We start from the raw sequence: 112,064 nt of genomic DNA on the forward strand, positions 1-112,064 counted from the left end.
CGAGATACTGCGCGCTTCGCAACGCTTCGGCAGGGCGCTGTGGAAACGATGGAGTGGTTATCACATCCGAAGTCGCGTGGAGGCCAAAATGCTATGCCTCAAGGCATTCGGCGAACGCATCATGGCGAGGGACCCAGACAGACAAACCGCCGAAATCCACATCCGCATCGCTCTCATGAACCGATTCTCGGCCCTCGGCACCGCCGAGATCGTGTGTGATGGATGAATCCGCCGCGGAAAGGGGAAGCTCGTCCTCAAAACGAGTTGCGCAACAACGCCAATCGTGGGTAAGAAGCTAGTTTCTGGCAATTCTTGGATTGTCGCCTCCGCAGATGGTAAGCTGACCGGGGTTTCCCGCAAGGGCGAGAAAATCACCGGTGCCTGGATTTGGCATAAGCGCTTCTTTTGCCGGAATATCTACCTTGGACAAACAAGATTACCTGAAGACTGCAATACCGTCAGCATCGATGGGAATACAGCGACCTTTACCCGCGACAAAGGGAAGGGCAAGGCGACCATATTTTCGTTCTAACAGTTTATCCGTCCTCTGACCCGGCAGAGTTTTGCGCTTTCTCATTCCTGAAAGACGCCCCGAACCGGCGCACTGGCATCGGATGGAGAGTGGAAATAAACCTGTTTCACTATTGATCGGAAAACTGCCGCATGTGATTGGCAATGTGGCCGTGCCGCTGGACCAACTGCCATTCCATTAGCGGGGCGCGCATGCCGACCCGCGGTGATGCGCCAGCTGCAAACAAAGTTACGCATTTGGCCCGCCATGCAAAAGCCGCGCCCCGGATTTGAGGGCTGAAGCCCAGCACCGCAGCGGAACTTTTCAAATTTTAATTTTAATGCCGCTTCAACGCTTTTGCAGCAGTCTGCATGACGCATCATACTACACCCCAACATTTCCCGTAAAAGGGGCATCACAGAAAATGAAACGACGCAGAGCAGATTTACCGGAAGGCGCCGAAAACCCACTGAATGCGGCGGTGACCGAACGCGACCGGTCGACCTTGGATATGGTGGCAGAAGCTGTACGGCACAATCAGACGGTGCTTGCTTACCAGCCGATCATGCAGGCAATGGCGCCGCATGGTGTTGCCTTTTATGAGGGATACATCCGGGTGCTGGACCCCACCGGTCGGGTCATTCCCGCACGGGAATTCATGCATGTTGTCGAAGACAAGGAAATCGGACGGGAAATGGACTGCCTCGCGCTGCAGCACGGGCTGAAAGCGCTGGAACACTACCCGCAGATTCGCCTGTCGGTGAACATGTCCGCTCGCTCCATCGGCTATCAGCGCTGGGGTCAGGTTCTTGATCGTTTCCTGAAACGCGACTCCACCCTGGGTGAACGGCTGGTTCTGGAAATTACCGAGGCCTCTGCCATGGCCGCGCCGGAGCTGGTGACAGATTTCATGGGCCGCATGCAGCAGCACGGGATCGCCTTTGCACTGGATAACTTCGGCGCCGGCACGACCGCGATCGGAAACTTTCGCCAGTTTTTCTTTGATGCGGTCAAAATCGATGGGCAATTTGTGCGCGGCATATCGCGCAGCCACGACAACCAGGCCGTGGTCCGCGCCCTAATCGGCATTGCCAAGCAATTTGACATGCTGACAGTCGCGGAATCGGTTGAAAACCAGGAGGACGCAGAGTTCCTGGTGGAAAATGGCGTCGACTGCCTGCAGGGCTATCTGTTCGGCGCCCCTTCCGTCACTCCGCCCTGGATCGAGGACATGAAGAAACAGCAAGAGGCAGGCTGAGCGATCCAGCTGCGGCGCGCGACCGGGTAACTGGTTGCAATGGTCACTGAAGCTGCGGCAACGGTCCCGCGCGCACTGCAAGGCGCCCTTTTTCCCTGCCGCTTTCACTTTGGCTTCCCTGCCGGTTTTACCTTTGCGCTGCTTTACCCCGGCCGGTCTCCGGCTGCGCTGTTTTACCGTTTTCGCGGCACACACAGGGTATATTTTCGCCCCCTGACCTGCTGTCTTGCGGCGTCACCGCTGCTGGCAGATAGACGTCCTAACGGTCAAGGCGCAACCTGCTGTTGACTCTGCCGCACTCCCTGAGACACCCTGTCAATTGCTGCACGTGCAGCAATAGATTATGTCGGTACCCGGAGGATTCGGGAAAGATTCTTGCGTGGCCGATTTTCACCTGGCCACAACAGGGCGCTCCCGGGAGACCAGAATTGATGGCAGAGGACCAAAATCAATGACCAATGTTGTAATCGCATCCGCCGCGCGCACGGCCGTCGGCTCCTTTGGCGGCTCGTTCGCCAATACCCCGGCCCACGATCTGGGCGCCGCCGTGCTGGAGGCCGTGGTGGCGCGCGCGGGCGTGGACAAATCCGAAGTGTCCGAGACCATTCTCGGCCAGGTGCTGACCGCAGCGCAGGGCCAGAACCCGGCCCGTCAGGCCCATATCAATGCAGGCCTGCCCAAAGAAAGCGCCGCCTGGGGCATTAACCAGGTCTGTGGCTCCGGCCTGCGCGCCGTGGCATTGGGTGCACAGCATATCCAGCTGGGCGATGCCTCCATCGTGGCCGCAGGTGGCCAGGAAAACATGACACTGTCCCCCCATGCCGCGCATCTGCGCGCCGGCCAGAAAATGGGCGACATGAAATACATCGACACAATGATCCGCGACGGGCTGTGGGATGCGTTCAACGGCTACCACATGGGCCAGACCGCAGAAAATGTGGCTGACCAGTGGCAGATCTCCCGCGATATGCAGGACGAATTCGCCGTCGCCTCGCAAAACAAGGCGGAAGCGGCGCAGAAGGCTGGCAAATTTGCTGATGAAATCGCCGCCTTCACTGTCAAGCACCGCAAGGGCGACATCGTGGTAGATCAGGATGAATACATCCGCCACGGCGCCACCATGGAAGCGATGCAAAAACTGCGCCCGGCCTTCACCAAGGACGGTTCGGTCACCGCTGCCAACGCCTCTGGCCTGAATGATGGCGCCGCTGCAACGCTGCTGATGAGTGCCGATGAGGCCGAGCGCCGTGGTATCGAACCGCTGGCCCGAATCGCCTCTTATGCCACCGCGGGTCTGGATCCGTCCATCATGGGCGTCGGCCCGGTCTATGCTTCCCGCAAGGCCCTGGAGAAGGCCGGCTGGGCCGTAGGTGACCTGGATCTGGTGGAAGCCAACGAAGCCTTTGCCGCACAGGCCTGTGCCGTGAACAAGGACATGGGTTGGGATCCGTCGATCGTCAATGTGAACGGCGGTGCCATTGCCATCGGCCACCCGATCGGCGCTTCCGGCTGCCGGGTGCTGAACACGCTGCTGTTCGAAATGAAGCGCCGCGGCGCCAAGAAAGGCCTTGCGACACTGTGCATCGGCGGCGGCATGGGCGTCGCCATGTGCGTCGAACGCCCGTAAAAACCGGCAACAGACCGTAAAATGAGAAGGACGCCCCCGTGGCGTCCTTTTTCTTTTACATGGCAGTCCTAATACTGCAGGTGCGACAATTTTTTTGCGGCAATGCAGAAATTTGCCGCGCAATATTGTTGCTCTTGCTTGCCACAAACTGTAGCAAGATTACCAAGAGACTATGACTGGAGGATTCTTGAATGGCACGTACTGCACTCGTCACCGGCGGTTCCCGCGGCATCGGCGCAGCAATTTCCCAGGCGCTGAAGGCGCAGGGCTGCACTGTGGCTGCAACTTATGCCGGCAATGACGAAGCCGCGGCAAAATTTACCGAGGAAACCGGTATCAAGACCTATAAATGGAATGTCGGCAGCTACGAGGAAAGCGCTGCCGGCATCGCCAAGGTCGAAGAAGATCTGGGCCCGATCGACATCGTGGTCGCCAATGCCGGCATCACCCGCGATGCACCGTTCCACAAGATGACGCCGCAGCAGTGGCAGGAAGTGATCGACACCAACCTGACCGGCGTGTTCAACACCGTGCACCCGATCTGGCCCGGCATGCGCGAGCGCAAGTTCGGTCGCGTCATCGTGATTTCCTCGATCAACGGTCAGAAAGGCCAGTTCGCGCAGGTGAACTATGCCGCCACCAAGGCCGGTGATCTGGGTATCGTGAAATCGCTGGCCCAGGAAGGTGCGCGTGCGGGCATCACTGCCAACGCCATCTGCCCCGGCTACATCGCCACCGAAATGGTGATGGCGGTGCCGGAGAAGGTGCGCGAATCGATCATCGGCCAGATCCCGGCCGGCCGCCTGGGTGAGCCGGAAGAGATCGCCCGCTGTGTGGCTTTCCTGGCCTCTGACGACTCGGGCTTCATCAATGGCTCGACCATCTCCGCCAACGGCGCGCAGTTCTTCGTCTGATCTTTCGCTTCAGCGGAAACGGCAAGGGCCGGTCCTGATGGATCGGCCCTTTTCTATTCCTTAAGAACGCTGGCGCCGGGCTGGGTGTGGCATTGGGGCGGCGACCGCTGATTATCAAGGATCTGCGCCAAGTGCGTCTGCTAGCGCCCTTTCAAGTTCGCCATCCAGTCTGCCGCTTACTGTGCCGGCCTGAGGCCAAGGACCAACCGCAGATCACCACCTTCCGCGAATGGTGCTTTGCGAAAATGGAAAAACCGCGCATAAGTGGGGCGGCATGCAAGTCATCCCGTTTCAGGATCTCTTATCCCAATGACCAAGACCCGCGCGACCATCATTGGCTTCATCGCAGTTCTGTTGTGGGCGCTGCTGGCGCTGCTGACCGTGGGATCGGAGCCGACCCCGCCGTTGCTGCTGAACGCCCTGTGTTTCACCATCGGCGGCACATTGGGGATCATCTGGACTGCAGTCTCGGGCAGGCTGGGACAGCTGAAGGACGTGCCGCTCAAAGTTTACGCCTTCGGCACGATTGGACTGTTCGGCTATCACCTGCTGTATTTCTCGGCACTGCGGCTGGCACCGGCGGCTGAGGCCGGGCTGATCTCCTATCTATGGCCGTTGCTGATTGTGCTGTTTTCAGGCCTGCTGCCAGGGGAGCGGCTGAAACCCGGCCATTTGATCGGCGCTGGCCTGGGCTTTGCCGGGGCGGCCACCATCATATCCGGCGGCGGCAGCGGATTTGAGGTGCAGTATCTGCCCGGCTACGGGCTGGCCTTGCTCTGCGCGCTGACTTGGTCAGGCTATTCGGTGCTGTCGCGGCTGGTGGGCAAGGCTCCGACCAGTTCGGTTGCTGTATTCTGCCTGACCACGGCGGTAGCATCCTGGGGATTGCACCTGGCCCTGGAAGAAACCGTTTGGCCCGCCGGCACCCTGGGCTGGACCTCTACTCTGCTGCTGGGTCTTGGCCCTGTGGGGCTGGCATTCTATGTCTGGGACATCGGCGTCAAACAGGGTGACATTCAGATGCTCGGCACCAGCTCATATGCGGCACCGCTGCTGTCCACGCTGGTTCTGGTGCTGGCTGGAATTGCCCAAGCCTCCTGGGTTCTGGCGCTGGCAGCGGCGCTGATTACCGGCGGCGCACTGATTGCAGCACGGGCCAGCGCTGCGAAGTGATCAACCTCCGCACCCTTTCCTGAAAAGAAAAGAGGGCCGCCGCGCAGGCAGACCCTCTGAACCTTGGTGCCGGGTCAGCCCGGCGGAATTCTTCAGACGGCTTCAGCGGTCAGGCGGGAAATCTCTTCCTTCAGCTTCAGCTTTTGCTTCTTCATTGTTGCGATTTCCAGATCATCGGTTCCCGGTGATCGCTGGGCCTGTTCCACTTCCATGCTCAGATGCTCGTGCTTCTTCTTAAGTTCGGTCAGATGCGAGCTGAGGCTCATGGCAACCCTCCTTTTTTGAGCTGAATGTGTTTCGACAAAACGAGTGGAGCATAAGTTTTCCAGTCTGTCACGCCGCAGCCGCAGTATTTTTGTCATGAAATTTTCATATCAACCCTACGCCGCGCAATTTGCCGCAGACAGGCGACCCCTATGGTCGTATTTTCCTTGGAGTTTTTCCCGTCAAAGGCGCAGAAGAGGCAATAGGAACGGCCGCGCGTCTCGGCAGAAAATTGCTCACTGCGGCCAGGGCAAGGCCGCAGCATCACGCAGAACAGCGCGGATTTTCGGCTGATAGCTATCGCCGTCCCGCTCGTGCTGATGCCCTTCATGCAGGACCAGCGGCGCATGCAGCCGGAAATCCGCCTTGCCGCCCTTGCGCGCGCGCAGGATGACCAGTTCAGCAGCTCGGCCTGCACGTGGGCAGAGCGGCAGGATTTCGAGCGACCCCAGACTGCCGCTGCAACCCGCCAGCATGTCCGGCAGCCGGTCAGCCCGCTGGATCATGTGCAGGTACCCTTTTGGCGCCAGGCGGCGGGCGGCGACTGCAATCCAATCCGCCAGCGGCGTCTCTTCCCCCAAGGCCCGCCGACGGCCTGCATCCTCGGACTGGCTGTGCGCGCCGCGTTTGTAATAAGGCGGATTGGCGATGACGTGCTGGAAGTGACGCTGTTTCAATTCGCTAGGAAGGGACGACAAGTCCGCCTCGACCACCTCAAGCTTTTGGTCGTTTGCGGCGGCATTGCGCCGGGCAAGATCCGCGTAAGGCAGCTGAAGCTCAACCCCTGCCAGAGACAGCCCGGGCACCCGGCCGCCCAAACACAAAAGCGCCTGCCCGGCACCGCAGCCAAGCTCCAATACGGCGTGCCCTGGCGCCGCTGGAACTGCTGCCGCCAGCAGCACCGGGTCAACCCCGGCGCGGTAACCTTTGTGCGGCTGCAACAATTGCACCCTGCCGCCCAGAAACCCGTTGCAGCTGAGCTCATTGTCAGTGAATGCGGTCATCGTCCCAACGGGATTTCATTGTCGCGCATCACGATCACGGCTTCATAATAGTCATCTTCATGCACCATCAGGCGACGCGGGAAAATTCCGATCCCGCCTTCCAGGATGCTCATATTTACGTCCATTTGAAAGCAGTCTATATCCTCTCCCTCAAGAAGGGCGGAGGCAAAGGCCATGATCGTCGGATCGGTGCTGCGTAAAAGCTCTTTCATGGGGATGGATCTAAGGGCAAGGTGCAGGCCTTGTCGAGCCTTGCGAGCAGGAAAGTGATGGACCAAGTGATGACCCGGAAGCCGCATGAGATGCTGGCCGCGACACTGAGCCAGGAACTGGACGCGGTGAATGCGCTGATCCGGACCCGGATGGCGTCCAAACATGCGCCGCGCATCCCCGAAGTCACCGCGCATCTGGTCGAAGCAGGCGGCAAGCGGCTGCGGCCGATGCTGACACTGGCGGCGGCGCGGCTCTGTGGATACCAGGGCGACCAGCACCTGAAACTGGCGGCCACGGTGGAATTCATCCACACTGCCACCCTGCTGCATGACGATGTTGTCGACGAAAGCAGCCAGCGGCGCGGGCGGCCTACTGCGAACCTGTTATGGGACAACAAAAGCTCGGTTCTGGTTGGCGACTACCTGTTTTCCCGCAGCTTCCAGCTGATGGTCGAAACCGGCTCTATGCGGGTGCTGGACATTCTGGCCAACGCCTCTGCCACCATTGCCGAAGGCGAAGTGCTGCAGATGACCGCAGCGTCGAACCTGAAGACGGATGAGGACATCTATCTGCAGGTGGTGCGCGGCAAGACTGCGGCACTGTTCTCGGCGGCAACCGAAGTGGGCGGCGTGATTGCCGGCGCGTCTGAGGATCAGGTGAAGGCGCTGTTTGATTATGGTGATGCGCTGGGAATTGCCTTCCAGATCGCTGATGACCTGCTGGACTACCAGGGCGACAGCAAGGCCACCGGCAAGAATGTCGGCGATGATTTCCGCGAACGCAAACTGACCCTGCCGGTGATCAAGGCGGTGGCGCAGGCGACGGACGAAGAACGCGTCTTTTGGATGCGCACCATCGAGAAGGGCAAGCAGGAAGAGGGCGACCTGGAGCAGGCGCTGGCGCTGATGGCCAAGTACAAGACGCTGGAGGCCACCCGCGCGGATGCCTATGGCTGGGCCACCAAAGCGCGGGATGCGCTGCAGGCGCTGCCCGATCATGAAATCCGCAGCATGCTGAGCGACCTGGCGGACTATGTGGTGTCACGGCTGAACTGAGACGGGTAGTTCCTTCAAGAAAGAGGGGGCGCTGCCCCCTCGGCCTGATGGCCTCACCCCCGGGGTATTTTTGACCAGAAAGAAGCGACATACGGTGGCGCGCCGTGCGCCAGCGCGGCGCCAGGCCCAACGGCGGGCAAGCATCTTTGATGCGCCGGGCCGCGGGCGGGAGCTCCTGTTGCGGAGTCGGGCGCGGACTGTCAGGTCAGAGTAGCGGCGCTGCACCACCATCCAGGGTGTTCGGCGCCAATTTCATAAGCCGCCATATGGGCGGCTTTTTTTGTGGGATAGAGCGCAAAGCAGGTGGCGCCGGAACCGGACATACGCGCCAGCAAAACCTGTCGGGTATTGCGAAGATCCGACAGAACCCGGTCGATTTCCGGAGCAACGGCGATGGCCGGGGTCTCCAGGTCGTTGCGCTGCTCTGCCAGCCAGGCGGCGCAGTCTTTTGCCTCCGTGAAGGCAGGGATTTCCGCCGGCATCGGCGGGTTGTTGCGGCAGGCGAGCGCTGAAAACACCCCCCCCGTCGGGACATGCGCGCCAGGATTGACAATAAGCGCGTGCAGTTCGAGCAATTGCACCGGCGTTACCTGCTCGCCGATCCCCTGCATCCGGGCCGCGCGAGCTGCCATGCAGACCGGCACATCCGCTCCCAGCGACAGGGGCAGGTCTGCGGGAATGCTGCCGCCCTGCCCGGCAATCCAGCGCAGAATGGCGGCGGCATCCGAGGATCCGCCACCGATGCCGGCACCGTGAGGCAATTGTTTGTCGAGGGAAATCTGTCCGGCCCACCCCGCCCCTTCGGCAGCTCTCCACACCAGATTTCGCTGATCTGCGGGCACGCCCTTTGCAAACAGACCAGAGACCTCCAGCGTCAATTCACTGCCCGGATCAAAGCGCAGTCGGTCACCGGTATCGGCAAAAACCACCAGCGAATCCAGCAGGTGATATCCGTCGCCGCGGCGGCCGGTCACATGCAGGGTCAGGTTGATCTTGGCGGGTGCTGCGACGTCAGCCGCCATTGGCGACCTTCAGAGGCTTGGCGCCTTCCTCGGCCAGAACCGCGTCGAGGCCGACTTCCAGCTTGCGGCGGATGCGCTCAGGGTTGGCTTCGCCGTCTGTGTCCTCTGGGTCAATGAACGACAGTGCGCGCTTCCATTGAAATTCCGCTTCGCGCTCGCGGCCCACCGCCCAATAAACGTCGCCCAGATGGTCGTTGACCACCGGGTCGACCGGCATCAGTTCCACTGCACGCTCCATATGGGCGACGGCCTCGCCGAACTGGCCCATGCGGTAGAGCACCCAGCCCAAGGAGTCGACGATGAACCCGGAGTCGGGGCGCGCGGCAACCGCGCGCTCGATCATGTCCAGTGCCTCATCCAGCTTGCTGCTTTTCTCCACCAGCGAATAACCGAGGTAGTTCAGCACCTGCGGTCGGTTCGGGTCCAGCTCCAGAGACGCGCGAAAGTCGGCCTCTGCCTGCGGCCACTGGTCCAGGCGCTCGTGGCAGATGCCGCGGGCATAATACAGGAACCAACGGCTGGAGGAATCCTCAGGTGTTTTGTCCAGCGCCTTGTCATAGGCGCGGGCGGCTGCGGCGTAGTCTTCCTCCTGGCGCAGCAGATCGCCCAGACTGATGTAAACGCCGGGCTGGCCGGGAAAGTCGCGGGCCAGTTTCTCCAGCACTTCGATGGCGGCATCCGGCTTGGCAGCGCGGCGCAGCGCCTCTGCCCGGCCCATTTCGGCCGCGTGATAGTCCGGGTGGTCGGCAGGCACCTGCTTGTAGGTGGCAACAGACAGTTCATAGCGGCCCAGCTGATCCAGGAGGCTTGCGCTGAGCAGGATGGCATCCACATGATCCGGGCGCAACGAGGCTGCCATGCGGGCATACATCAACACATAATCATTGGCGGTATCGCCATTCAGCGCCGCGCCGAGGGTAAAGAACACCTCGGCAATGCCATCCTGCGGACTGGGGGCAATGGTGTAGGCCAGGGTTTCACCGGCAGCGAGCCGTGCGTCCAGTGTCTCCAGTCCGGGGTCGAGACTGCTGCCGAAAGCGGCGGCCAGCGCTTTGCGGGCATCCTCATTGCGGCCCAGCTGCGACAGGATCTGCACCCGCGCCACCGCAGCACGGCGGCTGAGAGTGGCCAGACGGCCGTTCTCTTCGGCAAAGATTTCCTCGGCGCCGCCATAGTCGCCGGCAGAGGCCAGCGCCAGGGCCCGGTGATAAAGCACGAAAGGTTTCAGGCTGCCATCCTTGACCAGTCCGTCAAATGCGTCCAGCGCACCGGAGACGGAGCCCGCACCAACCTGCGCCCAGCCTTCCAGCAACCCGTCCACCAGCGGATGGATCGCGTCCTGCTCGGGGTCGCGGTCCAGAATGGCCTGATAGTCGCCCCTGGCGGCATGGCCGCCTGCCGAGACGATATTGGCAACCTGGCTGCGGGCGCCTGTCTGGCGCAGCCGTTCAGCCACCGGCACCGCAAGCTCTGCCTGCCCCATGGCGAGCTGGGCAAACACCACGTTTTCCATCAGCAGCGGGTTGTGCGGATCGCGCGCCAGCGCCTGAGTGTAATAGAGCGCCGCTGAGGCGAAGTCGCTGTCATAGGTCGCGGCCCGTCCGGCCAGGTAGGATCCTGCCAATCCCCCGGCCTGCACTGCGGGTGCGGTGGCGGCGGCCATCAGGGCCGCACAGGACAAGCTGCGAAGAATGGATACGGGCACTGGGGACCCCCTTACGGTTTACTGCTCTTTGCTCTTCTAAGAAAGCGTAGTGCGGCGCCCGTCAACACGCAATGGGGCGGCCCGAAGACCGCCCCATAAAATCCGGCAAAAGCCCGCCGGAAACCTAACGTTCCCGTTACATGTTCGGGTAGTTCGGGCCGTCGCCGCCCTGGGGCGTGGTCCAGGTGATGTTCTGGGACGGGTCCTTGATGTCGCAGGTCTTGCAGTGGACGCAGTTCTGGAAGTTGACCACGAACTCGGGCTTGCCATCGTTTTCAACCACTTCGTAGACGCCGGCCGGGCAGTAGCGCTGCGCCGGTTCTGCGAACTTGGGCAGGTTGACCGCGATCGGAGTGTCGGCGTTGCCCAGCTGCAGGTGGCAGGGCTGGCTTTCCTCATGGTTGGTCATTGCGAAGGACACGTTGGTCAGACGGTCAAAGGACAGCACGCCATCGGGTTTCGGATAGTCGATAGGCTTGTGCTTTGATGCTTCTTCGGTCGATTCGGCGTCGTTCTTGCCATGGCTCAGGGTGCCGAACAGCGAGAAGCCCAGGATGTTGTTGGTCCACATGTCCAGACCGCCCAGCATCAGAGAGGCCGTCAGCCCCCATTTGGACCACATCGGCTTGACGTTGCGGACCATCTTGAGATCTTTGCCGATAGCGCCGTCGCGGACATCGGTCTCATAGGCGGTCAGTTCGTCGCCCGAACGCTCTGCCTTGATCGCGTCATAGGCCGCCTCAGCTGCGGCTTTGCCCGACAGCATTGCGTTGTGGTTGCCCTTGATGCGCGGCACGTTGACCATGCCGGCAGAGCAGCCCAGCAGCGCCACGCCGGGTGCGACCAGTTTCGGCATCGACTGATAGCCGCCTTCAGTGATGGCACGGGCGCCGTAGGCCACGCGCTTGCCGCCTTTCAGCAGGTCGGCAACCACCGGATGGTGCTTGAAACGCTGGAATTCCATGTAGGGGAACAGGTGCGGGTTCTTGTAGTTCAGGTGCACCACGAAACCGACATAAACCTGGTTGTTGTCCAGGTGGTAGATGAACGAACCACCGCCCGCATTGGAGCCCAGCGGCCAACCCATGGTGTGGGTGACGGTACCTTCCTTGTGCTTGGCAGGGTCGATCTCCCAGATCTCTTTCATGCCAACGCCGTATTTCTGCACGTCCTTGCCGGCCGCCAGATCGTATTTGTTGATCACTTCTTTGGCCAGCGAACCGCGCACGCCTTCGGAGATGAAGACATATTTGCCGTGCAGCTCCATGCCGGGCTCGTAAGACGGGCCGGGGGTGCCGTCGGGGTTCTTGCCGAATTCGCCGGCGATGACGCCTTTGACTTCACCGCTATCACCATAGACCAGTTCCGAGCACGCCATGCCCGGGAAAATCTCGATGCCCAGTTCCTCGGCCTGCTCTGCCATCCAGCGGCAGACATTGCCCATGGAAACGATGTAGTTGCCGTGGTTGTTCATCAGCGGCGGCATCGGGAAGTTGGGAATGCGGATCTGGCCGCCCTCGCCCAGCATCAGGAAGTTGTCTTCCTTGACCTCGACGTTCAGCGGCGCACCTTTTTCTTTCCAGTCAGGGATCAGCGCGTTCAGGCCGCAGGGGTCCAGAACTGCGCCGGACAGGATATGCGCGCCCACTTCCGAGCCCTTTTCCAGCACCACGACCTCAAGGTCGCTGTCCAGCTGTTTCAGGCGGATGGCCGCAGACAGACCGGCAGGGCCGGCCCCGACGATCACTACGTCGTATTCCATCGCTTCGCGTTCAATCTCGGCCATTTGCGGCGCTCCTTGGCTTTCTGTTCGCTACCGGCCCCACAGGGTCATGCGGGCGCAATTTTCTTTCGCGGCTGCTTAGCCTTTGGCGCCCCCTTGGGTCAATCCAAACTCCGCGACAAACACCTGTAAAACAGGCAACTGAGACAAAAAGTGCGTCCATTTTCGTCACTCAAGGTGCGTTTTCCGCCCCGGTTCCGGTCTCAGGGCTGTCTCCCATCAGGTAACGGGGTCCCTGCCCCCTCTCTGCCGCTTTGTCTTCGGGGTTGTAAAGTTTGCAATTCGGAAGCGAAAGACAGCCGCAGCCTATGCAGCCGTCCAGATTGTCGCGCAATTTGACCAATGTTTCGATTCGCTGATCCAGATGCGCGCGAAACCCTTCGGAGATCCGCGCCCAGTCCTCTTTTGTCGGCGTCCGTCCCCCAGGCAGGGTCTTCAGGAAGCCACGGATCTGGGGCAGCGAGAAGCCAAACTGCTGCGCAATCATGATGAAACTCATCCGCCGGATATCTGCCCGGTGAAACCGTCTTTGTCCGCCCGCATTGCGCCAAGGTTCTACCAGCCCCTGTGCTTCGTAGTAGCGAATGGCCGATACGGCGAGGCCGGTGCGTTCGGACAGAGAGCCAATGGATATCCCGGCTGTGGCGGGCATGGAGAAACTCCTGAAAAATTACCTTGAGCTAAAGTTAGGTTTAGAAATTACGATGAGTCGTATCAACAGGTTTGCTCAGAGCAGAAGGAGATTTCCAATGAGCGCAGTTCTGGAACATGCAAACGTCACCGTCGCCGACCCCAATTCCACCGCGACATGGATGAAGCAGGTTTTCGGCTGGCATGTGCGCTGGCAGGGCGAGGCCAAGAATGGCGGCTATACAGTGCATATCGGCGCAGAAGACAGCTACCTGGCGCTGTACACGCCGCGTGAACCGGCCGATACGGCGCCGGAAAGCTATGGCATCATCGGCGGGCTCAATCATTTGGCGGTGATCGTCGACGATCTGGACACCACCGAAGCCGCCGTAAAGGCCGCCGGTTTCACCCCGATGAACCATGGCGACTACGAACCCGGCCGCCGGTTCTATTTCCACGATGACAACGGCATAGAATTCGAAGCCGTGCAATATGATTGATATTCTCTGGCAGGCGACCCCGTCGCTGATGCCTGAGCGCGGCATCTTCCCGCGCATATCTGTGGAAAATCCGCCCAAACCGCCTGCTTAGGCAGATTTCCCTGCGCCTGGGGTTCACGCCCACTTGAAATCGGGCGCCGGATTGGGTCAGGTGTTTGTTAACCGGACCGGAGGCCCCGCGGCTCATGCTGCGGGGCTGCGGTTTTCCTAGAGACAAGAACAATAAGCGACCTGGACCAATCACATGGAAAAGATCCCGATGACCCCAGCGGGTTTCACCGCGCTGGAAAGTGAACTGAAGAACCTGAAGTCCGTCGAACGCCCGGCCATCATTCAGGCCATCGCCGAAGCGCGCGAGCTGGGCGACCTGTCGGAAAACGCTGAATACCACTCAGCCCGCGAAAAGCAGTCCTTCATCGAGGGCCGCATCAAGGAGCTGGAGGGCGTCCTGTCGCTGGCAGATGTGATCAACCCGGCAAAGCTGTCCGGCGCCATCAAATTTGGCGCCAAGGTGACCGTGGTGGATGAAGACACCGACGAGGAGAAAACCTGGCAGATCGTCGGTGAGCACGAAGCCAACATTGAAGCGGGTCTCTTGAACATCAAGTCTCCGATCGCCCGTGCCTTGATCGGCAAAGACGAAGGCGACAGCGTGGAAGTGCGCACGCCGGGCGGCGAGCGTGCCTACGAGATCCTCAAGATTGTCTATTCCTGACCAGCAAGGATTCATGTGTTCATGACAGGCTCCAGCAGCAGTCCAGGTCCCGGTTCCCGTCCCGCAGGCAGCAGCCCGCTGCGGCGGCTGGACGGGCCTGAAGGCAACGGGCTGGGCGGTGCTGAAATGGCTGCCATTGCCCTTGGTGCGCTGTGGCTGCTGGCCATTGTCGGCTTTTATGTTTTTGCTCCGGAAGGCCGCGGGCTGGCGCAATGGGCGGATCTGATCACCAGCGTGCTGGCGGTTGTCCTGCCATTGGCAATGCTGTGGGTTGCTGCCTCAGCGGCGCGTTCAGCCCGGGTGATGCGGGAAGAAAGCGAACAGCTGCAAGCCGCCATCGACGGGCTGCGCCAGAGCTATCTGGCCCAGGCACAGCAGCATGCCGGCGTGGCAGAGACTTCGGTGGCTAAACGCCTGGAGGAGATCGCCGAGGCCACCCGCAAAACAGAAACCACACTGGCCACCTTCCACACCAGCCGCCGTGCCGATCCGATACGCCCGGCCATCCCGGCTGAGGCGGCAGAGATCACGGCAGCCGGACAAGGGTCGCTGGCGCTTGGCACCCGCGCTGCGGACACCGCGCCCCCCTTGCCCGCAGAGCAGTTCATCCGCGCATTGAACTTCCCGGAAACCGCCGAGGACACGGACGGCTTTGCCGCGCTGCGGGCGGCACTCAAAGATCGCAAGGCTGCACAGGTGGTTCAGGCGGCCCAGGATGTTCTGACGCTGCTCAGCCAGGACGGTATCTACATGGACGACCTGCGCCCCGATATGGCCAGGCCTGAGATCTGGCGCCAGTTCGGCCAGGGCGCGCGCGGCCGTGCAGTGGCCGCTCTGGGCGGCGTGCGCGACCGGACGTCTCTGGCACTGACCGCAGCCCGGATGAAGCAGGATCCGATCTTTCGCGACGCGGCACATCACTTTCTGCGCCGCTTCGACCAGATGTTCGCGGAATTTGAGTCGGAAGCCACCGACGGCGAGATTTCCGCCCTTGGCAACACCCGCACCGCCCGCGCCTTCATGCTTCTGGGCCGTGTCGCCGGAACGTTCGACTGATCAGAGCGCCCCTGCGGGCCGCGGCCTGCGGCGCAGGTATTTTTGACCAGAAAGAAGCAGCAGGCGGTACAGCGCCGCGCGCCAGCGCGGCGCCCGGCCCAACGGCGGGCAAGCATCTTTAATGCGCAGTTGCGCCGGCGGGAGTGCTCCGATTACATGAAAAAGCTGCCATAGGGGAGGAAGCGCACAGGATCGCCCGGCCTGATCTCAGCCGCACCGTCGCCAAGTTCCACCAGCCCTTCCGCCCAGCTGAGGCCGCTGATGCGGCCGGAGCCTTCGGATTTGAATACTTCGGCCTTGCCATCCCGCATCCGTGCCCGCAGGTATTCGCGGCGGCCCGGTTTCTTTCGTTTTTCAAAGGCAGCAGGAACTTCAAACCCCTGCGGCGCCTGCCAGCCCGCACCCGCCAGAAGCCCCATGGAAGGGCGGGCAAAGATCAGCGTGCAGACCAAGGCTGCAACCGGGTTGCCCGGCAGGCCGAAGACCGGCGTGCCCTGCCACATGCCCAGCGCCAGCGGGCGGCCGGGCTTCAGCGCAATGCGCCATTCCTGCATTGCACCCGCCTCCTGCAGGAGCGCTGACATATGGTCCTCATCGCCGGCAGAGGCGCCGCCCGAGGTCAGAATCATATCCGTGCGCGATACGGCACCATCCAGATGCGCACGCAGGGCTTCCCGGTTGTCCACAGCTTTGCCCAGATCCACCGGCACAAAACCCAACTGGCGGATCAGCGCCAACAGCATTGGTCGATTGGCATCGAAAATCTGCCCCCTGCCTGCAGGCGCCCCGGCCTCAACCAGTTCGTCGCCGGTGGAGAGCACCCCCACGCGCAGCGGCAGCCGGACCGTCAGCTCTGCCAGCCCGGTGGCCGAAGCCAGTGCAAGATCGGCAGGGGTTATGACCCGGCCTGCGGGCAGGATGACGTCATCGGCGCAGACATCCTCGCCCGCCTTGCGGGTATTGGCGCCGTGTTTCAGGGGGCCGTTAAAGGCGATTTGTGTACCGTCGGTGTTAACGTCTTCCTCCAGGATAACGGTATCCACGCCGTCGGGCAGTGCCGCACCTGTCAAAACCCGGATGGCGCGGCCTGCGGGCACTTGCGCGTCAAACGGCACGCCCGCCGCAGCCCGACCCGCCACCAGCGGCAGCACATGCGGACCTTCCGGTTTGCCGCCAGCAAAGCCATAGCCGTCCACCGCCGTGTTTGGCAGCGGTGGATTGGCGCGTTTCGCCACTGCATCCTGTGCCAGCACCCGGCCCAAAGCATTGGCCAGGGGCACGGTTTCAGCGCCGGTGACCGGTCCCAGCCGGTCCCGCAGCAGCGCAAGCGCTTCATCAACCGGTGTCCAGTTCACGCCCGCAGGCAGTGCGAAACAATCATTACTGAGCGGCGGCGGTGTCAGGGTCATTGCGGTTCCACTCCCAGGATCCAGCCCTCTTCGGGCGCGCAGATATTCAAAAGCCGCTCCAGTTCTGCCACAGGCTTGGCGGCAAGTTCCAGTGCGACCTGTTGAACCTGCCAGGCATCCTTGATGAGACCGGCCGGTGGCTGGCCAAGATTGAGCGACGGCCAGATTTCGACAAGGGCCACAGGTTTGCCCAGTTCTTCAAACGGCCAGACCGCCACTTGCCCGGCAAAACGGCGACGCAGGCGCGCCAGCACCGGCAGCCCCATCATTACCTGGCTGCCCACCGCGCCGGCGCCCGCCATCTGCCAGCAGGTGAAACTGCCTTTGGCCAGATGCTCCACCGCGCGCCGGTCCGGGAAAGGGTTGCCGTATTCCGCCTTGGTGCGCGGCAGCCCATTGATGTTCCGTTTCAGGGCATTGGCCCAAAACGGCCCCTGCCCGCCGAAGCTGCGGTTGATTTCGCCGGCAAGATCAAAGCGGTTGTTGGCCTGCGGGCTGTCCTCAACACGGTCTTCGAGCCACGTCCAAAGGTCCAGTGGATCAGCCGAACCGGTCAGCGCCTGCGCAAAGCCTGCCGGGTAGCCGAATGGGAAATCGAAGCCCAGAAACAGCTTTCGGCCTGCGCTGAGTTCGACCTCCACAAGCTTCACTAGCCAGTCTTCCGCCAATTGCCGGTTCCGCAGGTAAACCGGGTCTTCGGCAGCACCCTCGCGCATTACGCAGGCCCAGATGGCATCCTTTTTGGGCTTCGCCCCACGGTCGTTGCCGCCGGACCAGTCCACCATAGCAAATGTCTGCCAGCGGCTCACATCGTCAAGTCCGACTGGATGAAATCAGCGACAGCTGCTGTATCGTTCAGATCAAAGACCGGCCGGTCCAGATGCAGCGGCACGTCGCTGGCCACTGCCCGGATGGTAGGATCATCGGGCGCAATCAGCGGCTGGCCTGCGGCGGTGCGGTAGGCTTCGATCTTGGGGTGGGCTTCGCGCTTGAAACCCTCGACCAGGATCAGATCAACGGGACGCAGGCGCGACAGCAGCTCGGTAAAGGACGGCTCCCCTGCCCCGCGCAGCTCCTGCATGATGGCGACCCGGTTGGGTGAGGCCAGTACCACTTCGGAAGCGCCCGCCTGCCGATGGCGGAAACTGTCGGTACCGGGATGGTCCACATCCGTTGCGTGATGCGCGTGCTTCAGCGTCGAAACGGTGAGGCCCCGAGCGCAGAACTCTGCCACCAACCGCTCCATCAGCCCAGTCTTGCCGTTGTTTTTCCAGCCGGTGACGCCGTAGATCTTCATTTCAGCAGTGCCACAGCCCTGGCCAGATCATCCGGCGTGTTGATGTTGAAGAAAGGGTCAAAGGGATCAGACTCGAACAGGGCTTCGCGACCGCCGTGCTGGTCCGTCCATAGAACCACCTTGCGCAGGCCATCCTGCAGCGCTGCGCGCAGATCATCGCGCAAGGCAACGGGCCAGAGGCCAAAGGCCGGGTGCCGGTTGATCCGCTTGCCGCCGCCGGATTTCAGCGCCTCGTCGCCGGTGCGCGGTGTGGTGGCCAGCGCCAACGGATGCTCCATGCCTTCCGCAGCGGCAGTCAGCCGGGCCGCCAGATCCTGCGGAAAAAAGGGCGTGTCGGCAGCAGCAGTGACGATGCTGTCCGCCCCCTGCTCTGCCGCCCAGTCAAGGCCCGCCAGAACGCCTGCCAGCGGACCAGCAAAGCCTTCAATCGAGTCAGCTATGACCGGCAGGCCTAGATCAGCGAAGCGCTCAGGATCGCCATTGGCGTTGAGCGTCAGGCCCGCGACCTGCGGAGACAACCGGTCCACGACACGGGACAGCAGGCTTTGGCCGCCGACCTGCAGCCGCCCTTTGTCGCCACCGCCCATCCGGGTGGCAAGGCCGCCTGCGAGGATTACGCCGAGGGGTTCATGCTTCATCAGTCTGCTCCAAATGCGACTCGCCTGGAGGCACACCGGGCACTGCCCGACCGCCTCCATTGTCGGGCGCTACGCTTCCACCTGCGGCCGGGTACTGCCCTCCGCGTTCAATTGCGCCAATCATCCCGCACTCTTCCTACGGTGCTTCTTTTCCTCAACCGGCGCATCCTTCGGGTCCATGTCGCGCACCAGCCGCTCCTCGCCCGCAAGGCAGATAAACCGCTGGCCGCGCATCCGGCCGATCAGGGTCAGGCCAACCTCGCGGGCGATCTCGACGCCCCAGGCGGTGAAGCCTGAGCGGGACGCCAGCACCGGAATGCCCATCATCGCGGTTTTGATCACCATTTCCGAGGTCAGCCGCCCTGTGGTGTAGAGGATCTTGTCTGCCGCCTCTGCCTGCTCGGACAGCATCCAGCCCGCAATCTTGTCCACCGCGTTGTGGCGGCCGACGTCCTCCATATAGACAAGCGGGCGCTCCTGTTGGCAGAGAACGGTGCCATGAATGGCTCCGGCCTCAAGGTACAGCGAGGGCGTGCGGTTGATCTTATGCGCCAGCGTGTAGAGCCAGGAGGTTTTCACCTCCACCTCAGGCAAGCGCACGTCCTCCAGCCCCTCCATCATGTCGCCGAAGACGGTGCCGACGGCGCAGCCGGAGGTGCGGGTCTTCTTCTTCAGCTTCTCCTCGTGGCTGGTTTCCACCGCGGTGCGCACAACCACGGTCTCCAGATCCTCGTCATAGTCGACGCGGGTGACCTCATCTTCGTTCCGCAGCATGCCCTGATTACGCAGGAAGCCAAGCGCCAGATATTCCGGGTAGTCGCCGATGGTCATGGCAGTGACGATTTCCTGGGAATTCAGGAAGATGGTCAGCGGGCGCTCCTCGACCACTGCGATCTCGCTGGTTTCGCCATTCTGGTCGGTGCCGGTGACGGCGCGCGTGAGCCGCGGGTTGGCGACGCCGGGCGCGATCAGATATTCTGACGTGATATCCATACTCACCAATTGCATTCCTTCTGCGTCCGCCGTAGGCCGGTTGCAGGCAATTTAGGACGCGCTGATGGCAATCACCACCACCAAATCAGCCTTTTGGAAAGGCTTCCGCGACAGCGCGCCGTTTGTGTTCATGGCCTCTCCGTTTGGCTTCCTGTTTGGGGTGCTTGCGGCAGAGGCGGGGCTGATCGTACCGGAGGCATTTGCGTTTTCGCTGGCAGTCTTCGCCGGTGCGGCGCAATTCACCGCGCTGCAGCTGATGCAGGAGAATGCGCCGCTGATAATTATCCTGCTCTCGGCACTGGCCGTAAATCTGCGGATGGCGATGTATTCGGCGTCGCTGACGCCCTATCTGGGTGACGCCCCGATGTGGCAGCGGGCGATTGCAGCCTATTTCATTGTCGACCAGTCCTATGCGCTGTCGATCGTGCAGTTTGAACAGGAACCCAAGATGCCGCTGGCGCAGCGGATGGCCTATTTCTTTGGCACCAACGGGCTGATCGCCCCGACCTGGGTGACTGCCACAGCGCTGGGGGCGCTGGTCGGCACCCGCATTCCAGAGAGCTGGGGGGTGGATTTTGTCCTGCCGCTGGCGTTTCTGGCGATGATCGGCCCGATGCTGCGCACCCCGGCGCATGTGGTGGCCTGTTTCGTCGCTGTGGCGGCTGCACTGCCGGCTTCTGCCCTGCCCTATAATCTGGGCCTGATCGTTGCGGGGATTGCCGGCATGATTGCAGGCGCCCAGGCGGAACTGTGGCTGGAACGGCAAAAGACCAAGCAGGAGCACGGGAAATGAACAGCATTCCACCGCATCTATTGTGGACCGTGATCGCCGGGCTGACGCTTGGCAGCTTTGCTTTGCGCTTTGGCTTTATCGGCTTCATGGGTGGCAAACCCATCCCTGACTGGCTGATGCGGCATCTGCGCTACACGGCTGTGGCAATCATCCCGGCGCTGGTGGCGCCGCTGGTGGTCTGGCCTGCCCCGACTGGCGGTGATCCCAGTCTGATGCATTTTGCAGCCGGTGCAGTGACCTTGGCCGCAGGATATCTGACCCGCAATGTGCTGATCGGCCTTGGCACTGGCGGATTGTGCCTGCTGCTCTTGTATCTCGCGGCCTGACCCGGCAACGCCGGGGCAAAGCGTTACTCGGCTGCAGTTAGTGCTGCGTCGCTCTTGGTGATGCCCGTCTGCAGGTCTGCACTGTCATTTTCATAATAACGTTCGGTCGAAACGCCGGGGAGACGGCCGAACTGTTCAGACAGTTTATCGGGATAAAAAGTACGATCGAGACTCTCGAACCCCGGGATCTGCTGCAGGATGCCGATGGTGGCCTGTGCACAATAAGCACCGGGCACGCGACCGTTGGTCACGGCCAGCTGATACGCTTTCTGGGCCTGTTCCGGGGTGACTTCAACCTGCTGCACCACGACATGGAAAGTGCTGCGGGCATGGGCGCCGCGATAGGCCTTTTCAACTGCAGGAGTAATGCCGTACAGGACGTCATTCCGCTCTGGCACCGCTGAAGCGTAGAATGAACCTGCGGGGTCGAAGATCACCCGTTCCGACGCGTTGATCATCAGCGACGTGTGACCACCCCGCCCCGTGCGGTTATTGATCATCGTATAAAGGGTCAGCGTCGCCGGACCCGCGTGGCGGTAGGACGCCTTGGCCAGGGTGCCGGCATCCGCATTTGGCTGCTGCGGCGCCGCACAACCCGCAAGCGCCAGCATCATCGCGCCGAGGCAGAGCAGGTTGCGCATCATTATCGTCCCGGATCAGGTGGCAAAAATCGCCAGGAACAGCGCCAGAAAGACCATCGCAATGCAGAAACGGGTCACGAAGGTCATGAAGCTCGAGAACATCTTCTCCTGAACGGTGATGTCCATGCTGCCGTGCTGATGTTCAGCCATTTGTTTTATCCCTCAAGTTCACGTGCATTTTTTCGCTGATTACCGGATTTGCTGCGCTCTGTCACCACGTCATTCAGGCGCATCCGGGGGAAATGCCCCCGGAAAACCCTGGAAATACGACAGCTGTGCGGCCATCGCGGCCTGTGCAGCGAATCGCGCCGCCTGCTGCGGCTCAGCTGTTTTCCAGATCAGAGGCCAAACGGAATCCGATCCGGTTCGCAGGCGCCTCTTCCACCGCCTTGGGGACGGCGCGCAGCATGACATTCAGCTGGCTGACATGCTGCACCAGCTGGGTGCGCCCACCGGCATCGCTGCCGTAGAAGGTCACGATATCCGGATCAAAATACCCCATGCCTTCGATCCGCAGCACCCCGGCATCGCCGCCGGTGAACCCCATGGCCACTTCGTGTTCATTGTCCAACTGCTGTTCGAAATTCTGGATATAAAGGATCAGCCGCTCATAGGCCCAGCGCGCCGGACTTTTGGCCGCGTCCTGCTGCTGCAGTTTTTCCGGCACCTTGGTCAGGCCCGCACAAGCTTCCGGGTCGGCGTGCACCTCATGCACACAGGGCAGAATTGCGGCCTCGGCCGCTTCGGCGCTGGTTGAAATCTCGTTATCCATGCTCTCCCCTATCCGGGGTACATCACCCCTTGCTTTGATACAGCCAGGCGCCGTCTTCGCGCTTCCAGCGTTCCACCTGGCCGGTGTGGTACAGATGATTTACATGGGCCACTGCTTCAACCAGTGCAAGCCCGTACTCACTTTCGCCGATTGTGCGCTTGAACAGGGGCGCAAAGCAATCAGCCGCTGTGCGCGGCACGGAAAGGTGATCCATCAGCCGCTCCAACGCGCCGTGGTGGTTGCCGATCAGCTGCTGCATCCTGAGCGGCAGGCGCGAGAACGGCAGTTTGTGGCCGCCAAGGGCCAGATGATCGGGGCGTGCCAGTTTCGCCAGCCTTTCACAGGACTCCAGCCATTCTCCCAATGGGTCCGCCATGGGTTCAGTGGCATAAACGCCGATGTTGGGGCTGATGGTCGAGAGGATCTGGTCGCCGGTGATCACCAGGTTGTCGTCGCGGCTCCAAAACGTCGCGTGCTCTGGCGCGTGGCCATTGCCGGTATGCACATCCCAATCGCGGCCACCCATACGGATCACATCGCCCTGCTTGATGCGGGTAAAGCCCAGTGGCATCGGATGCACAGTGTCGGCAAAGTTGAAGGGCCGGTCGCTGATGCGCTTCTCATAGACCTCGGACGCCATGCCGGCGCTGCGGTAATAGGCCAGCGTTTCTTCCGGCCAGACCTCCTGCACATCCAGCGTCAACATGCGGGCAAACAGCCAGGCGGTTCGCGTGGTGACCAGTTCGGCTCCGTGCTGCGACTGGAACCAGCCTGCCAGGCCGATGTGGTCAGGATGGTGATGGGTCACAACGACCCGGCTGACCGGCTTGCCCTGCAGCGGACCCGCCATCAGCGTTTCCCAGATGCCGCGGCTTTTGCGGGAGTTAAAGCCGGTGTCGATCACGGTCCAGCTGTCGCCCTCATCCAACGCGTAGATATTGACGTGATCCAGTTTCATCGGCAGCGGCTGCCGCATCCAGAGCACGCCGTCGGCCACCTCGATGGCCTCGCCTGCGGCGGGCGGCTCTGCCCAGGGGGTACGGGGGGAGACGTCGGGGATATCGGTCATGGTTTCAGCCTGCCAGTTCGTCGAGGCTGAGCGCAAAGGCGCCCGCGGCGCCGGCCTGTGCATGGGCCAGAAGCGCGCTGTGTTCCGGCAGCATCCGGGTGATGTAGAAACGCGCAAGTTTCTCACGCGGGCCACCCTGATCCGCCATTGCTGCGGCCAGATGGTACTGACCGCCCAGCACCCGTGCGAAGGCACGCAAGTAGGGAACACAGCCGGCAAACCGGTCCTGCATATCCTGCTGCGCCACCAGCCATTCCGTGGCCTCACGCAGACTCTCACAGGCCTGCCAGACGGCTTCGGCCATATTCGGATGCGTGGCACGGGCGCGTTCGGCCTGCTCCTCCACCTCATCAAGCAGGGCAAAGGCCATCTCGCCGCCATCCATCATCTTGCGCGCCACCAAGTCCATCGACTGGATGCCATTGGTGCCTTCGTAGATCGAGGTCACACGCACGTCCCGGTAATACTGTGCGGCGCCGGATTCCTCGATAAAGCCCATACCGCCAAAGACCTGCACCCCGGCTTCCGAAACCCGGATGCCGGTGTCGGTGCCAAAGGCCTTGGCAATCGGTGTCAGAAAAGCCGCGCGGGCGGCCCAGTCTTTCCCGCCAGTGGCGGTCTCCATATCGATGGCGCGCGCACAGGCCAGCAGGATCGCCCGGGAGGCAAAGAGGTCTGCCTTCATCTCCATCAGCATCCGGCGCACATCCGCATGGTCAGCGATGAAGCCGCTGGCGGTACGTCCCTGCTTGCGCTCCAGCGCATAAGCCAGCGCGTGCTGATAGGCGCCCTCGCCTGCGCCGACACCCTGGCCACCAACCCCCAGACGGGCGTTGTTCATCATGGTGAACATCGCCGCCATGCCGCCGTGCTCTGCCCCGACCAGCCAGCCAGTGGCGCCGTCGTACTGCATGACGCAAGTGGGGGAGCCATGCAGGCCCATCTTATGTTCCAGGCTGACGACCTTCAGGTCATTGACCTTGCCCGGATTGCCCTCCGCATCCGGCAGGTATTTCGGAACCAGAAACAGCGAAATCCCCTTGGTGCCCGGCACCCCGTCCGGCAGCCGTGCCAGCACCAGGTGGCAGACATTGCTGCAAAGATCGTTGTCACCCCAGGAGATAAAGATTTTCTGGCCGGAGACGGCATAGGTGCCATCCCCGTTCGCCACCGCCTTGGAGCTGAGCGCGCCAACGTCGGAACCTGCCTGAGGCTCAGTCAGGTTCATGGTCCCGGACCATTCGCCAGAGATCAGCTTGGGCAGATACAGTTCTTTGATTGCATCTGAAGCGTGGTGCTCCAGTGCTTCAATCTGGCCCTGGCTTAGCAGTGGTGCCAGATGCAGCGACATACAGGCCCCTGCCATCATCTCATTCACGGCAATGGCAACTGTCTGCGGCAGCCCCATGCCGCCGTGCCCCTGCGGTGCGCTGATGCCGACCCAGCCCCCCTCCGCAATGGCTTGATAGCCGCTGTCAAATCCGGGCGCGGAGCGCAGCACCCCATTTTTAAGATGCGCAGGATGAAGGTCGCCATTGCGCTGCAGTGGCGCCAGAACCCCGTCGCACAGCTTGCCCGCCTCGCTCAGGACTGCGCTCACCATATCATATGTTGCCTCGGCAAACCGGCCCGTTGCCGGAATACTAGCGTAGTCAACTACGTTGTTCAGTAAAAACTCATATTCAGAAACAGGGGCGCGGAAGGTCATGGCAGTCCTTTGACGGGCTTTTCAGGGCGTGTCTGCACGGGCAGTCTTGGCTTCCCGGAGCAGGCCCATTATTGTCTATGGCTTGTCCGATTACCTAAACGGGCCGCTTTTTCAATCAACCAAAACGCCGCGTCACCCTAAATGCCCCAGCAGAACACTGAAATTCTCGCCGCAACGGCAAGCGGCATTTCCCGCGCTGCACAGCTTCTGCAGGCGGGACAGCTAGTGTCCTTCCCGACCGAGACGGTCTATGGCCTAGGGGCTGATGCCCGGCAAGGCGAAGCGGTTGCGGCCATTTATGCAGCCAAGGGGCGGCCATCGTTCAATCCGCTGATTGCCCATGTCCATTCGGCCGAGGCAGCCCGGCGCTATGTGGAATGGAACGAGGTTGCAGAACAGCTTGCAGCGGCTTTTTGGCCTGGACCGCTGACCCTGGTGCTGCGGCTACGGACGGGGCACGGAATATCGCCGCTGGTCACGGCCGGACTGGATACGCTGGGCGTGCGGGTGCCTGCGCATCCGGCTGGCCAAGCGCTGCTGCAGGCGCTGGACGGGCCGGTGGCAGCGCCGTCTGCCAACCCCTCGGGCAAGATCAGCCCGACAACCGCGCAGCATGTGCAAGCGGGTCTGGACGGGCGCATCGCCGCTATTCTCGACGACGGCCCCTGCGGTGTCGGGCTAGAGTCCACTATCATTGGACTGGCGGACATTGGACTGGCGGGGCCAGAGCCAGCGCCGGTGCTGCTGCGCCCCGGCGGACTGGCCGCAGAGGAGATCGAGGCCGTTCTGGGCCGCAAGCTGGCGCAACGGGATATGCACGACCCGCTGACCGCACCCGGCCAGCTGCTGTCACATTATGCCCCCGGCGCGCCGTTGCGACTGAATGCAGGGGCGCCAGAAACCGATGAGCTGTTTCTCGGTTTTGGCCCCGGAACATGCGACCTGAACCTGTCTGAAAGCGGTGACCTGGCTGAAGCCGCCGCCAACTTGTTCGGCCATCTCCACCAGCTCGATGCGATTGGACAACCAATCGCTGTCGCACCGGTGCCGAAACACGGGCTCGGCGAAGCTATCAATGACCGCCTGCGCCGCGCAGCCGCCCCCCGGGATTAGGCGCTGGACGCTGCAAACAGCGCCGCGCCCATCGCAGATGGGCGCCCGGCCCAAGGGTTTTAGGATTATCTCTGATAATCAGAAAACGCGCGGGAGATTTCCCTGCTCTGGGTCACGGGTTGCGTTCAAGCGTGACCAGCGCTGGCCGAGAGCGTCAGCGGATCAACCCCCAGGGTTTTCAACGCCGCGCCCCATTTGCTGTCATCTGCGAGGCCGAATACCAGTTCCGGACTGGCGTCAGCTGTCAGCCAGCCGTTCATGGCGATTTCCGCCTCCAATTGCCCGGACCCCCAGCCAGCGTACCCCAGAAGCACCAGCAGCTGTTCCGGCCCCTGCCCTCCGGCGATATCTTCCAGAATGTCCAGTGTCGCGGTCATCGAGAAGCCCCCTGGAACTTTCAGTGAACTCACATCCGATTCGTAGTCCGGCGAATGCAGCACAAATCCGCGCTGCGTCTCCACCGGACCGCCAAAGCGCACTGGCAGTGCCGACGCCGCGCTGTTCTCGCCGCCCATGTCCAGCTGCTCCAGCAGATCGCCAAGTTCAACACCGTCAGCAGGCTTGTTGATAATCAAGCCCATTGCGCCTTCCTCTCCGTGCGAGCACAGGAAAATTACCGAATGCTCAAACCGCGGATCGCCAATTCCAGGCATTGCAATCAAGAGCTTGCCAGTCAGATCCATGAAATTCCGTCTTTCTGCTGCCTCCCCCCACCATGACGCGCACCCGCTTGCCGCGCAAGGGGCGCATCCGCGCAACATTGCCCTGGCTCCGGCAAATTTGCCGCAAACACAGCAAGATGGCCGGGCCATGACCGGATCGTGACTTGGCAAACCTGCCAGACAGGCGCATGTATTTCCGCATGAAACAGATGCTGAGCAAATCCGCAGCCGCCGCCTTGGCCCTGCTGACCCTGGCAACCGCAACTCCGGCGCTTTCCGGCGCTGCAGATGGCGATATCGTTCAAGTCGAAGTGCTGGACGGCGGTATGACCCCGCGCGGAACTCAATTGAGCGCCCTGAAGATCACTCTGCAGCCCGGCTGGAAAACCTACTGGCGCACGCCTGGCGATGCTGGCATTCCACCCAGTTTTTCCTGGCGCGGCGCCCGGAACATCGGCAGGTTGTCGATCACCTGGCCGTCACCGCAGGTGTTCCTGACTTCCGGCTACCGCACCATCGGCTATCATGACCAGCTGGTGCTGCCAGTGGAAATCACGCCAGAAACGCCCGGCAAGCCCGTGCGCCTGAAGGGGCGGATGCAGTTGGGGGTGTGCAAAGATGTCTGCGTCCCAGCCGAGCTTTCCTTTGATCACCAACTGGACAGCAGCGCGGGCCGCAATCCGGCAATTGCCGCCGCGATGGCAAGCCGCCCCTGGTCGGCCAAGGAAGCCGGCGTGCGCAAAGCCGTCTGCAGCCTGCGGCCGTCTCAGTACGGCATGACGGTCACAGCCCGTATCTCGATGCCTTCAGCCGGCGGCGAGGAGATTGCAGTGATTGAACCCGGCAACCCGAGGCTGTTCGCCGGTGAAACCGTCACCCGGCGCGAGGGCGGCCAACTGATCGCCGAGACCGAGTTTCTGCCCGCCGACAGCCAGCCTTACGCCATTGATCGCTCGCAGCTGCGGATCACCGTTCTGGGACAGAACCACGCAGTAGACATTCGCGGCTGCAGCGCCGGATGAGAACAGCTGACAGCCCTGCCCGCCCGGTTCTGGGCACAATTGCCGTGGTCTGCCGCCATTTCGGTGGCCAGGATCACGTTATCTTGGTGCAGCGCGGCAAGGAACCGAAGGCGGGCTGGTGGGGGTTTCCCGGCGGCCATGTGGAAATGGGCGAAACCGCGATGCAGGCCGCCGCCCGCGAACTGATGGAAGAGACCGGGGTTGCCGCCACACCTCTTGAGTATCTCACCAATGTGGATGTGATTTCCCGCGATGCAACCGAAGCAGTACAGCGCCAGTACTTGCTGACAGTGGTTCTATGCGAGCACCAAGGCGGCGAACCGGTGCCCGCTGATGACGCTGAGCAGGCCGAATGGGTGCCGGTTGCAGAAATCGAATCCCGCGGCTTGCAGCTGCTGGATCAGGTGGGCGAAGTGGCCCGGCTGGCTCAGGCACGCTGGCGGGCATTGAGCCGGTAAGTCAATCCGCCTGCCGCATAGGACAGCACCGCCAGCAGCAGCGCCCCGACGGCAAAGGCCAGAAGCCCGGCACGGACAGGCTCCATCGCAGCCAGCGTCGGGACCAACCGCAACGCCGGGTGCAGCGCGCCGGTGGCCATGGCCCATAGCAGCGTCATCATAAGCCAGCCCAGCTGCGCCAGAGACGCGCCCAACACCAGCCAGCGCAGCCGCCCTGCCCCTTGCTGCAATGCCCGGCGCAGCGAAGCCAGCGGCCGCGAGAGATCGCGCTGCATGGCGATCAGCGCAGGCACCACCAACAGCACCAGGAACATCCCGAACCCCAAACCGTAAACCAGCGTGATCACCGTAGGTTTCAGAAACTGCGCCTGCTGCGAGCGTTCAAACAGCAGCGGTGCAAGGCCCAATACAGTGGTCATTGTAGTCAGCATCACCGGTCGCAGCCGGTCTGCCGCCGCGTCGATGATCGACGGGATCAACCCGCGATCCTGCGCATATTGATCGATGGTGGTCACCAGGACGATAGAATCGTTGATGATGATCCCGGTCATTCCCAAGAGCCCCACCACGGTGAACATGGAGAGCGGCACCTCCCACACGTAGTGACCCCAGATGGTCCCGACCAGGCCGAAGGGGATGATTGCCATCACCACCAGCGGTCGCGTCCAGCTGGCGAATATCCAGGACAGCACAAGGTAAACCCCGGTGAGGCAGAGGATCAGCCCTGCGCCTGCTTCCTGCAGAAAGGTCTGCTCCTGCTCTGCCAGCCCGGACAGGCGCCATTCCACCTGCCGTTCGCTGGCGATTTTTGGCAGTATTTCGTTCTGAAGCGCCTGAGTGACGGCTTCGGCGCGGGCGGGGTCGTCCTCTGAGATATCCCCGGTCACGCTGATCACCCTGATACCGTTTTCACGCCGCACAGTTGAAAAGCCGGTGCGCTGGGTGACGAACACAATATCCGCAAGCGGCACATAAATACCGCTGGGCGCCCGCAACAGGGTGCGTTCCAGAAAGTCCGCAGTCAGTTCATTTTCCGGCAGCTCCACCCGGATCGTGGCACTGCGCGGACCATCGGGGTAGGTCGCGGCCTCGATACCATTAAGCCGTGCCCGCAGCGCCTGTCCCAGGCTACCAATGGTGAAGTTCAGCGCCTGCCCCTGAGGAGTAAGGTCGAGGATCACTTCCTCCTTGTCGTAGGCAAGATTGTCCTCAACCGCTGAGACTTCGGGGAACCGCAGCAATGCGGTTTTCAGGTCTTCGGAGGCATCTTTCAGCACCTGCACGCTGGGGCCTGAGAATTGGACATCCAATGCATCACCACCAGGCCCCGACCGCCAGCTGCGGAAGGAAACTGTCTCTGCCATCGGGTGACGCGCCACCCGCTGCTGCAGCTCCGCCACAAAGGCGAAACTGGAATAGGGGCGCAGATCGGCGTCGATCAGTTCGATGGAAATGCCGCCCAGAAGATCCGTATCCTTTGCCTCTACTCCGCTGAGGCCGCGGCCAGCATTGCCGCCGATTTCGGCGATCACGAAATCCAGCGGGTTGCGGCCATAGCGGTCTTCGTATTCGGCGCCCAGCGCCTCAGCTGCGCGCTGCATTTCCTGCATCATCATCATGGTGTCAGCGCGGCTGGCGCCCTCCACCATGGCAAAATTGCCGGTGACCGAGCCGCGCTCGGGCGCATTGAAAAAGCGCCATTGCACATCGCCATTGATGAACAGGGCCGCCTGGCTGGCCAGGATTGCCAACGCGCCAGCCAGCACCGCGTAGCGCGCAGTCACGATCCAGCCCATCAGCGGACGGAAGGCATGGTCGCGCAGCCAGCGGAACCCGCGGTTCACCATCCTGTTCGGCCAGTCATACCAATGCCGTGCCTGGGCATGGGTCAGCGCATGGGCCATATGGTTGGGCAATATCAGGAAGCATTCCACCAGCGAGGCCGCCAGCACCGCAATCACGGTGAAAGGGATGTCGCGGATCAGTTCACCGAACCGCCCGCCAACCAGCGTCAGGCCAAAGAAGGCGATGATGGTTGTAAGGGTTGCGGCAAAGACTGGCATTGCCATGCGCCGGGCTGCGTTCTCTGCGGCCTGGATCGGGCTTTCACCCAGCCGCCGGACCCGGAAATCGGCATGCTCACCCACCACGATGGCGTCATCCACCACAATGCCCAGGGTGATGATCAGGCCAAACAGGCTAACCATGTTAATGGTGATACCTGCCGCATACATAAGGGCAACAGCGGCAAACATCGAGGCCGGGATACCCATCGCCACCCAAAAGGCAATACGGGTGTTCAGAAACAGAAACAGAAGGCACAGCACCAGGCCCAGACCCATCAGGCCGTTGTCAATCAGAATATCCAGCCGGTTGGTGATCGACTGGGCCCGGGTGCGGATCAGCTCTGCCGACACCCCTTGCGGCAGGCTGGCCTGCATCTCATCCACGACATCCTGAACCTGCGCCTGCAAACGGATGGCATTGCCTTGGTCGGACCGGTCCACCCGGATCGACATCGCCGGGTTGTCATCGACAAAGTAAGACCGGTTACGGTCGACGCCTTCGACCCGGATCTGCGCCACATCTGCGATGGTCAGCACCGAACCGTCGGCATTGGTGCGCAGGACAATGGCAGCCAATTCATCCGGTTTGCGTTTCTCGCTGCCGGTGCGCACCCGCGCATTGGCGCCGGCCACATCGCCGGCAGGATCGGCATCAACCTCTGCAGCTATCGCCTCGGCAATCTCCTGCATGGTGATGTCATGAGTAATCAGCTTGGCAGTTGGCACTTCGACAATGGTTTCGGGCGCTGCTACGCCGCGGATTGTGGTGCGCGTGACACCGGCTTCAAACAGGCGCGCAACCAGCTCATCCGCAAAGAGGCCCAGTTGCCCTGCCCCTACAGGACCGGAGATCACCACATCCGTCACCCGGTCCCGCCAGGCCCCACGCCGCACTTCCGGCTCTTCAGCTTCCTCCGGCAGGGTTGTGATGCCATCCACTGTGGTCTGCACATCGTCGGTGGCCTGGCCCATGTCGGAGCCAGGCTCGAATTCCAGCGTCAGGGTGGCCTGCCCTTCGCGCGAAATGGAAGAGGTTTCCTCTACGCCGTCCACGGCCAGCAAAGCAGGTTCCAGAACCTGTACGATGGCGCTGTCCACATCCTCGGGGCCGGCACCGTCCCATTCGACAGATACTGTGACGCGCTCGACGATCACATCAGGAAAGAACTGCGCGCGCATGTTGGGCATCGCCGCCGCGCCCAGCACCAGCATGATCAGCAGCAGAAGATTGGCCGCAGTACGATGGCGGGTGAAATAGCTGAACAGCCCGCGGGCCGGCCTGGGTAGCTTGCGCGCCATGTGCTTTAGCCTCCCATCCGGGATTCGATCCGGCTGACAAGTCGTGCAGGCACTTTGGCTTCAGCAAGCTGCTGCAGCATTTTGGCTTTCATCTCAGTGGGCATCCGGCTGTTACCCTCAACCAGCGCCATCAGCCGGGCACGGCGTTCCGACGTCAGTTCGATCAACTCAGGCAGGACCTGCGCCTCAGCCCCCTGGCGCAGTGGGCGCACTTTGATGCCTGCGCCAAGCAAAGGCGTGCGACCAGTCACAACTTCACGTCCTTCCAAACCGAAGCCACGGATCAGAACATCTTCGCCCTGGCGCCGCACCAGCTCGACAGGAAGCGTCTCCAACCGGTCTTTCCCGTCCAGCAACAGCACAGTGCTGTCAACGCCCAGAGCAGAGGCAGGCACCCGTGCGACCGCGCGGACCTCTGGCTCTGTCACATGGACGGTTACGAAATCCTCTGGTTTGAATCCCGGAGCCAGGCCGAGACTGGCATAGACCAAACGTCCGGTCTGCCCGTCACCCGCAGCGCCGCTGGCCCGCGAAACCCGGCCCTCAGCACTGAGCCCGGCGCCAGCCGCATCCAGCCGCACACGTACGGGGGCTTCCAACAGGCGGCCGTCCCCATCAAGGAGCCGGGCATATTGCGCGGTGGAGACACGGAACGCGACCTCCAGCAATCCCGGGTCAACCAAATCCGCAAGTTTTTCATTGGCGGACACGAGCCGACCCTGCACCAGGCTCACTGATTGCAGGATACCGTCGAATCCCGCCGTGATAGTGGTATCGTCCAGGTCGCGGCGCGCTTCATCCAGCGCAATCTGCGCCCGTGCTACCCGGGTGGCGGCCTGATCCGTGCGCGCCGCTGCCTGGCTGACCGCCTGACGGCGCGAAATTACAGTCTGACGGGCCTGCACCGCAGCCAGTTCGGCGGTTTCCACAGTGGCTGCGGTCCCGACACCGCGTTCCTGCAAGTCCACTTGCCGCTGAAAAGCACGTTCACGCAGCTGCGCCTGATCCTGGGTCGCTTGAAGTTCGTCCTGTACAAGGATCAGCGCCCGGCCCGCATCGCGTTCCTCGGCGCGGGCGTCCATCATATCGGCCTCGGCGCGGTCCAGCGCAGCCTGCGCATCCGCCGGGTCGATTTGCACGAGCACTTCACCGGCCCGGACTGCCCCGCCTTCTTCGAAGTCCTCCGAAAGCTGCACTATCCTGCCGCCAGCAGCTGTACGCAGCTCCAGCGTGCGACGGCTTTCGACGCGGCCAAAGGCTGTGAGTTCTGGTGCCACCGTCTGCAATTGAGCGGTCACAACATTCACAGCATAGACCCGCTCGCGCACGGGCGGCACTTTGCGTTCGGCATTCAGCTGCGCGTCGATTGCTCCAAAAATCAGATGCCCTGCATAAAGCAACAGGGCCGCCGTCAGCGACGCCAGGAAAAGCCCCATCATACTTTGACGCAAAAAGCGCATGTCTCTTCCTTCCGGTGGCGGCGGCTGCCGGGACTTCATATGGCAAGCTGCGGAGCAAATGCCGCAACTGCGCATGGCCCCCGCTTGTTTGAAAATATAGAATTTCCGCGCAGGTTTACGAGGTTATACGCCGCGCGCGGTTACTTCCGCCGCAGATGTTCATCCAATCTGGGCATGATTTCCACGAAATTGCAGGGCCGGTGACGATAATCAAGTTGTTTTGACAGGATTTCGTCCCAGCCGTCCTTGCAGGCCCCGGGGCTGCCGGGCAGCGCAAACAGATAGGTCCCACCTGCCACGCCACCAGTTGCCCGCGACTGCACGGCGCTGGTGCCGATCTTTTGCATCGAAACCCAAGTGAAAACCGTGCCAAAAGCCTCGATTTCCTTTTCATAGACATCACGATGCGCTTCTACCGTCACATCCCGCCCCGTCAGCCCCGTACCGCCTGTGGAAATCACCACATCCACCTTTGGGTCGGCAATCCAGACACGCAGCTGCGCCGCAATCTCTGCCCGCTCATCCCGGATGATCTGACGGTCCGCCAAAGTGTGCCCCGCCGCCTGCAGCCGGTCGACCAGAACCTGTCCGGACCGGTCCTCCTCCAGCTTGCGGCTGTCTGAAACCGTCAGCACCGCGATACGAACGGGGATGAAATCCATGCTTTCGTCGATCCGGGACATCTACGCCCTCTCCATTACTGCCAGCCGAACGGCCAGCCCTGCAAATATTCCTGCCGAGATCCGGCTCAGCCAGCGGGCAAACACCGCAGAGCCGGTCAGCCGCTGTCTGGCCTGATCCGCAAAGATGCCCACCATGCCGTTGATAAAGAACCCGCCCACAGCCAGGATCAATCCGAAAATCAGGAATTGCACCAGCACCGGCCCGGCCTCGGGCAAAACAAATTGCGGCACGAATGCCAGCACAAAGAGGATCACCTTGGGATTGGCCAAATTGACAAGGAAGCCGGAGCGGAACGCCCGTCGGGCAGGAACCGAAGGCATATCGGTCCGAACCGGCCCGCTGCGCAGGGCGCTGCAGGCAAGATACACAAGATAGCCAACGCCGATCCAGCGGATCACATCAAACAGCCCCGGCAGGGAAGAGACCACCGCCCCCAACCCAAGCCCGGCCAGCGCCACATGCACCATGCTGCCAGCTGAAATACCTGCGCTGGCCGCCACCGCCGTGGCGCGGCCGGACCGCAGCCCCTGGCCCAGGCAGAACAGCATGTCCGCACCAGGTGTCAGGTTCAGCGCCAGCGCAGCCGGTATGAAGACCAGCAAGGTAACAGGATCGATCACGGCTCCACCTCGAACCAGTTGGCTGCCGGACCCAGATTGGCGACCTGCGTCTTTCCCAGAGCGCCGCGAAAGCCCCAGCAATCATGCACATGCCCGCACAGCAGCACCTGCGGCTGGAGCCGTTCCGCCGCCGCCCGGACTGCAGTGGAGCCAACAGAAACTCCGCCCGAAGTCACATCGCCAAAACCTTTTGGCGGCGAATGGGAGATGACTATGTCCGCATGATCGCAGGCTGCGAGCATAGCTGCAGCGTGAACCTCGCTCAGGTCGCAGGACCAGCCGCCAAAAGGCGTTTCCGGCACCCCGTACCCCAGCCCGAACAGGCGCAGCCCTTCAAAATCCAGGCCCTCACCGTGCAATACAGAAGTGCCGGGAAAACCGGCAGAGCGCAGTTCATCCGCACTTTCACCATTTCCAGGCACCGCCACCATCGGCGCCTTCAGACCCGACAGCATGGCCACCGCCCGGTCCAGCCCCTGACGCATGTTGCAGAAATCGCCGGCTCCGATCACCAGATCCGCACCCGCGCTGGCTGCCACAATATCAGCAGCATGGGACGCTGAGAGGTGCAGATCAGAGAATGCAAGAATTTTCATGGGCTGCCTCAGGTCAAACTGCCAAGCCGCGCCTTCAGTTCCAGCAGGTCGGCCCAGGCCAGCCGTTTCTGCAAGGGCTGACGCAGCAGGTAAGCAGGGTGGAACATCGGAATGGCCGGCTTGCCCCAGGCCTGATCCCATTGCCCCCGCAGCCGGGTGATGCCGCGTTTGCCCAGCATGGCCTGACAGCTGATGTTGCCCATCAGCACCAGCACTTCCGGCTCCGCTAGCGCCACGTGCCGTTCCAGGAAGGGCGTCATCATGGCAATCTCCGCCGGCAGCGGGTCACGGTTCTGCGGCGGCCGCCACGGCAGCACATTGGTAATATAGACATTTTCAGACCGGCTGAGACCGATAGCCTCCAGCATTCTGTCCAGAAGCTGTCCGGCGCGGCCCACAAAAGGCTTGCCTTGCAGATCCTCGTCGCGGCCCGGCGCTTCGCCAATTATCATCACCCGAGACCCCGCCTGACCATCACAGAACACCAGATTGCGGGCGCCGTGTTTCAGCTCGCAGTGACTGAAGTTTTCCATCGCGTCGCGCAAGGCCGACAGAGAGGCAGCCCCCTTTGCGGCCTTTCTGGCAGCGTCGACGGGGTCGACTTCCTTGGGTTTGGGCGGCGCTGCAGGAGCAGCACCCGGTTTCGGCTTGGGGGCCGCCTGCTCCAGCGCATAGCGGTCAACAGGTTCGTCGCACAGCGCCTCGGTGGCACCAAGCTCAACCTGCCACTCCAACAGCGCCTTGGCGCTCCAGTAATCCAATGCCGATTCCATGCACCCAAGCTACCCCGCCCGCCAGGCAAGCGGAACACCCCGCCCCCAAGTATTCTCCGTCAAACCCTGCTTCTTTGTGCAAATACTCCGGCGAGCGCGCGGGACCGTCCTCCCTGGCCTGCTCAGCCTTGCCGCACGGCACCACCCCGCCTATAAGAACCCGCAAATCAAGCGGAGCTGCCCCCTATGTCCTTCGAACACCGCCACCTGCTTGGCATCGAACCGCTGAAACCACATGAGATCACCGCGATCCTCGACCTGGCAGACGATTACGTCGCGTTGAACCGCCGCCCCGAGAAGCATTCCGACGTTCTGGCAGGCCTTACCCAGATCAACATGTTCTTCGAGAATTCCACCCGCACGCAGGCCAGTTTTGAGCTGGCCGGCAAGCGACTGGGGGCGGATGTCATGAACATGGCAATGCAAGCATCCTCGATCAAAAAGGGTGAGACCCTGATCGACACCGCGATGACGCTGAATGCGATGCACCCGGACCTCTTGGTGGTGCGCCACCCGCATTCCGGCGCGGTGGATCTGCTGGCCCAGAAAGTGAACTGCGCGGTGCTGAATGCTGGCGACGGCAAGCATGAACACCCCACCCAGGCCCTGCTGGACGCGCTGACCATCCGCCGTTCCAAAGGGCGTCTGCACCGGCTGAACATCGCCATCTGCGGCGACATCGCGCATTCCCGCGTGGCGCGCTCCAACCTGATCCTGCTCGGCAAGATGGAAAACCGCATCCGCCTGATTGGCCCGCCCACCCTGGTGCCCGGCCAGTTCGCCGAATTCGGCGCAGAAATCTATGACGACATGCGCGAAGGGCTGAAGGACGTGGATGTGGTGATGATGCTGCGCCTGCAGAAAGAACGGATGGACGGCGGCTTCATCCCCTCGGAACGCGAATACTACCACCGCTATGGCCTCGACGCTGCCAAGCTCGCACTGGCGAAGCCCGATGCCATTGTCATGCATCCCGGCCCGATGAACCGGGGGGTGGAGATCGACGGCACGCTGGCAGATGACATCAACCGCTCAGTCATTCAGGAACAGGTCGAGATGGGCGTCGCTGTGCGGATGGCGGCGATGGATCTCTTGGCCCGCAACCTGCGCGCAGAGCGCCAGGCCAAGGCAGGCTGAACCGCTTGGAAGGTGTCATCCATATCCCGGCAGGCGAGCGCGGTGTGATCCGTCTCTTTGCACTCGACATGCGGCCCGAGCAGGCGGCGTTTCTAAAGGAACCCGGCGCGCTGGCGCAGGTGCTGGGGATTGCGGCGCTGGACATGGATCAGGTGGAGATCTTCCCGGTCAGCGACCTGGAGGACATAGGCCTGGTGGGCTATCTCAGCGAAGGATGCGGCGTGCCGCGGGCCCAGGTTGAGCAAGACCGTGAATTGCTGCAAGGGCTGGAGGGCTACGTTCTGTTGATCCGTTCCCGTGCCTTTGACGATGTGGAAACCCGGTTGACGCCGGCGGATCAGATCATGCTGCAGGGCACCTATGGTGAGCGCCAGACCAATTGGAACGCGGCACCTGCAAGTGCCGAAAGCGCCAAACCCTATTCTGCGCCAAAGCTCTCCCCGCGCCTGGCCCGGGCGCAGGCCCGTCGCATAGGGGCCACGCTGTTTGCACTTGTCATGGCCCTGATCGCCTTGGCTGTCTGGGCGCTGGTGTTGTGATGGAGGACACCTCTTTCACGCCGGACCGCAGCGCCTATGTCCGGGCGCATGCTTGGATGGCAGCGGTTGGCATGGGCGGTGCCATGGCCCTGTTGTGGGCTTTGAACAGCCCGCATGTCTGGACCGGCGCTGTTGGCGGGCTGGCTGCAATCGGCCTGCGCGGCTGGTACATGGCCAGCGAGGAAATGGCCGTGGTCTGGACCCTGACCAAGGAAACTCTGACAGGCCCCGTCGGGCGCTCTGTTCACGTCAGTCAGATTGAAACTGTCAAAACCATGGGCAGCTATGTGCAGGTGATCACCAAGAGCGGCGACAAGCACCTGATCAAATACCAGGCCAACCCGAGCGCGACGGCTATGACCATCGAAAGGGCTGCGACATGAGCGGGCGGGAATGGTGGCAACAGGAACTCAGTGAAGATGAGCAAGTTTTGTGGTCCAGCCCGCCATCAGCCGCTCTGGTCCCGCCTCGTTTCAAGTGGCTCTACTACCCATTCGGCGTGATAATTCCGCTGTTATGGATGATACTGCCATTTGATCAACCCACGGCATGGGATTTTTGGAAGCTGCTGCTGGTGACTGCGGGATGCGCTGTTGGCCTATTGGGCCATCAACACGTCCGCAGAAACTGCAGATATGCAGTCACAACCCGAAACGCCTGGGAATTGAACAAATTCACCAAGTCCAAACACCTGCCCATCGACATGTTTCTCCATTTCAAAGCAACCCGGCACGGAGTTGACTTTGAACGCCACCCTTCTTTCTCCTTTGACCACCTGTCTGATCCGGATGCGGCTATCCGGGCTTTGAAACAGGCTCAAGAGGTTCATAAATGACTGACCAAGCAACCCTTTTCACCAACGCCCGCCTGATTGATCCCGCAGCAGGCACCGATACGCCCGGCATTGTTCTGCTGCAGAATGGGCGGATTGCCGCGGTTGAAAAAGGCGCCGCAGATCCCGCCCAGTTGCTGCACGACCGAGGCATTGCAGCGAGAGACGTGACAAAAGTGGACTGCAGCGGCAAATGCCTTGCGCCGGGGATTGTCGATATCGGCGTCAAAGTCTGCGAACCGGGCGAGCGGCACAAGGAAAGCTATAAATCCGCCGGTCTTGCGGCGGCGGCGGGCGGTGTCACCACCATTGTTACCCGCCCCGATACCGCCCCGGCCATCGACAGCCCAGAAACGCTGGAATTCGTGACCCGCCGTGCCCAGGCCGACACATCTGTGCACGTACTGCCGATGGCGGCGCTCACCAAAGGGCGCGAGGGCCGCGAGATGACAGAAATCGGCTTCCTGATGGATGCCGGCGCGGTGGCCTTTTCTGACTGCGACCATGTGGTCAGCAACACCAAAGTGTTTCAACGGGCTCTGTCTTATGCTCGCTCCTGCGATGCTTTGGTCATCGCGCATCCGCAAGAGCCGATTCTGAGCAAAGGCGCGGCTGCAACCAGCGGCAAATTCGCCGCGCTTTACGGTCTGCCCGCAGTGTCGCCCATGGCAGAGCGCATGGGTCTGGACCGCGATATCGCGTTGCTGGAAATGACCGGCGCCAGATACCACGCCGACCAGATCACCACTGCCCGCGCCCTGCCCGCGCTGGAACGCGCCAAGGCCAATGGGCTGGATATCACTGCGGGCACGTCGATCCACCACCTGACATTGAATGAACTGGATGTGGCGGGCTACCGCAGCTTTTTCAAAGTGAAGCCGCCGCTGCGCTCTGAGGACGACCGGCTGGCCGTGGTCGAGGCCGTGCGGAGCGGGCTGATCGACATCATCTCATCCATGCATACGCCGCAGGACGAGGAAAGCAAACGGCTGCCGTTTGAGGAAGCCGCCGCCGGTGCCGTGGCGCTGGAAACCCTGCTGCCGGCCGCGCTGCGGCTGTATCATGCTGAACTGCTGGATCTGCCCACCCTGTTCCGCGCCATGTCGCTGAACCCCGCCAAGCGCCTGGGGCTGGAAAGCGGTCGTCTGGTCGACGGCGCGCCTGCGGATCTGGTGCTGTTCGACCCCGACGTGCCGTTTGTGCTGGACCGGTTCAAGCTGCGCTCGAAATCGCAGAACACGCCCTATGACACCCAGCGCATGCAGGGACGGGTCGAAGCAACCTATGTGGCAGGCGAACCTGTCTACCGGAGGGACTGATGCCGGTTTTTGAAAGCACTGCAGCCATTCTGATCCTCTGGGCCGTCATCGGCTACGGGTTGGGGTCGGTTCCCTTCGGCCTGGTGGTCACCAAGGTTCTCGGCCTCGGCAATCTGCGTGAAATCGGTTCGGGCAATATCGGCACCACCAATGTTCTGCGCACCGGCAGCAAGGCCGCCGCGGCACTGACACTCCTGCTGGATGGTGGCAAGGGCGCGGCGGCGGTGCTGCTGGCCCGTTTTCTGGCCGGCGAAGATGCCGCGCAACTGGCCGGGCTCATGTCCTTTCTCGGCCATTGTTTCCCGGTCTGGCTGGGATTCAAAGGCGGCAAAGGCGTCGCGACCTTCCTGGGGCTGATGCTGGCGCTGGCGTGGCCGGTGGGGATCGCCTGCTGCCTGACTTGGCTGGCTGCAGCAGCCATGTCCCGCATTTCCTCTATGGGCGCACTGGTTTCGGCAGCCTCTGGCGCGGTCTGGGCTCTGCTGCTGGGCTATCAGCCTGTGACGGTTCTGGCTGTTCTTCTGGCGGCTGTCGTCTACTTCCGCCACTCTGCCAATATTGCTCGGCTGCGCGCAGGCACCGAACCACGGATCGGCCAGAAGTAAGCCCGGAAACAGTCAAAGGCAGGCAGACTGCCTTTGTGGCCGCCTTTGACGCGCGGCCTTTGAGCAGGTTGACCGGTCTTGCCAAAAGGCAGACGTATTCGGTCCTCTGAGAGGATCTGGTGAGCGGCAAAGCCCAAATGCGGGTGGCGCGCGAACCAGGCGGAACAGATTACATCTGCCCGGCACCCAACCGGCTGGTCTTCGGCGCGCTGTTGACGCCTTGCGACATGCCCAAAGAAATGGTCATCCGCTTCGTACTGGCACATGTGGTTACGGAATTAGCCGCTCAAGCCCACGGCCGTTTGCCCAGGTTCCGTGCAGCTCTCCGCTGGGCATTCGGACATAGACAACCGGATCCGGTTGCCCCCAATCAACCCAGACCACATCGCCATTGCGGGTACCGGTCCCTGCATAAGACTGGGCGCCAACCTGCCAGCTCATCTCGATCATGCCGCCGTTGTCACGGATCTGCACTGTGCCGGAGTACGTGCTGCCATCAGGATTGCGGCCTTCTGCACTGTAGCTGCCGCCGACACTTTGGGCGCCGGCTGGCACCGCAAACAAGGTCAGCGCCGCAAAACAGGCCAGGATTGTCCGGCGGGTTCCGGTCGCCAATGTCATATTCACCTCCATTTGGATTGCACCCAGTCTGCCTTGCGGACATCCGGCTGTCACCTGATTTGCGCATGTGTGCACAGGCATAACTGGTTCTGCGCACATTCAAATTGAGTTGTTTTGAACGTGATCGGCCGGCTCTCCACATGGGTTCCGTGACCCGCAGCATACCGCGGCACGCATGGTGAAACCCCGGCCGGAAGATCAATTCCGATAAGCAGGCCGGATTATGAAAGGATAGAAACCATGAATAAAGTAAAGGCACTGATCAGCGGTGTGGCTCTGTCGGTTGCGCTGGCAACCTCGGCAATGGCAGCAGGTGTTGAGATCAACGCATCCTCCACCGGCCTGGCCATGCAGGGCTATGACCCGGTCGCATATTTCACAGATGGTGCCCCCACCAAGGGCAGCTATAAAATCACAACTGTTTTCAATGACGCAACTTACCGCTTTGCCTCGGAAGAGCACAAAGCGGCCTTTGAGAAGAATCCCGAAGCCTATCTGCCGGCATACGGCGGCTATTGCGCCTTTGGTACTGCAATGGGCTTCAAATTCGACGGTGACCCGAACCACTGGAAGATCGTTGACAACACCCTGTACCTGAACCTGTCGGCTGACATTCAGGAACGCTGGGAAGGCGACATTCCGGGCATGGTGCAGAACGCCAACACCAATTGGGAAGACATCGCCGAAAAAACGCCGTCTGAATTGCAGGCGCAGTAAGGCACAAGCCACCACTCAAGTGCAAAAAAGCGGGCGGTGGGATCACCCACCGCCCGCCTCTTTAAGGAAAAGGCCGCGCCTGGAGCGCGGCCTTTTCAATGCAACATCAGTAAGCGAACTCACTGTAGATACGGCTTAAGTCGCCTTCCCAGGCACCATCGTAACGCGCCAAAAGCTCATCCGCAGGCACGTTGCCGCTGTCGAGACTGTCTTTCAGTGCGTTCAGGAAGTGGGTTTCATCTGGCACCAGCCCGCCTGCGCCCGGTCTTTGCCGCGCTTTGAGGCCGCTTTCGGAAATTGCCACCACCTCGCGGGAAAGCTCATGCATGCTGATGCCGTTCACCTTGGCTTGCAAACCATGCTCAGCGGCCGCAATACGCAGTCCTTCGCGGGTATCTGCATCCCACCCTTTGACCAGGTCCCAGGCTGCATCAAGAGCCGTTTGATCATAGGTCAGGCCAACCCAGAAGGCAGGCAGGGCACACAGGCGGCGCCAGGGTCCGCCGTCGGCGCCGCGCATCTCCATGAACTTCTTGATCCGCGCTTCCGGGAAGGCCGTTGTCAGGTGGTCCGCCCAATCCGACAGTAATGGCGTTTCACCCGGCAAAGCTGGCAATTCCCCTTTCAGGAAATCACGGAACGACATGCCCAGCGCGTTGATATACGCGCCGTTGCGGTAGACAAAATACATCGGCACATCGAGCGCATATTCCACGTAGCGTTCAAAGCCGAAGCCTTCCTCGAAGACAAACGGCAGCATGCCTGTGCGGGCATCATCGAGGTGGCGCCAGATGTAGCTGCGCCAGGATTTGTGACCGTTGGGCTTGCCCTCAAAAAAGGGGGAGTTGGCGAACAGCGCGGTAGCAACCGGCTGCAAAGCCAGGGCGACGCGCAGCTTTTGAACCATGTCTGCTTCGGAGCCGAAATCGATGTTGACCTGCACGGTGCAGGTGCGGCGCATCATGGCACGACCCATGGTGCCGACCTTTTCCATGTAGTCGTTCATCAGCCGGTAACGCCCCTTGGGCATCAGCGGCATTTGCTCATGCTGCCATTCAGGCGCCGCACCAAGCCCAATGAAGCCAACACCGATCTTGTCGGCAATATCTTTCACTTCGCGCAGGTGCGTATTCACCTCATCGCAGGTTTCATGAATGGTCTCTAGCGGGGCCCCGGACAGTTCCAAGGCACCGCCCGGCTCCAGGCTGACGTTGGCGCCGTCCTTTTCCAAACCAATCAGATTGCCAGCCTCGGTCACGGGCGCCCAGCCATAGCTGTCACGCAAGCCGGTCAGCACAGCTTCGATGGAGCGTTCACCGGCATAAGGCAGCGGTTTCAGAGTGTCCTTGCAATAGCCAAATTTTTCGTGCTCGGTTCCGATACGCCAGTCTTCCTTGGGCTTGCAGCCGTCGGCTAGATACTCGGCAAGCTGCTCGTGGCGTTCAATCGGTCCGCCGCCGGACTGGGGAATGGACATGCCTGGCACTCCGTCCTGTTAGAGATGTTTTGAAGGATCAGTCGTGGGCGGAATCGCCGGCAGTGTCAATGCAGGCGCTGATGATCCGGGCGACTGGCAGAGCGCTCCCAGATCACGACCTGGTGAGGGCCTGCATTGCGCAATACGCTCAGCATCTTCTCGGTCTTCAGACCCGGCAAGGCGGCAAAGACGTCGAACAATGCCTCATTGCCTTCAGCGTTGACAGGTATCGCAAGAGGCGCCTGGCCCGGCTGTTCCAGCAGCCAATGCGGCGGTTTCGACGAAGGATCAAGCGCCAGGCGTTCCAACTCGGACGCAGCCACCGCCCCGCCGGTCAAAGGGCCGAAATAGGCGATCTGCCCCTCATCAACCTGCACGACACCCGGTCCGCCCGTGCCGCTGCGAAAGCGCATACGCTGAGCGCCGATGATCGCAGTTACCAGCCCCGTTGCCACCAACGCCCAGCCAGTGATTGCCGTGAAGCCAAAGGACGCGAACGCCAGCTTGACGCCCAGAAGGAACATCAGAACAGCGGCTATAACTTCCCGCCAACGCCACAGTTGAGCGCGAGCCTCAGGGCGGATGAAACTCATGTGTTTCGCCTCATTCTTTCCGGTCGGGCAAGCACCCGGCCTGCCCTTCCTATCTGTGCGGTCCTGACGGCTGATGCAATGGCCCGTGCAAGTAAACTGTCCGATGCCCCGCCGTCATTCGCAACGAACCGTCACCGGCTCGCTGAACTCAATGATCCGGTAATCCCCGATTCTCTGGAAACCCAGCTTCTGATACGCCCTGACCGCTGCCGCGCCGGAAGCAAACAGGATAGCCTCCTGAACGCCTTCCTCATGCACCTCGGCCAGATGCAGCGCAACAGCGCGGCGGGCGAAGCCGCGGCTGCGCTGTCCGGGCGGTGTAAAGACGCCGCCGATCTGCACGATCTCTGGCAATGCCGCGTTAAAGGCAGTCATGGCTACTGGCAGACCGCCCAGTTCCAAAATCCGGCCCCGGCCGCTTTCCACCAGCTCCTCCGCCCGGCCAGTCGACCGCTGCCGGATTTCGGGCAGGTCTGCGGAGCCAAAAACCTCCTTGTCGTAGGCATGGCGCCATTCCGTGATCAGCGGCACGTCTTCGGGATGCATGGGACGCAGGGTGCTGCCGCCAGAGGGCAATTGCAAGTCTTTGAGAGGTAAGCGGAAATGAGGTTCAGTGTCGGAGAATCCGATCTGCTCCCAATCGACATTCAGAACCTCGAGCATCGCATCAGCCTGCCGCGCCTCGCCGTTCAGCGCCGCAATCCGCCGCCCGTCCAGCGCGCGCCGCAGCGCGCCGCCTGCAGCGGGTCCAATGCCAGGGGCCTCAAAGGTCAGGAAGCCGTCCTCTGTCAGGCCGAAGACACCGTTCAAACCACTTGCATCCTCGCTGAGCCAGACCGAGGTTGCCTTCGGGTGGCCAACCGCATTCAGCCCGTGATCACGCAGATTGCCCGACAGGAACATGGACGTTGCCGCGCGCGGAGCCAGGAACCCCTCAATTGCCTGCAAATCACCCTGTTCTGCCCTGCGAATCATCTTGCCCTCCATGATCTGAACCAGCCCTTGTATTGCCGCCCGAAACGGCAGGCCTGTACCGAGCATGTGGTGGCAACAGGGCCTAATCAACTCCGGGTTGCGATCAATTTAGCAGGAATTGGTTTCCAGAGTCTGAGTTCAGGGGGCAAGCAACCGTTTACCAGTCCCCCAGCGCCTGCTGCCAAAGGGTCATGGCTGCCACCGCAGCGGTGTCCGCACGCAGGATGCGGGGACCGAGGCTAACCACATGGGATTGCGGCAGGGTGTGGAGACGCTTGCGCTCGGCATCGGAAAACCCGCCTTCGGGGCCGATCAGGATCGCCCAGGGCGCCCCCGCCTGCGTCTGGGCAGCCAACTGCAGCGCCTTGCCCACCTCGGCCTCATCACAGAACATCAATTGCCGCTCCTGCGGCCAGGCGTCCAGCAGGCGCGAAAGTTTTTGCAGTTCGCCAACCTCGGGCACATATGTGCCGCCGCATTGCTCAGCAGCTTCAACCGCATGCGCTTGCAGCCGGTCCTGACGGATACGCTCGGAATTGGTGAACTCGGTCTGCACCGGCAGGATGCGGGCGGCGCCCATCTCTGCCGCTTTTTCGACAATGAAATCGGTGCGTGCCTTCTTGATCGGCGCGAACATCAGCCACAGATCCGGCGGCAGCTGTAGCGGCTTGGTCTGTTCGCGGCATACAAGCGTACCGCCGCGCTTGCCGGCCTCGGCAACCTCCGCCAGCCATTCGCCATCCTGTCCATTGAACAGCGCCACATGCGCACCGGCGCCCTGCCGCATAACCCCGAACAGGTAATGCGCCTGATCACGATCCAAGGGAACCGATTGCCCTGCCCCCAAAGGGTGCTCTACATACAGTCTGATTTTTGCACTCATGGGGTCCTACATATGCAAGGCCAGAAGCCAGCACCAGAGGGTCAGGTCGCGGACGCGGTCAAGGGAAACTGGGTGGACATATATGCCCCGGAATGGACCCGGCCCTATCTGCGCCTCAGCCGTGCCGACCGGCCCATTGGCACCTGGCTGCTGCTGATCCCCTGCTGGTGGGGGCTGGCCCTGGCCATCCTGGCAGACCAAAGCCCGCGCTGGAGCGACCTGTGGATCGCCATTGGCTGTGCAGCCGGCGCCTGGCTGATGCGCGGCGCGGGCTGCACATGGAACGATATAACCGACCGCAATTTCGACGGCGAAGTGGAACGCACCCGCTCGCGCCCGATCCCTTCGGGCCAGGTCACAGTCAAAGGCGCGCTGGCCTGGATGGGGCTGCAATGTCTTCTAGGCCTGGCGATCCTGCTGACCTTCAACCAAGCGACCATCGCTATGGGCATCCTGTCGCTGCTGCCAGTAACTGTTTACCCTTTTGCCAAACGCTTTACCTGGTGGCCGCAGGTGTTTCTGGGCCTCGCCTTCAATTGGGGCGCCATGTTGGCCTGGGTCGCACATACCGGCACAATGGGCTGGCCTCCGGTGCTGCTGTATCTGGCCGGCATCGCCTGGACGCTGTTTTATGACACTATCTATGCTCATCAGGACACAGAGGACGACGCGCTAATCGGTGTGAAATCCACCGCCCGGCTGTTTGGCACAGAAACTCCGATGTGGCTGCGCCGTTTCATCGTGGCCTTTGTCTGCCTGATGGCCATGGCGGTGATCGGGGCAATGCTGGAAACGGCCTCTGTGCTGGCATTGGTGCTGGCGCTGGCAGCGCCCTGGGCAATGGGCTGGCACCTGACCTGGCAGCTGCGTATTTTTGACGCGGAGAACAATACCCGGCTGCTGCAATTGTTCCGGTTGAACCGCGATACCGGCCTGATCCCGCTCATCTTCTTTGCCTTGGCCATGTTCGCGTGATTGAACCATTTCTCTGCGCAGGGTAAGAGCCATTAACTGACCAAGGGAAACTGCCGCCACATGCGCTTGTCCTCTCTGCTGATCCCAGGCTTGGCCTTCACTGCCGCCGCAGGGCTGAGCCTTGTTGCTGCCGGGTTTGCCGTCACCACGGTGGAACGCAGCACCGAAACCGCGGTACGGCAGTCGCTCGACGCTGCCGGGCATACCTGGGCCGAAGTCACGGCGGACGGTCTGCAAGTCCTGGCCGAAGGCACGCCCCCCGACGAGGCGACCAGGTTCACAGTGATTTCTCTGATCGGCAGCGTGGTGGATGCGGCACGGATCATCGACGGGATGGAAGTTCCGCCGACCAAAGGGCTGACACCACCGCGGTTTTCCGCGGAAATTCTGCGCAATGACAGCGGCATTTCGATTATCGGCTTGATTCCGGAAGGATCCGGCCGCGAGGCAATGGTCGAACAGTTGAACGCCTTAGCAGCGGACGGCAGCGTGGCGGACCTTCTGGAAACGGCTCAGTACACCAAACCCGACGGCTGGCAGCAGGCCCTGGATTTTGCCGTGGAAGCATTGAAACTGTTGCCACGTGCCAAGATTTCAGTAGAGGCCGGCGCGGTTTCCATCACCGCCATTTCAGGCAGTGAAGAAGCCAAGCACCAGCTGGAGGAGCAGCTTGGCCGACTGGCTCCGCCAGGATTGCGGCTGGCAATGGATATCGCGGCGCCAAGGCCGGTGGTTACCCCATTCACCTTGCGGTTCCTGCTGACCAAGGACGGCGCCCAGTTTGATGCCTGCACCGCCGAGAGTGAAGCCAGCCGCAGGCGCATCCTCGACGCCGCACAAGAGGCCGGACTGCAAAGCGATACGGACTGTGTGATCGGCATGGGCGTGCCCTCACCCAACTGGGCCCGCGCAGCAGAGCTGAGCATCGCCAGCCTGGCTGAACTGGGTGGCGGTTCCGTAACCATTGCCAATGCCGACATCACCCTTGTTGCTGCAGAAGGCACTGCCAGCGGCACCTTCGACCATGTGGTCGGAGAGCTGGAAACCGCCCTGCCCCGTGTTTTTGCCTTGCACGCAGTGCTGCCGGTTCCCGTGGCATCTGACACCGCCGGCCCTCCGGAGTTCACTGCGACCCTCAGCCCCGAAGGCCAAGTCCAGCTGCGAGGCCGACTAAGTGACGCCGCCCTGCGCACCGTAGCCGACAGCTATGCCAAGGCACGCTTTGGCTCGGCGAATGTGCATACGGCCACCCGGGCCGTTGCGGACCTGCCGGCCGATTGGCCGGTGCGGGTGCTGGCGGGTTTGGAAGCGCTCTCATATCTGCAGCGCGGTTCAGTGACGGTAACGCCGGAAAACCTGGAATTGCGCGGCATGAGCTACCGCAAGAACGCCCCTTCCGAAATCGCGCGCTTTTTGTCTGCCAAGCTGGGCGAAGCAGAGACTTATGACCTTGATGTATCTTACCAAGAACCGCCGGCCCCCAAGGATCAGCCAATCCCGCCGGAGTTGTGCGAAGCCCAGCTCGCCGGTGCTCAAAGCGAGTCGAAAATCACTTTTGAACCGGGCTCTGCCACCATTGCGGCGGAAAGCGCCGGCACCATGGACCGGATAGCCGAAGTCCTGAGCCGCTGCGGCCCGGTCCGCCTGGAGATCCAAGGCCATACCGACAGCCAGGGCCGTCAAGCCATGAACCAGAACCTTAGCCAGGCGCGCGCGCAATCAGTTCTGAATGAATTGCGCGCGCGCCGGGTGGTGACCTCGACATTTGCTGCCAAAGGTTACGGCGAAAGCGAACCGATTGCCGACAATGGCACCGAGGAAGGCCGCGAAGCCAACCGCCGCATAGAATTCAAGCTGATCCGTCCGGCGGAGCAGACACAAACAAGCGACGACGGCAGCAGCCCGGAAGCCGAAAGCGCAGATGATGCACAGGAGACACCAGAGGAATGAACAGGACAGAGTTCATCATCACCACCGCGATCATCCTGTTTGTGGCTTTTGCCATGGGGTGGTTCGCCAATTGGCTGGTGCACCGGTTTACCCGCGTGCGGCAAAGCGATGTCGCCGATCTCGACCGAATGAGCCAGGAGCTGCATGAGGCAGAGGAAACCCGGGATCAGGCGATCACCTATCTGCAGCAGCGCGAGGCGGAGCTGACCAATCAGCTGACCCAAACCGAAGCGGAGTTGCGTGCGGCAATGGATGGCCTGCGCGAAGCCCGCCGCGAAACCGAGGAACTGCGCAGCCAGATCCCGCACTGATAACAGAGCCCAGCGCGGCACTCCCGCGCCTGCAGACCGCACTGGCTGCGCCAGCACAGTCTGATCAGCCTTGGGCGTGGCGCCGCGCAAAGCGCGGCGCCACCCCCCCGGGCCCCCCCCCCCCTGCTCCCGCCCGGGGGGGGGGGCGCCCCCCCCCCCGGCCCCCCCCACGCCCAACAGGCGGAAATCATCTTTGATGATTGATCAACTGGCGGGAGATTTTCCGCCCTGCCAGCGCTTCAGTGCATCTTCATCAGCGTCCTTGGCGGCCACCCAATCCGCCCCGCCGCCGCTGAGGATTTCCTTCTTCCAGAATGGGGCACGGGATTTCAGGTAGTCCATCAGATACTCTGCCGCCTCAAACGCATCCTTGCGATGACGGGCGGCGGTGGCGACCATCATGATACGTTCGCCCGGGGCCAAGCGACCATGCCGATGGATCACAAGCGTATCGGCCAGTGACCAGCGGTCCATGGCCTCTTCGGCGATGGCCGTCAGTGCCTTTTCGGTCATACCAGGGTAATGCTCGATTTCCATCGCTTGAAGGCCGCCTTGATCAGCGTCCCGCACCACACCCGTGAATGTTACCACAGCGCCTGCATTCGCAACTCCTGCGGCAAAGGCATCGCTCTCTGCGCCAAGCTCAAAGGCGGCTTCCTGCACGGAGATCCGCATCGCCTCAGCCTCCGGTCATTGGCGGAAAGAAGGCCACCTCGCGCACGCCCTCCAAAGATGCATCAAACTCCGACAGCTCCTGATCCAATGCGACCCGCAGTGCAGACAGATCAGAAAAAGCCGCCGCATAGCGCTCTTCGCGCGCGCGCAGCTCCTCTACCAGATCGGCGACGGTGGCCGCTGACGTTTCCACCTGTTCGCGCGGCAGACCGATGCGTTCACGCACCCAGGCGAAATACAGAACATCCATCAATGCACTTCCTTCAGATGTGGCATCGCCTTGCGCAGATAATCGACCCCTGTAATGGCGGTTAGCGCCGCAGCAATCCACAGCAGCCAAAGCCCGATACGGCCAGTCCAGATCATCCCGTCGAATTTCCAGCGCAATCCCATTTCGTCGGACACCTGCCCGGTCATGATCTGGTCAATCAGCGCCTGGTCCATACCAAAGGACGACATCACCAGGTAATGTTCAAAAATACCCTGCGAAAACAGCGTCGCGATGGCGATCATCTGGGCGGTTGTCTTCCACTTGGCAAGTCTGGTCACCTTCAGCGTGCCGGCGGTATCTCCCAAGAATTCACGCAGGCCGGACACAAACACCTCGCGGAACAGGATCACCGTCGCAGGCAGCACCAGCCAGGGGGTCCATTGTTCGGCGGCATAGCCCACCAGAATCATCAGTGCAATCACAACCATCGCCTTGTCGGCAATCGGATCCAGCATGGCTCCCATCTTGGTTTCCTGCTTCCAGGCCCGCGCCAGATAGCCGTCGAACCAATCGGTCACGGCTGCTGTCACAAACAGCAGAAGGGCAAACCAATCTGCATAGGGGCGGCTGAAATAGAGAAACATCACGGCCAAGCCGGGCGCTGCAATCAGCCGCAGCAGGGTGAGGATATTGGGCAAAGTCCACGTCATGCCGCGCACATTATCTGGCTGTTCGGCAAGTGGAAAGCAGGCTTCGTCAAAATTCGGCAATCGCCTGTGTGGACCGGCTGCGGCCAACGGCGGCAATCAACACTACATACACGCAATGCGTGTCACATTCACCCAATGGAGGTGTCCAGCAAGGCACCTTTCTTTTCCCCATGATGACTGGAGTGGTCGAATTTGCGATGGACCTCATTCAACCGGTCCCGGTCCAAAAAGATGTGATTGTGGATCACCCGCTGCAAATCCTCTTTGGCAAATTTCAAGGCCTCAGCCTCGGTCTCTGCCAGCCCGGAGCCTTTGAGTTTATTCAGATCCTTGGCTATCTTGTCGCATTCCTTCTTGGCCTTGTCCAAATGCTGTGCCTCGTGGACCAGACAGCAGGCATAGAACCGGTACCATTCAATCAGCGCCCGCGGGGTCAGTCCGCTGACAGAACGTTTCGGGCATCGGACTGTCGTGTGTAGGATCAGTTTCAGCGCGGAGACCTTTGCAGTCACTTCAAACCATCCGGTTTTCTTGTCGATCCTGGGCTTGCCCTCTGCAACGTATTTCCCCTTGGCCGTCAGGCACTCCAGTTCCGTGGTGGTCAGAAACGCCACCTTCTTGTTGTCGTTGGGGTCTTTCGGCCCCTTTGTTTTGATACTTTTGGCAATGTCGGGCAGCGTTTTTCCCGACACTGAGTAGGTGTCATAGACAACATTTTTCACGGTCAAGGATACCGGCATAATTTCTCCGCCCAGTCACAAGCTGTCCTGCTAACGTAGCGCGGTTGCCCTTCAACTCAAAATCAGCTTGCTAACCTTGCGCGTGGAAATGGTCATAGATCCGCTCCGCCAAAGCTTCCGAGATCCCCTCAACCGCTTTCAGGTCGACCAGGTTGGCGCGGCTCACGGCCTTGGCGCTGCCGAAATGCGCAAGCAATGCCCGCTTGCGCGATGCCCCGACACCCGGCACCTCGTCCAGCGGAGTGGCACTCAGTGCCTTGGCGCGTTTGGCGCGGTGGGTACCGATGGCAAACCGGTGCGCCTCATCCCGCATCCGCTGAATAAAGTAGAGCACCGGGTCATTGCGCTGCAAGGCGAACACGCGCGCGCCCGGGCGGTAGAACTCTTCTTTGCCATGGTCGCGGTCTACGCCCTTGGCAACCCCCACCATTGGGATGTCCTGGACCCCGTGTGTTTCCATGATTTCTGCCACTGCAGAAACTTGCCCGGCACCGCCGTCAATCAGCAGAAAGTCGGGCCAGAGGCCTTTTTCGCGGTCTGGATCTTCCTTCAGAAGGCGCGAGAAACGGCGATTCAGCACTTCCTTCATCATGCCAAAGTCATCACCCGGCACCAGATCATCACCCTTGATGTTGAATTTGCGGTAGGCGTTTTTCCTGAAACCTTCCGGCCCCATGACAATCATACCGCCAACTGCGTTTGTGCCCTGTATGTGAGAGTTGTCGTAAACCTCGATCCGCTGCGGCGGCCCTTCCAGACCAAAGGCTTCCGCCAGCCCGCGCAGCAGTTTGGCCTGGGTTGCGCTTTCAGCCATGCGCCGGGCCAGGCTTTCACGGGCATTGCGCACGGCAAAGGCAACCAGTTCGGTCTTTTCGCCGCGCTGGGGCACCAGCAGTTCCACCTTGCGCTCTGCTTTTGCGCTCAGCGCCTCCTCCATCAAGTCGGCATTTTCGATGCCATCAGACAGGATCAGCTGCCGCGGTGGTTCCTTGTTGCTGTAGAATTGCCCAAGAAAGGCCTCCATGATCTCCGCCGGGCTATTGTCGGCATCAACCCGCGGATAGAAGTCCTGATTGCCCCAGTTCTGGTTGGCACGAATGAAAAAGACCTGCACACAAGCCTGTCCGCCATCCATATGAAGGCCGATCACATCTGCTTCTGCCACGCCGCGCGGATTGATGCCTTGCGAGGTCTGCACCTGGGTCAGCGCCTTTATTCGGTCGCGCAGCGCCGCCGCGCGTTCGAACTCCATCGCCTCAGATGCTGCCATCATCTGTTCCGCCAGCTCTTCCTGAATTTTGGTGGACCGACCCGACAGGAAACGTTCTGCATCACGAACGCTGGCAGCATAATCCTCCTCGCTGATCAGCCCCGTGCAAGGCGCGGTGCAGCGTTTGATCTGGTGTTGCAGGCAAGGCCGGGTGCGGGTCTCGAACATCGAATCCGAACAATTGCGCAGCAGGAATGCCTTTTGCAGCTGGTTCAGCGTCCTGTTCACGGCACCTGCACTGGCAAAGGGGCCGAAATAGCTGCCCTTCTGCTTGCGGGCGCCGCGGTGTTTCTTGATCTGTGGAAAGGCGTGGTCCTTGGCGACCAATATATTGGGAAAGCTTTTGTCATCACGCAGCAGCACGTTGTACTTGGGCTTCAGCTGCTTGATCAGGTTTTGCTCCAAGAGCAATGCTTCTGTTTCGGTACGGGTGGTCAGAAACATCATTGAAGTCGTCAGAGCGATCATCCGCTCAATCCGCGGACTGTTGCCCGGCCGTGTGTAGTTCGACACCCGCGCCTTAAGATTGCGTGCCTTGCCCACATAAAGAACCCTGCTGTCCGCATCCAGCATCCGGTAAACGCCGGGCGAAGCATCCAGTGTTTTTACATAATCCTTGATCACCGCATATCCGGTGCGGGCAGGCGTTTCGAGAGAGTTATCGGAAGGCAGGTCAGTCATGCGTCCAGACATATGATTCCCTGCCATCGGCTGCAATGTTTGCCTGCCCGGATCAAGAGTGAGGAAATCCACGGAAGTTGTGGATAACTACGGAGATATCTTTGGGCTATCCCGCCTTTTCCCTTATTTCAGAGCGGTTTTGGATAAACGCCTAAATTTTAGGCAATATGGTAAGATATTGATTTAATGGAAAACTTTTCCTTCCACCTGTCAACGTTTTGAAAAGAAAGATTCTTTTGTAACGCTTCTGTGACGGAACGTGCAACGGTGCAAAACTTCTGGCGAAAGAGACGGTTTTACCCCGATATGCGTCACTCAAGCCCTTCGCTGTCCGGGGTTTGCCAGCCAAGATGCTGACCGCCGTCGACGCAAATCATCTGCCCTGTCACGGCCTTCGCCTGCAAAAGATAGCTGAGCGCCGCAGTGACATCCTCCGCATCAGCGCCGCGCTGAAGAATTGTGGCTTTGCGCTGACGGAAAAACTGGTCCTCGCTTTGCCGTGCGCCCTGCAAGGTCGGGCCAGGGCCGATCGCGTTGACCCGGATCTTCGGCGCCAGTGCCTGAGCCGCGGTTTGGGTCAGCGTCCACAGCGCCGATTTGGCCAGGGTATAGGTCATAAACTCCGGCGTCAGCTTGCGCACCCGCTGGTCGATCATGTTGACTGCCAGCCCCCAGGCGCGCGGCTCTCCTCCGCGATCCATCTCCAGCGGCACGTCTTGTTCAGCCATCGCCTGCAACAACAGAAACGGCGCTCTTAGATTGCTGTTCAGATGCCGGTCCCAGCTGATCCGCGTGGCGGTACAAAGCGTGTCATATTCAAAAACGGAGGCGTTATTAACCAGACATGACACGGGACCGCCCAACGCCTCAGCTGCGCGCGGCAGTAGCGAACTGGCCTGCTCCTCTTCCATCAGGTCCGCCTGCAAAGTCAGGGAACGACGGCCCAGTGCACGGATCTGCGCCGCTGTCTCCTCTGCATCGTCGGCCGAAGACGCGTAGTGAACCGCGACATCGCAGCCTTGCGCCGCAAGCCGCAAAGCCATAGCGCGGCCAAGCCGCCTGCCCGCTCCGGTCACCAATGCCCGCATCTGCGCCCCCTGCTGATAGTGCAGTAAAACGTTAGAACAGGACGAACATATACGCCAGATACAGCGCCGTCAGAACGCCCCCCCAAACTCGGGTTATGTCCTGTTTGAAAAAGACAAAAGGGATGAGCAGCAGCGAAGCGGCCAGCATGACCCACAGGTCGAAATACAGGAACTCAGGATCGACACTGATCGGTCCAACAAAGGTGGCAATGCCGATAATGGCCAGCAGGTTGAACATATTGGAGCCAATCACATTGCCCAGCGCGACATCCGCCTGGCGCTGCATCGCCGCCATCACGGTGGTCGCCAGCTCCGGCAGCGACGTACCGATGGCGACCAGCGTCAGGCCGATTACGGTCTCGGTGATCCCGTAAGTGCGGGCGATGACAGTCGCATTGTCCACCAGCAGATCGGCACCCAGCGGCAGGCCAATCAACCCAAGAAGAAGGTAGGTGCAGACCCGCCAATAAGGCATGTCAGGATCGGCTTCCTCAATCTCTTCGAGGTCGTCATCACAGGCGCATTCCTTGCCGTTTCGGCGATGGTTGCGCGCCTCATGGAAAGCCACCCCCAGCACGCCTGCCAACACCGCCAGCAGGATCAAACCGGACCAGATGGTAAAAGTTCCACAAAACGCCAGGCCGATGAACAGAAAGGACGCTCCCAGCATGAAAATGTAGTTCTTGCGAGTGTTGCATTCGCTGGTGTGAAGGGCGCGCATTATGGCGGGGATGCCCAGCACCAATAGAATATTGGCGGTGTTGGAGCCAACAACATTGCCCAGGGCGATGCCATCCGCGCCTTCATGCACTGCACTGATGGCGATCAAGAGTTCAGGAGCTGAGGTGCCAAAGGCAACAATCGTCAGGCTGACGATCATCGCGGGCACCCCCAGCCGCAGGCTCAGATTCACCGCACCCCGAACCAGCGCATCGCCGGCCAGCAGCAGGATGACCAACCCTAGGGCGGAATACAGCCATGGCATCATTTGCCAGGCCCTCCTTTCTTGCAGGCACACAGGCCTTTGCCGATCCGGAAGCGACCGCAGGACGGGCAGCGCTTGGAATTGATCTGTTTCTGGCCGGGAAAGCGCAGCTTGCCGAACATCGCCATCACAGCCATCACCACCAGAAAGATTGCAACGATCTTGAACAGCACGTCAGAGCCCGAAACGCGCATATTCTGCACGCTCCTCAATTCCCGTCAGCGCATCCTGCGCAACTTGCATGCCGAAGCGGCTGAGCAGAGGTTTCTTGAGGCCATAGCGGCGGAAGCGGGCTTTCTCGCCGAACCGTTCTTTCATCTTGGGCTTCAGGTGGCCGATGCCGTCTATCAGGCCCAATTCCTCAGCCCGCCGCGCCAGCCAGATTTCTCCGGTGAACAGGTTTTCATCGGTTTTCAGCTTGGGGCCACGACGTTCCGTAACGTGATCAATGAAGTTCGCATGGATGTCGTTCAGGATCACCTTGAGCCGTTTCACGTCGTCCGGGCTTTCCGGGCGGAATGGGTCCAGCATGGATTTGCTCTCACCCGCGGTGTAAATCCGACGCTCAACACCCTGGCGGGCCAGCAGAACATGGGCACCGAAACCGGCAGAGATTACTCCGACGGACCCAAGTACGGAACTTGCATCAGCCCAGATTTCATCCGCGGCAGCCGCCAGCCAGTAGCCCCCTGAGGCTGCGACGTCCTCGACGAAAGCATAGACCGGTATGTCTAGTTCTTCTGACAGCCTTCGGATGCGGGCGCCAATCAGCGAGCTTTGTACCGGCGAACCGCCGGGCGAGTTGATTTCCAGCGCGACGGCGGCGGGTTTGCCTTTGCGGAAGGCGCGCTCAAGAACCGGGGCCAGCGCAGCATCGCTGAGGGAGCCGCGGCCCGGCATACCAATGGCGCCATTGAGGCGGACCACCGCCACCAGCGGCTGTCTTTTCAGGAAAGGCAGGTGAAATCTCATGGCGCCGATGTAGAGCCCCCCCCGCGGTGAAACAAGGTGCGGCCCGGAGGGAAATGCCCTCAAATGCAAAAACCGCACAGCCACGGGCAATTTTGCAACGCCCGTTCCCGCCGCATTCCTGGTGCGTCTGCCCGTCTGCTTGGCAGCTTGAAGCCACCTCTGTCCGATTGGACCGGGCGCCGGTGGTATTTACGGCCCGCGCAGCGTCACGAGGTCATCCGGGCGGCACGACCGAAGGGCGCCAAATTGGCTGGCGGCCTTCGTTGTTCTGTGTCCTTTGGGTCAGGCCCGGATGCGCCAGCCGGTCTTAAAGATCCACCAGATAACGCCCATACAAGCCAGCGTGAAGCCGCCGATGGCGCAAAGGCTCAGCAAAACAGGCACATCCGCCTGGCCAAAGAAGGCCCAACGGAAACCTGAGACCAAGTAAACCACAGGATTGAAAAGGGTGATTGTCTGCCAGAACTGCGGCAACATCGAGATCGAATAGAAAGAGCCGCCCAGGAACACAAGCGGCGTAACCACCAGCAATGGCACCAGCTGCAGCTGTTCAAAATTCCGGGCCCAAATGCCGATAATGAAGCCCATGAGCGAGAAGCTGAGGCAGGTCAGCACCAGAAACGCCACCATTGCCAATGGATGCTGAACAGCCAGATCGACAAACAGCGAGGCGGTGCACAGGATGACCGTTCCTATGAACAGCGACTTCGTCGCAGCCGCTCCGACAAACCCCGCGACCACCTCCAGGAAATTGATCGGTGCTGACAGGATCTCGTAAATGTTGCCGATGAATTTGGGGAAAAAGATCCCAAAAGAAGCGTTTGAGATACTTTGGGTGATAACCGACAACATCACCAGTCCCGGCACGATAAAGGCGCCGTATTCGACACCGTCGACCTCCTGAATGCGGCTGCCGATGGCGCTGCCGAACACCACAAAGTAAAGTGAGGTCGAAAGAACGGGCGAAATGAAACTTTGCAGGAATGTGCGCCAGAACCGCGCCATTTCCGCCCTATAGATCGTGGCAACAGCTGTCCAGTTCATGCTGCATCTCCTGAAACGGATTCGGTCTGTAATTTTTCTCCCGACACCAGGCCGACAAAGATATCCTCCAGACTGGATTCCCGCGTCTGCACATCTGCCAGCACCAAACCGGCCTGCGCCACATCATTCAGCAGCGTGGTGATGCCGGTGCGTTCTGCCCTTGTGTCATAGCTGTAAAGCAGGGCCTTGCCGTCATTCACAAGCTGCAAGCTGTGTTGTGCCAGCGACTCAGGAATTGCGGAGACCGGTGCGCTCAGCTGCACTTCCAGCTGCTTCTGTCCCATCCGTGCCATCAGCTGGTCTTTTTCTTCGACCAGCAGCAGCTCGCCATTTGCAATCACCCCGACCCGGTCGGCAATCGCTTCAGCTTCCTCGATGTAATGAGTGGTCAGAATGATGGTAACGCCATCCGCTTTGAGCTCTTGCACAATCTCCCACATGTCCTTGCGCAGCTCTACATCGACACCTGCCGTTGGTTCATCCAGAAACAGGATGCGCGGTTCATGGGCCAGAGCCTTGGCGATCAGAACCCGCCGTTTCATGCCACCCGACAGGTCCATAATCCGGCTGTCCCGCTTCTCCCACAGCGACAGCTTGCGCAAGATCTCTTCCACCAATGCCGGATTGGCGGGTTTGCCGAACAGCCCGCGTGAGAACGTGACCGTATCCAGAACCCCGGTGAAAGGCTCCAGTGTGATTTCCTGAGGCACCAGCCCGATCAGGGCGCGTGCGCGCCGGAAATGCGTGACATTGTCAAATCCGCCAACACTGACGCTGCCGGAGGTTCCGTTGGTGATTCCGCAAATTGTCGAAATCAGGGTTGTTTTCCCTGCCCCGTTGGGACCGAGAAGAGCCAGGATTTCGCCTTCTTCAATGTCCAGCGAGACGCCTTTCAGAGCCTGAAAACCGCCTTCGTATGTTTTGCGCAACTCGTGGATGGACAGGATCGCCGCCATAGTGTCTCCGGGGTGGTCTCAAATCTCAGCCACCCTAGCGGCGGTTCGTCGCATCGACCAGCCCTGCACCATGGAATGCGCTGCAGAATGGCCTGTGCATCAGCGCAGGGTTCACCCGCGGCCGGTGACCTTGCTGAACCAGCCTTTTTTCTCTTGTTCCTCGTCCGAAAGCTCAGCGTTGCCGTTGCCCTCCTGCGGCGCCAGATGTGCCTGGAGGTTGGCAAAAAACTGATCTGCCATCTTCTTGGCGAAACCATCAATGATCCGGCTGCCCAGTTGCGCCAGCTTGCCACCGACTTTCGCCTCTACTTCATAGGACAGGAGCGTGCCGGTTTCCGACCGTGCCAGTACCACCACGGCCCCGCCTTTGGCAAACCCTGCCGCACCGCCCTTGCCCTCGCCCAGGATAGTCAGCTTGTTGTTTTCAACCAAGTCCGACAAGTTGACCTGCCCCTTGAACGTGGCTTTGACGGGGCCAACCTTCTGAGTGACCGTTGCCTCAAAGCCGTCTTCCGGCGTGCCTGTCACTTCCTGCGCTCCTGGTATGCAGGCTTTCAGAACCGCCGGAGACAGAAGCGCCGCATAGACAGCTCCAGGATCAGCAGCGATCTCCTTTTGGTCACTCATCTGCATAGGCTGGGTCTCCCTGGCGTTTCATTTCATCTTCTTTCAGACCTAGCTGCCCTGCCTGGCCCTGCCAAGCCCGCAGGGGACTGCCCGGCTCCGCTTGCCCGTTGTCCTCGCGGTCGGCAAACACCGTCTCTGAAACGGCAGAGCAGCAGCGACTGACACCGTCAATATGGCAGCCCTACGTAGTTTTCTGCCATCGAAGCCTGTGCCGCATCCGACGAAAACAGATAGTCCAGCTCTGCAGATTGCAGCCGCAGGTCGGTCTCCGACCCGTCCGGCGAGCTGTGCAAAAGGTTCGTCATCCACCAGCTGAACCGTTCGGCCTTCCAAACCCGCGCCAGCGCCTTTTCCGAATAGGCGTCCAGCCCGGCACAGCTGCCTTTCACGTAGTATTCCAACAGCCCGTGATAGAGATAATGAATATCCGACGCAGCCAGGTTCAGCCCCTTGGCTCCGGTCGGCGGCACGATGTGCGCCGCGTCCCCGGCCAGAAACAGATTGCCATAGCGCATTGGCTCTGCCACGAAACTGCGCAGCGGAGCGATGGATTTTTCAATAGAAGGTCCAGTCTGCAAAGCTGCAGCAACATCCGCTGGCAGCCGCCGTTTCAACTCCGCCCAGAAAGCTTTGTCGCTCCAGTCCTTCGCCTGATCCGTCGATGGCACTTGAATATAGTAGCGGCTGAGAACCGGGCTGCGCAGCGAGCACAAGGCAAAACCGCGTTCATGCCGGGCATAGATCAGCTCGTCCGACACTGGCGCTGTTTCAGACAAAACCCCAAGCCAGCCGAAAGGATAGATCTTCTCGTATTCCTTCAGCACATCTGCGGGAATCGATTTGCGGCTGACCCCGTGGAACCCGTCGGCACCAACAATGAAATCGCACTCGGCCCGCTGAGAGACACCGTCCAGCTCCCAAGTCACAAAGGGACGCGCATCGTTCAAGGCATGAAGTTGCACGTTCTGTGCTGTGTGGATTACCACCCCGCCCATCGCATCCCGCGCCTGATACAGGTCGCGGGTTACTTCAGTCTGCCCATAGACCATCACGGTTTCGCCGCCGGTGCGGCTTGCAAGGTCAATCCGGTTCAGCTGTCCCTGATGGGCGATACAGAACCCCGCGTGGACTTCGCCTTCCCGGTCCATGCGCCTGCCGCAGCCTGCCTCGCGCATCAAGTTTACAAATCCATGTTCCAGCACGCCCGCCCGGATGCGGCCCATCACATGGCTCCGTGTCTGCCTCTCCAGCACGATGGAGCTGATCCCTTTGCGATGCAAAAGTTGCGACAGCAGCAGCCCGGACGGGCCGCCGCCGATGATGACGACCTGTGTTTGAAGTGCGGACATGCGCGTTCCCCAAGAGACCTCAGCGTTTCGTGCGAAGGAAAGTATGCGCTGTTTATGCCTGCTAGCGAATGGACCATACACGCCAGAAATTGTATATTTCGCACATGAGCACCTCACCCCGCATCGATAGCTTCAGCCTGTTTGGTGAGACTTCCGAACTTGCAGATATCCTGCATGTTGAAACCATTCGCGCACGATCTGAACTGCACGACTGGGAACTGAGGCCGCACCGGCATGCACGTCTGCACCAGTTTTTGGTTCTGAACGGCGGCGGCGGTTCGACGAAAATTGACGGTTTCACCCATTCTCTGGTGCCGCCCTGCCTGATCAATGTGCCCCGCGGCGTTGTGCATGGTTTCCGGTTTGACAGCGGCACCAGCGGCTGGGTTGTCACCCTGGCCTCAGACCTTCTGGACCAGCATCTGGCATCCGGAGAGGGCGTGGGCATTCTTCTGGATCAGCCAGCGGTGCTGCCATTACCTGCCAGTCTGCAGGGCGTGACTGAACAGCTTTTCCGCGAATACTCCGGCCACGAATTTGGCAGGGCCCAGATGCTGCGCAGCTTGGCTCTTTCTGCAGTCACCCTGACTGCACGCTCCATTGCCAGCGGCAAAAATGTCTCTGCTCTGCCCATAGTCAGCCCGCTGTTCTCCCGATTCGAAGCGCTAGTAGAACGCGATTTCCGGCTGCGCCGACCATTGTCGGAATACGCCGCTGAACTGGCTGTCTCACCCACTCATCTGAACCGGGTCGCGCATCAGGCCACCGGGCAGCCTGCCTCGGCACTGGTCAACGGCCGGGTTCTGCGCGAAGCGCGTCGGCTGCTAATCTATACCAGCCTGACGGCCGCTCAGATTGCCTATGAGCTCGGCTTCGCCGACCCTGCGCATTTCAGCCGGGTGTTTGCAAAGGGAACCGGAATGCCGCCACGGAAGTTCCGCCAGCAGGTTGCCGCAGGCCCCTAGCCCGCCGCACACTGCCAGCGCCGAACACCACAGAGAGGGGCACCAAATGCTGCAGGGCATCCGCATTTTGGAAGTAGAAGGGCTGGGGCCCGGCCCTTTTGCCGCGATGTTGCTGGCCGACCTCGGAGCAGACGTAATCTGTATTAACCGCACAGGCGGTGGTGTCACGCCCGGGATGCCTGAACACTCGTTACTGGACCGTGGAAAGCGTTCGATAGAGCTGGATCTCAAGAACGCCAACGATTTGGAAAGGTTTCTTGCTCTGACTGTCACCGCCGACGGGCTGATTGAGGGCTTCCGCCCCGGCGTGATGGAGCGGCTGGGGCTGGGGCCGGAACAATGCCATGCAGTGAACCCAAGCCTGGTCTATGGCCGGATGACCGGCTGGGGCCAGGACAGCCCGCTGGCCCATGCGGCGGGCCATGACCTCACCTACATCTCGCTGTCGGGCGCTTTGTGGTATGCCTCAGCCCCCGGCGATGCACCGATATCGCCCGCCACTCTGACCGGCGATATCGGTGGCGGTGCAATGTATTTGGCTGTCGGCATGCTGGCAGGCCTTCTAAAGACCAGGGCCACGGGGAAGGGCTGCGTGGTAGATGCGGCGATCTATGACGGATCAGCCCATATGATGAACCTTTTGATGAGCATCCGGCAGGCCGGAAACTTTGGCGTCACACGTGGCGCAAACCTGCTCGATGGGCCGCATTGGAGCCGCACCTATGCCTGCGCCGACGGAGGCTATGTCTCGGTCCAATGCCTGGAGCCGCAGTTCTATGCGCTGTTTCTGAAAATACTGGGGCTGGCGGAGGATGCTGCATTTCAGCAGCAGCATGACAAAACCCAATGGCCCGCCCTGACCGGCCGTCTTGCCGGAATCTTCGCCAGCCAGCCGCGCGATCATTGGGCAGCTCTATTCGAAGGATCAGATGCTTGCGTGGCGCCGGTGCTGAACCCCGAAGAAGCGCTGAAGCATCCAATGAACGCCCGCAGCGCCTGGGTGACGGCGGGGGGCATACTGCAGGCCGCCCCTGCCCCTCGCTTTTCAGGCCAACCAGACTGGATCCCGCCGGAGATCCCCCGGCGTGGCCAGCACACCGAGGAGATCCTGGCAGAGCTGACCCGCTAAAGTCAGTCTTCTTTCTTGGCCTTGTCAGCTGCGGCTTTCATCCGCTTGAGCAGCTCAGTTTTGTCCGAATGCTTGCCAAAAGGGTTCTTCTTGGTCCCCTTGGCATTATGTTCGGCGTGACGTGGTTTGTTCTTGCCCATCTTAGGTGCTCCAGATTTACCGTAATCCACCGATCTACCCTCGTTCGCTGCGCGTCTTGCTGCGCTGATGCCCGAAACAGCGGCCCGGCACAAGGCCGGGTCGGCCGCGCGGGTCAGCTGCTGCGGACGGTATCGATCATCAGCTGGACATTCGCCGGATCAGCGTCCGGTGTTATGCCATGACCCAAGTTGAAGATATGCGGGCCGTTCCTGAACGCCTCGACAATGCGGCGCGTCTCATCCACCAGCTCTTGCCCGCCGGTCACCATGTGCCGGGATGCCAGGTTTCCCTGCACGCAGCCGTCGGCCTGAACATGGGCCGCCGCCCAGGCCGGATCAACGGAGTTGTCCAGCGCCACACAGTCAACACCGGTCGCCTTGGCAAAGCCTACGTATTTGTCTCCCGCTTCGCGCGGGAAGCCAATAACGGGGATACCCGGGTGGCGCTCTTTCAACGCTGCGGTGATCTGGCGGCAGGGTTCCAGCGCGTATTTCTGAAACGCTTCCCCCTTCAGAGACCCCGCCCAGCTGTCGAAGATCTTGACAACTTCTGCGCCGGCCTCGATCTGCTTGGAAAGATATTCAATGGTGGCTTCGGTAATCCGCGCCAACAGGGCCTCGAACAACGCGGTGTTTTCTTCGCGCAGGGCATGTGCCGGCCCCTGATCCGGGGTGCCGCGGCCTGCGATCATATAGGTCGCCACCGTCCAGGGCGCGCCGGCAAAGCCGATAAGCGTGGTCTCCGCAGGCAACGCGCGCGACAGGATTCGGACCGTTTCATAGATCGGGTTCAGCGTCTCATGGATATCAGATACCGGGCCCAGCTTGGCAAAATCCCCCTCGGTCGTGATGGTCGACAGCCGCGGGCCCTCGCCGGTCACGAACCACAGATCGGCGCCCAGCGCCTGCGGTATCAGCAGGATATCGGCAAACAGGATCGCCGCGTCGAAACCATAGCGGCGGATCGGCTGCAGCGTCACCTCGGCGGCCAGCTCAGGATTGTAGCAGAGCGACAGGAAATCCCCGGCCTCGGCCCGGGTTGCGCGGTATTCCGGCAGATAGCGGCCCGCCTGGCGCATCATCCAGATCGGCGGCACATCCTGTGTCTCACCCGCCAATGCGCGCAGCAGCTTCTTTTGTCCCGCCATGTGTTTCCTCGCTCTCATCCGCTCACATTGATCTTGCCTTGAGGTCACGCCTGTGGGGCAGAATGTCAAGAGCAGGGGCGATGTGCCGCGCCGCGTGCAGGGGCGCCTTGTTCCAGATCAAGGTTCCGGCAAGACGGCCATGTGAGAGGCAAAAACCGGTTTCCACCGCGGCGCAAACTGATTTAAGGCTTTCTGCATGACACTGACCCTGCCCTCCCCCGCTTCGCCCCTGAAAATCGGCACCCGCGGATCGCCGCTGGCGCTGGCCCAGGCCTATGAGACACGTGCGCGCTTGGCTCTTGCCTTTGACCTGCCGCCAGAGGCGTTTGACATCGTGGTGATCAAGACCACCGGCGACAATCAGGCACTGATTGCAGCTGACAAGCCGCTGAAGGAACTAGGCGGCAAGGGGCTGTTCACCAAGGAGATCGAAGAGGGTCTCTTGTCCGGCGCCATCGACATTGCCGTGCATTCGATGAAAGACATGCCGGTACTGCAGCCTGAGGGGCTGGCGCTCGACACCTATCTCCCGCGCGAGGATGTGCGGGATGCGTTTATCTCACCTTCGCTGACATCGCTGCATGATCTGGCCAAAGGTGCGGTGGTCGGCACCTCGTCGCTGCGCCGCCGGGCACAGCTCCTGAACCGCCGCCCGGACCTGCAGGTGGTCGAATTCCGCGGCAACGTTCAGACCCGTCTGCGCAAATTGTCCGAGGGCGTAGCGGAATGCACCTTCCTGGCCATGGCAGGGCTGAACCGCCTGGCAATGACAGATGTGCCTGCCAATGCGATTGAGACCCGTGACATGCTGCCCGCGGTGGCTCAGGGCGCGATCGGCATTGAACGACGCGCCGATGACAGCCGCGCGGGTGATATGCTGGCAGCGATCCATGATCATCAGACAGGCCAACGGCTGGCGGCAGAGCGGGCGTTCCTGGCAGCGCTTGACGGTTCTTGCGAGACACCGATTGCCGGCTTGGCAGAACTCGACGGCACCACCCTCCGCCTGCGCGGCGAGGTTCTGCGCCCGGATGGGTCTGAGGCGATCCATGATGACCAGAGCTGCGCGATTGAAGATGGTGCGGGGCTGGGCCGGGAGATGGCCGCCAAACTGCTGGAGAAGGCAGGCAAAGGCTTCTTTGACTGGAAAGCCTGAAGCAAGGCCCTGCATCGCGCTCCGGCTCGTTGCCGACCAGACACTGAAACCTGCTTCTTTCTGGCCGGAAATACCCTGGGGGTGAGCGCCCAGGGCGCGAGGGGGCAAAGCCCCCTGCCTCAGGGTCAGATCTGCCCCGACCACCTGAGCCAGCTGTCCGGGCTGCCACGGAAGGTGTTGAGATCTACATCCCCTTTCACCCCCGGCACCTGGCCGGTGCCGGTGTACTGCCAGAAACTCCAAGTCTCGCCGGGGTAGACCTTGCGCGGATGGCCTGCGACGGAGCGCAGCCAGAACTCGGTGCCGCCAAGCCGTCCGATGCCGGTGTCACGGTAGAAATCCACTGTCGTGTAAACCACCGGGCGCTTGCCGTAATGGCGTTCCAGAATGTTCAGGAACTTGCGCGCCTCAGCCCGCACTGTGGCGCCGTCGGGGCGCAGCCTGCAGGTGCGGGAGCGGTGGTTCCATTCCATATCCAGAACCGGCGGCAACGCCTTCGAGTCTTTGGGCACATTGCGAATGAACCACCGGGCCTGCTCGGCCGCCGGGCGGCAGAAATAATAGTAATGATACGCCCCGCGCTTCAACCCCGCAGCCCGCGCGCCGCGCCAGTTTTCGCGAAACCGTTCGTCAGTATGATCGCCGCCCTCAGTCGCTTTGATATAGGCAAAGGACACGCCGGCGCGGCGCACCTTGCCCCAGTTGATGTCTCCCTGATAGCGTGAGACGTCAATGCCGTGCACCGGGTAGGACCAGGGCTTGCGACCTTCCCAGTCATGTGGGTCGCGGTCACCAAAACGCGGATAAGTCGCAAGACCGGCCAGCTTTGCCTTTGCAGGTTCCGTGCGGGTGACCTGCGCAGTGTCGGCGTTCCTTTCCGCCGGCCCTCCGCACCCCGCTGCCAATGTCAGTGCCAATACCCCAAGAACCAGTCTGCGCATGTGATGTGCTCCCTGCCTTGCTTCGTTCCAACTGCTCTTTTCTTTGCCTGTTGATTTCCATCTTAGCGTGGAGCGACGCAAAGTCGCGCCCCAATGAGCACATATCAGCGTAAATCCGCCGCAAGAAAAACGCGCGACCCAGGGGCGGCGCGTTGCGCGGTCATCAGAGGCAGATCAAACCCATTTGGCCAGCGGTGGCAGGCTCATCAGCACCGCATTGGCGTCGTGGCCGGTTTCCAGGCCGAACTTGGTGCCGCGGTCATAGACCAGATTGTATTCAGCATAAAGCCCGCGATGAACGAGTTGCGCGTCCTTGTCGGCGTCATCAAACGCCTGCACACGGCGTTTTTCGACTAGTGGAACAAAGGCCGGCAAAAAGGCGCGGCCGATGTCTTGTGTCAGAGAAAAATCCGCAGCCCAATCACCGGTATTGTGGTCATCCATGAAAATGCCCCCCACCCCGCGGGCACGCTTTCGGTGGGGAATATAGAAATACTCGTCTGCCCATTCTTTAAGCCGCGGGTAGAGGTCTTCGCCATGCGGCTCCAGATACTGTTTCTGTGTCCGGTGAAAATGCGCGGTGTCCTCATCATATTCGATGCAGGGGTTCAGATCGGAACCGCCGCCGAACCACCAGGCATGCGGGGTCCAGAACATGCGGGTGTTCATATGTACGGCCGGGACATGCGGATTGCGCATATGGGCCACCAGCGAAATCCCCGAAGCCCAGAAGCGCGGATCCTCCTTCATGCCGGGAATGCCCTTGCGCGCCGCCATCGCGTTCTGCGCGCGCTCACCCAGGGTGCCGTAAACCTCGGAGATGTTGACGCCGACCTTCTCAAAAACCCGGCCACCGCGCATCACGCTCATCAGCCCGCCGCCTGCGTCGGAACCATCATCCGAAGTGCGTTTCGTCTCCGTCACCTCGAACCGGCCCGGTTCCATCTCTGCAAAGGGGCCTTCGCCGTGGCTGTCTTCCAGCCCCTCAAAGGCGGCAACGATCTGGTCGCGCAGCTCCCGGAACCAGGCGGCAGCCTGAGCCTTTTCATTTGTCATTTCAGAAGTCACAGCCCGTATCCAATCAGTGCATCGGCGCGGACACAGGGTCCAGCAGGGTACGGCCGCCATCCAGTGTCACCACTTGTCCGGTCATGAAACCAGAGGCGTCGGAAGCCAGATACTGCGCAGTCTCAGTCAGTTCCGTAGGGGAGGCAACCCGGCCCAGCGGGGTGTGCGCCTCGATGTCCTGACGAAAACTGCGGTTTTCCTTGAGCGTTGCCTGCATCGAAGCGCTCATCACTGAACCAAAGCCGATCGAGTTCACCCGGATCCGGTGCGGGGCCAACGCCACCGCCAGAGAGCGTGTTGCCTGATCCAATGCGGCAGAGGCCACGGAATAGGCCATCAGCTCAGGGTGGGTGCGGCGGGCCGCAATTGAGGACAGGTTGATAATGCTGCCAAGGGGGCCGTCCTCTTCGCGCTCTTCTCTCTGCTTGATCATCCGCCTGGCCACCTGCTGGGACAGGCGCACCGTCGGCAGCAGGCTTTGGTTCATGAGCTGATCCAGAGTGTCGTCCTGGGCGTCCAGCGGGTCAGTTGCCACAACCTGCCGAGCGCCATTGACCAGAATATCGATGTCATCAAAGGCGTCGATGGTGGCCGACAGCAGGTTGGCAATGGTCAGCCGTTCGCGCAGATCGCCCGCGAAATAGCGGATGTTGCTTTCGTCAGCCTGTTCGCCCAGCTCATCTACCAGCTGTGCCTCGGACTGATCAGCAAACATTACATTGGCGCCGGCATCGGCGAACTGCTTGCCGATCGCCAGGCCGATACCGCTGGAGGCGCCTGTCACAATGGCGGTTTTACCGGAAATGGAAAAGGACATGAAAGGGTACTCCCCTGAGGCAATCTGGTCTGCACGTTAGACCGCGCCTGCCGGTTTGGAAACCGCCATTGCGCGACCAGTGTGGTTACTTGCGCCCGCGCCTCGGCTTGGCCGCGTGCAGGATCTTGAACCGGTTGTCGCCGCCTTCTTCGCGCACCTGGGAAAAACGGTCTGCCAGTACGGTTTCATAAGGCAAATGCCGGTTGGCAACCATCCACAGTGACCCATTGGCCGCAAGCATGGACGCCGCCGACGCGATGAAGGCCTGCCCCAGTGACGGTTCCGCCGCGCGTCCGGTGTGAAACGGCGGGTTCATCACCACCGTGTTCACCACCCCCGGCGCCTTCCAGGTCCGGGCGTCGGCCCAATGGAACTGCGCCCGCGGGTCTGCTGCGTTCAACCGGGCGCAGGCCAGTGCAGCGTGATCGGCCTCTGCCAGATGCACTTCTTCAACGCCTTCGTGTTGCAACACCTGGGTCGAAAGATAACCCCAGCCGGCCCCCAAATCGGCCACACAGCGGCCCAGCTTCACCGGCAGCGCTGCTGCCAGCATTCGCGAAGCCGGATCGATCCCATCCGCCGAAAACACTCCGGGCGCGGTTATGAACCCCTCGACCTGCTGCGGACCATCCGGCAGCCAATCAGGCAGAGCAGTCCCGCCGTCGATCCAGAACACCTTGCCATGTGCCTTGGACACCGGCTCCGAAGGAGCGCAGCGTTTGCGCAGGTCCTTCAGGAGCGAATCAATGCCTTCCGTCTTGGCACCATCGATCAGCACCTGCCCCGAAGCCGCGGCGGCGGCTTGCGCCACCAGCATACGGGCCAGCGCCTTGGCCCGCGGCAGGAAGACAACGGCCGCGGCATAGTCCGCGCCTGCCTCCAGCGACGGGGCACAGGCAAAGCCCTGGGTGGCAAAATGATCGTGGTCCGGGCGGAACGGCTGGATGACCAGAACCTGATCCTTGGGCAAGGCCGACAGATCGTGGTCCGCGCGCGGATGGAACACGGCAATGCGGCCCTCAGACGGCACAGCAAAGCCGCCCGATTGGGCGGCCAGTGACAAGCGAACAGACATCTAAGGGCCTCTTTATTCTTCTTTTTCCATGGTGCACTGCAGCGGGTGCTGATGGCGGCGGGCGAAATCCATCACCTGTCCAACCTTGGTTTCCGCCACCTCATGGCTGAACACGCCTACAACGGCAACGCCCTTTTTGTGCACCGTCAGCATGATCTCAAACGCTTGCGCGTGCGTCATGCCAAAGAAACGTTCCAACACCATCACCACGAATTCCATCGGGGTGTAGTCATCATTCAGAAGCAGTACCTTGTAACGCGGCGGACGCTTGGTCTTGGGCCGCGTTTTGGTCATGACACCGAATTCGGTGTCGTCGTCTGAATGATCCGTCATCATTACGGGCGGCAGCAGCATGAGCAATTCGGTCCAGTGATACGTGGAGTTAACTGTGTCGCTTATATAGCCTCTATAGTGTTTAGGAAAAGAGACTGAGACGCGCAGATTGACACGAAATTTGACAACAATCGGCTTCGATGCCGACGATACGCTCTGGCACAATGAACGATTTTTCCGCGTGACGCAGGAACGATTCGCCAGCCTGCTGCTGGATCACACTCCGGCAGACGTCGGCCCAGAGCAATTGGAACGGCAGCTTTTAGACGCCGAAAAACGCAATTTGGGGCGTTATGGCTACGGGGTGAAAGGGTTCACCCTATCAATGATCGAAACCGCGATTGAGGTCACCGGCGCGCGTGTTCCGGCAGCGGTCATCAAGGAGCTGATAACCGCCGGACAGATGATGCTCTCCTACCCTATCGAACTGCTGCCGCATGCGCGGGAAGCAGTGGAAGCCGTCGCCGGGCGCTATAAGGTGGTGCTGATCACCAAGGGCGACCTGCTGGATCAGGAACGCAAGCTGGCGCAATCCGGCCTTGGCGATCTGTTCGATGCCGTCGAGGTCGTATCAGAAAAAACGCCGGACGTGTATTCCGACATATTTTCCCGCCACGGTGACGGCGCAGAGCATGCCATGATGGTTGGCAACTCCATGCGTTCCGATGTCGTAGCCCCGATCCAGGCAGGCAGCTGGGGAATTTATGTGCCACACGGACTGGTCTGGGAGGTGGAACATGCGGAAGCACCGGAGCACAGCCCGCGCTATGCTGAGATTTCGGATCTGAGCGGGCTGGCCGCGCTGGTGGGAAGCTTAGGTTAGGCCGTTCTGGACGAAAGCCACCTGCGGCGCTACCCCTTTGGCAACCAAACAGGGAGCCTGAAATAGATGCCGCACGCTGAATTGAAATATTCCAGTGATCTTGAATTTGATGCCAAGGCTGTCCTGGCGGACATCGAGGCGGTGATACAGGAGCATGACGGCGGCGCAGGTGCTTGCAAAGGCCGCGCCTATCCGGTGGAGTGCTTCCACCACACCCATATTAACATCAGCATTGCTCTGCTGACAAAAGCGCACCGAGATCAGGCGTTCTCCGCGGCTCTGCTGGCCGCGCTCGAATCCTGCATCAAGGCGCATCTGAAGCAGCCCTGCGAATTTTCGCTCGGACTCAGCTATTCCTCCCCCTTCTATGTGACCCATTTCCACCCCGGATAACCGGCAAATTACGCGCCAAAGCCTGCTTACTCTGTGTCACAGCCAATTGGTTTGGGCATCAGCAGCAAGTTTTTTTGATAACCTTTCGTTAGGGTTTGCCCTATGTAGCGGCACAGCCGACCCCAGACACAAGATGTCGGCGGTCTTTGGCTGAGCCTCCCGAGATCGCCTCTTCGCAGCTGTTTATTCCTTTTAAACCCTGTGTTACGCTTTTCCTTACAGGCAAAAAACGTCAGCCGGAAAATCGGCGACACGAGGCAAACATGGCAGTTATCACGCAGGTCAATCCGGCGTCTGGTCGGTATTACCGTGCCCGGTTCCTATGGGCAGTCGCAGTCTTTCTCCTTGCAGCTTTTGTGCTGCTGTTTCAGCCACAGCGCGCTGCGGCTGCGCCCTATGCTGCGATGGTGATCGACTCCCGCACTGGCGAAGTGCTGCATTCGCGCAATGCAAACACCCGTTTGCACCCTGCGTCGCTGACCAAGATGATGACGCTGTACATCGCGTTTGAAGCGGTGCGGAACGGCGAGATCACCCTGGACACCAAAGTGAAGATCAGCCGCAACGCCGCTGCTGAACCGCCATCGAAACTGGGGCTGAAATCTGGCCAGCGGATTGCGTTCCGCTACCTCATCCGCGCCGCAGCGGTGAAGTCTGCCAATGATGCCGCCACGGCTATCGGCGAAACTCTGTCCGGCTCAGAAGCCGCTTTTGCCCGCCGGATGAACCGCACGGCCAAGGCCCTGGGGATGACCCGCACGACCTTCAAGAATGCCCACGGCTTAACCGCCAGCGGGCATCTGTCCACTGCCAGCGACATGACAACTCTGGGGCGGCATCTGCTTTATGATTACCCGGAGTATTACAACCTGTTTTCCCGCCGCACGACCCATGCCGGCATCCGCGAAGTTCCCAATACCAACCGCCGCCTTCTGGCAGCTTACCGCGGTGCAGATGGGATCAAGACCGGCTACACTCGGGCCGCCGGCTTTAACCTTGTCGCCTCGGCCAAGCGTGGCAATGAACGGATCATTGCGACCGTTTTCGGCGGCAAGTCCACCACCTCACGCAATGCCAAGGTGGCAGAGCTTTTGGACCTCGGCTTCCGCCGGGCACCGTCGCGTGCGGCGCTGCGCAAACCACGGCGCCCAGCCTATCAGGGGGCCGGGAAAGTGGAGATTGCGGATACCGGCACCGAGTCGGCGAATGAGGCCGCTGGCAAGACTCTCCGCATGAGCGGCCAGGTCAACACCAGCTTGCGCCCGAAGCTTCGCCCAAGCAACAACAGCTCTCCGGTGCTGGTGGCCGCGCTTGAAGAGGCACTGCGTCCCTCCGAAACCGAAAACGCCGAGGCGGCGACCGAAGCAGCAGAAGCGGCCACGGGATCAATCGAAAAGGTTCAGACTGTCAGCGTCAGCGGCGCCGTAGAGGGAGATGCACTGCGTGAAAGCATCGCTGTTGCTCTGGCTGAAGCCGAGGCCGAACCCCAGCCTGAGGCGCAAGCGGCAGCTCCGACGGTCATGGCCGCGGTTCAAAAAGTCCCATTCACCGGCCTGCGCCCAGTCGCCCGCCCCACCAGCCTTGCCGTGGCCTCTCCCGAGACTGAGCTGGTGGTTGTGACGCGACTGTCCACCTCCGGCGGGCGCTACTGGGGGGTCAATGTCGGCCTCTACACCAGCCGGTATCAGGCGGAAAAAGTTCTGCTGCGTACAGCATTGTCAGAGCTGGAAACACTGGACGGCACTTTACGCAAGGTGGCCAAGACCCGCCGCGGGTTCGAGGCCAATTTCCTGGGCATGAGCCAGGAGCAGGCGGAACTGGCCTGCCGTCGCCTGAATGCCCGCAACGCGACCTGCAAGCCGATCGGCCCTTCCTGAACAGTATTTGAACTGCACCCCGTAAAGGCGCCCGCAAGGGCGCCTTTTTTCATGCCCTGCAATCTGCTCTTGTTCAGGCGGACATTCTAATCCGCCACCAGAGAGCCCAGTGTCACTCGGTGCATCTTCTGGTGCGGAAGCGATTTGCCGCAAAGTAGTCCCTCAGGGCTTGGGCTTGTCATCCCATTCGTCGCTGAGAATGCGCCGAGCATCGCCTTCGGGGTCGTCATATTGGTTGCTGCGAACCGTATAGAAAAACGCCGCAAGCCCAACCGTGCCGAGGATCAGTGAAACCGGGATCAGATATGTAAGGACGCTCATAGGGTCAGTACCAGATTAGAAGTCTTAGCGCAGCCGCAGCGCATTGAGGGAGACAGTTATAGAAGACGTAGACATCGCCAGCGCTGCAATCAAGGGCGTGGCCAGCCCGGCAATGGCCAGCGGCACTGCAATCACGTTGTAAAGAGTGGCGATACGGAAATTCTCGCGAATCCGGCGGGTGACCTTTTGCGCCACTGCACAAGCCTCCGCTATCGGCGACAAATCCTGCCCCAGAAATACGATATCCGAAGCAACCCGTGCAGCATCCAATGCTGTCGCCGGAGAAATGGACACATGCGCTGCAGCCAGCGCTGCCGTGTCGTTGAGCCCGTCCCCTACCATCAGCACCCTCCTGCCCTGCTCAGACAGTAATTGCACACGGGCGGACTTGTCCGCAGGCAGAGCTTCCGCCACCCATTCGGTTATACCAAGACGCTGAGCCAGTTCCTCCACCGCGCCGGTTGTATCACCGGAAATCAGCAGAACGTCCTTGCCCGCTTGTTTCAGGGCCTGAACAGCTTCTGCAGCACCGGGGCGCAGGGCATCGGAAAACAGGAAGGGCCTTGCCGGCCCTGCCCCGCTATCGAGCCAGGCCGCCGTTTGGCTGCCCTGCTCTGCTCCGGCCCAGGCTGCGCGGCCCAGCCGGACACGGCGACCGCAGAACTGCCCCTCGGCGCCATAGCCCGGCACCTCGGTGATGTTTCGCACTGCGGCTGGCTTGATCCCGGCCTCCCGTGCGGCCCGGGTCAGAGCCGCCGACAGCGGGTGCGAGGAGCCCTCGGCCAGCGCCAGCGCGATCTCCAGATCCGCACGGCCATGATCGGCGAGGTTCGTGACGTCCGGCGTGCCCGCTGTCAGCGTACCGGTCTTGTCGAACACCACGGTGTCCACCTCTGCCAGCCGCTCTAGCGCGGTGGCGTGTTTGATCAGCATACCCTTCTTGAACAGCCGACCAGAGGCGGCGGTGGTGACCGCAGGCACCGCAAGACCCAGCGCACAGGGGCAGGTGATGATCAGTACCGCTGCGGCAATATTGAGCGCGGTGCGGATGTCGAAGGTGTAGAGATACCAGCCGGCAAAGGCGAGCGCTGACAGGATATGCACACCGGGCGCATAGAGCTTGGCCGCACTGTCAGCAAGCGAGGTATAACGCGAGCGCCCTGACTCAGCGATGGCCACCAGATCGGTCATGCGGTGCAGCGAGGTATCCGCCCCCACCGCCGTCGCCCGGATGGTCAGCGGCCCCGTGAGGTTCACTTCGCCGGCTGAGACCGCCAGCCCCGGCTCTGCAAAGACCGGCAGGGTTTCGCCCGTCAGCAGCGAGCGGTCCAGCTCTGACTGCCCCTTGACGATCTCCCCGTCCACAGGCATTCGCCTCCCCGGCCGCACCAGGATCAGATCGCCGATGGCCAGATCCGCCACTGACACCTCGCTCTCCTGCCCGTCCAGCAACCGGATTGTGCGGGGCACTTCCAGCGCGGCCAGCTCTTCCGCTGCTGACCGCGCAACGGCACGGGTGCGGTAGTCCAGGTAGCGGCCTGCAAGCAGGAAGAAGGTGAGCGTCAGCGCCGCATCAAAATAGGCGTGCTCACCCGACAGCGATGTTTCCCACAGCGAGGTCGCCAGCGCCAGCACCAGAGCCAAAACAATCGGCACGTCCATATTGAGACGTTTGACACGCAGGGCGCTCCAGGCGTTGGCAAAAAACGGCTGTGCCGAGAAGATGATGGCCGGAAAGGCGATGGCTGCGGAAATCCAGTGGAACATGTCCCGGGTCGCATCCGATGCCCCGGACCAGACCGAGATCGACAGCAGCATCACATTCATCGACGCAAAGAAGGCGACCGCCAGCCGCATCAACAGATCGCGTCCTGCCTTGTCATTCCGGGTTGCAGAAAGGGCCGCCAGATCCAATTCATGGGCCTCAAATCCGGCTTGCTCCAGTACCGGGATCAGATCGGCGGCACGAACCTCGGGATCGGCCTCTATCTGCGCGCGTTTCAGGGTCAGGTTCACCCGCGCCGAATGGATCCCCGGATGTGCGTTCAGCTCCCGTTCCACCGTCGAAATGCAAGCCTGGCAGTGGATGCCGGGCAGCGACAGCGCCAGCCGCGCCTCGGTCGGCGCCTGTTCCAGCCCTGTTTGCGGGGCCGCAACACAGGCCGGACAGGCGGCCAGCGAAGGACGGGGCTGGGCAGTCATGGAAATCAGCCTTTCACATGCAGGATCACCCGCTGGGTGAATTCGGTGCCGTCCTTAGCCCGCGCCACCATGCGGATATTCCAGTTGCCTGCGCCCAGCTTGGCCGGCGCCACATAGGCCTGTCCGTCATAGACGAATTGCGGCTGCTGATCGTCCTGCACATGGGTCGCACGGCCCAGCGTCGCGTTCAGCTTGGCGACCTCCACCGGATTGCCGTCGGCATCCGTGATCTCAAGCTTGACCTGATCCCCTGCCGAGGATGCATAAACTGACCAGCCCAGCGCCTCCTGGGCGCTGCGGCGCTGGTCGAACTGCTGGCTGGCAACATAGGAGTTCTTCACCTCCAGTCCCGGGAAAGTCTTCACCGCATTGACGGCCAGGGCAATATTCACCCCGATAATCACCGCAAAGGCGCCGCCGAACAGCATCAATGCGTGCTTGCCTGTGAACTCGCGCTCGCGATTGGCCATGGTTCAGTTCCCCTTGCCGTTGAAGCTGGTGTCTTTGTGGGCCCGCTCCCCGGTTATCAGATCCTCAACCCAAATTCGAACCGGAGTGCTGCCGCTTTGAGAGGGGGCGGTACCCTTGGCAGAAACAATATAGACCCGCTGCAGCAGTGCCGTGTCGGCCGGCACGTTGACCGAATGGTAGTCTGTGCCTTCCAATTGCAGCCGCATTGCAGGATCGCCCTTGATCGAGAGTTTGAACACCCGGTCTTCGCCATGTTTGTTGCGAAGGCGCACGTCATAGGTGTTGCGGATTGACCCGTCAGAAAGCGTCACAAAGGTCGGATTGCGCTCCGGTGCCACGGTCAGTTCAATCTCGGAGCGGATGAACAGTGCAAACAGCAGGCCGACGCCTACCAGGGACCACAGGCCCGTATACATGATAGTGCGTGGGCGCAGGATGTGTTTCCAGATGCTTTGGGGTGGCTTGCCGGCACGCTCCTGGGCTTCGTCCGACAGAGCCATATAGTCGATCAGCCCGCGCGGCTTGCCGATTTTGACCATCACGTCGTCACAGGCGTCGATGCACAGGGCGCAGGTGATGCATTCCATCTGCTGTCCCTCACGGATGTCGATGCCCGTGGGGCAGACGTTGACGCAAGCCATACAGTCGATGCAGTCGCCTTGCCCTTCGGCCACCTGGCCCTTCTTCAGCTTGCCACGCGGCTCTCCGCGCCAGTCGCGATAGCCGACGGTCAGCGTGTCTTCATCCATCATGGCTGCCTGGATACGTGGCCAGGGGCAAGCGTAGATGCAAATCTGCTCGCGTGCGAAGCCGCCGAACAGGAAGGTAGTCGCGGTCAGGATCAGCATGGTGGAATAGGCAATGGGATGCGCGTTCAGCGTCACCAGATCATAAGCCAGCGTGGGCGCATCGGCAAAATAGAACACCCAGGCGCCGCCGGTTGCCAGCCCAATCAGGAACCAGGCAACCCATTTGGTGATCCGCAGGCGAGCCTTGCGGAAATCCATCTTTTTCTGCCGATGCAGGCGCAGGCGGGCGTTGCGGTCACCCTCAATCCAGCGCTCCACCAGAATGAACAGGTCGGTCCATACGGTCTGCGGACAGGCATAGCCGCACCAGACCCGGCCCAGCGCCGAGGTAAACAGAAACAGCCCCAGCCCAGCCATGATGAGAAGGCCGGCAACAAAATAGAACTCATGCGGCCAGATTTCGATCCAGAAAAAATAAAACCGCCGATTGGCCAGATCCAAAAGCACAGCTTGGTCCGGCAGCGAAGGGCCACGGTCCCAGCGGATCCAGGGCGTCAGATAGTAGATCCCCAGCGTCACCGCCATGATGTACCATTTCAGGTTCCGGAACTTGCCGGATACGCGCCGCGGAAAAATCGGTTCTCTGGCGGCATAGAGACTGGGGGCCGGGTTGGAATCGCTCACGGACTCTCTCCGTCTTGTGGCACTTGTGCAGCTCTTGTCACAGAAGCCTGATGCCGGAACTTTGACGTGGATCAAAAAGCGTATCACACAATCATGTTTTCCGGTCGGATTTTGCATCCAAGCTCAGCAAGCCGCCACCTATGGCTGAACTTCCCGGTTGACCAGAGGCAAGTTGCCGCAGATTCTGCCCACTGTGCAGGTTGCAAGCCAGCCCGTCCAGCCCCCTCCCCTGCTGCCGTCAAAACGCTGTGCGGGCAGCGTAACCTCACATAAACCTCATCCCCCGTGCCCTTTCAAAAAATTGATAGACAATATACACCTTAGACAGCCTTTATGGTCGAATACGCACGCACACTTCGGAGCCAGCCTTATGCAAGACCTAAGCCCTGCCCCGGATCTCAAACCGGTTTCCGCGCAGCCAGACTTGCCCGAAAATCCCCCCGGGCTGCACGAACGCGCTCTGCATTTCCTAGCCCGGTTCCTGCCGCTGGCATATTTCCGGCGGCCGCCGAAGATCATCATCATCGATGCCACCAACAGCTGCAACCTACGCTGCCCTGTCTGCCCAGTGACCTTTGCAATGCAGCGCAAGCGCGGCATGATGAAACCCGATGTTTTTCGCAAGATCATTGATGATTTCAAGGATCAACGCGAAAAGCCTGCAATCTATTTCAGCTTCTCGGGCGAGCCGACCCTGCACAGGGATCTGCCGGATTTCATCGCCTATGCCCATGAAAACGGCCATGACACCTACCTGTCGACCAATGCGACCCGGCTGACGCCGAAAATGAGCGAGCGACTGATCCGTTCGGGACTGGCGCGTGTGAACCTGTGCATGGATGGGTTTTCCAAGGAAGCACAGGAAACCTACCGGGTCAATTCCGATTTCGACAAAGTGAAATCCGGCATCGAAGAGTTCCTGGCCATCAAGAAGCAGATCGGCTCCCAATCGCCGGTCACGGTTCTGCAGACATTGCTGACCAGCTACTCCGAGCCGCAAATGGAGGAGATGGAAACCTGGGCCAGGGACGCAGGTTTCGACCGGGTGCGGTTCAAGACCTTCTCGATCGGATCCTACACCTCGGCCGATCAGAAGCGCGAGTTTGCCCATTTTCTGCCACGGCAAAAGGAGCTGCGACGCCATCCGCGCCACACCAGCCATGCCATGTGTACAGTGCCCCTGTTCCAATCGGTGGTGTTTTGGAACGGCGACCTGGGGCTGTGCTGCATAGACTATGACCAGGTGATCCAGCTGCCAAATGTCGAAAAAGACGGATTTCTTGCAGCCTACCGTTCAGACGAGGCCGCCCGCGCCCGCAAACGCGGCTTCCTCAAGCAATTCGACATCTGCAAGACCTGCTCATTCTCCAACGCTGAAAATATGGGCATCCGCCGCGACCTTAAGGTGTAGCAAGGTGTAGCCCCGGCAGCCTTTTCATCTTTCCTTAAATACTCAAGGGCCGAAGGCCGACCGGAAGGGGGGCATGCCCCCCTTCCTTTTACCGCTGCAGCAGCACCGGGAACCAATCCTTGCGCAGGCGCTGGCCGGGCTGCATATCGTGGCCGGGGAACGGCGGCGAGGTGCGGCCCGGGCGCTCCACATAGCGAGCATCGTCACCCACCAGCCGCAGCGAGAAGGCACGCCGGCGCGATGATGAAGTATTGCCACGAGCACCATGCAGGATCTTGTAGTTGAAGGCCACCGCATCGCCCGGCTGCATCGGGTATTCCAAAACTTTCATACCTTCTGCATCCGGATCCGGAACCGGCATATACTGGCCTTCGTCCGGGAAGAAGTCCTCTTCAGACACCCATCGAGTCGGCAGCACTTCCTTCTCCCATTTATGAGAGCCTGCGACACAGCGCAGCGCAGCTTCCTTTACCTCATCCAGCGGCGACCAGAAGCTGATGGTCTGCTGACCTTCGACAAAGTAGTAAGGACCATCCTGATGCCAGGGCGTCGGCATCGATGTGCCCGGTTCCTTAACCAGCACATGATCATGGAACATCTGCACAGAAGTTGATTTCATCAGATCCGCGGCGACCTCAGCGGCCGGGGATTCTTTGATAGCCTGTTCGAACTCGGGGATACGGGTCCAATTGCAATAGTCATCAAAGAAACGTCCTGTCTGACCGGCTTTTTCGTTGTTCGACGCATAGGGGCCGGGATTGCCCATGTTGGCTGCAACACCTGCGCGCAGCAACTCAACCTGATCCGCAAACAGCCCGCGAATGAGGACCACTCCGTCACGCTGATACTGTTCCACATGTTCCAAGGTGATGAGAGGGTGGGCCATTGCTGCCTCCGCTGCTGAATGTGCAAAGCTGATGTGTTGTTCCTGCCGCGGCACAGGCATAGTTTCAAATCATATCTTTCTAAGATACTATTCCACCCATGTTATATCTCACATTGCGCCACTACGAGTACATCTGCGCCGTTGCCCGGCACGGCAGCCTGTCAGCCGCGGCAGATGCTGTTCACGTGAGCCAGCCCGCAATGTCCGCCGCCCTGAGCCGGATCGAAGAGCATCTGGGCCACCCGCTGTTTTTGCGCCGCCGCGGGGCCGCACTGGCGATGACACCGCAAGGGCGGCTGTTTGCGTCAAAAGCGCAGGCTTTGCTGGATCAGGCAGCCCAGTTGGAAGACCCCAATGGCGCAGGCGCGGGGCAACAGCAGTTGGCCCTGATCTGTTTTTCCGACCTCGCTCCGTTTCTGCTGGCGCCAGCCCTGAAGGCACTGCGCCAAGCCATGCCCGAAGTCGGAATACGCCACCGGGCCTGCAGCTTCAAACATCTGATCACCGCCCTATCCAACGGCGAAGCAGACTTGGCGATCACCTATGACCTGGGTCTTGATGCAAGTTTCAGCAAGGCAGAGCTGGATCGCATTGCCCCGCATGCACTGGTGCCGCCAAGCCATCCGCTGGCCTCCGCCAGCGGGCTTACTCTGACTGAATTGGCTGAGCACCCTTTGGTCCTGTCGCAGGAAGGTTTTTCCGTGCAGCATATGCTGGGACTATTCAAGTCACATGGGCTGGTGCCGCAGATTGCACACCGGGCCGATACGCTGGAACTGCTGCGCAGCCTGGCGGCCAACGGCGAAGCTGTGGGCATCAGCTACAGCCTGCCGCCTGGCAATTTGAGCTATGATGGAAAACCCTTGAACGCGGTGCGGATCACAGATGCGGGTGCGGAAGAGCCGGTGATCCTGGCTGTGCATTCGGACCTGCCCAAAACCTCAGCCGCGTATCAAGCACATGGCATTCTGGAACAGGCGTTGCGCGCCAGCCTGTCAGACCTTGCGCAGACGGATCACCACATCGACTGAAGCAATCTCCATTCCTTCCGGCGCTTCCGGCAATTTGTGGATCACCAGTTCCTGGGCCGGCGCATCGCTGACGCGGCCCTCATCCTCCCAGAAGAAGTGCGGATGGTCGTGGGTATTGGTGTCAAAATAGCTTTTGGAGCCGTCCAGCGGGATTTCCTGCAGCACACCTGCATCGCAAAAAGCGCGCAATGTGTTGTAGACCGTCGCCAGCGACACCGCCGCGCCGTTCCTCTGGGCCGATTCAAACAGGCTTTCTGCTGTGATATGACGGTGTTTGCCGTCGCCAACCAGCAATTCGGCAAGCGCAACCCGTTGCCGGGTGGGTCTCAGCCCGGCATCCGTCAGCCACTGTGTGGCCACTTCTTCGCTGTTTGGCGTCATGAGCAGGTCCTGCATCGCGTTGCTGACCGTATATATAGGAGCAAGACCCCCGGGTTTTCAAATGAAATTCATTCGCAGCTTGTCGCATTGCGGTTTTGAAGCCCTACCTTATGCAACCCGGAGCCATTTTACTGTCCACCTGTGGCACTTTCAGCGCAAGATGCGTCGCGTGGCGCTCTTGCAGGACCCTTTGACCGGGTGCTACAGGGAACAGCATAAACACTTTCTTCAGTAGGAGATGCGCCCGTATGGCCGATTACCCCAGCAGCTTTGACAAGGACGATTTGCTGAAATGCGCCCGGGGCGAGCTGTTCGGACCCGGCAATGCCCAGCTGCCGGCACCGCCGATGCTGATGATGGACCGCATCACCGAGATTTCCGGTGACGGCGGCGAACATGGCAAGGGTCATGTGATTGCCGAGTTCGACATCACACCGGACCTTTGGTTCTTTGACTGCCATTTCCCCGGCAACCCGATTATGCCCGGCTGTCTGGGCCTGGACGGCCTGTGGCAGCTGACCGGTTTCAACCTGGGCTGGCGCGGCTGGCAGGGCCGCGGCTATGCGCTGGGAGTGGGCGAAGTCAAACTGACCGGCATGGTCCGCCCCGACCGCAAGATGCTGACCTATCGCATCAACTTTACCAAAGCCATCCAAACCCGTCGGCTGACCATGGGCGTCGCAGACGGTATCGTCGAGGCCGATGGCGAAGTGATCTATCAGGTCAAGGATATGAAAGTGGCTCTCAGCGAAAGCTGACCGGGCACAGCATACGCTCACAAAAGAGAGGCTCTTGGGCCTCTCTTTTAACATCGCAACCGAGAGGACTATATCTTGGCGATCACTCACAAAGACCTTTCCGACGCCCGCACCGCCTGGGGACAGGGCAAAATTGCAATCTCGAAAGCTTTCGAAGAAGGCGGTATCGACGCGGCGCGTCAAGTCGCCGAGGCTCATCTGGATGCGATTTACGGCTATAACCTGGGTCCGGTTCTGTTCAAGCCCACAATGGCCAGCGGTGCGCAATCCTTCCGCCCCACCAAAAAGGGCGCACTGGCATATTTCTGCGGTCACTCCGAAGAATATCCGCGCGACAGCGGCTTTGCCATCCAGGGCTGGCGCGCCATGGACAGTGTGACCTCGGCCGAGTTCATCGAAGGCGACATCGCAATGTGGATGGGCTGGGTGATGCTGACGGACAAGAACGGTGACGTCACCAAGGTCGACAAGTCCTTCGGCTACAAAAAAGACGCAGACGGCGCCCTGCGCATCGTATTGCACCACTCGTCCCTGCCTAACCCTGTCTGACCTGCCCGTCGCCGCTGCAGGAGCGTCTGACACGTTGTCAGATGCGGGCCAGCTGCGGCAATCTGCCGAACAGAACATCTGGCGGGACAAATCATTCGGCCTTCAGTTCCGGCGCGTCCCCCAACGCGCCGGACGCCTTCTTCCTTTGGAACGGGTTTTCTGCCTGTTGGTCAACCCATCTTGCACCTGCCCCCCTCACAGCCTACTAAGACCTATGTAAACAAGGGAGTGCACGTATGCGCCGTGTCGTCGTCACCGGTCTGGGGATCGTCTCCTCCATCGGGAACAATGCTGAAGAAGTGATCGCCTCGCTGAAAACCGGGAAGTCCGGCATCGTGGCCAGCCCGGAAATGACCGAGCATGGCTTCCGCAGTCAGGTGGCAGGCACGCTGAAACTCGACGTCGCAGAACATGTGGACAAGCGCACCCTGCGTTTCATGGGCCCCGGCGCCGCTTATGCCCACATCGCCATGACCCAGGCGATCGCCGATGCGGGCCTGAGCGAAGATCAGGTGGTGAACGAGCGCACCGGCCTGGTAGCCGGTTCCGGTGGCCCCTCGACCTCGGCCATGCTGGCGGCGCATCAAGTTGTCGCAAAAACCGGCGCCACCAAACGCATTGGTCCCTTCGCGGTTCCGAAATGCATGTCTTCGACCATTTCCGCCAATCTGGCGACGGCCTTCAAGATCAAGGGCATCAACTACTCAATCACCTCGGCTTGTTCCACGTCTTTGCACTGCATCGGCAATGCGGCAGAGCAGATCATGATGGGCAAACAGGACGTAATGTTTGCCGGCGGCGGCGAAGAACTGGACTGGACACTGTCCTGCCTGTTCGACGCCATGGGTGCGATGTCCTCCAAGAACAACGACAACCCAGAGAAAGCCTCGCGCGCGTTTGATCAGGACCGCGACGGTTTTGTGATTTCTGGCGGCGGCGGTATTGTGGTGCTGGAAGACTTGGATCACGCGCTGGCCCGTGGCGCCAAGATCTATGCCGAAGTGACCGGCTTTGCCGCCACTTCCGACGGCCACGACATGGTGGCGCCGTCCGGTGAAGGCGGCGAACGGGCGATGCGTTTGGCACTGGCCACATTGCCCGAAGGCCGCAAGGTGGGTTACATCAACGCCCACGGCACCTCGACGCCCGTGGGTGACGTCGGCGAAGTCGAAGCGGTGCGCCGCGTGTTTGGTGAAGGCAATGTGCCGCCGATTTCCTCGACCAAATCGATGACAGGCCATGCCCAGGGCGCGGCCGGCGCGTTGGAAGCGGTGTTTTGCCTTCTGATGCTGGACAATGACTTCATCACCCCGTCGATCAACGTGGAAACACTCGCCGAAGGCATCCTGCCCGGTGAAATTGCCACCGAGCTGGTAGAAAACGCCGGGCTGGATTCTGTTATGACCAACAGCTTCGGCTTCGGTGGCACCAATGGCTCGATGGTTTTGAGCAAGTACAAGGATTAAGTAACGATGGCGGGACTGCTGACAGGCAAACGCGGCCTGATTATGGGCGTTGCCAATGACCGCTCCATCGCGTGGGGCATTGCCAAGGCGATGGCAGATGCCGGAGCTGAGCTGGCCTTCACCTACCAGGGCGAAGCCTTTGGCAAGCGGCTGGAGCCGTTGGCGCAGAGCATCGGCTCGGACTTCATGGTCGATGTGGATGTGACCGACGACGCCTCACTGGATGCTGCATTTGAGCAGCTGTCCGGACGCTGGCCAACAATTGACTTCGTGGTCCATGCGATTGCCTATTCGGATAAGAACGAACTGACTGGCCGGTTCCTGGACACCTCCCGTGCGAACTTCAAGAACTCGCTGGATATCTCGGCCTACTCCTTCATCGAAGTGGCCCGCCGCGCCCACCCGCTGATGACCGAGAACGGAGGCACCCTGCTTACCCTGACCTATCAGGGCTCAAATCAGGTGGTGCCGAATTATAACGTCATGGGCGTGGCCAAGGCTGCGCTGGAATCGGCAACCCGCTACCTGGCCAATGATCTGGGGCCGGAAGGCATCCGCGTGAATGCCATCTCTCCCGGTCCGATGAAGACTTTGGCCGGCGCGGCCATTGGCGGTGCGCGCAAGACCTTCAAGCACACGGCCCAGAACGCCCCGTTGCGCGACAATGCAACGCTAGAGGCCGTTGGCGGCACTGCGGTTTACCTGGCTTCGGATGCAGGGGCCTGCACCACCGGCGAAATCCTCCGGGTGGATGGCGGCTTCCATGTTCTGGGCATGCCGCAATCGGAACACCTGTGACTTAAGCTCTAAATGCTTAGACAGGGCGCCACTGTGGCGCCTTGTCTGCGTTTGCGTTTGCTATTCTCCTGCGGCTTCAATGCGGACGAAAATATAGGTCTGCGCTATCCCACCCTTGTCTTTCAAAGCCAATGAGACTGTCTCAGCTCCCAACTGAAAGACCTTCAGTTCGTAACTGTCTGGATGGTTCACCGCAGGACCGGCAGTCGTCAGCTCCGGCACGGCTGGGCATTCCGCAAAGCGTTCAAGCAGGCCGGAAAATGTCTCGCTGGCGGCAAGAGACCTGAACGGAAACACAAAGGCACAATAGGACGCCGACCCGCCCTCAAGACCGGCTGCCCTCGCACAATGATGCGGTGCCTTCCCGGTCACACGCAGCAAGCCGGGCACCGCATCCCATTGATCGGCTTCCAAAGCGCCAAGGCGAATGGCGTCCGTGACAGCATTGGCGCCGCTGCAGTCAGCCAGGGCCACCTTTGCAGCAGTCATAGCAATCATAAAAACAACCGCCCCAGCAGCTGCCTTTGTCCTGTGGAAATAGAACCCGCCGATCATGGCTGAACCTTAGCAGATCTTGCGTCAACTTCATACCGGCGGGCTTATCATGCTTAGCGGATCAGTTGACCGAGACCAGTTCGATATCAAACACCAGATCTTTGCCGGCCAGAAAGTGATTGGCATCCAGCGTCACAGTCTCATCGCTGACTTCCACCACAGTCACCGGCAATACTTGGCCGTCGGGGCTTTGCATTTGCAGCTGGGTGCCAAGGTCCAGCGGGATATCCTCGGGAATGCCCTCCCGTGGAATTTCCTGACGAGCCGCCGGATTGATCGGGCCATAGGCTTCGGCGCAGGGAATTTCGAGGGTCTTCTTTTCGCCAACGCCCATGCCTTCCAGACCTGCGTCCATGCCTGCAATCACCTGACCGGTACCAACAGTGAATTCCAACGGATCGCGTCCTTCGGAACTGTCAAAAACGGTGCCATCCGTCAGTTTGCCTGTGTAGTGAATACGTACGGTGTCGCCGTTTTTTACCCCGGTCATAAGACCTCCAATTGATTGCGGGTTATCAAAGGGAGGCAACGTAGCGGCAAGAGGCGCGAAGTAAACCCGTATGGGTACAATTTCCTGCTTTGCCTCTGTCTGGCTTCGTGCGACCTTCGCCGCAAGGGAGGAAACGATGCCAATCAGCACCTGCATTTTCGATGCCTACGGCACCCTTTTCGATGTCGCTGCCGCAGCGCGGCAGGCAGCCAGCGAAGCGCAATTCCCTCAGTTAAGGGATAGCTGGGCAACGTTGGCCAGCCATTGGCGACTGAAGCAACTTCAATACACGTGGCTGCGGGCCATAACCGATGCGCACACTGATTTCTGGGATGTGACGCAAGATGGTTTGGATTGGGCATTGGAAGCAACCGGGCTGGCCGGCGATGCCGCATTGCGCCAACGGCTTCTGGATCTTTACTGGGAGCTGCAGGCCTACCCCGAAGTTCCCGCGATGCTGAAAGCGCTGAAAGCCGCGGGCATGAACACTGCGATCCTGTCGAACGGATCGCCTGCAATGCTGGATGGCGCTGTACAATCTGCAGGGCTGGGACATGTGCTGGACGACGTGCTGTCGGTGGAGAGCGTCGGAATTTTCAAACCCGACGCCCGTGTTTATGATCTGGTCGGCGAGCGGTTTGGCTGCGCCAAGGAGGAGGTTCTGTTTGTCTCCTCCAACGGATGGGACGCCGCGGGGGCTGCGGGGTATGGGTTTGTAACAGCCTGGGTGAACCGCGCGAGCGAACCTGTTGACCGCCTGCCCTGGAAACCCGCGCATGTTTTGCCGGACCTGAGTTCCATCCCGGACCTGGCCAGGAACTGAACCCCGTCATGGCATTCTTTGAAACATCAGACGGGCTGCATCTGCACTACGCCGACAACGGCGAAGGGCTGCCGCTTCTGTGCCTTGCCGGGCTGACCCGCGACAGCCGGGATTTCCGGTATTTTGCGCCCCATGCAAGCCAGTACCGTTTGATCACTTTGGATGCCCGTGGACGCGGTCACTCTGACCATGATCCTGAGTTCATGAATTACAATGTCCTGCGTGAAACACAGGATGTGCTGGAACTTCTGGACCATCTGAACTTAACCCGGGCCGCCATTCTCGGCACCTCCCGCGGCGGGCTGGTGGCAATGACGCTCGCAGCAATCGCCAAAGACAGGCTGTCAGCCGTCATCCTCAATGATCTTGGCCCGGAGATACCGCCCGACGGCATTGCCCGCATCATGGAATATGTTGGTCGGCGGCCAACTGCAAAAAACTGGGAGCAAGCAGCCGAAACACTCGCCACCCTGATGGCACCCGCGTTTCCCGACGTGTCACCGGCACGCTGGCAGCAGGAAGTTCAGGCCTTCTATGATCAAACCCCCAGCGGGCTTGCCCTTCGCTATGATCCGCGTCTGCGAGACGCCTTACTTCAGCAGGCTGAAGCAGGTACTCCACCGGATCTATGGCCTTTGTTCCTGGCATTGGAAGGCTTGCCATGCGGTGTTATCCGCGGTTCGAACTCAGATATATTGAGCCCCGCAACCTTCTCTGAAATGCAGCGCCGCCTGCCCACCTTGCAGGCCGTAGAAATCGCCAATCGCGGCCATGTACCCTTTCTTGATGAGCCTGAGGCGCTCGCCCTTGTTCATTCCGTTCTGGAGCAGATCCAATGACTTCGATTGCCATGATTGAAGCCGCCGCCGAGCGGCTGAAAGGCCAGGCCCGGGTGACGCCGCTGTTGTCATCGCCATTTCTCGATGAAATCGCCGGGCGGCGGCTGCTTGTGAAGGCCGAGTGTCTGCAGCACACAGGTTCCTTCAAATTCCGGGGCGGCTGGTCGGCAGTTTCGACCCTGCCAGAGGAAGCCCGCAGGCGTGGCGTGATCGCCTATTCCAGCGGCAATCATGCGCAAGGCGTGGCAGCAGCAGCCAAAGCGCATGGGGCACCGGCCGTTATCGTGATGCCCGCAGACGCACCGCAACTGAAAATCCAGAACACCCGCGACCTGGGTGCTGACGTGGTGCTGTACGATCGCGCGGGCGGTGAAAGCCGGGAAGCAGTTGGAGCCGAACATGCACAAGAACGCGGGCTGACACTGATCAAGCCTTATGATGACCCCCTGGTTATCGCAGGCCAAGGCACAGCAGGCCTGGAAATCGCCGAGCAGGCCGCTGCAGAAGGCGTCACCAAAGCAGACGTTCTGGTGAACTGCGGTGGTGGCGGGCTTTCCTCGGGCATAGCCTTGGCGCTAGAGACCCGAGCTCCGGGGTTGCGTGTGCGCCCGGTGGAGCCGGAGGGGTTTGACGATGTGACCCGCTCGCTTGCAGACGGTGACATCCGCAGCAATACACGCATCTCTGGCTCAATCTGCGACGCAATTTTGACGCCGGAACCTGGTCAGATCACTTTTCCGATTCTCAGACGCCTTTGCGGACCTGGCATCGTTATCTCTGAGGAAGAGGCCATGCGTGCCATGGCTCTTGCATTTTTGCGGCTGAAGATTGTGCTGGAGCCCGGCGGTGCAGCCTCCCTTGCTGCGGCCCTGTTCCATGCAGATGATATCAAAGGCGATGCGGTGATTGCGGTTGCCACGGGTGGCAATGTGGATGCAAAGCTGTTCGAAGAGGCGCTCGCGCGCTATGCTTAAGTTCTGACCGCGCGATCGAACGCCCGGCAGCAAAGGGGACACGTCATGACACGTTTCACCATCGCTTCTTTCAACGCCAAAAACCTGATTGGCCCAGAAAAGGAGTATTACCGCTTTCAGAGCTACACGCCCGAGGAATACGCCTGGAAAGCAGACTGGATGGCCGACCAGTTGCTGACACTGAATGCCGATATCGTCGGTTTCCAGGAAATCTTCGACGAAGCATCATTGCGGCAGGTGATTGCCGAAGCGGACCGCCGCGGCGCGCAGGCCAATGCAGCCAGCATCCCCGATCCGTCCAAACGCTACCACCGCAAAGCGATTTTTCAAAAGCTTGCCTATGGTTCCTACGCTGAGGCCGAAGTCGCCTTTGCCCCGAATTTCAATGACACCGGTGAACCCGGCAAGCGGCGGCCGGGGCTGGCTGTGCTGTCCCGGTTTGGCTTTGTCGACGAGCCTGAGATCATCCAGGATCTGGCACAGCCGCTGGACATTCCCATGGCCTGCCTGGGCGAAGAAGACGATGCCGGTTTCTACACGCTGCGCCGCCTGTCCCGGCCGATACTCAAAGTGCGGGTGCCTGTCGGAGGGCAGGTGATCAGCGTCTACAACTGCCATCTGAAGTCGAAACTGGGGGAATACATCAAACCCCAAGGCGCCCCCTACCCGCCGGAAGCCGTGCTGACAGCCTATGACGCTGCAGGCCGGGCGATGGGGTCCCTGCGCGCTGCACTAAGACGCATGGCCGAAGCCTGGGTACTGCGCCGTGCGGTTCTGGACGATCTGGAACAGGGCCGCCCTGTGATGGTGCTGGGCGATTTCAACGACGGCGAGCATGCTGTCAGCAGTGAAATCATTTCGGGCGAGACACCGTTTAAGAACTACGCCTGGATGCTGCGCCATGATGCCGAACATGGCGGCGATCGTTACAGCAGTGAAGAAGACGTTCAGATCCGCGAAACCATCGACCGGGTGCGGCTGCGGTCTGCCGAAAAGATGTTCCTGCGGAAATCCCTGCGCGATGTGGTTTACACAACCGCCTTTGGTGGCGTGCACGAGAGCATTGATCAGATCTACATGTCGCGCCATTTCGACCCCGCCTGGGACGGCGCCGTTGGAAAAATGCATTACTACAGCGTTTTCAACGACCATTTGACCGACGGCAGCCATCCGGAAGCGCCGTACAACAAACTGGCCTCGGACCATGGGCAGATCATGGCCCACATGGAACTGCGAAGCTGAGCCAGGTCGCCTGCTTTACCTCCCTGCCCTGGCGCAGGTAAACTGCGACGGAACAACAAAGAGGCGCTCCATGCAAATTGCGGACCTGGGCGATGTCCAGCTTCACTTCCGTGTTGACGGGAAACCGAATGGTGCACCCATTGTCTTTGCCAATTCGCTTGGCACCGACCTGAGGGTCTGGGATGCGGTGGTGGACCAGCTGCCCGAAGGTCTGCGCATTATCCGCTATGACACGCGCGGGCATGGGCTGTCCTCCTGTCCGCCCGCTCCGTATTCAATGGGCGCGCTGGTGCGGGACGCAGAGCGGCTGCTGGATCATCTGGAGGTACGGGACTGCGTGTTTGTGGGCCTGTCGATCGGCGGCATGATTGCCCAAGGTTTGGCAGTCAAACGCCTGGATCAGGTGCGGGCACTGGTCCTGTCGAACACAGCCGCCAAGATCGGCACAGCCGAGATGTGGAAAGAACGGGCCCGCATTGTTCAAAGCCAAGGCATTGAGGCGCTGGCTGACGCTGTGATGACACGTTGGTTTGCGCGCGGGTTCCGCTCCGCGCCGGACATGCAGTTGTGGCGGAACATGCTGTTGCAGCAATCACGCGAAGGCTACGCCGGCTGCTGCGCAGCAATTGCAGGCACCGATTTTTATACACCCACCAGCGGGTTGCGCTTGCCTTGCCTTGGCATTGCCGGGTCGGAGGACGGCGCCACCCCACCTGATCTGGTCCGGGAAACGGTGGATCTGATCCCCGGCAGTCAATTCCATCTGATAAGGCGCGCAGGCCATATCCCCTGTGTCGAGCAGCCGGATGAATACGCCCAACGCCTGACCAGCTTCCTGAGGGAGACCGGGCACATTGGCTGACTTCCTGCTTGTTCACGGATCCTGCCACGGCGCCTGGTGCTGGCGCGATGTGATCCCGGTGCTTGAGGCAAGTGGCCACAAAGCCCGCGCCATTACCCTGCCCGGCCATGGAGACGGGCGCGACCCTGCAGGCGTTACTCTGGCGGAAACAGCTGACGCGGTTGTGGGAGCCACCACTCCGGGCACGGTGATTATCGGGCACTCATGGGGCGGCTTTCCGATTTCTGCAGCAGCAGAGGCGCATCCGGACGGGCTGCGTGGGTTGATTTATCTTTGCGCCTATTTGCCAGTCAGCGACATGTCCCTGATTGATATGCGCAAGGCTGGACCTCGGCAAACTCTGGAAGGGGCCACACGAAAGAATGAAGCAGGCACTGCATACAGCCTGATACCAGAGACCACACCGGACCTATTCTATCACGACTGCCCCTCTGAATCTGTGCGCTTTGCAATGGGTAATCTCTGCCAGCAGCCGATTTTGCCGCAGGACACACCAATCCGCCTGGGTCACCGGTTTGACGCCATACCCAAGGCCTACGTCCGTTGCACCGCAGACCGGGTTATCCCACCAGAGTATCAGGCGCAGATGGCTGCGCGGCTTCCGGATGAGCGTAGACATGATATGAAAACTTCCCACTCGCCCTTCTTTGCCGACCCTAAGGGACTGGCGGAAATGGCCGGACAGTTAGCAAAGGAATTCTGATGGCAGGATCCGTCTTCGACAGCCAGATTTACGGCGGGCTTTTTTGCAGCGGCGAGGCAAGCCGCCTGTTTTCCGACAGCGCCGAAGTGCGCGCCATGTTGCTGGTGGAAGGTGCACTGGCAAAGGCACAGGGTAAAGCCGGTGTAATCCCGCAGGAAAGTGCTGCTGCGATCGGGCGCGCGGTGGTTGAAATTGCCGTAGATCCAGGCGTTCTGAAACGGCCTTCAGAACAGAATGGTGTGCCTGTTCCGGGGTTGGTGGCAGCATTCCGCGAAGAAATGAAGGCTCCCGAACATGCACAATACGTGCATTGGGGCGCGACCTCGCAGGATATCATGGACAGCGCCTTGATGCTGCGGCTGCGTCAGGTGCTGGCACTGATTGAGGAAGATGTGAAGGCCGCGGTTCTGTCGCTTGCCAAACTGGCCAGGGCACATGCAGAGCTGCCGATGGCCGCCCGCACCTATGGGCAGCACGCAACCCCCACCAGTTTCGGCGCTGTTGCGGCATCCTGGGGCATGCCGTTGCTGAACCTGCTAGAGGAGCTGCCAGCCTTGCGGCAGTCCTGCCTTTTGGTGTCCCTGTCCGGTGCGGCAGGCACATCCAGTGCATTGGGTCCAAGGGCGCCGGACGTGCGTGCAGCCATGGCAAAGGGGCTGGCGCTGCAGGATCCCGGACGCAATTGGCACACCGATCGAACGCCGGTACTGCGGATTGCAGATTGGCTGCTGCGTGTCACTCTGGCCTTTGGCAAGATCGGCGAGGATTGCACCGCGCTGGTGCAGAGCGGAATTGAAGAAATCTGGCTGGGTGGGACTGGCGCCTCCTCCACCATGCCGCAGAAGCAGAACCCGGTGGCCCCCTCGGCGCTGACGGCACTGGCCCGGCAAGGCAGCGGCTTGTTCTCTGTTCTTCAGGGCGCAGCAACCCATCAGCACCAACGCGATGGAGCGGCCTGGTTCAGCGAGTGGATGTGCCTGCCGCAGATCGTGCTGGGCGCGGCGAGCGCCGCCAAAACCGGGAATGATCTGTGCGTCGGATTGACGCCCAATTCAGCAGCAATGGCGACAGCCTTGTCGCAGGGGCTTGGCATGATCCACGCAGAATCGCTGAGTTTTGCCCTTGCCGCACAAATGCCAAGGCCGGATGCCCAAGCAGCGGTCAAAGCTCTGTGCCAGGAAGCCCAGAGCTTAAAAATACCGTTGCAGGATCTTGTTGTACGCGACCACCCGGGTCTGGAGTGTGACATCTTGTTCGACCCGGCACGGCAGTTAGGCCATGCACCACAGGAAGCGATGCAATTCTGCAAGGCGGCAGAAAGCTTGGGCCTTTCTTCCTAAATAGATCATCCAGCCTGCTTTCTGTGACGTTACAACGCGCGCACTGCTGCGCAATGCCGCTTGATACGGCGACAGTGTGCCTTCACCCTGACCACAAACAGGGAGTAAGCGAATGCAAACGATCAAAGCTGCAGTCTGCCGTGAATTCGGTGCCCCCCTGATCGTAGAGGAGATACAACTGGCTCCACCGGGATTGGGCCAAGTCGAGATCACGCTGGACGCAGTCGCGATTTGCCACAGCGACATTTCCTTTGCCGAAGGTGCCTGGGGCGGACATCTGCCTGCGGTCTACGGCCACGAGGCGGCAGGGGTCATCACTGGTGTCGGAGCAGGCGTACAAGGCTTTGCCAAAGGTGACTCTGTGGTGGTCACATTGATCCGCAGCTGCGGAACCTGTCCGTCCTGCGCTGGCGGCAAGCCAGTCATCTGCGAGACCGCCTTTGACACTGTGAACGGACCTTTGAAAACCGCCAGCGGCACACCGCTGGATCAGGCAATGGCGTGCGGTGCCTTTGCGGAAAAAGTGGTGGTGGACCAGCGCCAGATTGTGAAAATCCCCGCAGGCATCCGCAAAGATGCTGCAGCCCTGATTTCCTGCGGGGTTATCACTGGTGTTGGGGCAGCCGTTAACGCGGCAGGGCTGCGCGCAGGTCAGGACGTCGTGGTCATTGGCGCAGGCGGCGTCGGCCTAAATGCAATCCAAGGCGCCCGTATTGCAGGCGCCCGCCGCATTGTGGCTGTCGACACGACCCAGGAGAAACTGGAAATCGCAAACGCGTTTGGCGCCACCGACGGGGTTCTTGCAACCGAAGACAAGCCGTGGAAAGCCGTGCACAGGGCTTTAGGCGGGCGCGGTGCTGATGCGGTTCTGGTTACCGTCGGCGCCATTCCTGCTTACGATCAGGCCCTGCGCTATTTGGCCCGCGGCGGAAAGGCCGTGCTGATCGGCATGCCCCATTCCGGAGCCAAATCTGCTTACGAACCTGTTGTCCTCGCGGCCTTGGGACAGGGTCTGATAGGTTCCAAAATGGGAGACACCGTAATTCAGCGGGACATTCCCTGGATTGTGGATCTGTACCAGCAGGGACGCCTAAAACTGGACGAACTGATTTCGGGCCGCTGGTCTCTTGATCAGATAAACGAAGCCATTGCAGACACCAAAACCGGCAGTGCCCGGCGCAATGTTATTGTTTTTCACCATGGGGCTGCTCCTGATTGACCGGCCGGACCCCCTCAAGGAAAACACCAATACTCCGGGAGATTCTTGCGCTGCTGCACAAGCAATTCTGCAGTGGAGACTGGGCACAAAACACTCAAGTTGTGCGTGCCGTATCCTCCCCCAAGACGCAGCCTCCGGCGTAAGGATTACTGTGCGTCAGCCCTGACATGTTGGGTCTGCACCCCCAGCCCTTCAATCTCTAGCCGCATCACGTCACCGGGATTTAAGTAGACAGGCTCAGGTTTGATCCCCATGCCGACACCCGGCGGGGTTCCGGTCGCAATCACATCACCGGGGTGCAGTGTCATAAGCTGGCTCAAATGTGAAATGATCTGCGCCACGCTGAACACCATCCTGCTGGTACTGCCTGTCTGCCGCCGTGTGCCGTTCACGTCACATGTCAGCCACAGCTTCTGCGGATCCTCCACCTCGTCGCGGGTGACCAGCCAAGGCCCGACAGGTCCAAATGTGTCGCAACTTTTGCCCTTGGTCCACTGTCCTGCCAGCTTGGTCTGAAAGTCCCGCTCTGACACATCGTTGACCACACAATAGCCTGCCACGTGGTTTAGCGCCTCTTCTTCAGCAACATACTTGGCCTTGGTTCCGATCACCGCACCCAATTCCACTTCCCAATCTGTTGCCACCGAACCGCGCGGCAGGACCACGTCGTCGTTCGCCCCGGAAATCGAAGAGGTCGCCTTTAGAAAAAGAATGGGATGCTCCGGCAGAGCCATGCCCATCTCCTCTGCATGGTCAGTGTAGTTGAGACCAATGCAAAGGAGTTTACCCACCTGCCCAACGCAGGGAGCCAGCTCCGGCGCAGATGCGGCCAGCGGAAGCTGCAGTGGGTCCAGCGCGGCCAGCCGACTCAGCGTTTCATCCCCCAGCTGCGCGCCAGTAAAATCCGGCACGTGGGCAGAAAGGTCCCTGACCGCACCCGCATTGTCCAGCAGCCCCGGCCTTATTTCTCCGTCAACCCGGTATCGCAGCAGTTTCATTTCTGTTCTCCCCAGTTGTTTCCGGATCAGTTGGAAACGTAGCCAGCCACCACCTGCAACAATTTGAAAGCCGTCGAGGCATCATTTTCCACCACTGCCAGGAATTCCTCTTCACCGATCCGCAAGCACCGCAGATCAGTCTTTGCAATCATGCTCAATGCGCGCGGCTCATGACGGATCAACCCCAGTTCGCCAACCAGCCGTCCCGGACCAACAGCCGCGATCAGGCGGTCTTCTTGGCCATCTTGAGGCAAATAGAGACCGGCTTCGCCTTCGAGGACCATATAGGCACCGTCGCTCGCTTCATCATCCTTGAGAAAGACGACCTCGCCCGCCTTGGCCTCATACCATCGCGCACCAAAGGCAAGCAGCCGCAGCTGGCGGCGGTTCAGGCCGGAAAACAGCTCTGTCTGCTCCAACGCCCGCAGCTTGAGTGCAAGGTCCTGGCTTGCCGCCCCGTCTCCCGACGCAGCTGCTTGTGCCTCATCGCTGACAAGCCGCCCCTGGCGCAGCTCAAAGAACACATCAAATACATCAGGGCTTTGAAAACTAGGGGCCAGATAGACAAGTGTTGTCTCTGGCAGAAGCTTGCGCAAATTTTTGTGCACCGCCACCCGGGTTTCCAAATCATAGCTTGCCATAGCAGAGTCGAGGATCAGTATATCCGGCCGCTTGATGGTTGCCCGGCAAAAGGCCAGCGGCTCTGCAAAGCTGGCGGCCAGCCCCTGCCCCCCAACGGCTATCGGCATGTCAAAGATCAACTCCACCACTTTATCCCGCAAGCTGTCGCGGACCATCAGATCTGAAACAAGTTTGCGCACCTCGTCCGCCTTGGCCCCGGCGGTATCTGAGATTTTCCCAAACAGCGCATTCTCAAGAACCGTCAGACTGGGCGCAAACAAATCGTCGCGAAAAGGTGTAAATCCGGCCCCCAGCGCATTCAGCAAGCTGTCGCCATGGCTGCGGCGGAACCCCAGGATTCGCTCCTTCATGCTGTTTTCAAAGGCCGGTCCGATCTGCTCAGCCGAGATTGTGAACGGAATAATCAGCAGCTGTGCCAGTTCTTCACGGCTGAGTTTAGCGGCATCAGTTGTCCTAGGCCTGTCCGCCAACGCCAAAGCCGCCTCATAGGCTGCCACGTCCAGCCCCAGCTTGCGGAACAAAGGATGCCCGGTGCCATCGACGCCAAAAATTTGCCTCAGCATCTCGACGACATCGCGGGTCAGCGCAGCCAATCCTTCGTCCAACCCGATCTGTTTGAGCAGGTCGAGAAACTCCCCCTGACGGTGTAGCATTTCTCCTGTCATCGCTTCCTGAGACGCGGCAAACAGGAGGTTTTCGGCAACCGGCAAAGCCGGGTTATAGCTTTCCTCGTCCAGAAAATGCACATGCCCATCCAGCTCGGCATCCTCGATTGCCTTGCGCACTGCCGGGCGCAATTTTACCAGCTGTTCCGCCAGAACAGGATGCGCCGGGGCTTCGAAATACTGGTCAATACCACGGCGGAACAAAGCTGTGTCTGAACCAATACCTTCGACCAGCTTCAGCCACCAGGCGCGCAGTTCCCCCTCATTTGAGAAGCCTGCAAGTTCCGGGTCCAGCCATGGCGCATCAAAGGGGTCTGGGCTGTTGCCAGCAAGTTTTGCGATTTCCAGCTCCCGCAAATTGCGTGCTTTGCCCCGCGGGCGCATCCGCATCGGCATCATCACGTTGTCACCAAATGATCCCTGAAACAGCACGGGACGGGATGTAGCATAGCCGATCCGGGCCGCAACGGTTGCCTGATGCAGCCCGGCAAGGCTTTTGCCGGCCACTGTCACAGTGCCCGAAGACGGCAGAATTTCCCGGGTCAACAGTTCCGCCAGAGCCCGCCTGTCTTCCTCGGATGGCGCTGCAATCCCAATCACTTGCCCCGCTGGGAAGGTCGCACTCAAATCTTCCAAGACCAGATTTCCATCTGTGTCCCGCACGCTGACAGTATCAAGGCTTACGTCGCCCTCAAGTCGGCCTAGCTCTTCCGGCTCGCCGCTCAGCAGCTTTTCATCGATCATGCCCTGCGGCGCAAAGCGCTCAAGGATCACCTCCCAGCGCAGGCTCATGTCCTGTGTCTGGTTGTAATAGGTCAGAAGCTCTTTCCAGGGCGATGCCAGATCCTTGTAGGCAGCCAAAGCTGCTACCAGTGCACCCAGTGAGACCTTGCCCTGTAAAACCAGATAGCCGCCAACCGCATAGAAAAAGAACGGGGTCAGCTGAGTAATGAAGTTATTGAGAAACTTCATGAAGAACTTTTTCTGGTAAATCAGAAAGCGAATATCATAAAGCCGTCCCAACCGGGCGGTGATAACCGCCATCCTATACCGCCAGCCGCCATTGATCCTGAGTGTTGAGGCCCCGGCGGCGCTCTCTCCGATTTCCGTGGCCAGCGCGCGCACCTGCTTGATGCGTTTCTTGTTCAGCAGGTTGATCTGACGCTGCAGTATTGGGATCAGCCAGCCTTGCAGCGGAATAAGCGCAATAGCCGCCATTCCAAACCAGAAGTTCTGCAGGAACAGGAAAAACAGAATCGTCAGCATCTGCCCGGCTTGCAGCACCGGCTGGCTTACGGCATCGCCCATAAGTCCGCCCATTGGTTCGGACTCCGAGGTGACCATTGACACCAGTTCACCTTGGCTCACCCGTTCGAAATACGGCTGAGGAAAGCGCAGAACCCTGGCAATCAGCAAGTAGCGGAACCGGCGTAGCATTCGCTCGGCCAGAACACCCTTCATGGTGTTGATCCGCATCTTCAGCAGGCCATGGCACAACACTGAAAGCAGAAACGCACCGCATAGAATCCAAAGAAACGTCAGCTGGTCGAAACTTTGCCCCAGCATAGTGATCGTTGAGCTTTCGGCCCCGATTGCATCATTGATGATCCGTTTGGGCAGCTCAAGTGTCAGGTAAAGCAGTGGAAACAGGCAGGCAGTCACAACCAGCAGCACCAGTTGGTCACGCTTCGAGTACTTCCAGATAAAACGGAAAAGAGAGCGTTCTATGGGAAAGCTCCATAATTGGCGGCTTCGGACAAGGCTTCCTTATGGGTAGCGCGGTTTGACCGGAACAGGCAATGGGCAGAAAACTGCTGCGTCCCGTTGCGGCATCTTGCCGTCGCAACATTTGCCAGGCGCCAAAAAATCCGTAAGGTTCCAGCCAAGTAAGCTTCTAGAGGATAAATAGGTTTGCCGGAATACGTCGGATCCGTTCTGCTGCTGCTCTGCGCTTTACAGGTCAAGCACCTGTTTGCCGACTTTTTCCTGCAGACTCCCAAGATGTTGTCGGGGCGCTGCGCCTATGCGCACTTGGGGCGGGCGCAGCATGCCGGTGTCCATGTGATCGGTTCAGCGGTGGTCTTCCTGCTGTTTGCCGCTCCGCTGGCCTTCATCCTGGTATTGGCAGTGCTGGAATGGGTGGTTCATTTCCATATTGATTTCGGCAAGGCCCGCTTTTCTGAGCGCAAGAAGCTCACTCCACAGCAAGCCATGTTCTGGCAGGCCATGGGGTCCGACCAGGCGCTGCACCAGCTGACGTATATTGCTATGGCTTGGGGCTGGGTCAAATACGCTGCTATGTAAGTGTCGCAGCAGCATGCCAATCCCATGTCCGCGCTGCTGGCCCATTGATCAGGGCACGACTGGCTTGTCGCGTTTGATTGTACGCAACACCACATTGGTCTGGGCGCTGGCAACGGCAGGCAGTCGAAACAGGAAGTTTTCCAAAAACCTATTATAGGCCTCCAGATCCGGCGCCAGTACCCGCAGGTGATAATCGGCCTGACCAGTGGTCGCATAGCATTCCTGCACCAGAGGGCTGGTTTCCACCGCACCGATGAACTCCACCAGCTTCTCCGGGTCATGGCGTGTTAAATGCACATGCACAATGGCCTGGAACCCCAACCCCATAGCCGGCGCATTCACCACGGCCCCGTAATGTTCGATGATACCCGCCTCCTCCAGCCCCCGCACCCGGCGCCAAAGAGCTGACGGGGACATTCCCACTGCCTCTGCCAAATCTGCATTCGAGATACGGGAATCCTCTTGCAGCAACGTCAGGATCCGGCGGTCACGGTCATCTAGTTTCATATTCCGGTCACTTTCCCCGCAATGAAGCATCACGTCGGTAATTTTAACCGTATACTACCGCTTTTCCAGAAATTCAGGCAATTTTTTTCACCATATATGGGTTACTTTTCCGGAAACAACGCATTCCGCGCAAGGATTCTGCCGCGATGACCAAGCTGAGCCACGATTTCCGAAGCTACAAACTGGACGATCGTTACGAGATGACCACAGGGAGGGTGTTCCTCACCGGCACCCAGGCGCTGGCCCGTGTCATGCTGGACCAGGCCCGCCGCGACCGGCATGCTGGCTTGAACACGGCCGGTTTTGTTTCCGGGTACCGCGGCTCACCGCTGGGCGGGGTTGACTTGGAATTCTGGCGCGCCAAGGAGCGTATGCAGGCAAACCGCATAAAGTTCATGCCAGCAGTGAACGAAGACCTTGGTGCCACCGCAGTTCTCGGAGCCCAGCAGGCCGTTCTGGACCCGCATTGCGAGGTCGAGGGCGTGTTCTCCATGTGGTATGGCAAAGGGCCGGGCGTGGACCGTTCCGGCGATGCGTTGAAACATGGCAACGCCTACGGCTCCTCTGACAAAGGCGGCGTATTGGTGGTTGCCGGCGATGACCATGGCTGCGTCAGCTCCTCCATGCCGCACCAGTCGGACGTGGCCTTTATGTCCTGGTTCATGCCGGTCCTGAACCCGGCGGATGTTTCAGAGTTTTTGACTTTCGGAGAATACGGCTTTGCGCTCTCCCGCTACTCGGGCACCTGGGTAGGTTTCAAAGCCGTGTCGGAAACTGTCGAAAGCGCACGCTCGGTCGAGTTGCATCCGGATCGCCGGTTTGTTTACCCTGAGCTGCCGGTTTATCCCGGTGGGCTGCATATCCGCCGCGCCGACCTGCCCTCTGCTGAAATTGAGACCCGGATTCACGCCAAGCTGGACGCGGTGCGCGCCTTTGCCGAAGCAAATCCGATCGATAAGCGGATCTATGACATCAAGGAAGCCAGGTTCGGCTTTGTCTCCACCGGCAAGGGACATCTCGACTTGATGGAGGCACTCCGGCTTTTGGGGCTGGACGAGACCGCCTGCCGCCGTCTGGGCATCGACATCTACAAGGTCGGCATGGTCTGGCCACTGGACCGCTCTGACGCGCTGAAGTTCGTGAAGGGCAAGCAGGAGGTTCTGGTTGTCGAAGAAAAGCGCGGTATCATTGAAAGCCAGTTCAAAGAAAACTTCTATGACTGGCCCGGCAGCAAGCCCGAGAAGATGGTCGGCAAATACGACAGCCAGGGCGCGCCGCTGATCCCCTGGACCGGCGAGCTGAGCCCGTTATTGCTGGCGCCCATCGTCGCCGCCCGGCTGGACAAATTCTTTCCAGAGGAGAACCTGCCCGCCAAAGCTGCAGCACTAACGGCTGAACCGCCGAAGTTGCTGGATGTTCCAGGCGCGACCCGAACGCCCTACTTCTGCTCCGGCTGCCCCCATAACACATCAACCAAACTGCCTGAGGGATCCAAGGCGTTTTCCGGCATTGGCTGCCACGTAATGGCCAGCTGGATGGACCGTGAAACTGCGGGGTATGCCCAGATGGGCGGCGAAGGCGTGCCCTGGACTGTGGCCTCGCAATTCAACGGCAACAAACACGTGTTCCAGAACTTGGGCGAAGGCACCTGGTATCACTCTGGCTCCCTGGCGATCCGGCAGGCGGTCGCCGCCGGCACCAATATCACCTACAAAATCCTCTACAATGATGCGGTGGCAATGACTGGCGGCCAGCCAGTAGACGGGCCGGTGTCTGTTCACGGAATAGCCCAGACCTGCCGCGCAGAGGGCGTAGCGCGGATTGCGCTGATCTCCGACGACATCGGCAAATTCGCTTCCGGGGATTTCCCGACTGGAACCACCTTTCATGACCGCAGCGAACTCGACAGAGTGCAGCGGGAACTCCGCGAACTGCCTGGTGTCAGCGCGCTGATCTACGAACAGACCTGCGCCACCGAAAAACGCCGCCGCCGCAAACGGGGGCAAATCGAAGACCCCAAGCGGTTTGCCTTCATCAACGATCTGGTTTGTGAAGGCTGCGGCGACTGCTCAGTTGAATCCAACTGCCTGAGCGTCGAGCCGAAAGAGACGCCATTTGGCCGCAAGCGCAAGATCAACCAGTCCGCCTGCAACAAGGACTTCTCCTGCCTGAACGGCTTTTGCCCCAGCTTTGTGACCGTCGAAGGGGCAACCCGCCGCAAGAAGAAAGCCGCCGGTTTGGATGCGGCCAAGCTGGTTGCCCAGTTACCGACGCCGGAACTTCCTTCCCTGTCAAAGCCGTTTGATCTGCTTGTTACCGGGGTGGGCGGCACAGGCGTTGTGACCATCGGAGCGCTGATCACTATGGCCGCCCATCTGGAAGGCAGGGGATCAAGTGTGCTGGATTTCACTGGGTTCGCACAGAAATTTGGCACCGTGCTGAGCTACATCCGGCTTTCCAGTGCTCCGGAATCCCTGAATCAAGTACGGATCGGCCAAGCAGCAGCAGATGCGGTGATTGGCTGCGACATCGTCGTAAGCTCCGCGCCCAAAGCGTCGCTTCATTACCGCATGGGTACCAAAGTTGTTCTGAACCGGGCTGAAATGCCCACGGGCGATCTCGTTCTGCGGCGCGATGCCGACCTGATGGCAGGCGTACGAGAACAGGCAATCGCCGAGGCTGTTGGCGCGGCCAACCTGTCCGGCTTCAACGCCAACAAGGCAGCTGAAAAGCTGCTTGGCGATGCGGTTCTGGCCAATGTCATAATGCTAGGGTTTGCTTGGCAAAAGGGGCTGGTTCCCGTCAGCGCAGAAGCCTTGGATCAAGCCATTGAATTGAACGGCGTGGCCATTGACCAAAACCGCCTTGCATTTGCGATCGGCCGCGCCGTGGCCGCGAACCCCAAACGAATCGACGATTTTTACAAGGAACCCCCGCAAAAAGACGAAACTCTGACAGAGCTGATTGAACGGCGCGCCACCTACCTGACAGGCTATCAAGACACCAAGTATGCAGCACGGTTCCAGGATACTTTGGCACAGTTCCACGCTGCCCTGCCTGCTGAGGCAGCGGATCAACTGACTGCGGCAGCGGCGCGGTCTCTCTTTAAACTAATGGCATACAAGGACGAATTTGAAGTTGCGCGCCTTTTAACAAGTGACAAGTTCCGGCATCAGATCGAAGATGAATTCGAAGGGGACTTAACCGTCAGATATCATCTTGCACCGCCCTTTCTGAACCGCAAAATAGATGCCCGCGGCCGCCCCCTGAAACAATCCTTTGGCCCCTGGCTGCGTCCTGCTTTGAACCTGCTGGTAAAGGCGCGCTGCCTGCGCGGAACGGCTTTCAATATCTTCGGCTATCACGCAGAAGCCCGCCTGCACCGCGATCTTCTTTCCTGGTACCAAGAGACGCTTCAGGACGTCGCCCAGAGCTATACGTCAGGCAAGCACGACGCCTGCCTGGACATCCTGCAGGCTCCTATGGACATCCGCGGTTATGGACCCGTTCGCCAAGAGGCCGCAAAAAAGGTGCAAACTTCCGTCAGTGAAGCTTTTCGCAGCTTCTAACCAAAGTCATTCCAGCAACAACCTGGAACTCAAATATCCCAGTGCTGGCGCGTGAACTCGGTAAAGGCCTCCATTTCCTCTGCCAGCGGTTCCCGGCCGGTGAACACTTTGAGATATTCAGGTGTTACCTCCAGCCTGTGCGCATGGCTTTCGTTTGGGTCCGCCATGTCATAGCCCAGCTGCATGTAGTACAGCACCTTGGCCCGGGTCATAGCCTCGCGCTCCAGGTAACCATAGCGGGCAAACATCGCTGTCAGCGCGTCTACCCGTCGCTGGTCAGACCGGTCCAGCAGGCTTCGCACTTTGCCGGAGCGGCGGGACCAATCCCGGACTGCGAAATCCAGGGCCGTGTTGAAGAGATTAGGATTGGCAATGCACTCAAACACATTCAAGACCGCACCGGTGATAGCCTTGGCAGGAGCCTCAGCCTGCCGCACCATGCCCGCGGTATTGGTTTGTTCCCAAGTTTTCAGCAACGCATCCAGCAGGTCCTGACGTGACTTAAAGTACCAGTAGAAAGAAGACCGCGAAACCTGCATCCGTTCCGCCAACGCCAGGACCTTGACCTGCTCTACCCCATCCGAGATCAACACATCCATGGCTACATTCAGCCAATCGTTGCGGGTGACTTTAATATTGCCGACCAGCGGCTCGGCTTCCGGGTCATCCCGGTGCAAGACAGGTTTTTGCGCCATGAACAGCCTTTCAGATCCTTCGAATTTCCGCCACCTTATGCCAGGCCGCATTCCCGCGCCAACACGGCAGCCTGCGCAGCCCGGAAATACAGCCAGCCCTGAGTTGTCGAGGCGACACCCTGTATATCTGCTCTGCTGCAAGTACGTGCCTTTGGCTGAAGCCTACCCCCACATTTTTTTTGTGATCCGGCGATGGGCTGCCGCTCCCCGGCCCTTCAACTGGTAATGAATGTTGGGGGCAAAGCCATCTTCGGGCAGCAAGACGTTCATTTTCATTGCTGATTTTCCGGTACTAAGGCGGCAATTGGCCAAATGGGGTTTGACTAATCCTTCCCCGGCTTGCGAAGGTACTGAAAAAATCAAGGGAAACCGCGATCTCATGAGCGTCGTGAACGAGCCAGGCGGACAAACCTGAATGCGCCCACTGCTGTCCGTCGAAAACCTCAGCATCGGGTTTGGCAAAGGTGACTCCGTTGTCAAAGACGTGAACTTTGCTGTTCAGCCCGGAGAGACGCTTGCCCTGGTTGGCGAGAGCGGCTCAGGCAAGACGATTTCTTGCCGCGCCGTTCTCCGCATACTTCCAAAAGTTGCGCAGCTGAGGTCAGGACGGATTCTGCTGGATACCCGTGGAAAAGCACTGGATCTTGCATCGCTGGATGAATCCCTGATGCGCGGCGTGCGTGGCAACACCATCTCGATGATCTTTCAAGAACCGATGCGTTCGCTGTCACCGCTGCACCGGATCGGCAATCAGGTTTCCGAAGTGCTGTGGCTGCATGGGCGCAAATCTGAACGCGAGGCGCGAGAGATCGTTCTGGAGTGTTTTGAACGGGTCGGATTTCCGGAACCGGAGCGCACCTACCGTTCTTATCCGTTTGAATTGTCAGGCGGCATGCGCCAGCGGGCGATGATTGCCATGGCAATGGTTGCCAAGCCGGATCTGTTGATTGCGGACGAGCCGACCACAGCTCTGGACGTGACCACTCAGGCGCAAGTGCTGGGGCTGATGAAAGATCTGCAGCGTGAAACCGGCATGGCGATGATTTTGGTGACCCATGATCTGGGCGTGGTTGCGAACATGGCCGAGCAGGTAGTGGTGATGCACAAAGGCCGTGTTATGGAAGCAGGGCCCGCCGAACCCATTTTGCGCACGCCTGCCCACCCCTACACAAAAGCATTGTTCGATGCCGCCCCGGAAATCCCGGAGGCCAAAGTCGTTGCAATCCCCCCTGCACGCGACGATCTGATCATGGAGATGAAATCTGTCTCCAAGACCTATACGCTGCGAGCTGGCAAAGGCTGGCAGGCTCCCACATTGATCCACGCCTGCCGTGAGATTGATCTGCGGGTAACACGCGGCAAAACACTGGCGATTGTCGGGGAGAGCGGATCGGGAAAAACCACTGCCGCCCGCATCGCCTTGGGAGCTGAAGCGCCCGATCCCGGCGGTGAAGTACTGTTCCGGCCCCTCCCCGGCCAGCCCCCGGTTACGGTCCATGACATGGACCAAGGTACCAGGACTGCGTTCCAGAGACAGGCGCAAATGGTGTTTCAGGACCCGTATTCGTCCCTGTCGCCCAGAATGCGCATTCAGGACACTCTGATGGAGCCTCTGGACATCCACCGCATCGGAACCCGCGCTGAGCGCCGCGAAAAGGCTGCTGAAATGCTGCGTCTTGTCGGCCTGTCGCCCGACATGCTGAAACGCTATCCGCACGCCTTCTCGGGGGGGCAGCGTCAGCGGCTGTCGATTGCGCGGGCCCTGATGCTTGATCCTGCGCTGATTGTCTGCGACGAGCCGACGTCTGCGCTCGATGTGTCAGTTCAGGAACAGATTTTGCGGCTGCTGGAAGAAATCCGCGACAAAAACAATCTTTCGTACCTGTTCATCAGCCATGACCTTGCCGTAGTGGCGCGTATCGCCGACGAGGTTGCGGTAATGCGGCGCGGCCTGATCGTGGAACAGGCCCCGCCGGAGACGTTGTTTTACAACCCCCAGCACCCTTACACAAAGGCGCTGATCGCGGCGCAGCCGGAACCGGACATCGACAGGCCGATTGACTTGAAACTGGTGGCCCAAGGGGCAGGCACACCTGAGCATTGGCCCGAAGCGTTTCGGTTCAGTGGCGCCGATGCTCCGCCGCTCGTCGGACTAAGACACTTAGAACCTGGCCATAAGGTGCGCTGCCATGTTTGATGCACTGAAACCATTTCTGTCCGCTGCTTTCTGCCTATGCGCTGTTCCTGCTATCGCAGACATAAAACTGCAGGAGAGCGGTTTCTGGAAATCAGAGGTCAAGGCAGGATACCTGCCGCCCGTAGCCAAGCGTCTCCCAAAGGTGCCACTGGTGGTAGACTTGGCCGCCAAGGGCCGGGAGTTCGGCACTGAGGGCGGAACGCTCAATACCATGGTGACGCGCTCCAAAGATATTCGGCAAATGGTCGTTTACGGCTACGCCCGGCTGACAGGTTACGACGAGAATTACCAGCTGCAACCAGACATCCTTCTGGGATACGAAAACGAGGGAAATCGCAGATTCACATTGAAACTGCGGCCCGGGCACCACTGGTCCAGCGGTGATGCTTTTACATCTGACGATTTCCGGTACTGGTGGGAAGATGTTGCCAACAACGAATTGCTGAGCCCCGCCGGCCCGCCAGATTTTCTGCGGGTGATGGGAACCTTGCCACGGGTTAGCTTTCCGGATGAAACCACGGTGATATATGAATGGGATAACCCGAACCCCAGTTTCCTGCACACTCTGGCTCAGGCCCGTCCGCCTTTCATCTACCGCCCTGCCAAGTATCTAAAGAAGTTCCACGCAGACTATGCTGACCCAGAAGTTCTGGAAGAGGAAGTCGACTACGCCCGTGTCAAAAGCTGGGCTGCGCTGCACAATAAATACGACAATATGTACAAGTTCGACAATCACGAGCTTCCGACACTGCAGCCATGGATCAATGCCTCGCCAGGCAAGAAGATCCGGCACCAGTTTGTACGTAACCCCTATTACCACCGCATCGACAGCCGCGGCGTGCAATTGCCTTATATCGACACGGTTGAGATGGAAATCGTGACCCCTGGCCTGGTGGCAGCCAAATCAAACGCTGGAGAAGCGGATTTGCAGGCCCGCGGACTGGATTTCCGCGATATTCCGATCCTGCGCAAAGGCGAAAAGGATAACTCGGGCTACAAGACTTTCCTTTGGGGCAATGGCGCGGCTTCGCAGATCGCCATTTACCCGAACCTCAATACCCAGGATCCGATCTGGCGGGAGATCCTGCGCGATGTACGGGTGCGGCGCGCCTTGTCATTGTCCATCAATCGACGCGCCATTAACCGGGCGCTGTATTTCAATCTCGCGAAACCCGGCGCCATGACCGTTCTGGAACAGAGCGAGCTGTTTGACCCCGCCCTGCGCGAAGCCTGGGCGCAGTTTGACCCGGAACAGGCAAACCGCCTGCTGGATGAAGCCGGGCTGACAAAAAAGGATGGCTATGGCATCCGCTATCTGCCGGACGGTCGCCTGATGGAACTGATTGTGGAAACCGCCGGCGAACGCCAGGAAGTGGAAAACGCTCTCCAGATCATTACTGATGACTGGCGCGATGTCGGAGTAAAGCTGATCATGCGCCCGCTGGACCGGGACATCCTGAGAAACCGGGTCTTCTCCGGCAACTCCATGGCCTCTGCGTGGTTCGGCTGGGACAACGGTTTGCCACAGTCCTATACATCCCCGGTATATCTGGCCCCAACAGATCAGGTCTTTTTGTCTTGGCCGAAATGGGGCCAGTACTATCAGACCGGCGGCGCAGCGGGCGAGCCGCCTGACATGGAGCCAGCCCAGCAATTGCTCTCCTTATTGGAAAACTGGGATATGGCCACCTCGGAAGATGAACGCCTCTCCGCCTGGCGGTCAATGCTGCAGATCCACGCCGATCAGGTCTATGCCATTGGTGTGATTGCCGCCGCACCGCAGCCCGTAGTCGTCAGCAACCGGCTGCGCAATGTTCCAGAGCAAGCAATCTGGGCCTGGGATCCGGGTGCACATTTTGGTGTCTACCGGCCGGATGAGTTCTTTTTTGAGGATGGCCTGGATTAATGGAAATTCTGCGATACGCCATCTACCGCTTTGGCACCATGCTGATGACCCTGCTGGTGGTATCGGTTCTGGTGTTTGTCATTATCAACCTGCCCCCTGGCGACTACCTGTCGAACCAGATCGCCGAACTGCAGGCGACCGGCCAGTCTGCCGGTGTCGCCAAGGCCGAATTCCTGCGCAAGGAATATGCGCTGGATAAACCCCTGTGGCAGCAATACATGATCTGGATGGGGTTCATGCCCGGCCCGCATGGGTTTTCCGGTATGATCCAGGGCAACTTTGGCTGGTCCTTCGAATTTGACAGCCCGGTTGCCGACATTGTTGGCGACAGTTTGTGGCTGACTGTTCTGGTCAATCTGGCAGCCGTCGTCTTTGTCTATGCCGTCGCCCTGCCCCTGGGTGTGATGGCCGCTGCCCGCGCCCGCTCTTGGGTCGACTACACAACTGCTTTTGTCGGATACCTAGGCCTTGCCACCCCGAACTTTCTGCTGGCGCTGATCATGTTTTACTACGGCCACCGCTGGTTTGATCTGCCAATCGGCGGGCTGATGGCACCAGAATACGAGGGGATGCCGATGAACTGGGACAAGGTGAAATCCATTCTTGTACATCTGATCGTGCCTACCTTTGTGATCGGAACAGCTGGCGCCTCGGCGATGATGCAGCGGCTGCGCGCCAATATGCTGGATGAATTGGGCAAACCCTATGTGGAGACCGCAATAGCCAAAGGTATGGCGCCCTCTCGGATGCTGGCCAAATACCCGCTGCGAGTGGCCTTTAATCCGTTTGTGGCGGACATCGGCAATCTGCTTCCTTCTATGATCTCCGGCTCCGTCCTCGTGTCAGTGGTTTTGGGGTTGCAAACCATCGGCCCAACCCTGCTGACGGCGCTCAAAACCCAGGACATGTTCCTGTCCGGTTTTGTGCTGATGTTCGTTGCCCTGCTCACGCTGATCGGCACCATGATCTCAGATGTTCTGCTTGTACTGCTTGACCCCAGAATCCGCTACGAAGGGCGCAACGCATGACCCACCTGCCCGACGGACGCTATGTCGATGACCAGCCTTTCGATCCTCAGGCTTCCCTGCTGGAGTTGGAGCGCAAGGACCTTGACGCCCCTAATTGGCTGCTGGTCTGGCGCAAATTCAAGACGCACAAGCTGGGCCTGATCTCTGGCATCTTTCTCTTTATTGCTTACTTCCTGATCCCTTTCGCCGGCTTCATAGCCCCATACGGCCCGAACCAGCGGTTTTCAGAACACCTCTACTCACCGCCGCAATCAATCAAGTTGTTCCATGAGGGTGAGTTTGTCGGCCCATTTGTCTATCCGATGACGTCAGAGGCAAATCTGGAAACCTTCCAATGGGAATTCAGCCCGGACACTTCGCGTCCTCTCAAGCTCACTTTCTTCTGTGAAGGCAGCACCTATTACCTGGCCGGATTCATAGAAAGCAACCGGCACCTGTTCTGCGCCGGCGAGGAAGCGACGATCTTTATCATGGGCTCCGACCGGCTGGGCCGCGATATCTTCAGCCGGGTGTCCTATGGCGCACAGCTGTCACTGACAGTTGGGTTGATCGGGATCACGGTCTCTTTCGTGCTGGGCATTTTCTTCGGCAGTGTTGCCGGTTACTTTGGCGGCCGGATCGATTGGACCGTGAACCGGGTGATCGAAATCCTGCGCTCACTTCCTGAGCTGCCTTTATGGCTTGCACTGTCTGCCGCGGTGCCGTCGAACTGGTCTCCGGTTGCGGTGTTTTTCATCATTTCAATCATTCTCGGCATCCTTGACTGGCCCGGCCTTGCCCGTTCTGTCCGCGCCAAGTTTCTATCCTTGCGGGAAGAAGAATATGTCCGTGCTGCAGAAATGATGGGCGCATCCTCCGGCCGCGTGATCCGCAAGCATCTGCTGCCGAACTTCATGTCGCATCTTATCGCGTCAGCGACGCTGTCCATTCCAGCCATGATCCTGGGTGAAACCGCTCTCTCATTCCTCGGCCTTGGCTTGCGAGCACCGGCAGTAAGCTGGGGCGTGATGCTGAATGACGCACAGAATCTGACGTCCGTTGAGATCTATCCCTGGCTGGCCATTCCCATGCTGCCAATTGTTGTTGTTGTGCTTGCCTTCAATTTCCTCGGCGACGGGCTGCGTGACAGTCTCGACCCCTATCAGCAGTGAGCTTGCTCAATGCCTTGCCTTCGACAGAGCAGTTTTGCCTGACAGGCAGCGGCAAATGGTCAAGCGCCTTTGCGGTCACTGATCTGGCCAGCGCTTCTATTGCCGCTGTAGGGCTCGAGTTGGCAAAGCTGATCGCGTCGTTGAACCTTGCGCCCGCCGTCCCCCAAGTGACTGTGGACCAGCGCCTTGCGTCCCTGTGGTTCGATTGCAGTTTCCGCCCTGACGGCTGGCAGCTGCCTAACCTGTGGGACACAATCGCAGGGGTCTACGAAACCCAAGACGGCTGGATCCGTCTGCACACCAACCTGCCGCATCACCGCCAGGCGGCCCTGAATGTTTTGGACTGCGATGCCACGCGGGAATCCGTGGCTGCTGTTGTAAAGCATTGGCAGGCTGACGACCTTGAAAACGAAACCGTAAATGCGGGCGGCGTTGCCGCTGCCATGCGCAGCCGCGAAGACTGGCGCGCGCACCCGCAAGGCCGCGCCGTTGCGGCAGAGCCATTGATTGACTGGGTTTCTCCCGGCTTCATCCAGCTGCGTGAGCGGACGCAAGCCACGGCAGAACGCCCTCTGGCGGGTCTGCGTGTTCTGGATCTTACCAGGGTTCTCGCCGGGCCTGTCTCAACAAGAACCCTGGCGGGCTTTGGCGCGGATGTACTGCGGATCGACCCTCCTGGCTGGGACGAGCCGGGGGTAATCACCGAAGTGTCACTGGGCAAGCGCATGGCTTCACTCGACCTGTCCATGGGCGAAGACCGCTTGGTCTTTGAAGCTTTGCTCTCCAAGGCCGATGTCTTTGTGCACGGATATCGGCCGGGCGCTCTTGACGGGCTGGGGTATGATGCAACCAACAGGCGTCGGCTTGCACCGAACGCAGTGGAGGTGACTTTGGACGCCTATGGCTGGACAGGCCCCTGGGCCGCACGGCGCGGGTTTGACAGCCTAGTACAGATGAGCGCAGGCATAGCGGATGCAGGTCGCGACTGGGCTGGTTCCCGAACGCCTCACCCGCTGCCGGTACAGGCTTTGGACCATGCCACCGGATACCTCATGGCTGCGGCGGTGCTTTCAGCACTCAATGCAGCGGCACAAGGCGCGCCAGTGCCGTTGGCCCGCCTGTCGCTGGCACGCACTGCAGAACTGCTTGCCGGGATGGACACGTCCACTCAAGGGCCAGAGATTACTGGTCCGGCCGCCGCAGACTACGCACCGCATACCGAAAAAAGCAGCTGGGGACCTGGCCGCCGACTGGCTGCCCCGCTCCACCTCAGCGCCACAACACTGCATTGGGAGCAGCCGGCCACCCGCTGCGGCAGTTCCCCGGCTGCCTGGCAAACCGCCCGGCAATAAGCGAACCCGACTGTCCCTCGACCGTTTGGAGGAGAAGACCAGAGCTGGAAGAGGTCAGGCCGCACCAGACCGAAGCCTTTCTGGCCTCATGGCTGCTTGATCATCCCGCTCTTCAGCGCGGCATCACCGCTCCCTTCAATCCGGCCTCGGCAATAACCAAGTAAAGAACAGCCACCGCCCAACCAGTTCAGCGGTCGTCGCCATGCGGTCCGCCCATGTCCTCCAGCATATCTTCGTCAATGGCTGCTTGCGCAGCGCCCAAAGCCGCCTCTTTTTGCTTGGGGGTCGCGTCTTCCGCATGGTCAGGGGCCAGGCGTACTGTAACTTCCCGGTGGGCGAATTTAACGCCCTCGCGCGCAAAGAGTTCGCGGATCTCCTGGTACACCCGCTTGCGGACAATCCACTGGTCGCCCGGTTTGGTCATAAATTTCACTCGGATGATCATTGCAGAATCCTGCATCTCAATCACCCCTTGAGACTTCAGCGGCTGAATAAACGTGTGGCCGACAACCGGGTCGTCCATCAGCTGTTGACCAAGCTTCTTGATCAGTTTCCTGACCTTCTCCACATCGGTGTCATAGGTCACCCGCATCGGAAGTTTCATCATGACCCAGTCGCGGGAATAGTTGGTCAGCACTTTGATCTCGCCAAAGGGGATCGTATGCAGTGCGCCCAAATGATGGCGCAGCTGGAAAGAGCGGACTGAGATCTTCTCAACGGTGCCTTTTACATCTCCGATGTCGATGTATTCGCCTTTTCGGAAGGCATCATCAATCAGGAAGAACGCGCCCGAGAAGATATCCCGGACCAGGGTTTGCGAACCAAAACCCACGGCCAGACCGACGACACCAGCACCTGCAAACAGCGGGCTGACATTGATCCCCAATTCCAAGAGAACAATCAGCACGATCGACACCAGCACAACCGCCAGTATCCCACCGCGGAACAGCGGAAGCAGCGTGGCCAAACGGCTGGCGCCACCTGCCCCGCCCTCATCGCCCAATTCACCGGGCTCTACGTCTCCGACTTCCTCGTCGATCTTGCTGTCGATCCATATCCGGAACAGGTGATAGACGATGTAGCCAATGAACAAGATCACCGTCACGTCGATCATCCGTTCGGCAGCCGTTGTTTCTATCCAGCTGGCTTCCGGGTTCCAGACGATAACTAGCGAGTAGGCGCCGACCACAAAGGCCAGAATACCGGCAACCCGGCGGGCCAGATCTTCGTAGGTGGCAATTGGGTGTTTGGCCTGCGGGACAGGCTCTTCGTCATCAAAGTCTTCCTTGCCTTCCGGGCTTGCACCATCTTCGAAAGCCGAACCGGCATCGCTCTCTTCAACGCCAGGCAAACCACCCGCCGCCGCAACCAGCCGGGAGCGTCGAAAATAGCGTTCGATGACATAATTGATTGCCCCATAGACAATCAGAATGGTGGTCAGCACAAAATAACTGCCCGCCATAAGAGGGATCGAAACATCCTTCTCCAGCACCAGATCAAAGGCCAGTTTGAGCCAGCCAAAAGCCATATAGGCCATCAGCAGCGGCGCCCATGCGACGGCCAGGATACGCACCAGCCAGGAACATTCTTCACCTGCCCGCCCGGCCCGGATCGCGTTTGAAATCGCCCGGCCGTTGACCAGAACCATCAGCAAATTGCCAAGTGTCCCCACCAAGGCAAGCACACCGTAGACCATTGCATAGACATTGTAGTTTAGACCGAAATCTCCAACCCAAGTGGCAAACAGTGTCGAAGAAATGTCGTAGGTTGCCAGCAATGAAGCCCAGACATAAAGCCGTTTGGCATCACGGTCTGAAAACACCGGTATCCTGTATTGTGCCAGGAAAGGTGACAGCACCATCCGCCACAGATCCGACACCGTGCGGGCCAGGAAAAAGGCTGTGTAGATCGCTGTAACCGTGAACTCTATGGATGGGTCACCGGATGCGCCAAAGATCAGATAGGACAGCAGGGCTGCAAAAACCATTGCAAAAACCGTCCCGCCGATCCCCATCAGGAACCGGAAGACCAGGAATGGCATCTTCTCCTCGTAGCCTTCCGGGCGAGCAAGGATTCTTGCCACGACAAAGCGTTTGGCAAAACGCTTGCCGTAAATCTCAGTCGACAGCCAGCGACCAATCAGCAGAAAAAGAACACTCCAGGACAACACCTCAACATAGGTCAGGATCCGCCCGTCGGGACTGGTCTGCCGCAGGATGTACTGCATTTCGAAAATCGAATAAGGAAGAGCCTCCAGCCTGCTGTTCAGCTCTGCACGAAAGGCCGCGACTTTCGACTGCGCCTTCATCAGCATGGAGGGCTGCTCCATGGCATGGGATGCTGACGCATCCGCCTCCTGT

At 60.3% G+C, this 112,064-nt stretch carries 113 protein-coding genes and 1 pseudogene (1 of these 114 running past the window's edge); 52 read left to right on the forward strand and 62 right to left on the reverse strand.

Going from position 1 to position 112,064, the window contains the following annotated elements:
- From ACP151_RS05405 to ACP151_RS05430, 6 genes and pseudogenes are all read left to right on the forward strand, one after another.
- Window positions 1–226: pseudogene (locus ACP151_RS05405) on the forward strand (IS5/IS1182 family transposase); the annotation flags it as partial.
- 57 nt (window positions 227–283) lie between these two features.
- On the forward strand, window positions 284–532 hold the full coding sequence (locus ACP151_RS05410) for a hypothetical protein (RefSeq protein ID WP_424977841.1): 249 nt from the start codon (window positions 284–286) through the stop codon (window positions 530–532).
- A gap of 403 nt (window positions 533–935) precedes the next feature.
- The gene (locus ACP151_RS05415) at window positions 936–1,769 is read left to right on the forward strand and encodes an EAL domain-containing protein (protein WP_424977842.1); all 834 of its coding nucleotides are present in this window, start codon (window positions 936–938) and stop codon (window positions 1,767–1,769) included.
- Window positions 1,770–2,220: 451 nt separating this feature from the next.
- Window positions 2,221–3,396, forward strand: coding sequence for an acetyl-CoA C-acetyltransferase (locus ACP151_RS05420; RefSeq protein ID WP_424977843.1), 1,176 nt, complete (start codon window positions 2,221–2,223; stop codon window positions 3,394–3,396).
- A gap of 191 nt (window positions 3,397–3,587) precedes the next feature.
- Entirely contained in the window at window positions 3,588–4,310 is a 723-nt protein-coding gene (phbB, locus tag ACP151_RS05425) for an acetoacetyl-CoA reductase (protein WP_424977844.1), read from the forward strand.
- 309 nt (window positions 4,311–4,619) lie between these two features.
- The gene (locus ACP151_RS05430; RefSeq protein ID WP_424977845.1) at window positions 4,620–5,483 is read left to right on the forward strand and encodes a DMT family transporter; all 864 of its coding nucleotides are present in this window, start codon (window positions 4,620–4,622) and stop codon (window positions 5,481–5,483) included.
- A gap of 92 nt (window positions 5,484–5,575) precedes the next feature.
- Here ACP151_RS05430 and ACP151_RS05435 read toward each other — a convergent pair whose 3' ends face one another.
- From ACP151_RS05435 to ACP151_RS05445, 3 genes are all read right to left on the reverse strand, one after another.
- On the reverse strand, window positions 5,576–5,749 hold the full coding sequence (locus ACP151_RS05435) for a YdcH family protein (protein WP_082020447.1): 174 nt from the start codon (window positions 5,747–5,749) through the stop codon (window positions 5,576–5,578).
- 234 nt (window positions 5,750–5,983) lie between these two features.
- Window positions 5,984–6,751, reverse strand: coding sequence for a tRNA1(Val) (adenine(37)-N6)-methyltransferase (locus tag ACP151_RS05440; protein ID WP_424977846.1), 768 nt, complete (start codon window positions 6,749–6,751; stop codon window positions 5,984–5,986).
- Window positions 6,748–6,963, reverse strand: a complete 216-nt coding sequence (locus tag ACP151_RS05445; RefSeq protein ID WP_424977847.1) for a DUF2007 domain-containing protein — start codon at window positions 6,961–6,963, stop codon at window positions 6,748–6,750. The genes ACP151_RS05440 and ACP151_RS05445 overlap by 4 nt, the downstream gene beginning before the upstream one ends.
- A 57-nt stretch (window positions 6,964–7,020) precedes the next feature.
- Here ACP151_RS05445 and ACP151_RS05450 point away from each other — a divergent pair, with 57 nt between their 5' ends.
- Complete coding sequence (locus ACP151_RS05450) at window positions 7,021–8,019, forward strand: polyprenyl synthetase family protein (RefSeq protein WP_424977848.1); 999 nt, start codon at window positions 7,021–7,023, stop codon at window positions 8,017–8,019.
- 200 nt (window positions 8,020–8,219) lie between these two features.
- On the opposite strand, the gene ACP151_RS05455 is transcribed toward ACP151_RS05450, so the two are convergent.
- The 4 genes from ACP151_RS05455 to soxR all read right to left on the reverse strand — a co-directional run bounded on the left by ACP151_RS05455 (window position 8,220) and on the right by soxR (window position 13,181).
- On the reverse strand, window positions 8,220–9,041 hold the full coding sequence (locus ACP151_RS05455; RefSeq protein WP_424977849.1) for a 4-(cytidine 5'-diphospho)-2-C-methyl-D-erythritol kinase: 822 nt from the start codon (window positions 9,039–9,041) through the stop codon (window positions 8,220–8,222).
- On the reverse strand, window positions 9,031–10,746 hold the full coding sequence (locus ACP151_RS05460) for a tetratricopeptide repeat protein (RefSeq protein ID WP_424977850.1): 1,716 nt from the start codon (window positions 10,744–10,746) through the stop codon (window positions 9,031–9,033). The genes ACP151_RS05455 and ACP151_RS05460 overlap by 11 nt, the downstream gene beginning before the upstream one ends.
- A gap of 136 nt (window positions 10,747–10,882) precedes the next feature.
- Entirely contained in the window at window positions 10,883–12,532 is a 1,650-nt protein-coding gene (locus ACP151_RS05465) for a 4Fe-4S dicluster domain-containing protein (protein ID WP_424977851.1), read from the reverse strand.
- A gap of 169 nt (window positions 12,533–12,701) precedes the next feature.
- Window positions 12,702–13,181: a redox-sensitive transcriptional activator SoxR gene (gene soxR, locus ACP151_RS05470; protein WP_424977852.1), complete on the reverse strand. Its 480-nt coding sequence runs from the start codon at window positions 13,179–13,181 to the stop codon at window positions 12,702–12,704.
- Between the two features lie 97 nt (window positions 13,182–13,278).
- Here soxR and ACP151_RS05475 point away from each other — a divergent pair, with 97 nt between their 5' ends.
- From ACP151_RS05475 to ACP151_RS05485, 3 genes are all read left to right on the forward strand, one after another.
- Entirely contained in the window at window positions 13,279–13,659 is a 381-nt protein-coding gene (locus ACP151_RS05475; RefSeq protein WP_424977853.1) for a VOC family protein, read from the forward strand.
- Window positions 13,660–13,903: 244 nt separating this feature from the next.
- Window positions 13,904–14,374, forward strand: a complete 471-nt coding sequence (greA, locus tag ACP151_RS05480; RefSeq protein WP_424977854.1) for a transcription elongation factor GreA — start codon at window positions 13,904–13,906, stop codon at window positions 14,372–14,374.
- A gap of 21 nt (window positions 14,375–14,395) precedes the next feature.
- A complete protein-coding gene (locus ACP151_RS05485; RefSeq protein ID WP_424977855.1) occupies window positions 14,396–15,430 on the forward strand; it encodes a hypothetical protein in 1,035 nt (344 codons plus the stop codon).
- A gap of 152 nt (window positions 15,431–15,582) precedes the next feature.
- On the opposite strand, the gene glp is transcribed toward ACP151_RS05485, so the two are convergent.
- The 5 genes from glp to fdhD all read right to left on the reverse strand — a co-directional run bounded on the left by glp (window position 15,583) and on the right by fdhD (window position 19,767).
- The gene (gene glp / locus ACP151_RS05490) at window positions 15,583–16,839 is read right to left on the reverse strand and encodes a gephyrin-like molybdotransferase Glp (RefSeq protein WP_424977856.1); all 1,257 of its coding nucleotides are present in this window, start codon (window positions 16,837–16,839) and stop codon (window positions 15,583–15,585) included.
- Complete coding sequence (locus ACP151_RS05495) at window positions 16,836–17,648, reverse strand: molybdopterin guanine dinucleotide synthesis (RefSeq protein ID WP_424977857.1); 813 nt, start codon at window positions 17,646–17,648, stop codon at window positions 16,836–16,838. Before ACP151_RS05495 ends, glp begins: the two co-directional genes overlap by 4 nt.
- Window positions 17,645–18,136, reverse strand: a complete 492-nt coding sequence (gene mobB, locus ACP151_RS05500) for a molybdopterin-guanine dinucleotide biosynthesis protein B (RefSeq protein WP_424977858.1) — start codon at window positions 18,134–18,136, stop codon at window positions 17,645–17,647. Before mobB ends, ACP151_RS05495 begins: the two co-directional genes overlap by 4 nt.
- A complete protein-coding gene (gene mobA, locus ACP151_RS05505) occupies window positions 18,133–18,774 on the reverse strand; it encodes a molybdenum cofactor guanylyltransferase MobA (protein WP_424977859.1) in 642 nt (213 codons plus the stop codon). The genes mobB and mobA overlap by 4 nt, the downstream gene beginning before the upstream one ends.
- A 120-nt stretch (window positions 18,775–18,894) precedes the next feature.
- Window positions 18,895–19,767, reverse strand: coding sequence for a formate dehydrogenase accessory sulfurtransferase FdhD (gene fdhD / locus ACP151_RS05510; protein WP_424978017.1), 873 nt, complete (start codon window positions 19,765–19,767; stop codon window positions 18,895–18,897).
- Window positions 19,768–19,831: 64 nt separating this feature from the next.
- On the opposite strand from fdhD, the gene ACP151_RS05515 reads away from it, so the two are divergent.
- Complete coding sequence (locus tag ACP151_RS05515) at window positions 19,832–20,560, forward strand: AzlC family ABC transporter permease (protein ID WP_424977860.1); 729 nt, start codon at window positions 19,832–19,834, stop codon at window positions 20,558–20,560.
- Window positions 20,557–20,886, forward strand: a complete 330-nt coding sequence (locus ACP151_RS05520; RefSeq protein ID WP_424977861.1) for an AzlD domain-containing protein — start codon at window positions 20,557–20,559, stop codon at window positions 20,884–20,886. The genes ACP151_RS05515 and ACP151_RS05520 overlap by 4 nt, the downstream gene beginning before the upstream one ends.
- Before the next feature lie 23 nt (window positions 20,887–20,909).
- On the opposite strand, the gene ACP151_RS05525 is transcribed toward ACP151_RS05520, so the two are convergent.
- From ACP151_RS05525 to ACP151_RS05545, 5 genes are all read right to left on the reverse strand, one after another.
- Window positions 20,910–21,527, reverse strand: a complete 618-nt coding sequence (locus ACP151_RS05525) for a hypothetical protein (RefSeq protein ID WP_424978018.1) — start codon at window positions 21,525–21,527, stop codon at window positions 20,910–20,912.
- A 15-nt stretch (window positions 21,528–21,542) separates the two neighbouring features.
- Window positions 21,543–21,677 carry an aa3-type cytochrome c oxidase subunit IV gene (locus ACP151_RS05530; protein WP_424977862.1) on the reverse strand — a complete coding sequence of 45 codons (135 nt, stop codon included), beginning with the start codon at window positions 21,675–21,677 and terminating at the stop codon, window positions 21,543–21,545.
- Window positions 21,678–21,849: 172 nt separating this feature from the next.
- Window positions 21,850–22,299, reverse strand: coding sequence for a DUF6173 family protein (locus ACP151_RS05535; RefSeq protein ID WP_424977863.1), 450 nt, complete (start codon window positions 22,297–22,299; stop codon window positions 21,850–21,852).
- 22 nt (window positions 22,300–22,321) lie between these two features.
- Window positions 22,322–23,368 carry an MBL fold metallo-hydrolase gene (locus tag ACP151_RS05540; protein ID WP_424977864.1) on the reverse strand — a complete coding sequence of 349 codons (1,047 nt, stop codon included), beginning with the start codon at window positions 23,366–23,368 and terminating at the stop codon, window positions 22,322–22,324.
- A gap of 4 nt (window positions 23,369–23,372) precedes the next feature.
- Entirely contained in the window at window positions 23,373–25,076 is a 1,704-nt protein-coding gene (locus ACP151_RS05545) for an acyl-CoA dehydrogenase (RefSeq protein WP_424977865.1), read from the reverse strand.
- Between the two features lie 141 nt (window positions 25,077–25,217).
- On the opposite strand from ACP151_RS05545, the gene ACP151_RS05550 reads away from it, so the two are divergent.
- Complete coding sequence (locus tag ACP151_RS05550; RefSeq protein ID WP_424977866.1) at window positions 25,218–26,189, forward strand: L-threonylcarbamoyladenylate synthase; 972 nt, start codon at window positions 25,218–25,220, stop codon at window positions 26,187–26,189.
- 125 nt (window positions 26,190–26,314) lie between these two features.
- Here the strand turns inward: ACP151_RS05550 and ACP151_RS05555 are convergent, their stop codons facing one another.
- A complete protein-coding gene (locus ACP151_RS05555) occupies window positions 26,315–26,872 on the reverse strand; it encodes a YqgE/AlgH family protein (RefSeq protein ID WP_424977867.1) in 558 nt (185 codons plus the stop codon).
- 179 nt (window positions 26,873–27,051) lie between these two features.
- On the opposite strand from ACP151_RS05555, the gene ACP151_RS05560 reads away from it, so the two are divergent.
- Window positions 27,052–27,873, forward strand: a complete 822-nt coding sequence (locus tag ACP151_RS05560) for a protein-disulfide reductase DsbD domain-containing protein (protein ID WP_424977868.1) — start codon at window positions 27,052–27,054, stop codon at window positions 27,871–27,873.
- Complete coding sequence (locus tag ACP151_RS05565) at window positions 27,870–28,331, forward strand: NUDIX hydrolase (protein WP_424977869.1); 462 nt, start codon at window positions 27,870–27,872, stop codon at window positions 28,329–28,331. The genes ACP151_RS05560 and ACP151_RS05565 overlap by 4 nt, the downstream gene beginning before the upstream one ends.
- Here ACP151_RS05565 and ACP151_RS05570 read toward each other — a convergent pair.
- The 6 genes from ACP151_RS05570 to ACP151_RS05595 form a co-directional block, all read right to left on the reverse strand.
- Window positions 28,301–31,696 (reverse strand): efflux RND transporter permease subunit, encoded by a 3,396-nt coding sequence (locus ACP151_RS05570; RefSeq protein ID WP_424977870.1) that lies wholly within the window; start codon window positions 31,694–31,696, stop codon window positions 28,301–28,303. The genes ACP151_RS05565 and ACP151_RS05570 overlap by 31 nt on opposite strands.
- 5 nt (window positions 31,697–31,701) lie before the next feature.
- A complete protein-coding gene (locus ACP151_RS05575; RefSeq protein WP_424977871.1) occupies window positions 31,702–33,156 on the reverse strand; it encodes an efflux RND transporter periplasmic adaptor subunit in 1,455 nt (484 codons plus the stop codon).
- Between the two features lie 140 nt (window positions 33,157–33,296).
- On the reverse strand, window positions 33,297–33,839 hold the full coding sequence (moaB, locus tag ACP151_RS05580; protein ID WP_424977872.1) for a molybdenum cofactor biosynthesis protein B: 543 nt from the start codon (window positions 33,837–33,839) through the stop codon (window positions 33,297–33,299).
- Complete coding sequence (locus ACP151_RS05585) at window positions 33,840–34,460, reverse strand: LysE family translocator (protein ID WP_424977873.1); 621 nt, start codon at window positions 34,458–34,460, stop codon at window positions 33,840–33,842. It lies immediately after the preceding gene.
- The gene (locus ACP151_RS05590; protein ID WP_424977874.1) at window positions 34,457–35,056 is read right to left on the reverse strand and encodes a metallophosphoesterase family protein; all 600 of its coding nucleotides are present in this window, start codon (window positions 35,054–35,056) and stop codon (window positions 34,457–34,459) included. The genes ACP151_RS05585 and ACP151_RS05590 overlap by 4 nt, the downstream gene beginning before the upstream one ends.
- 8 nt (window positions 35,057–35,064) lie before the next feature.
- Window positions 35,065–35,829: a uracil-DNA glycosylase gene (locus tag ACP151_RS05595; RefSeq protein WP_424977875.1), complete on the reverse strand. Its 765-nt coding sequence runs from the start codon at window positions 35,827–35,829 to the stop codon at window positions 35,065–35,067.
- Window positions 35,830–36,015: 186 nt separating this feature from the next.
- Here ACP151_RS05595 and ACP151_RS05600 point away from each other — a divergent pair, with 186 nt between their 5' ends.
- Genes ACP151_RS05600 through plsY form a run of 6 tightly spaced genes read left to right on the forward strand, consistent with a single transcriptional unit; the run spans window position 36,016 to window position 40,261 of the window.
- A complete protein-coding gene (locus tag ACP151_RS05600; protein WP_260017571.1) occupies window positions 36,016–36,966 on the forward strand; it encodes an aspartate carbamoyltransferase catalytic subunit in 951 nt (316 codons plus the stop codon).
- Between the two features lie 5 nt (window positions 36,967–36,971).
- A complete protein-coding gene (locus ACP151_RS05605; RefSeq protein ID WP_424977876.1) occupies window positions 36,972–37,505 on the forward strand; it encodes a hypothetical protein in 534 nt (177 codons plus the stop codon).
- Entirely contained in the window at window positions 37,505–37,888 is a 384-nt protein-coding gene (locus ACP151_RS05610) for a hypothetical protein (protein WP_424977877.1), read from the forward strand. Before ACP151_RS05605 ends, ACP151_RS05610 begins: the two co-directional genes overlap by 1 nt.
- Window positions 37,885–38,340 (forward strand): hypothetical protein, encoded by a 456-nt coding sequence (locus ACP151_RS05615; protein ID WP_424977878.1) that lies wholly within the window; start codon window positions 37,885–37,887, stop codon window positions 38,338–38,340. Before ACP151_RS05610 ends, ACP151_RS05615 begins: the two co-directional genes overlap by 4 nt.
- Complete coding sequence (gene pyrC, locus ACP151_RS05620; protein ID WP_424977879.1) at window positions 38,337–39,656, forward strand: dihydroorotase; 1,320 nt, start codon at window positions 38,337–38,339, stop codon at window positions 39,654–39,656. The genes ACP151_RS05615 and pyrC overlap by 4 nt, the downstream gene beginning before the upstream one ends.
- The gene (plsY, locus tag ACP151_RS05625; RefSeq protein WP_424977880.1) at window positions 39,656–40,261 is read left to right on the forward strand and encodes a glycerol-3-phosphate 1-O-acyltransferase PlsY; all 606 of its coding nucleotides are present in this window, start codon (window positions 39,656–39,658) and stop codon (window positions 40,259–40,261) included. Before pyrC ends, plsY begins: the two co-directional genes overlap by 1 nt.
- A gap of 270 nt (window positions 40,262–40,531) precedes the next feature.
- On the opposite strand, the gene ACP151_RS05630 is transcribed toward plsY, so the two are convergent.
- Window positions 40,532–40,882: a hypothetical protein gene (locus tag ACP151_RS05630; RefSeq protein WP_424977881.1), complete on the reverse strand. Its 351-nt coding sequence runs from the start codon at window positions 40,880–40,882 to the stop codon at window positions 40,532–40,534.
- A gap of 240 nt (window positions 40,883–41,122) precedes the next feature.
- On the opposite strand from ACP151_RS05630, the gene ACP151_RS05635 reads away from it, so the two are divergent.
- Window positions 41,123–41,599: a YHS domain-containing (seleno)protein gene (locus tag ACP151_RS05635; RefSeq protein WP_424977882.1), complete on the forward strand. Its 477-nt coding sequence runs from the start codon at window positions 41,123–41,125 to the stop codon at window positions 41,597–41,599.
- Window positions 41,600–41,705: 106 nt separating this feature from the next.
- On the opposite strand, the gene ACP151_RS05640 is transcribed toward ACP151_RS05635, so the two are convergent.
- The 4 genes from ACP151_RS05640 to ACP151_RS05655 form a co-directional block, all read right to left on the reverse strand.
- Window positions 41,706–43,076: a glutamate--cysteine ligase gene (locus ACP151_RS05640; protein ID WP_424977883.1), complete on the reverse strand. Its 1,371-nt coding sequence runs from the start codon at window positions 43,074–43,076 to the stop codon at window positions 41,706–41,708.
- 65 nt (window positions 43,077–43,141) lie between these two features.
- Window positions 43,142–43,669 (reverse strand): hypothetical protein, encoded by a 528-nt coding sequence (locus ACP151_RS05645; protein ID WP_424977884.1) that lies wholly within the window; start codon window positions 43,667–43,669, stop codon window positions 43,142–43,144.
- A gap of 114 nt (window positions 43,670–43,783) precedes the next feature.
- Window positions 43,784–44,644 carry a GNAT family N-acetyltransferase gene (locus ACP151_RS05650; protein ID WP_424977885.1) on the reverse strand — a complete coding sequence of 287 codons (861 nt, stop codon included), beginning with the start codon at window positions 44,642–44,644 and terminating at the stop codon, window positions 43,784–43,786.
- 157 nt (window positions 44,645–44,801) lie between these two features.
- Window positions 44,802–45,527, reverse strand: coding sequence for a 16S rRNA (uracil(1498)-N(3))-methyltransferase (locus ACP151_RS05655; protein ID WP_424977886.1), 726 nt, complete (start codon window positions 45,525–45,527; stop codon window positions 44,802–44,804).
- Window positions 45,528–45,539: 12 nt separating this feature from the next.
- Between ACP151_RS05655 and ubiA the strand changes: the two genes are divergently transcribed.
- The 3 genes from ubiA to ACP151_RS05670 are packed head-to-tail and all read left to right on the forward strand — an operon-like array spanning window position 45,540 to window position 48,763.
- Window positions 45,540–46,502, forward strand: a complete 963-nt coding sequence (gene ubiA / locus ACP151_RS05660) for a 4-hydroxybenzoate octaprenyltransferase (protein ID WP_424977887.1) — start codon at window positions 45,540–45,542, stop codon at window positions 46,500–46,502.
- A gap of 60 nt (window positions 46,503–46,562) precedes the next feature.
- A complete protein-coding gene (locus tag ACP151_RS05665; protein ID WP_424977888.1) occupies window positions 46,563–48,452 on the forward strand; it encodes an OmpA family protein in 1,890 nt (629 codons plus the stop codon).
- A complete protein-coding gene (locus tag ACP151_RS05670; RefSeq protein ID WP_424977890.1) occupies window positions 48,449–48,763 on the forward strand; it encodes a hypothetical protein in 315 nt (104 codons plus the stop codon). The genes ACP151_RS05665 and ACP151_RS05670 overlap by 4 nt, the downstream gene beginning before the upstream one ends.
- A gap of 204 nt (window positions 48,764–48,967) precedes the next feature.
- Here ACP151_RS05670 and ACP151_RS05675 read toward each other — a convergent pair whose 3' ends face one another.
- The 13 genes from ACP151_RS05675 to pobA form a co-directional block, all read right to left on the reverse strand.
- Window positions 48,968–49,438: a molybdenum cofactor biosynthesis protein MoaE gene (locus ACP151_RS05675; protein WP_424977891.1), complete on the reverse strand. Its 471-nt coding sequence runs from the start codon at window positions 49,436–49,438 to the stop codon at window positions 48,968–48,970.
- A gap of 4 nt (window positions 49,439–49,442) precedes the next feature.
- A complete protein-coding gene (moaD, locus tag ACP151_RS05680) occupies window positions 49,443–49,688 on the reverse strand; it encodes a molybdopterin converting factor subunit 1 (RefSeq protein ID WP_424977892.1) in 246 nt (81 codons plus the stop codon).
- The gene (pgsA, locus tag ACP151_RS05685; RefSeq protein ID WP_424977893.1) at window positions 49,688–50,359 is read right to left on the reverse strand and encodes a CDP-diacylglycerol--glycerol-3-phosphate 3-phosphatidyltransferase; all 672 of its coding nucleotides are present in this window, start codon (window positions 50,357–50,359) and stop codon (window positions 49,688–49,690) included. The genes moaD and pgsA overlap by 1 nt, the downstream gene beginning before the upstream one ends.
- A 128-nt stretch (window positions 50,360–50,487) precedes the next feature.
- Entirely contained in the window at window positions 50,488–51,099 is a 612-nt protein-coding gene (locus ACP151_RS05690; protein WP_424977894.1) for a DUF922 domain-containing protein, read from the reverse strand.
- 70 nt (window positions 51,100–51,169) lie between these two features.
- Window positions 51,170–53,062 carry an excinuclease ABC subunit UvrC gene (gene uvrC / locus ACP151_RS05695; RefSeq protein ID WP_424977895.1) on the reverse strand — a complete coding sequence of 631 codons (1,893 nt, stop codon included), beginning with the start codon at window positions 53,060–53,062 and terminating at the stop codon, window positions 51,170–51,172.
- Window positions 53,063–53,361: 299 nt separating this feature from the next.
- Window positions 53,362–54,162 (reverse strand): SDR family oxidoreductase, encoded by an 801-nt coding sequence (locus ACP151_RS05700; protein ID WP_424978019.1) that lies wholly within the window; start codon window positions 54,160–54,162, stop codon window positions 53,362–53,364.
- A 7-nt stretch (window positions 54,163–54,169) separates the two neighbouring features.
- On the reverse strand, window positions 54,170–55,126 hold the full coding sequence (locus tag ACP151_RS05705) for a calcium/sodium antiporter (protein WP_424977896.1): 957 nt from the start codon (window positions 55,124–55,126) through the stop codon (window positions 54,170–54,172).
- A complete protein-coding gene (locus ACP151_RS05710; protein WP_424977897.1) occupies window positions 55,123–55,317 on the reverse strand; it encodes a hypothetical protein in 195 nt (64 codons plus the stop codon). The genes ACP151_RS05705 and ACP151_RS05710 overlap by 4 nt, the downstream gene beginning before the upstream one ends.
- The gene (locus ACP151_RS05715) at window positions 55,298–56,095 is read right to left on the reverse strand and encodes a S49 family peptidase (protein ID WP_424977898.1); all 798 of its coding nucleotides are present in this window, start codon (window positions 56,093–56,095) and stop codon (window positions 55,298–55,300) included. The genes ACP151_RS05710 and ACP151_RS05715 overlap by 20 nt, the downstream gene beginning before the upstream one ends.
- A gap of 282 nt (window positions 56,096–56,377) precedes the next feature.
- Entirely contained in the window at window positions 56,378–57,139 is a 762-nt protein-coding gene (locus ACP151_RS05720) for an ABC transporter permease (protein ID WP_424977899.1), read from the reverse strand.
- A complete protein-coding gene (locus ACP151_RS05725; protein WP_424977900.1) occupies window positions 57,136–58,095 on the reverse strand; it encodes an ABC transporter ATP-binding protein in 960 nt (319 codons plus the stop codon). Before ACP151_RS05725 ends, ACP151_RS05720 begins: the two co-directional genes overlap by 4 nt.
- A gap of 111 nt (window positions 58,096–58,206) precedes the next feature.
- Window positions 58,207–58,728: a CoxG family protein gene (locus tag ACP151_RS05730; protein ID WP_424977901.1), complete on the reverse strand. Its 522-nt coding sequence runs from the start codon at window positions 58,726–58,728 to the stop codon at window positions 58,207–58,209.
- Window positions 58,729–58,889: 161 nt separating this feature from the next.
- Window positions 58,890–60,071, reverse strand: coding sequence for a 4-hydroxybenzoate 3-monooxygenase (gene pobA, locus ACP151_RS05735; RefSeq protein ID WP_424977902.1), 1,182 nt, complete (start codon window positions 60,069–60,071; stop codon window positions 58,890–58,892).
- Window positions 60,072–60,175: 104 nt separating this feature from the next.
- On the opposite strand from pobA, the gene ACP151_RS05740 reads away from it, so the two are divergent.
- Together ACP151_RS05740 and ACP151_RS05745 are read left to right on the forward strand one after the other, a co-directional pair.
- Entirely contained in the window at window positions 60,176–61,036 is an 861-nt protein-coding gene (locus tag ACP151_RS05740) for a helix-turn-helix domain-containing protein (RefSeq protein WP_424977903.1), read from the forward strand.
- A 46-nt stretch (window positions 61,037–61,082) separates the two neighbouring features.
- On the forward strand, window positions 61,083–62,165 hold the full coding sequence (locus ACP151_RS05745; RefSeq protein WP_424977904.1) for a CaiB/BaiF CoA transferase family protein: 1,083 nt from the start codon (window positions 61,083–61,085) through the stop codon (window positions 62,163–62,165).
- Window positions 62,166–62,167: 2 nt separating this feature from the next.
- Here ACP151_RS05745 and ACP151_RS05750 read toward each other — a convergent pair whose 3' ends face one another.
- Both ACP151_RS05750 and hemE read right to left on the reverse strand, forming a co-directional pair.
- Window positions 62,168–62,305 (reverse strand): hypothetical protein, encoded by a 138-nt coding sequence (locus ACP151_RS05750; RefSeq protein WP_424977905.1) that lies wholly within the window; start codon window positions 62,303–62,305, stop codon window positions 62,168–62,170.
- A gap of 113 nt (window positions 62,306–62,418) precedes the next feature.
- The gene (hemE, locus tag ACP151_RS05755) at window positions 62,419–63,453 is read right to left on the reverse strand and encodes a uroporphyrinogen decarboxylase (RefSeq protein WP_424977906.1); all 1,035 of its coding nucleotides are present in this window, start codon (window positions 63,451–63,453) and stop codon (window positions 62,419–62,421) included.
- Between the two features lie 196 nt (window positions 63,454–63,649).
- Between hemE and hemC the strand changes: the two genes are divergently transcribed.
- A complete protein-coding gene (gene hemC, locus ACP151_RS05760; RefSeq protein ID WP_424977907.1) occupies window positions 63,650–64,609 on the forward strand; it encodes a hydroxymethylbilane synthase in 960 nt (319 codons plus the stop codon).
- A gap of 125 nt (window positions 64,610–64,734) precedes the next feature.
- Here the strand turns inward: hemC and ACP151_RS05765 are convergent, their stop codons facing one another.
- The 5 genes from ACP151_RS05765 to clpS form a co-directional block, all read right to left on the reverse strand.
- On the reverse strand, window positions 64,735–65,550 hold the full coding sequence (locus ACP151_RS05765; protein ID WP_424977908.1) for a GH25 family lysozyme: 816 nt from the start codon (window positions 65,548–65,550) through the stop codon (window positions 64,735–64,737).
- 174 nt (window positions 65,551–65,724) lie between these two features.
- The gene (gene hemF / locus ACP151_RS05770) at window positions 65,725–66,606 is read right to left on the reverse strand and encodes an oxygen-dependent coproporphyrinogen oxidase (protein ID WP_424977909.1); all 882 of its coding nucleotides are present in this window, start codon (window positions 66,604–66,606) and stop codon (window positions 65,725–65,727) included.
- A 25-nt stretch (window positions 66,607–66,631) separates the two neighbouring features.
- Window positions 66,632–67,435: an SDR family NAD(P)-dependent oxidoreductase gene (locus ACP151_RS05775; RefSeq protein WP_424977910.1), complete on the reverse strand. Its 804-nt coding sequence runs from the start codon at window positions 67,433–67,435 to the stop codon at window positions 66,632–66,634.
- Window positions 67,436–67,520: 85 nt separating this feature from the next.
- On the reverse strand, window positions 67,521–68,510 hold the full coding sequence (locus ACP151_RS05780) for a class I SAM-dependent methyltransferase (RefSeq protein WP_424977911.1): 990 nt from the start codon (window positions 68,508–68,510) through the stop codon (window positions 67,521–67,523).
- 12 nt (window positions 68,511–68,522) lie between these two features.
- Window positions 68,523–68,864 (reverse strand): ATP-dependent Clp protease adapter ClpS, encoded by a 342-nt coding sequence (gene clpS, locus ACP151_RS05785; RefSeq protein ID WP_424977912.1) that lies wholly within the window; start codon window positions 68,862–68,864, stop codon window positions 68,523–68,525.
- Window positions 68,865–68,952: 88 nt separating this feature from the next.
- Between clpS and ACP151_RS05790 the strand changes: the two genes are divergently transcribed.
- The 3 genes from ACP151_RS05790 to ACP151_RS05800 all read left to right on the forward strand — a co-directional run bounded on the left by ACP151_RS05790 (window position 68,953) and on the right by ACP151_RS05800 (window position 71,936).
- Window positions 68,953–69,666 carry an HAD family hydrolase gene (locus ACP151_RS05790; protein WP_424977913.1) on the forward strand — a complete coding sequence of 238 codons (714 nt, stop codon included), beginning with the start codon at window positions 68,953–68,955 and terminating at the stop codon, window positions 69,664–69,666.
- A gap of 66 nt (window positions 69,667–69,732) precedes the next feature.
- A complete protein-coding gene (locus ACP151_RS05795; RefSeq protein WP_424977914.1) occupies window positions 69,733–70,059 on the forward strand; it encodes a hypothetical protein in 327 nt (108 codons plus the stop codon).
- Between the two features lie 263 nt (window positions 70,060–70,322).
- A complete protein-coding gene (locus ACP151_RS05800; RefSeq protein WP_424977915.1) occupies window positions 70,323–71,936 on the forward strand; it encodes a D-alanyl-D-alanine carboxypeptidase family protein in 1,614 nt (537 codons plus the stop codon).
- A 162-nt stretch (window positions 71,937–72,098) separates the two neighbouring features.
- On the opposite strand, the gene ccoS is transcribed toward ACP151_RS05800, so the two are convergent.
- Genes ccoS through ccoG form a run of 4 tightly spaced genes read right to left on the reverse strand, consistent with a single transcriptional unit; the run spans window position 72,099 to window position 76,363 of the window.
- On the reverse strand, window positions 72,099–72,257 hold the full coding sequence (gene ccoS / locus ACP151_RS05805; RefSeq protein ID WP_424977916.1) for a cbb3-type cytochrome oxidase assembly protein CcoS: 159 nt from the start codon (window positions 72,255–72,257) through the stop codon (window positions 72,099–72,101).
- A 24-nt stretch (window positions 72,258–72,281) separates the two neighbouring features.
- The gene (locus tag ACP151_RS05810; protein WP_424977917.1) at window positions 72,282–74,459 is read right to left on the reverse strand and encodes a heavy metal translocating P-type ATPase; all 2,178 of its coding nucleotides are present in this window, start codon (window positions 74,457–74,459) and stop codon (window positions 72,282–72,284) included.
- 5 nt (window positions 74,460–74,464) lie between these two features.
- Window positions 74,465–74,929 (reverse strand): FixH family protein, encoded by a 465-nt coding sequence (locus ACP151_RS05815; RefSeq protein ID WP_424977918.1) that lies wholly within the window; start codon window positions 74,927–74,929, stop codon window positions 74,465–74,467.
- A 3-nt stretch (window positions 74,930–74,932) separates the two neighbouring features.
- On the reverse strand, window positions 74,933–76,363 hold the full coding sequence (gene ccoG, locus ACP151_RS05820) for a cytochrome c oxidase accessory protein CcoG (protein WP_424977919.1): 1,431 nt from the start codon (window positions 76,361–76,363) through the stop codon (window positions 74,933–74,935).
- Between the two features lie 370 nt (window positions 76,364–76,733).
- On the opposite strand from ccoG, the gene ACP151_RS05825 reads away from it, so the two are divergent.
- Window positions 76,734–77,774, forward strand: coding sequence for a radical SAM/SPASM domain-containing protein (locus ACP151_RS05825; protein ID WP_424977920.1), 1,041 nt, complete (start codon window positions 76,734–76,736; stop codon window positions 77,772–77,774).
- Between the two features lie 88 nt (window positions 77,775–77,862).
- On the opposite strand, the gene ACP151_RS05830 is transcribed toward ACP151_RS05825, so the two are convergent.
- Window positions 77,863–78,660: a phytanoyl-CoA dioxygenase family protein gene (locus ACP151_RS05830; RefSeq protein ID WP_424977921.1), complete on the reverse strand. Its 798-nt coding sequence runs from the start codon at window positions 78,658–78,660 to the stop codon at window positions 77,863–77,865.
- A gap of 98 nt (window positions 78,661–78,758) precedes the next feature.
- Here ACP151_RS05830 and ACP151_RS05835 point away from each other — a divergent pair, with 98 nt between their 5' ends.
- Window positions 78,759–79,691, forward strand: a complete 933-nt coding sequence (locus ACP151_RS05835) for a LysR family transcriptional regulator (protein ID WP_424977922.1) — start codon at window positions 78,759–78,761, stop codon at window positions 79,689–79,691.
- Here the strand turns inward: ACP151_RS05835 and irrA are convergent.
- Window positions 79,656–80,072 carry an iron response transcriptional regulator IrrA gene (gene irrA / locus ACP151_RS05840; RefSeq protein ID WP_424978020.1) on the reverse strand — a complete coding sequence of 139 codons (417 nt, stop codon included), beginning with the start codon at window positions 80,070–80,072 and terminating at the stop codon, window positions 79,656–79,658. The genes ACP151_RS05835 and irrA overlap by 36 nt on opposite strands.
- Window positions 80,073–80,320: 248 nt before the next feature.
- On the opposite strand from irrA, the gene fabA reads away from it, so the two are divergent.
- The 4 genes from fabA to ACP151_RS05860 all read left to right on the forward strand — a co-directional run bounded on the left by fabA (window position 80,321) and on the right by ACP151_RS05860 (window position 83,643).
- A complete protein-coding gene (fabA, locus tag ACP151_RS05845) occupies window positions 80,321–80,830 on the forward strand; it encodes a bifunctional 3-hydroxydecanoyl-ACP dehydratase/trans-2-decenoyl-ACP isomerase (RefSeq protein ID WP_039127596.1) in 510 nt (169 codons plus the stop codon).
- Window positions 80,831–80,905: 75 nt separating this feature from the next.
- Entirely contained in the window at window positions 80,906–81,379 is a 474-nt protein-coding gene (locus ACP151_RS05850; protein ID WP_424977923.1) for a phosphoribosyl-AMP cyclohydrolase, read from the forward strand.
- 236 nt (window positions 81,380–81,615) lie between these two features.
- A complete protein-coding gene (fabB, locus tag ACP151_RS05855) occupies window positions 81,616–82,845 on the forward strand; it encodes a beta-ketoacyl-ACP synthase I (RefSeq protein WP_424977924.1) in 1,230 nt (409 codons plus the stop codon).
- 6 nt (window positions 82,846–82,851) lie between these two features.
- Window positions 82,852–83,643, forward strand: coding sequence for an enoyl-ACP reductase FabI (locus tag ACP151_RS05860; protein WP_424977925.1), 792 nt, complete (start codon window positions 82,852–82,854; stop codon window positions 83,641–83,643).
- 60 nt (window positions 83,644–83,703) lie between these two features.
- On the opposite strand, the gene ACP151_RS05865 is transcribed toward ACP151_RS05860, so the two are convergent.
- Together ACP151_RS05865 and ACP151_RS05870 are read right to left on the reverse strand one after the other, a co-directional pair.
- Window positions 83,704–84,132: a hypothetical protein gene (locus tag ACP151_RS05865; RefSeq protein ID WP_424977926.1), complete on the reverse strand. Its 429-nt coding sequence runs from the start codon at window positions 84,130–84,132 to the stop codon at window positions 83,704–83,706.
- 127 nt (window positions 84,133–84,259) lie between these two features.
- The gene (locus tag ACP151_RS05870) at window positions 84,260–84,688 is read right to left on the reverse strand and encodes an FKBP-type peptidyl-prolyl cis-trans isomerase (RefSeq protein WP_424977927.1); all 429 of its coding nucleotides are present in this window, start codon (window positions 84,686–84,688) and stop codon (window positions 84,260–84,262) included.
- A gap of 136 nt (window positions 84,689–84,824) precedes the next feature.
- Here ACP151_RS05870 and ACP151_RS05875 point away from each other — a divergent pair, with 136 nt between their 5' ends.
- From ACP151_RS05875 to ACP151_RS05910, 8 genes are all read left to right on the forward strand, one after another.
- Window positions 84,825–85,511 carry a haloacid dehalogenase type II gene (locus tag ACP151_RS05875; protein WP_424977928.1) on the forward strand — a complete coding sequence of 229 codons (687 nt, stop codon included), beginning with the start codon at window positions 84,825–84,827 and terminating at the stop codon, window positions 85,509–85,511.
- 8 nt (window positions 85,512–85,519) lie between these two features.
- Window positions 85,520–86,350, forward strand: coding sequence for an alpha/beta fold hydrolase (locus ACP151_RS05880; RefSeq protein WP_424977929.1), 831 nt, complete (start codon window positions 85,520–85,522; stop codon window positions 86,348–86,350).
- Complete coding sequence (locus ACP151_RS05885; protein WP_424977930.1) at window positions 86,347–87,324, forward strand: threonine ammonia-lyase; 978 nt, start codon at window positions 86,347–86,349, stop codon at window positions 87,322–87,324. Before ACP151_RS05880 ends, ACP151_RS05885 begins: the two co-directional genes overlap by 4 nt.
- 45 nt (window positions 87,325–87,369) lie before the next feature.
- Complete coding sequence (locus ACP151_RS05890) at window positions 87,370–88,566, forward strand: endonuclease/exonuclease/phosphatase family protein (protein ID WP_424977931.1); 1,197 nt, start codon at window positions 87,370–87,372, stop codon at window positions 88,564–88,566.
- 70 nt (window positions 88,567–88,636) lie between these two features.
- Complete coding sequence (gene pcaD, locus ACP151_RS05895) at window positions 88,637–89,428, forward strand: 3-oxoadipate enol-lactonase (RefSeq protein WP_424977932.1); 792 nt, start codon at window positions 88,637–88,639, stop codon at window positions 89,426–89,428.
- Window positions 89,421–90,131: an alpha/beta fold hydrolase gene (locus ACP151_RS05900; RefSeq protein ID WP_424977933.1), complete on the forward strand. Its 711-nt coding sequence runs from the start codon at window positions 89,421–89,423 to the stop codon at window positions 90,129–90,131. The genes pcaD and ACP151_RS05900 overlap by 8 nt, the downstream gene beginning before the upstream one ends.
- Window positions 90,131–91,471: a lyase family protein gene (locus ACP151_RS05905; RefSeq protein ID WP_424977934.1), complete on the forward strand. Its 1,341-nt coding sequence runs from the start codon at window positions 90,131–90,133 to the stop codon at window positions 91,469–91,471. The genes ACP151_RS05900 and ACP151_RS05905 overlap by 1 nt, the downstream gene beginning before the upstream one ends.
- 112 nt (window positions 91,472–91,583) lie before the next feature.
- Window positions 91,584–92,690 carry a Zn-dependent alcohol dehydrogenase gene (locus ACP151_RS05910; protein WP_424977935.1) on the forward strand — a complete coding sequence of 369 codons (1,107 nt, stop codon included), beginning with the start codon at window positions 91,584–91,586 and terminating at the stop codon, window positions 92,688–92,690.
- Window positions 92,691–92,836: 146 nt separating this feature from the next.
- Here the strand turns inward: ACP151_RS05910 and ACP151_RS05915 are convergent, their stop codons facing one another.
- Both ACP151_RS05915 and ACP151_RS05920 read right to left on the reverse strand, forming a co-directional pair.
- The gene (locus tag ACP151_RS05915) at window positions 92,837–93,688 is read right to left on the reverse strand and encodes a fumarylacetoacetate hydrolase family protein (RefSeq protein WP_424977936.1); all 852 of its coding nucleotides are present in this window, start codon (window positions 93,686–93,688) and stop codon (window positions 92,837–92,839) included.
- 26 nt (window positions 93,689–93,714) lie between these two features.
- Entirely contained in the window at window positions 93,715–96,672 is a 2,958-nt protein-coding gene (locus tag ACP151_RS05920; protein WP_424978021.1) for a cyclic nucleotide-binding domain-containing protein, read from the reverse strand.
- A 234-nt stretch (window positions 96,673–96,906) separates the two neighbouring features.
- On the opposite strand from ACP151_RS05920, the gene ACP151_RS05925 reads away from it, so the two are divergent.
- Window positions 96,907–97,299, forward strand: coding sequence for a DUF3307 domain-containing protein (locus ACP151_RS05925; RefSeq protein WP_424977937.1), 393 nt, complete (start codon window positions 96,907–96,909; stop codon window positions 97,297–97,299).
- Window positions 97,300–97,347: 48 nt separating this feature from the next.
- Here the strand turns inward: ACP151_RS05925 and ACP151_RS05930 are convergent, their stop codons facing one another.
- Complete coding sequence (locus tag ACP151_RS05930) at window positions 97,348–97,806, reverse strand: Lrp/AsnC family transcriptional regulator (RefSeq protein WP_424977938.1); 459 nt, start codon at window positions 97,804–97,806, stop codon at window positions 97,348–97,350.
- Between the two features lie 146 nt (window positions 97,807–97,952).
- Here ACP151_RS05930 and ACP151_RS05935 point away from each other — a divergent pair, with 146 nt between their 5' ends.
- A complete protein-coding gene (locus ACP151_RS05935) occupies window positions 97,953–101,375 on the forward strand; it encodes an indolepyruvate ferredoxin oxidoreductase family protein (RefSeq protein WP_424977939.1) in 3,423 nt (1,140 codons plus the stop codon).
- Window positions 101,376–101,404: 29 nt separating this feature from the next.
- Here the strand turns inward: ACP151_RS05935 and ACP151_RS05940 are convergent, their stop codons facing one another.
- Complete coding sequence (locus ACP151_RS05940) at window positions 101,405–102,070, reverse strand: TetR/AcrR family transcriptional regulator (protein ID WP_424977940.1); 666 nt, start codon at window positions 102,068–102,070, stop codon at window positions 101,405–101,407.
- Between the two features lie 415 nt (window positions 102,071–102,485).
- On the opposite strand from ACP151_RS05940, the gene ACP151_RS05945 reads away from it, so the two are divergent.
- Genes ACP151_RS05945 through ACP151_RS05965 form a run of 5 tightly spaced genes read left to right on the forward strand, consistent with a single transcriptional unit; the run spans window position 102,486 to window position 109,704 of the window.
- Window positions 102,486–104,267: a dipeptide ABC transporter ATP-binding protein gene (locus tag ACP151_RS05945; RefSeq protein ID WP_424977941.1), complete on the forward strand. Its 1,782-nt coding sequence runs from the start codon at window positions 102,486–102,488 to the stop codon at window positions 104,265–104,267.
- On the forward strand, window positions 104,260–106,173 hold the full coding sequence (locus tag ACP151_RS05950; RefSeq protein ID WP_424977942.1) for an ABC transporter substrate-binding protein: 1,914 nt from the start codon (window positions 104,260–104,262) through the stop codon (window positions 106,171–106,173). Before ACP151_RS05945 ends, ACP151_RS05950 begins: the two co-directional genes overlap by 8 nt.
- Window positions 106,173–107,201, forward strand: coding sequence for an ABC transporter permease (locus ACP151_RS05955; protein ID WP_424977943.1), 1,029 nt, complete (start codon window positions 106,173–106,175; stop codon window positions 107,199–107,201). The genes ACP151_RS05950 and ACP151_RS05955 overlap by 1 nt, the downstream gene beginning before the upstream one ends.
- Window positions 107,198–108,352 carry an ABC transporter permease gene (locus ACP151_RS05960; RefSeq protein WP_424977944.1) on the forward strand — a complete coding sequence of 385 codons (1,155 nt, stop codon included), beginning with the start codon at window positions 107,198–107,200 and terminating at the stop codon, window positions 108,350–108,352. The genes ACP151_RS05955 and ACP151_RS05960 overlap by 4 nt, the downstream gene beginning before the upstream one ends.
- Complete coding sequence (locus ACP151_RS05965; RefSeq protein WP_424977945.1) at window positions 108,349–109,704, forward strand: CoA transferase; 1,356 nt, start codon at window positions 108,349–108,351, stop codon at window positions 109,702–109,704. The genes ACP151_RS05960 and ACP151_RS05965 overlap by 4 nt, the downstream gene beginning before the upstream one ends.
- A gap of 187 nt (window positions 109,705–109,891) precedes the next feature.
- Here ACP151_RS05965 and ACP151_RS05970 read toward each other — a convergent pair whose 3' ends face one another.
- Window positions 109,892–112,064, reverse strand: the 3' portion of a protein-coding gene (locus tag ACP151_RS05970) for a mechanosensitive ion channel domain-containing protein (RefSeq protein ID WP_424977946.1). It continues 197 nt past the right edge of the window; the window shows 2,173 of its 2,370 coding nt (coding positions 198–2,370); its start codon lies off the right edge, out of view — the gene reads right to left on this strand; it ends in the stop codon at window positions 109,892–109,894.

Source organism: Leisingera sp. S232, from assembly GCF_049800895.1.
Lineage (GTDB): Bacteria > Pseudomonadota > Alphaproteobacteria > Rhodobacterales > Rhodobacteraceae > Leisingera.

Coding starts and splice junctions, on each gene's coding strand:
- ACP151_RS05415 (WP_424977842.1), top strand. CDS start 936: ATGAAACGACGCAGAGCAGATTTACCGGAAGGCGCCGAAAACCCACTG.
- ACP151_RS05420 (WP_424977843.1), top strand. CDS start 2,221: ATGACCAATGTTGTAATCGCATCCGCCGCGCGCACGGCCGTCGGCTCC.
- phbB (WP_424977844.1), top strand. CDS start 3,588: ATGGCACGTACTGCACTCGTCACCGGCGGTTCCCGCGGCATCGGCGCA.
- ACP151_RS05430 (WP_424977845.1), top strand. CDS start 4,620: ATGACCAAGACCCGCGCGACCATCATTGGCTTCATCGCAGTTCTGTTG.
- ACP151_RS05435 (WP_082020447.1), bottom strand. CDS start 5,749: ATGAGCCTCAGCTCGCATCTGACCGAACTTAAGAAGAAGCACGAGCAT.
- ACP151_RS05440 (WP_424977846.1), bottom strand. CDS start 6,751: ATGACCGCATTCACTGACAATGAGCTCAGCTGCAACGGGTTTCTGGGC.
- ACP151_RS05445 (WP_424977847.1), bottom strand. CDS start 6,963: ATGAAAGAGCTTTTACGCAGCACCGATCCGACGATCATGGCCTTTGCC.
- ACP151_RS05450 (WP_424977848.1), top strand. CDS start 7,021: ATGGACCAAGTGATGACCCGGAAGCCGCATGAGATGCTGGCCGCGACA.
- ACP151_RS05455 (WP_424977849.1), bottom strand. CDS start 9,041: ATGGCGGCTGACGTCGCAGCACCCGCCAAGATCAACCTGACCCTGCAT.
- ACP151_RS05465 (WP_424977851.1), bottom strand. CDS start 12,532: ATGGCCGAGATTGAACGCGAAGCGATGGAATACGACGTAGTGATCGTC.
- soxR (WP_424977852.1), bottom strand. CDS start 13,181: ATGCCCGCCACAGCCGGGATATCCATTGGCTCTCTGTCCGAACGCACC.
- ACP151_RS05475 (WP_424977853.1), top strand. CDS start 13,279: ATGAGCGCAGTTCTGGAACATGCAAACGTCACCGTCGCCGACCCCAAT.
- greA (WP_424977854.1), top strand. CDS start 13,904: ATGGAAAAGATCCCGATGACCCCAGCGGGTTTCACCGCGCTGGAAAGT.
- ACP151_RS05485 (WP_424977855.1), top strand. CDS start 14,396: ATGACAGGCTCCAGCAGCAGTCCAGGTCCCGGTTCCCGTCCCGCAGGC.
- glp (WP_424977856.1), bottom strand. CDS start 16,839: ATGACCCTGACACCGCCGCCGCTCAGTAATGATTGTTTCGCACTGCCT.
- mobB (WP_424977858.1), bottom strand. CDS start 18,136: ATGAAGATCTACGGCGTCACCGGCTGGAAAAACAACGGCAAGACTGGG.
- mobA (WP_424977859.1), bottom strand. CDS start 18,774: ATGAAGCATGAACCCCTCGGCGTAATCCTCGCAGGCGGCCTTGCCACC.
- fdhD (WP_424978017.1), bottom strand. CDS start 19,767: ATGGATATCACGTCAGAATATCTGATCGCGCCCGGCGTCGCCAACCCG.
- ACP151_RS05515 (WP_424977860.1), top strand. CDS start 19,832: ATGGCAATCACCACCACCAAATCAGCCTTTTGGAAAGGCTTCCGCGAC.
- ACP151_RS05520 (WP_424977861.1), top strand. CDS start 20,557: ATGAACAGCATTCCACCGCATCTATTGTGGACCGTGATCGCCGGGCTG.
- ACP151_RS05525 (WP_424978018.1), bottom strand. CDS start 21,527: ATGCGCAACCTGCTCTGCCTCGGCGCGATGATGCTGGCGCTTGCGGGT.
- ACP151_RS05530 (WP_424977862.1), bottom strand. CDS start 21,677: ATGGCTGAACATCAGCACGGCAGCATGGACATCACCGTTCAGGAGAAG.
- ACP151_RS05535 (WP_424977863.1), bottom strand. CDS start 22,299: ATGGATAACGAGATTTCAACCAGCGCCGAAGCGGCCGAGGCCGCAATT.
- ACP151_RS05540 (WP_424977864.1), bottom strand. CDS start 23,368: ATGACCGATATCCCCGACGTCTCCCCCCGTACCCCCTGGGCAGAGCCG.
- ACP151_RS05545 (WP_424977865.1), bottom strand. CDS start 25,076: ATGACCTTCCGCGCCCCTGTTTCTGAATATGAGTTTTTACTGAACAAC.
- ACP151_RS05550 (WP_424977866.1), top strand. CDS start 25,218: ATGCCCCAGCAGAACACTGAAATTCTCGCCGCAACGGCAAGCGGCATT.
- ACP151_RS05555 (WP_424977867.1), bottom strand. CDS start 26,872: ATGGATCTGACTGGCAAGCTCTTGATTGCAATGCCTGGAATTGGCGAT.
- ACP151_RS05560 (WP_424977868.1), top strand. CDS start 27,052: ATGAAACAGATGCTGAGCAAATCCGCAGCCGCCGCCTTGGCCCTGCTG.
- ACP151_RS05565 (WP_424977869.1), top strand. CDS start 27,870: ATGAGAACAGCTGACAGCCCTGCCCGCCCGGTTCTGGGCACAATTGCC.
- ACP151_RS05570 (WP_424977870.1), bottom strand. CDS start 31,696: ATGGCGCGCAAGCTACCCAGGCCGGCCCGCGGGCTGTTCAGCTATTTC.
- ACP151_RS05575 (WP_424977871.1), bottom strand. CDS start 33,156: ATGCGCTTTTTGCGTCAAAGTATGATGGGGCTTTTCCTGGCGTCGCTG.
- moaB (WP_424977872.1), bottom strand. CDS start 33,839: ATGTCCCGGATCGACGAAAGCATGGATTTCATCCCCGTTCGTATCGCG.
- ACP151_RS05590 (WP_424977874.1), bottom strand. CDS start 35,056: ATGAAAATTCTTGCATTCTCTGATCTGCACCTCTCAGCGTCCCATGCT.
- ACP151_RS05595 (WP_424977875.1), bottom strand. CDS start 35,829: ATGGAATCGGCATTGGATTACTGGAGCGCCAAGGCGCTGTTGGAGTGG.
- ACP151_RS05600 (WP_260017571.1), top strand. CDS start 36,016: ATGTCCTTCGAACACCGCCACCTGCTTGGCATCGAACCGCTGAAACCA.
- ACP151_RS05610 (WP_424977877.1), top strand. CDS start 37,505: ATGGAGGACACCTCTTTCACGCCGGACCGCAGCGCCTATGTCCGGGCG.
- ACP151_RS05615 (WP_424977878.1), top strand. CDS start 37,885: ATGAGCGGGCGGGAATGGTGGCAACAGGAACTCAGTGAAGATGAGCAA.
- pyrC (WP_424977879.1), top strand. CDS start 38,337: ATGACTGACCAAGCAACCCTTTTCACCAACGCCCGCCTGATTGATCCC.
- plsY (WP_424977880.1), top strand. CDS start 39,656: ATGCCGGTTTTTGAAAGCACTGCAGCCATTCTGATCCTCTGGGCCGTC.
- ACP151_RS05630 (WP_424977881.1), bottom strand. CDS start 40,882: ATGACATTGGCGACCGGAACCCGCCGGACAATCCTGGCCTGTTTTGCG.
- ACP151_RS05635 (WP_424977882.1), top strand. CDS start 41,123: ATGAATAAAGTAAAGGCACTGATCAGCGGTGTGGCTCTGTCGGTTGCG.
- ACP151_RS05640 (WP_424977883.1), bottom strand. CDS start 43,076: ATGTCCATTCCCCAGTCCGGCGGCGGACCGATTGAACGCCACGAGCAG.
- ACP151_RS05645 (WP_424977884.1), bottom strand. CDS start 43,669: ATGAGTTTCATCCGCCCTGAGGCTCGCGCTCAACTGTGGCGTTGGCGG.
- ACP151_RS05650 (WP_424977885.1), bottom strand. CDS start 44,644: ATGATTCGCAGGGCAGAACAGGGTGATTTGCAGGCAATTGAGGGGTTC.
- ACP151_RS05655 (WP_424977886.1), bottom strand. CDS start 45,527: ATGAGTGCAAAAATCAGACTGTATGTAGAGCACCCTTTGGGGGCAGGG.
- ubiA (WP_424977887.1), top strand. CDS start 45,540: ATGCAAGGCCAGAAGCCAGCACCAGAGGGTCAGGTCGCGGACGCGGTC.
- ACP151_RS05665 (WP_424977888.1), top strand. CDS start 46,563: ATGCGCTTGTCCTCTCTGCTGATCCCAGGCTTGGCCTTCACTGCCGCC.
- ACP151_RS05670 (WP_424977890.1), top strand. CDS start 48,449: ATGAACAGGACAGAGTTCATCATCACCACCGCGATCATCCTGTTTGTG.
- ACP151_RS05675 (WP_424977891.1), bottom strand. CDS start 49,438: ATGCGGATCTCCGTGCAGGAAGCCGCCTTTGAGCTTGGCGCAGAGAGC.
- moaD (WP_424977892.1), bottom strand. CDS start 49,688: ATGGATGTTCTGTATTTCGCCTGGGTGCGTGAACGCATCGGTCTGCCG.
- pgsA (WP_424977893.1), bottom strand. CDS start 50,359: ATGACGTGGACTTTGCCCAATATCCTCACCCTGCTGCGGCTGATTGCA.
- ACP151_RS05690 (WP_424977894.1), bottom strand. CDS start 51,099: ATGCCGGTATCCTTGACCGTGAAAAATGTTGTCTATGACACCTACTCA.
- uvrC (WP_424977895.1), bottom strand. CDS start 53,062: ATGTCTGGACGCATGACTGACCTGCCTTCCGATAACTCTCTCGAAACG.
- ACP151_RS05705 (WP_424977896.1), bottom strand. CDS start 55,126: ATGATGCCATGGCTGTATTCCGCCCTAGGGTTGGTCATCCTGCTGCTG.
- ACP151_RS05710 (WP_424977897.1), bottom strand. CDS start 55,317: ATGCGCGTTTCGGGCTCTGACGTGCTGTTCAAGATCGTTGCAATCTTT.
- ACP151_RS05715 (WP_424977898.1), bottom strand. CDS start 56,095: ATGAGATTTCACCTGCCTTTCCTGAAAAGACAGCCGCTGGTGGCGGTG.
- ACP151_RS05720 (WP_424977899.1), bottom strand. CDS start 57,139: ATGAACTGGACAGCTGTTGCCACGATCTATAGGGCGGAAATGGCGCGG.
- ACP151_RS05725 (WP_424977900.1), bottom strand. CDS start 58,095: ATGGCGGCGATCCTGTCCATCCACGAGTTGCGCAAAACATACGAAGGC.
- ACP151_RS05730 (WP_424977901.1), bottom strand. CDS start 58,728: ATGCAGATGAGTGACCAAAAGGAGATCGCTGCTGATCCTGGAGCTGTC.
- pobA (WP_424977902.1), bottom strand. CDS start 60,071: ATGTCCGCACTTCAAACACAGGTCGTCATCATCGGCGGCGGCCCGTCC.
- ACP151_RS05740 (WP_424977903.1), top strand. CDS start 60,176: ATGAGCACCTCACCCCGCATCGATAGCTTCAGCCTGTTTGGTGAGACT.
- ACP151_RS05745 (WP_424977904.1), top strand. CDS start 61,083: ATGCTGCAGGGCATCCGCATTTTGGAAGTAGAAGGGCTGGGGCCCGGC.
- ACP151_RS05750 (WP_424977905.1), bottom strand. CDS start 62,305: ATGGGCAAGAACAAACCACGTCACGCCGAACATAATGCCAAGGGGACC.
- hemE (WP_424977906.1), bottom strand. CDS start 63,453: ATGGCGGGACAAAAGAAGCTGCTGCGCGCATTGGCGGGTGAGACACAG.
- hemC (WP_424977907.1), top strand. CDS start 63,650: ATGACACTGACCCTGCCCTCCCCCGCTTCGCCCCTGAAAATCGGCACC.
- ACP151_RS05765 (WP_424977908.1), bottom strand. CDS start 65,550: ATGCGCAGACTGGTTCTTGGGGTATTGGCACTGACATTGGCAGCGGGG.
- hemF (WP_424977909.1), bottom strand. CDS start 66,606: ATGACAAATGAAAAGGCTCAGGCTGCCGCCTGGTTCCGGGAGCTGCGC.
- ACP151_RS05775 (WP_424977910.1), bottom strand. CDS start 67,435: ATGTCCTTTTCCATTTCCGGTAAAACCGCCATTGTGACAGGCGCCTCC.
- ACP151_RS05780 (WP_424977911.1), bottom strand. CDS start 68,510: ATGTCTGTTCGCTTGTCACTGGCCGCCCAATCGGGCGGCTTTGCTGTG.
- clpS (WP_424977912.1), bottom strand. CDS start 68,864: ATGCTGCTGCCGCCCGTAATGATGACGGATCATTCAGACGACGACACC.
- ACP151_RS05795 (WP_424977914.1), top strand. CDS start 69,733: ATGCCGCACGCTGAATTGAAATATTCCAGTGATCTTGAATTTGATGCC.
- ACP151_RS05800 (WP_424977915.1), top strand. CDS start 70,323: ATGGCAGTTATCACGCAGGTCAATCCGGCGTCTGGTCGGTATTACCGT.
- ccoS (WP_424977916.1), bottom strand. CDS start 72,257: ATGAGCGTCCTTACATATCTGATCCCGGTTTCACTGATCCTCGGCACG.
- ACP151_RS05810 (WP_424977917.1), bottom strand. CDS start 74,459: ATGACTGCCCAGCCCCGTCCTTCGCTGGCCGCCTGTCCGGCCTGTGTT.
- ACP151_RS05815 (WP_424977918.1), bottom strand. CDS start 74,929: ATGGCCAATCGCGAGCGCGAGTTCACAGGCAAGCACGCATTGATGCTG.
- ACP151_RS05825 (WP_424977920.1), top strand. CDS start 76,734: ATGCAAGACCTAAGCCCTGCCCCGGATCTCAAACCGGTTTCCGCGCAG.
- ACP151_RS05830 (WP_424977921.1), bottom strand. CDS start 78,660: ATGGCCCACCCTCTCATCACCTTGGAACATGTGGAACAGTATCAGCGT.
- ACP151_RS05835 (WP_424977922.1), top strand. CDS start 78,759: ATGTTATATCTCACATTGCGCCACTACGAGTACATCTGCGCCGTTGCC.
- irrA (WP_424978020.1), bottom strand. CDS start 80,072: ATGACGCCAAACAGCGAAGAAGTGGCCACACAGTGGCTGACGGATGCC.
- fabA (WP_039127596.1), top strand. CDS start 80,321: ATGGCCGATTACCCCAGCAGCTTTGACAAGGACGATTTGCTGAAATGC.
- fabB (WP_424977924.1), top strand. CDS start 81,616: ATGCGCCGTGTCGTCGTCACCGGTCTGGGGATCGTCTCCTCCATCGGG.
- ACP151_RS05860 (WP_424977925.1), top strand. CDS start 82,852: ATGGCGGGACTGCTGACAGGCAAACGCGGCCTGATTATGGGCGTTGCC.
- ACP151_RS05865 (WP_424977926.1), bottom strand. CDS start 84,132: ATGACTGCTGCAAAGGTGGCCCTGGCTGACTGCAGCGGCGCCAATGCT.
- ACP151_RS05870 (WP_424977927.1), bottom strand. CDS start 84,688: ATGACCGGGGTAAAAAACGGCGACACCGTACGTATTCACTACACAGGC.
- ACP151_RS05875 (WP_424977928.1), top strand. CDS start 84,825: ATGCCAATCAGCACCTGCATTTTCGATGCCTACGGCACCCTTTTCGAT.
- ACP151_RS05880 (WP_424977929.1), top strand. CDS start 85,520: ATGGCATTCTTTGAAACATCAGACGGGCTGCATCTGCACTACGCCGAC.
- ACP151_RS05885 (WP_424977930.1), top strand. CDS start 86,347: ATGACTTCGATTGCCATGATTGAAGCCGCCGCCGAGCGGCTGAAAGGC.
- ACP151_RS05890 (WP_424977931.1), top strand. CDS start 87,370: ATGACACGTTTCACCATCGCTTCTTTCAACGCCAAAAACCTGATTGGC.
- pcaD (WP_424977932.1), top strand. CDS start 88,637: ATGCAAATTGCGGACCTGGGCGATGTCCAGCTTCACTTCCGTGTTGAC.
- ACP151_RS05905 (WP_424977934.1), top strand. CDS start 90,131: ATGGCAGGATCCGTCTTCGACAGCCAGATTTACGGCGGGCTTTTTTGC.
- ACP151_RS05910 (WP_424977935.1), top strand. CDS start 91,584: ATGCAAACGATCAAAGCTGCAGTCTGCCGTGAATTCGGTGCCCCCCTG.
- ACP151_RS05915 (WP_424977936.1), bottom strand. CDS start 93,688: ATGAAACTGCTGCGATACCGGGTTGACGGAGAAATAAGGCCGGGGCTG.
- ACP151_RS05930 (WP_424977938.1), bottom strand. CDS start 97,806: ATGAAACTAGATGACCGTGACCGCCGGATCCTGACGTTGCTGCAAGAG.
- ACP151_RS05935 (WP_424977939.1), top strand. CDS start 97,953: ATGACCAAGCTGAGCCACGATTTCCGAAGCTACAAACTGGACGATCGT.
- ACP151_RS05940 (WP_424977940.1), bottom strand. CDS start 102,070: ATGGCGCAAAAACCTGTCTTGCACCGGGATGACCCGGAAGCCGAGCCG.
- ACP151_RS05945 (WP_424977941.1), top strand. CDS start 102,486: ATGCGCCCACTGCTGTCCGTCGAAAACCTCAGCATCGGGTTTGGCAAA.
- ACP151_RS05950 (WP_424977942.1), top strand. CDS start 104,260: ATGTTTGATGCACTGAAACCATTTCTGTCCGCTGCTTTCTGCCTATGC.
- ACP151_RS05955 (WP_424977943.1), top strand. CDS start 106,173: ATGGAAATTCTGCGATACGCCATCTACCGCTTTGGCACCATGCTGATG.
- ACP151_RS05960 (WP_424977944.1), top strand. CDS start 107,198: ATGACCCACCTGCCCGACGGACGCTATGTCGATGACCAGCCTTTCGAT.